The 115,343-nt window shown below is 68.8% G+C and carries 57 protein-coding genes and 3 pseudogenes (2 of these 60 cut by a window edge); 30 read left to right on the plus strand and 30 right to left on the minus strand.

Annotated elements, in window-relative coordinates; genetic code table 11:
* The 5 genes from LZC94_37430 to LZC94_37450 all read left to right on the plus strand — a co-directional run.
* Positions 1-54 carry the end of a hypothetical protein gene (locus tag LZC94_37430; protein ID WXB13513.1) on the plus strand. The gene continues 351 nt to the left of window position 1, outside the view, so only the last 54 of its 405 coding nucleotides appear in the window; the start codon falls outside the window, past its left edge; it ends in the stop codon at positions 52-54.
* A 74-nt stretch (positions 55-128) separates the two neighbouring features.
* Positions 129-1,253, plus strand: a complete 1,125-nt coding sequence (locus tag LZC94_37435) for a hypothetical protein (protein WXB13514.1) — start codon at positions 129-131, stop codon at positions 1,251-1,253.
* Complete coding sequence (locus LZC94_37440; protein WXB13515.1) at positions 1,250-1,711, plus strand: hypothetical protein; 462 nt, start codon at positions 1,250-1,252, stop codon at positions 1,709-1,711. The genes LZC94_37435 and LZC94_37440 overlap by 4 nt, the downstream gene beginning before the upstream one ends.
* A complete protein-coding gene (ubiG, locus tag LZC94_37445; protein ID WXB13516.1) occupies positions 1,678-2,439 on the plus strand; it encodes a bifunctional 2-polyprenyl-6-hydroxyphenol methylase/3-demethylubiquinol 3-O-methyltransferase UbiG in 762 nt (253 codons plus the stop codon). Before LZC94_37440 ends, ubiG begins: the two co-directional genes overlap by 34 nt.
* 223 nt (positions 2,440-2,662) lie before the next feature.
* On the plus strand, positions 2,663-3,055 hold the full coding sequence (locus LZC94_37450) for a hypothetical protein (GenBank protein ID WXB13517.1): 393 nt from the start codon (positions 2,663-2,665) through the stop codon (positions 3,053-3,055).
* 55 nt (positions 3,056-3,110) lie between these two features.
* On the opposite strand, the gene LZC94_37455 is transcribed toward LZC94_37450, so the two are convergent.
* Together LZC94_37455 and LZC94_37460 are read right to left on the minus strand one after the other, a co-directional pair.
* Positions 3,111-3,578, minus strand: coding sequence for a diguanylate cyclase (locus tag LZC94_37455; protein WXB13518.1), 468 nt, complete (start codon positions 3,576-3,578; stop codon positions 3,111-3,113).
* Between the two features lie 15 nt (positions 3,579-3,593).
* Entirely contained in the window at positions 3,594-4,610 is a 1,017-nt protein-coding gene (locus LZC94_37460; protein ID WXB13519.1) for a hypothetical protein, read from the minus strand.
* A gap of 549 nt (positions 4,611-5,159) precedes the next feature.
* Between LZC94_37460 and LZC94_37465 the strand changes: the two genes are divergently transcribed.
* Positions 5,160-6,725: an asparagine synthase C-terminal domain-containing protein gene (locus LZC94_37465; protein WXB13520.1), complete on the plus strand. Its 1,566-nt coding sequence runs from the start codon at positions 5,160-5,162 to the stop codon at positions 6,723-6,725.
* Here LZC94_37465 and LZC94_37470 read toward each other — a convergent pair.
* Positions 6,706-8,118, minus strand: a complete 1,413-nt coding sequence (locus LZC94_37470) for a sigma-54 dependent transcriptional regulator (protein ID WXB13521.1) — start codon at positions 8,116-8,118, stop codon at positions 6,706-6,708. The genes LZC94_37465 and LZC94_37470 overlap by 20 nt on opposite strands.
* A complete protein-coding gene (locus tag LZC94_37475; protein WXB13522.1) occupies positions 8,108-9,628 on the minus strand; it encodes an ATP-binding protein in 1,521 nt (506 codons plus the stop codon). The genes LZC94_37470 and LZC94_37475 overlap by 11 nt, the downstream gene beginning before the upstream one ends.
* Before the next feature lie 203 nt (positions 9,629-9,831).
* Between LZC94_37475 and LZC94_37480 the strand changes: the two genes are divergently transcribed.
* From LZC94_37480 to LZC94_37495, 4 genes are read left to right on the plus strand one after another with little or no spacing between them, the layout of a single operon-like run.
* Positions 9,832-11,157: a TolC family protein gene (locus tag LZC94_37480; protein WXB13523.1), complete on the plus strand. Its 1,326-nt coding sequence runs from the start codon at positions 9,832-9,834 to the stop codon at positions 11,155-11,157.
* Between the two features lie 23 nt (positions 11,158-11,180).
* The gene (locus LZC94_37485) at positions 11,181-12,380 is read left to right on the plus strand and encodes an efflux RND transporter periplasmic adaptor subunit (GenBank protein WXB13524.1); all 1,200 of its coding nucleotides are present in this window, start codon (positions 11,181-11,183) and stop codon (positions 12,378-12,380) included.
* On the plus strand, positions 12,377-15,517 hold the full coding sequence (locus LZC94_37490; GenBank protein WXB13525.1) for an efflux RND transporter permease subunit: 3,141 nt from the start codon (positions 12,377-12,379) through the stop codon (positions 15,515-15,517). The genes LZC94_37485 and LZC94_37490 overlap by 4 nt, the downstream gene beginning before the upstream one ends.
* On the plus strand, positions 15,514-15,930 hold the full coding sequence (locus tag LZC94_37495) for a hypothetical protein (protein WXB13526.1): 417 nt from the start codon (positions 15,514-15,516) through the stop codon (positions 15,928-15,930). The genes LZC94_37490 and LZC94_37495 overlap by 4 nt, the downstream gene beginning before the upstream one ends.
* On the opposite strand, the gene bioD is transcribed toward LZC94_37495, so the two are convergent.
* The 4 genes from bioD to LZC94_37515 all read right to left on the minus strand — a co-directional run bounded on the left by bioD (position 15,879) and on the right by LZC94_37515 (position 19,738).
* The gene (gene bioD, locus LZC94_37500) at positions 15,879-16,571 is read right to left on the minus strand and encodes a dethiobiotin synthase (GenBank protein ID WXB13527.1); all 693 of its coding nucleotides are present in this window, start codon (positions 16,569-16,571) and stop codon (positions 15,879-15,881) included. The two genes, LZC94_37495 and bioD, sit on opposite strands and share 52 nt — an antisense overlap.
* Complete coding sequence (locus LZC94_37505; protein WXB13528.1) at positions 16,568-17,914, minus strand: DUF2156 domain-containing protein; 1,347 nt, start codon at positions 17,912-17,914, stop codon at positions 16,568-16,570. Before LZC94_37505 ends, bioD begins: the two co-directional genes overlap by 4 nt.
* 81 nt (positions 17,915-17,995) lie before the next feature.
* Entirely contained in the window at positions 17,996-18,721 is a 726-nt protein-coding gene (locus LZC94_37510; GenBank protein WXB13529.1) for a hypothetical protein, read from the minus strand.
* Between the two features lie 42 nt (positions 18,722-18,763).
* Positions 18,764-19,738, minus strand: coding sequence for a TerC family protein (locus LZC94_37515; protein WXB13530.1), 975 nt, complete (start codon positions 19,736-19,738; stop codon positions 18,764-18,766).
* Positions 19,739-19,853: 115 nt separating this feature from the next.
* Here LZC94_37515 and LZC94_37520 point away from each other — a divergent pair, with 115 nt between their 5' ends.
* The 8 genes from LZC94_37520 (at position 19,854) to LZC94_37555 (ending at position 28,118) form a co-directional block, all read left to right on the plus strand.
* Positions 19,854-20,801, plus strand: coding sequence for a hypothetical protein (locus LZC94_37520; GenBank protein WXB13531.1), 948 nt, complete (start codon positions 19,854-19,856; stop codon positions 20,799-20,801).
* Positions 20,802-21,393: 592 nt separating this feature from the next.
* Positions 21,394-21,771 carry a hypothetical protein gene (locus tag LZC94_37525; GenBank protein ID WXB13532.1) on the plus strand — a complete coding sequence of 126 codons (378 nt, stop codon included), beginning with the start codon at positions 21,394-21,396 and terminating at the stop codon, positions 21,769-21,771.
* A gap of 179 nt (positions 21,772-21,950) precedes the next feature.
* Positions 21,951-23,621: a M28 family peptidase gene (locus LZC94_37530; GenBank protein ID WXB13533.1), complete on the plus strand. Its 1,671-nt coding sequence runs from the start codon at positions 21,951-21,953 to the stop codon at positions 23,619-23,621.
* Positions 23,622-23,855: 234 nt separating this feature from the next.
* Positions 23,856-24,692, plus strand: a complete 837-nt coding sequence (locus LZC94_37535; GenBank protein WXB13534.1) for a hypothetical protein — start codon at positions 23,856-23,858, stop codon at positions 24,690-24,692.
* Between the two features lie 159 nt (positions 24,693-24,851).
* On the plus strand, positions 24,852-25,586 hold the full coding sequence (locus LZC94_37540; GenBank protein ID WXB13535.1) for a high-affinity nickel-transport family protein: 735 nt from the start codon (positions 24,852-24,854) through the stop codon (positions 25,584-25,586).
* Entirely contained in the window at positions 25,571-26,743 is a 1,173-nt protein-coding gene (locus LZC94_37545; GenBank protein ID WXB13536.1) for a HupE/UreJ family protein, read from the plus strand. Before LZC94_37540 ends, LZC94_37545 begins: the two co-directional genes overlap by 16 nt.
* A gap of 233 nt (positions 26,744-26,976) precedes the next feature.
* Positions 26,977-27,279, plus strand: a complete 303-nt coding sequence (locus LZC94_37550) for an META domain-containing protein (GenBank protein ID WXB13537.1) — start codon at positions 26,977-26,979, stop codon at positions 27,277-27,279.
* A gap of 26 nt (positions 27,280-27,305) precedes the next feature.
* On the plus strand, positions 27,306-28,118 hold the full coding sequence (locus LZC94_37555) for an META domain-containing protein (GenBank protein ID WXB13538.1): 813 nt from the start codon (positions 27,306-27,308) through the stop codon (positions 28,116-28,118).
* Between the two features lie 78 nt (positions 28,119-28,196).
* On the opposite strand, the gene LZC94_37560 is transcribed toward LZC94_37555, so the two are convergent.
* The gene (locus LZC94_37560; protein ID WXB13539.1) at positions 28,197-29,075 is read right to left on the minus strand and encodes a hypothetical protein; all 879 of its coding nucleotides are present in this window, start codon (positions 29,073-29,075) and stop codon (positions 28,197-28,199) included.
* Positions 29,076-29,342: 267 nt separating this feature from the next.
* Here LZC94_37560 and LZC94_37565 point away from each other — a divergent pair, with 267 nt between their 5' ends.
* The 7 genes from LZC94_37565 (at position 29,343) to LZC94_37595 (ending at position 38,784) form a co-directional block, all read left to right on the plus strand.
* Entirely contained in the window at positions 29,343-30,071 is a 729-nt protein-coding gene (locus tag LZC94_37565; protein ID WXB13540.1) for a TetR/AcrR family transcriptional regulator, read from the plus strand.
* A gap of 114 nt (positions 30,072-30,185) precedes the next feature.
* Complete coding sequence (locus LZC94_37570) at positions 30,186-30,767, plus strand: VOC family protein (GenBank protein WXB13541.1); 582 nt, start codon at positions 30,186-30,188, stop codon at positions 30,765-30,767.
* Between the two features lie 447 nt (positions 30,768-31,214).
* Positions 31,215-32,477, plus strand: a complete 1,263-nt coding sequence (locus LZC94_37575; GenBank protein WXB13542.1) for a hypothetical protein — start codon at positions 31,215-31,217, stop codon at positions 32,475-32,477.
* 49 nt (positions 32,478-32,526) lie between these two features.
* Complete coding sequence (locus LZC94_37580; GenBank protein ID WXB13543.1) at positions 32,527-33,807, plus strand: imelysin family protein; 1,281 nt, start codon at positions 32,527-32,529, stop codon at positions 33,805-33,807.
* An 8-nt stretch (positions 33,808-33,815) separates the two neighbouring features.
* Positions 33,816-35,246: an HTTM domain-containing protein gene (locus LZC94_37585; GenBank protein ID WXB13544.1), complete on the plus strand. Its 1,431-nt coding sequence runs from the start codon at positions 33,816-33,818 to the stop codon at positions 35,244-35,246.
* A 30-nt stretch (positions 35,247-35,276) separates the two neighbouring features.
* Positions 35,277-37,472 carry a TonB-dependent receptor gene (locus LZC94_37590; protein ID WXB13545.1) on the plus strand — a complete coding sequence of 732 codons (2,196 nt, stop codon included), beginning with the start codon at positions 35,277-35,279 and terminating at the stop codon, positions 37,470-37,472.
* Between the two features lie 232 nt (positions 37,473-37,704).
* Positions 37,705-38,784 carry a hypothetical protein gene (locus LZC94_37595; protein ID WXB13546.1) on the plus strand — a complete coding sequence of 360 codons (1,080 nt, stop codon included), beginning with the start codon at positions 37,705-37,707 and terminating at the stop codon, positions 38,782-38,784.
* Between the two features lie 61 nt (positions 38,785-38,845).
* Here the strand turns inward: LZC94_37595 and LZC94_37600 are convergent, their stop codons facing one another.
* The 4 genes from LZC94_37600 to LZC94_37615 all read right to left on the minus strand — a co-directional run bounded on the left by LZC94_37600 (position 38,846) and on the right by LZC94_37615 (position 43,542).
* Entirely contained in the window at positions 38,846-39,736 is an 891-nt protein-coding gene (locus LZC94_37600; GenBank protein ID WXB13547.1) for a hypothetical protein, read from the minus strand.
* A complete protein-coding gene (locus LZC94_37605) occupies positions 39,733-41,757 on the minus strand; it encodes a hypothetical protein (protein WXB13548.1) in 2,025 nt (674 codons plus the stop codon). Before LZC94_37605 ends, LZC94_37600 begins: the two co-directional genes overlap by 4 nt.
* 103 nt (positions 41,758-41,860) lie before the next feature.
* Positions 41,861-42,148, minus strand: coding sequence for a hypothetical protein (locus LZC94_37610; GenBank protein ID WXB13549.1), 288 nt, complete (start codon positions 42,146-42,148; stop codon positions 41,861-41,863).
* A gap of 443 nt (positions 42,149-42,591) precedes the next feature.
* Positions 42,592-43,542, minus strand: a complete 951-nt coding sequence (locus LZC94_37615; protein WXB13550.1) for a hypothetical protein — start codon at positions 43,540-43,542, stop codon at positions 42,592-42,594.
* Between the two features lie 152 nt (positions 43,543-43,694).
* On the opposite strand from LZC94_37615, the gene LZC94_37620 reads away from it, so the two are divergent.
* Complete coding sequence (locus tag LZC94_37620; protein ID WXB13551.1) at positions 43,695-45,086, plus strand: aminotransferase class V-fold PLP-dependent enzyme; 1,392 nt, start codon at positions 43,695-43,697, stop codon at positions 45,084-45,086.
* A gap of 169 nt (positions 45,087-45,255) precedes the next feature.
* Positions 45,256-46,128: a trypsin-like peptidase domain-containing protein gene (locus LZC94_37625; protein WXB13552.1), complete on the plus strand. Its 873-nt coding sequence runs from the start codon at positions 45,256-45,258 to the stop codon at positions 46,126-46,128.
* 113 nt (positions 46,129-46,241) lie between these two features.
* Here LZC94_37625 and LZC94_37630 read toward each other — a convergent pair whose 3' ends face one another.
* The 4 genes from LZC94_37630 to LZC94_37645 all read right to left on the minus strand — a co-directional run bounded on the left by LZC94_37630 (position 46,242) and on the right by LZC94_37645 (position 49,253).
* Positions 46,242-46,754 carry a hypothetical protein gene (locus LZC94_37630; protein WXB13553.1) on the minus strand — a complete coding sequence of 171 codons (513 nt, stop codon included), beginning with the start codon at positions 46,752-46,754 and terminating at the stop codon, positions 46,242-46,244.
* Between the two features lie 97 nt (positions 46,755-46,851).
* Complete coding sequence (locus tag LZC94_37635) at positions 46,852-47,262, minus strand: glyoxalase/bleomycin resistance/extradiol dioxygenase family protein (protein ID WXB13554.1); 411 nt, start codon at positions 47,260-47,262, stop codon at positions 46,852-46,854.
* Between the two features lie 13 nt (positions 47,263-47,275).
* A complete protein-coding gene (locus LZC94_37640) occupies positions 47,276-48,556 on the minus strand; it encodes a glycosyltransferase (GenBank protein WXB13555.1) in 1,281 nt (426 codons plus the stop codon).
* A 28-nt stretch (positions 48,557-48,584) separates the two neighbouring features.
* Positions 48,585-49,253, minus strand: a complete 669-nt coding sequence (locus tag LZC94_37645; GenBank protein WXB13556.1) for a TetR/AcrR family transcriptional regulator — start codon at positions 49,251-49,253, stop codon at positions 48,585-48,587.
* Between the two features lie 194 nt (positions 49,254-49,447).
* On the opposite strand from LZC94_37645, the gene LZC94_37650 reads away from it, so the two are divergent.
* From LZC94_37650 to LZC94_37660, 3 genes are all read left to right on the plus strand, one after another.
* A complete protein-coding gene (locus LZC94_37650; GenBank protein ID WXB13557.1) occupies positions 49,448-50,023 on the plus strand; it encodes an RNA polymerase sigma factor in 576 nt (191 codons plus the stop codon).
* A complete protein-coding gene (locus LZC94_37655; protein ID WXB13558.1) occupies positions 50,020-50,670 on the plus strand; it encodes an NrsF family protein in 651 nt (216 codons plus the stop codon). Before LZC94_37650 ends, LZC94_37655 begins: the two co-directional genes overlap by 4 nt.
* A 153-nt stretch (positions 50,671-50,823) precedes the next feature.
* Positions 50,824-51,705 (plus strand): hypothetical protein, encoded by an 882-nt coding sequence (locus tag LZC94_37660; GenBank protein ID WXB13559.1) that lies wholly within the window; start codon positions 50,824-50,826, stop codon positions 51,703-51,705.
* Between the two features lie 85 nt (positions 51,706-51,790).
* Here the strand turns inward: LZC94_37660 and LZC94_37665 are convergent, their stop codons facing one another.
* The 13 genes and pseudogenes from LZC94_37665 to LZC94_37725 all read right to left on the minus strand — a co-directional run.
* Entirely contained in the window at positions 51,791-53,125 is a 1,335-nt protein-coding gene (locus tag LZC94_37665) for a cytochrome P450 (GenBank protein ID WXB13560.1), read from the minus strand.
* A gap of 73 nt (positions 53,126-53,198) precedes the next feature.
* Positions 53,199-67,952 carry an SDR family NAD(P)-dependent oxidoreductase gene (locus tag LZC94_37670; GenBank protein WXB13561.1) on the minus strand — a complete coding sequence of 4,918 codons (14,754 nt, stop codon included), beginning with the start codon at positions 67,950-67,952 and terminating at the stop codon, positions 53,199-53,201.
* Entirely contained in the window at positions 67,949-73,129 is a 5,181-nt protein-coding gene (locus LZC94_37675; protein WXB20297.1) for an SDR family NAD(P)-dependent oxidoreductase, read from the minus strand. Before LZC94_37675 ends, LZC94_37670 begins: the two co-directional genes overlap by 4 nt.
* 126 nt (positions 73,130-73,255) lie before the next feature.
* On the minus strand, positions 73,256-78,427 hold the full coding sequence (locus tag LZC94_37680) for an SDR family NAD(P)-dependent oxidoreductase (GenBank protein ID WXB20298.1): 5,172 nt from the start codon (positions 78,425-78,427) through the stop codon (positions 73,256-73,258).
* Between the two features lie 435 nt (positions 78,428-78,862).
* A pseudogene (locus LZC94_37685) lies at positions 78,863-79,192 on the minus strand (hypothetical protein).
* A 498-nt stretch (positions 79,193-79,690) separates the two neighbouring features.
* A pseudogene (locus tag LZC94_37690) lies at positions 79,691-80,611 on the minus strand (polyketide synthase).
* 32 nt (positions 80,612-80,643) lie between these two features.
* Positions 80,644-84,984, minus strand: a complete 4,341-nt coding sequence (locus LZC94_37695; GenBank protein ID WXB13562.1) for an amino acid adenylation domain-containing protein — start codon at positions 84,982-84,984, stop codon at positions 80,644-80,646.
* Entirely contained in the window at positions 84,981-91,628 is a 6,648-nt protein-coding gene (locus LZC94_37700; protein WXB13563.1) for a type I polyketide synthase, read from the minus strand. The genes LZC94_37695 and LZC94_37700 overlap by 4 nt, the downstream gene beginning before the upstream one ends.
* On the minus strand, positions 91,625-100,495 hold the full coding sequence (locus LZC94_37705) for an SDR family NAD(P)-dependent oxidoreductase (protein ID WXB20299.1): 8,871 nt from the start codon (positions 100,493-100,495) through the stop codon (positions 91,625-91,627). Before LZC94_37705 ends, LZC94_37700 begins: the two co-directional genes overlap by 4 nt.
* A gap of 945 nt (positions 100,496-101,440) precedes the next feature.
* Positions 101,441-102,829 (minus strand): annotated as a pseudogene (locus LZC94_37710) (polyketide synthase).
* A 15-nt stretch (positions 102,830-102,844) separates the two neighbouring features.
* Positions 102,845-109,492 (minus strand): type I polyketide synthase, encoded by a 6,648-nt coding sequence (locus tag LZC94_37715; GenBank protein ID WXB13564.1) that lies wholly within the window; start codon positions 109,490-109,492, stop codon positions 102,845-102,847.
* A gap of 1 nt (position 109,493) precedes the next feature.
* Positions 109,494-114,113 (minus strand): type I polyketide synthase, encoded by a 4,620-nt coding sequence (locus LZC94_37720; GenBank protein WXB13565.1) that lies wholly within the window; start codon positions 114,111-114,113, stop codon positions 109,494-109,496.
* Between the two features lie 5 nt (positions 114,114-114,118).
* Positions 114,119-115,343, minus strand: partial view of an amino acid adenylation domain-containing protein gene (locus tag LZC94_37725; GenBank protein ID WXB13566.1) — the final stretch only. The gene runs 3,398 nt beyond the window's last position; 1,225 of the gene's 4,623 nt are visible here — the last part of the coding sequence; its start codon lies beyond the right edge, outside the window; its stop codon occupies positions 114,119-114,121.

The raw sequence follows: 115,343 nt of genomic DNA on the forward strand, positions 1-115,343 counted from the left end.
CAGGGGCATTCCATTCCACGAGCCCCCGCTCTTTTGACATCGGGTGACGAATGAGCTCGACCCCCGCGCGGTTGCCTCCTGGCTCTTCGCGTTCTTTTGGTGCTCCTTGTTTTCTGAATCGATTTTCGATGGCGCGTCCCACGTACGAGACACGCCAGAGCGATACGCTGGCATGGCTCGCATCCGCGCACGTCGCGTCCGAGACGGCGCTGCGCGGGCTCGAAGGCGCCGAGCGTGAAGTCCTTCGCCGGCACATCGAGAAGCTGATCGACCGCTGCGCATGCCGCGCCGATCGCATCGCGCGCCGCGGCTCGTCCATCGCCGACGTGACGAGCACCGACTGGTCCTCGCGGGAGATCTACGATCTTCACCAGAACCCCCGCGGCAAGGGCATGGGCGCGCGCAACCGACGGTACGCCCATACGGTGATGGCCTACTTTTGGACCGAGTACGCGCAGGAAGAGGCCGCGCCCTCGGATTTAATCCATGTAACCTGCACGGGTTACGCCTCGCCGAGCGCAGCGCAACGGATGGTCGCGCGCCGTGGCTGGGGCGGGCGAACGCGCATCACGCACGCCTACCACATGGGGTGTTATGCGGCCGTCCCTGCGCTTCGGATGGCGCGCGGCTTCGTGCTCGCAGACGATACCGCGCAGGAGGCCGACGCGCGGGTCGACGTGGTGCACACGGAGCTTTGCAGTCTTCACCTCGATCCGAGCACCCACACGCCCGAACAATTCGTGGTGCAGAGCCTCTTTGCCGATGGCTTCATCCGCTATTCGCTCTCCGCTGCCACGGAGGAGCCATCGTTCGAAGTGCTGGCGCTCGCCGAGACCATCGTCCCCGATTCGGCCGACGCCATGACGTGGGTGATGACCGATTGGGGGATGCAAATGACCCTCTCGCGCGACGTCCCCACGCGCATCGCCGGCGCGCTCGGAACCTTCGTAGCGCGCCTCTACGACAAAGCCGGCCTCGACCCCGCGACCTACTTCGCCCAAACCGTCTTTGCCGTGCACCCGGGAGGGCCGAAGATCATCGACGAAGTCGGCCGGCTGCTCGAGCTGCGGGAGGATCAAATCGCCGCCAGCCGGGGCGTGCTCTTCGACTTCGGGAACATGTCCTCCGCCACCCTGCCCCATATTTGGATGCGCGTCCTCGAGGATCCCGCCGCCCCGAGGGGAACCCCCGTGGTCAGCCTGGCCTTCGGCCCCGGCCTCACCATCTGCGGGAGCATCTTTCGAAAACGATGAACACGACCCTCTTGACCCTCCCCTTCCTCGTTCAAGGCGCCTTGATGGGCGTCGACGAAGGGTGGTTTCATCGCCGCCGAGGTTTACCGCGTTGGGAGCGCATCGGGCACCCGCTCGATACGTTGACGGTGACCGCCTGCTACGCATGGCTCGTCTTTCGCCGCCCCGAAATGCCGGGCGCGCTCGCGGTGTACGCGGCGCTGGCGATCGCATCGTGTCTCTTCGTGACCAAAGACGAGTTCGTGCACAAGCAGTTGTGCAGCGCCAAGGAGAGCTGGATTCACGCGCTCCTCTTCGGGCTTCATCCCATTGCATTCTTCGCGGCCGGCCTCTTGTGGCTCGAGGACCCGAACAACGTCATTTTGAAAGCTCAGCTCGCGCTCACCTCGAGCTTCGCACTCTACCAAGGGATCTACTGGGGACCATGGAACCGAACACCTACCCGCTCCGCAGTGTGAACAATACCATTTACGCAGCCCTCGGCGATCGGTGGTACGACGCCGACGACGATCCCGTCGCGCTGCTTCGAGCCGAGTCGCGCCTCTTGAATCCATGGGTCGCGCGCACCATCGAGGAGCAAACCCTGGGGGCCGCCCCGCGCACCGTCCTCGACGTGGGTTGCGGTGCAGGCTTTCTGGCGAATTACCTGGCCGCCCGAGGGCATCGGGTGACCGGTCTCGACACAGCCGCCGAGGCCCTCGACGTGGCCCGCACCCATGACTCCACGCGAACCGTCTCCTACCGTCATGGCGACGCCAACGCGCTCCCCTTCGCCGACGGCGCCTTCGATGCGGTGTGCGCCATGGATTTTCTCGAGCACGTGACCGATCCGGGCCGGGTCATCGCCGAAATGTCGCGGGTCCTCGCCCCCGGCGGCATCTTCGTCTTTCATACGTTCAATCGGAATCCGCTCGCCTGGCTCGTCATCATCAAAGGCGTCGAGTGGTTCGTGCAAAACACGCCAAAGGACATGCACGTGCTCCACCTGTTTCACAAACCGGCGGATCTCGAGAAGACATGTCGGGCCCACGGCATGGACTCCGTTCGATTCGTGGGTTCGAGGCCGCGCTTGGGACGCGCCTTCTGGAACATGCTGCGCACCGGCGTCGTGGCGCCCGACTTCACCTTTACGTTCACCCGCTCCACCTTGCTGGCGTATGCGGGGCACGCACGTCGGGTGGGGTGACGCATCGATGCCCGCGCCGTCCCGATCTTGGGACGCGTCCCACGAACGCGGCCGCGGCCGCCGGGAAACGGTGGGGGATGGGGTTACAAGTACATGAAATGGCTCGATTTCGCGCAGCTTGCGAGGTGGCACGCAGGTTGCGACAGGGGTTGGCAGAAATCGACAGCGCCCCGCATCGGGAGCGTTGAAATTTCTCGAACCTCTCCTGCGAAGGACAATCATCATGAACGCCAACATCGCCCGTTTGCTCTCGACCCTGTTCGTCCCCGCGGCCCTCGTGGCTGGCGTCGCCGGCTGCCACCAAGGCGGCAAGGTCTCGGACGCCGCGGTGGTCGCCGCCTCGGAGCCGACCGTTACGGTGATTTACGATGGTCCCGTTATCCCCAAAAACCGCCCCGACCTCGCCGTTTACTCGGTACGCGTCGACGGCGAAGCACAAACGAAGATTTTCGTCCAAGCCAGCGCCGGCACCGCACCGCGACTCGTTTATGTGGACGCGGAGCCGGGTGAATTGGTGAGCGTGAGCGACGATGGTGCGCGCGGCGTGTTTCGTCGGTTCGTCTCGCCGGGGGTGACCACGGACATCCACGTCGATTTCCAGATGGGCGCGAGCTGACCGCCCGTCGCGTCGCTGCGGTTCGACCCGGCGAAGCGCGTGAATGCCTCTCGATTCATCGGTCGCGAATGACGGTATTTCCACCCGTGAATTTGCCATCGCGAAGCAAGTCATCCATATGCCGCCCAAATCGTTCGATTTCGATTCGCGATTCGACCGAGACGACCGCCGCGGTCACCGTCAAGCGGACGACCGAGGGTGATTCACGTTGGGAGAACGCGAGGTCGAGCTCGCCCACCGCGTCGACGCATCGTTCGGCCCAGGTCACCGATTCTTCGTAACGGTGGGTAGGCAGCGCAATCAAGAACCGATCGTGTTCGAAGAAATGCATATGCCCGCCCGCGTCCGCGGCTCGTTTGGAGAAAAGGCCGTCGAGCTTCGAGAGAGCGGCCGCCGCCGATGCAGCGCCGTACGACGATGCGTACACGCTGAACTCGTCGATGTCGAAAATAACGCAAGGAAATGCGCCATACCGGCGCAACCAATCACGCAAGACGCTCTGAATCCGGCTATTCGACACCATCGTGCCAGTCTAGCGTCATCGGCCACCGACGGCCCCATCCATCCCACTCCTGGAGTCGAACGAGAGCCCACGAAACATCGACGTCGATCCCAAGCTCGCAAAGAGCTGCCGAAATCGCGGTTCGCCGATCGCCGCCAGCGGCTCGCCGCGCAGCCGTCGGCGGATGACGTCGACCATCGTGTCGTCCAACGTGGGTAGTCCAAACGCGTTCGGCTCCCACGGCGTGCCGCCGAGTTGCAACTTGAGTGTCACCTTCGAGAGCGCCACCAGCCACCCAAGCACCGTTTCGATTGGATCGCGATGAGGCACGTGCGCGCGCGTGAGCTCGAGGATCGGCTGGCGCGACGTCGCGTGGAGGAGAAGCGCCAGAAAGAAGCGCAGCTCCGGATCCTTGACCAGGGTGCGCTTGTGGACGATGGACTCCTGCCGCGCCATTTCCTCGAACGCCGCGGCGAACGTTTGGGCGATGGCGCCGTGGCGTTGCGCGGCCGCGTCCACGAGACGCGCGAAGAGGCTTCGATCGGGGAGGGAGCGGAGCTTCTTCAGCAGCAAAAAGCAGGTGTGCAGATCGGAGCGCGCGATCGCGCCCACCAGGCGCTCCTCGAACCGTGGATCGTCGAGGGCGCAAAGGAGCTCGGCCATCTGAACGGTGCGGAGCGCATGGGGATCGCTGTAAAGCGCGTCGTAGGCGATGCCGGGTGGGAGGTAGGAATACTGGGGAAGGAGGCTCTGCTCCGATTTGGTGCGCACCACCAGAGACACCGATGGTCGCATGAGGTGGAAGAGCGCATGAATCGAACGATCTCCGCCCCGGATGGGTTCGACGTCGCCCGCGCGCAGCAACTTGCTCTCGGTTGCGTGCAGCCGCCCCACCTGGAGCTCCCCCGTGATCACCCGCTCCCGCGCGAAACTGTAGCTCGTCTGGATGCTGCCGCCCGCGAGCACCTGGAAGGCGCCGCGGAAGGCGTGCTGGTGAATCTCGGTGACGCTGTCGACCCAGAAGAGCGCATCGATATGAAACCTGCGCCCCATGAAGAGCGTTATCGGCGGCTCTCCAAATTCCCCCTTTGGATCCGCTTGCGGTGGGAACTCGAGCGTGGATAGCGCCCAATCGAGAATGGTATCGGGGGTCGTGCGCTGGTGAAGCGCGGCCTTTCGCAGATGCTCAGCCGCGAGATCGGGAAAGCTCGCGCTTTCATAATCGACATTTCGCCAAGCGATTTCGATTGCGCATCCGAGCTGGCGAACAATCTCCATGTTGCCCGGGAAACAAAATAGCATAGCGCGGCCGAATCACGATCATGTCCTTCGTTGCATCGAAGGGCGCCGCATGCCAGAGTTGGAGGCTCCCGTGTCCCAAGCGAACACTCGAAAATCGACCGACGCGGGCGTCGCGCCGACGTGCCCGGATATTCCTCGAGCTCCCGAACCGAACGCTCGCGCTGTCTCTCGCCCTGTCTATGTACCTCCCAAATTGGTTTATCTGGGGAGCGTGCGCGATGTGACATTTGCCAAAACACTTTCGTTTCCGGATCGCCTCGGGCAGTTTCCCATCCTCCGGCGCCCGAACAGCGTGTGAACGTGACGGTCGAGGTCTATGCACGTGCGATCGAGCTCACGTCGGACGCGTGCGCCCACGGCGGTGCCATCTACTACGCGAGCGACGCGGGGCGTGTCCTCGTCTCGCCGCGGCTCGAGCCGCTCTTGCTGCAGCTCTCCCACCGTCCGCGCATCGACGGCGACTTTCTCGCCGACCTCCTGTCGCTCGAGGACGGCGATCCCGCGGCGACGCCTTATCGTGGTGTCTTCCGGGTCCCGGCTTTTCATCGGGTGCGCGTATCGCCGGAGGGCGCGCGCACCCAGGAGCGACTCTGGCGCCCCCTCGAGCCGCTCACCGGGATCGATGAGCAGGACGCCGCGAACGAGCTTCGCCGCCTCATCTTGGTCGCTGTCAAACGCGCCCTGACGGGCACCGAACGGGTCGCGGTCCTGGCGGCGGGCGGCGTCGACTCCAGCGGGCTGCTCGCGGCGGCGATCGCGGAGGCGCGCGGCGCGGGCAGGCCCGAGGTCGAGGCCATCGCGCTCGACTACGGGGGCGTGGGGGACGATCGGCCGTACTTCCGCGAGCTCGTTGCGGCCTTGGGCATCGTGCCGATTCGGCTGCCGCCGCGGGCGGGCGGACCGTACACGCGCGACGCGCTGGTGATGGACGCATGCCCCGTCATCAGCCCGGGTGCGGGGGCGGAGCTCGCGATTGGCGCGGTGGCGCGCGCCCGCGGTGTCGAGCTCATTTTGAGCGGGGAAGGCGGCGACGAGCTCTTCGACGGCGACCGGTACGCGCTGCTCGAGACGCATCGCCAGCGCGGCGGGGCCTTGGCCGCCGCACGCCGGGCGCTGGATATCCCCGTGTATTCGCCCTGTCACCCGCTCGAGCGCGTCCTGCGCTTCATCGTCGCGCCGGCCCTTGCGCGCCGGATCCCCCATCCCGTGAGGCGCCTTCGTCGATGGGCGGCCGTGCGCGCGGCGTGGTCTTGGGCGGGGCCCCGGCTGCGCGAGCACCTTCGACGGGATCCGGTGCGGCGCCTTCCCGGCACGACATGCGACGAGCGCTTCGCCTCATTTGCCTCGGACGGCGTGCGCTCGAACCACGCGACCGCGCGCGCGCAGCTCGAGGCGGCGACCGGCATAAAGCGGATCGATCCGTACCTCGATCCGGAGCTCGTCGCCTTCGTCATGCGGCTGCCGCTCGAGCACCTCTTCTTCGGCGGGCGCATGCGCGGCCTGTTCCGCCACGCCATCCGCGGGCTGGTGCCCGATCGGATCCGGCTGCGCCCGGACAAGGCCCACGTCGAAGAGGGTCTGCGTGAGCTCCTCGCGGCCGCGGGAGGCTTCGAAGCGTTCTCCGATCTGACCCACCCCGTGCACCTCGAGGAGCTCGGCCTCGTCGACGCCGAGGCGTTCCATCGCACCGCGCTCGCGCAGGCGAAGGACCCTCGGATGCGCCCGGGCGAATGGGTGCACCTCTGGCCCGTCATGGCGCTCGAGGGCTTCGTTCGATATGCGCGCTCGCGCGCGACGGCGTCGATTCCGTCGATTTCGCCGCTTCCGTCGATTCCCCGTATCCCGTTTATCCCTCCGGCTCCTTGAGCCATTTGGCGAGCGTCTTCGAGTCGATCCCGAGCGCCTCGCAGGTCGCCATTTTGGCGCCGCCGAGCTTTTGGAGCGCCCACGACGCATAACGGCGTTGGATTTCGCGAATCGGGAGCACCTCGTCGCCAAATGCCATATCCGCGGCTCGCGCGGGGTTCGCCGCGCCGGCTGGGCTCGTAAGGTTCTTCGGGAGATCCGCGAGCGCAGCCTGCTCGCCGGGGCACAAAAGAGTGATGCGCTCGATGACGTGCTCGAGCTCCCGGACGTTGCCGGGCCAGGCGTAGGCCAGGAGCGCATCCATGACGTCACGCGAAAGGCGGCGAAGGGTAGCTTTGGGGTGACGCGATTGGGCGGCGGCGAGGAAGTGCGCCGCCAGACGCGGAATATCCTCTTTGCGGCGGCGGAGAGGAGGGACATCCACCGCGATCACGTCGAGTCGGTACAGGAGGTCCTCGCGAAAGAGGCCCGCGGCCACGCTGGAGCGGAGGTGGCGATTGGTGGCCGCCACGATGCGCACGTCCACCTTGCGATCTTTGTCGCTGCCCACCGGGCGCACGCGGCCCACCTCGAGGACATGAAGCAGCTTCGCTTGGAGCGGGAGGCTCATCTCGCCAATCTCGTCGAGGAAGAGCGTGCCGCCGTTGGCCTCGGCGAAGAGGCCGAGGCGCGCGTCCGTCGCCCCCGTGAAGGCGCCGCGCACATGACCAAAGAGCTCGCTCTCGAGCAGGTTCTCGGGGATGGCCGAGCAGTTCACCGTCACGAACGGCGCCGCGCTGCGCGCGCTCTCGACGTGGATGGCCCGGGCGAGGAGGCTCTTGCCGGTCCCCGTTTCGCCGAGCAGGAGCACGGGCGCGCTCGAATCGGCGACGCGGCGGATCAAGTCGAAGACTTCGCGCATGGCCGCGCTGTCGCCGATGACGTTGTCGAGCGTGGAGCGCAGCGCCTTGCGCAGGGCGCGTGCTTCGTGCCGGAGGGCCGACTCCTCGAGCGCGCGGCGGATGAAGAGCGCGAGCTCCTCCACGCGAAAGGGCTTGGTCACGTAGTGATAGGCCCCGCGCCGGATGGACTCGATGGCGGTGTCCACCGCGCTGAAGGCCGTCATCACGATGACGGGGCTCGCGGGTGATTTCGCGCGCGAGAGCGCGAGCAGCTCGAGCCCGTCCGTGCCGGGTATTCGCAAATCCGTTACCAGTACATCGTAGTTGCGTTCGTCGATGGCCAGGGTGGCCTCCTCCGCCGTGAGCGCGAAGCGCGCGTCGAAGCCGTGATCGGCGAGGCCATCGGTGACCATTTCGGCCATGGCGCGCTGATCGTCGACCACGAGCACCCGGGGCGCGGGTCCGCCCGTCTCCCGGGCGGCTTGCCCCTCCTGCGCTGCCTCACGCGGCATGATGGCCTCCTCCCGAGCTCGAAGATGACGAGGGTGGCGAAGGTGACGGGTGCGCCTGCGCCGCGTGCTCGAGCCCCTCGACGATTCGCGGCAATCGCACCATCGCGCGCGTCCCCGCAGCCGCGCGCGTCCCCGCCGCGGTGGGCGTCCCCGCAGCCGCGCGCGTCCCCGCGGCCCGAACGGCCCCGCCGTCTGCGCGCCGCTCGAGCACGATCGTGCCCTGGTGGTGCTCCACGATTTCCTTCGCGATGGCGAGACCGAGCCCCGTGCCGCCCTCCGTCGCCTTGGTGGTGAAGAACGGCTCGGTGGCCCGCGCGATCACCCCCGGCGAAATGCCCGCGCCTTCGTCGATGACCACGAAGTCCACATGCGCGGCGCTGGTCTCCAGCCGCACCTCCACGGCGGACGCCCCGCCGGCGGACCCCGCAGCCTCGAGCGCGTTGACGAGCAAATTGACGAGCACCTGCTCGAAGAGCCAAGCCTCGCACGCGACCTCCGCGCGCTCGGCGCCGTCCGCCGATTGGACGTCGACCCGCAAGGCAATGCCCGCGCGATCGAAGCGATGCGCCACCAGCTTCGCCGCGTCCTCGACCAGCGCCTTGGCGCGCACCCGCGTGAGCAGCGGCGCCTCCCCGCGGGCCAGCCCGAGGAACCCGCGCATGACCCGATCGATGCGCTCGACCTGCGCCGAGATGGCGCGCGCGGCGCGTTCGGCGCGCTCGTTTCCTCGCAGCGACGTCTCGAGCTGCTCGACCCTCCCCGCGATGACCCCCAGCGGAGTGGCCACTTCGTGGGCGATCCCCGTCGACAGCGCGGCGATGGCGGCCATGCGGTTCGCGCGCGCGAGCTGCGCATCCCGCTCCCGTTCGCTGGCGGAGACCGCGAGCCTTTGCTCGAGCTCGAGCTCCCGCCGCTCCTCGTAAAGTGCCAGGCCGCCGAACCCGCCCACCAAAAGAACGACCAGGGCGAGGCTGAGAACCGTCCGCCACTCCTCGCGCCGGCTGCGATCGCGCTCGGCGCGCGCCGAGCGGACGATGGCCACCCCCAGCGAGGGATCGCGCGGCACATCGGCGAGCCCGGCCACCGCCAAGCGATGCGGCAGACCAAAGGCCGCCGCGGCGTCGCGCGAAAGAACGATGCCGCCCGCGCGATCGGCCAGCGCCTTCGCCAGCGCATCGTTGGCGATGATCCGCCCATCGGTGGTCACGAAGCCCCCGCGATCGCGGCGAAGCACCAGCACCACCAGCTGCCCATCTTGCTCGAGGTTTCGCTCCAACGTCCGCGCCTGCTCGAGCACACGCTGCATGGTGGCCTCGCGCGGAACGGGAGGTGCGCCGGGCCCGGCGGGCGCGGTAGGCGCCGCAGGTGCATCGAGCCCGTGCGCGATGTTGGCCGCGAGCGACGCGGCGAGCAGGCGCTCCTCGCGCATCAAGCTTCGGATGGCGGCTTCCGACTGCTGCTGCGCGTCCCAAAGACCCACGCCGCCGACGACCGCGACGGCCATCGACATCGCAACGAGGATGCGTGTCCGTCGCGATCGCTTTGGGTATCGGATAGGCTCCGTGGACATCGGCTCGATTCGGAAAAAATCCTAGTCGGATTCGGAAAAATTCCCACCGCTCCACGAACGAGCGGCAAAAACATGGAGATTCGAAGCGGTACGTGGCTTGCGATGCGCGGTGCGTGCCATTCGCCGTACTTGGAATTCTCGCCGTGGGCGCAGCCACCTCGACGGCGGCGCCCGAGAGCATGTCGCTCGACCGCGCCATCGATTATGCCCTCGCCCACCAACCGCAAATCGTCGCGGCGCGCGCTCGTCTTCGCGCCGCCCAGAGCGAAGCCGGCGTTCCCCGCGCCGCGTGGCTGCCGAAGGTGGGCGGCCTGGCCGAGCTCGCGGGCTCCACCGCCAACAACTCCACCACCACGCCGTTCTCGAACCCCGCAGTGGACCTGCCGCGCATCGGTGGAACCCGAATCAGCGATTCACCGGATTGGCAACCTTACGCCTCCACGGTGCTGGCGCTGGGCGTGCGGCAGCAGCTCTACGATTTCGGACGGACCGCGGCCCGATCGGCGGCCCTCGATGCGCTGGCGGCCGCCTCGCAAGAGCAGCTTCGCACCGCGCGGCTCGATACGGTTTATGCGGTTACGGAGGCCTATTTCGCGGTGCGCGCGGCGCACGCCGTCCTCGACGTGGCGACGGCCACGGAGACGCGGGCGCGCGCGCATCGCGACTTCGCCAAGTCGGGTGTCGACAGCGGGCTCAGGCCGCCCATCGAGCGCACCCGGGCGGAGGCCGATCTCGCGCGCTTTCAAGTGGGACGCATCCGCGCCGATGGCGGGCTGCGGCTCGCGCGCAGCATTTTTTCCGCGGCCGTGGGCTCGGAGCAGTTGGAGCTCGACGCCGCCGACGGACCATTCGACACCGAGCCGCTGCCCTCCCTCCCCGACGCCGTCGCGCGCGCCGACGAGCGCGATCCGGCCGTCCGCGAAGCCCTCGCCGACCTAAGGGCGCAGCGCGCGCGGACGAACGCCATCGACGCCAGCGCGCGCCCCCGCCTCTTTCTCACGGGATCCGTCTCGGGCCGCGCGGGCGGCGCGCCCGCCTCCAGCGGCCCGACGCCGAGCGGTGATGGCTTCGCGCCGCTCGTTCCAAACTACGACGCGGGCATCGTCCTCAGCTGGCCCATTTACGAGCCCACCGTGCGCGCAGAGGCCTTTGCCTCCGAGCGCCGAGAAGATGCCGCCCGCGCCGCCGTCGACGTCGCGCGGCAGCGCGCCGTGGCCGCGCTCGTGCGCGCGTACGAAAATACCGACCTCGCGGCCGCGTCGCTGGACGCCCTGAACCGGGGCGCCGACCTAGCACGTGCAAACTACACGCAAGCCGAAACGCGCTTTCAATCGGGCCTCGGGAGCAGCATCGAGCTCGCCGACGCCGAGACCTTGCGAACCGAGGCGGAGGTTCAACTCGCCATTGGCAAATTCCAGCTCGCGATGGCGCGGGCAGCCGTGGCGCGAGCCACTTCGGAGGAACGGTGAGCGATCCGTCGATGAGAGAAATCATGAGCGATCCGTCGATCGGAGGAACAGTGAACGATTCGCCAATCGAAAAAGCGCCGGCCAACCCCGCGACAGGCAAACGAACCGGCATGGGCTATTGGCGCGTCCCCATCGTCCTCGGCTCCTCGGTGTTCGTCCTCCTCTGCAGCGGCGGCGTTCTGCTCGCGCGCGCCGCGGCCCATACGAACCGCGTCGCGCTCGCGAGCGAGCCAAAAGGCGTCACCGTGGTGCCGGCGAAGGAGGCGAAATACCGCCCGACGCGGCGCTATGTCGGCACCTTGGAGCCGTGGGTGCAGGCGAAGGTCGGCCCCCAGCTGGTGTCCGCCTATGTCGATACGGTGCTCGTCCGACCGGGTGCATCGGTCAAACGCGGCGACGTACTCGCCACACTCGACTGCCGGAGCAGCGCCACGGCCAACCGGGCCACCTCGCTGCAAGCGCGGGCCCTGGAGACGCGCCAGCGCGCGATGGCCAGCGAAACGGCGCGGATGCAGTCGCTGCTCGACGGCGGGTTCATCGCCCCCAACGAGCTCGAACAAAAGCAGGCGCAGACGAACGCCGAGTCGGACCACCTCGCGTCCTTGCGAGCGCAGCTCGCCGGAAAAGAGCTGGAGGTGAACGACTGCATCCTCCGCGCGCCCTTCGACGGCGAGGTGTGCACGCGCGCCGCCGATCCCGGCGTCTTCGTGCGCCCGGGGAGCAGCATCGCCACCGTGGTCGACCGGCACGTGATCCGGCTGACGGCCGACGTCCCCGAGACCGACTTCGACGCGGTCGTCCCCGGCACCCCCGTTCGCATCGTGCTCCTCGCCACCCACGCGCACCTCACCGGCGCCATCGCCCGCCGCTCCCCCGCGGCCGATCCCGCGACCCGCACCGTTCACGTCGAGGTCGATCTCGATCCCAGGGGCGCCGAAATCCCCGTGGGCACCACGGCCGAGATCGGGCTCGACGTCGGCCAGCCGGCCCCCGCGCTCGAAATCCCCCTCGCCGCCGCCAAGATCCGCGGCGACCGAGCGAGCCTCGTCCTCGTCGAGCAAGGAGCAGCGCGCACCGTCACCGCCCCCGTGCTCGGCGAGTCGGACCGAAGCCTCTTCATCGCCCCCGAGCTCCATGCCGGAGCCCTGGTGGTCACCGAGGGACGCGCCGCCTTGTCGAACGGCGACCGCGTCCTCGCCAAAGTCGACCCGGGTGCATCATGACCGGCACATCGCTGCGCAACCCCATCGCGGTGCTCATGGCGTGCATCGCGCTCATCGTCTTTTCGGCGGTGGTCACGCCCCGTCTCTCGGTCGATACGTTCCCGGAGCTGACCCCACCGGTGCTCGTGGTCGGAACGCAGGTCCCGGGCATGGGCCCCAAAGACGTGGAGAAGACCATCACCTGGCGCCTCGAGAAGTTCGTGAGCGCCACCCCGGGCGTGGACCACGTGCAGAGCGTCTCGCGCGCCGGATTGAGCATCATTTACGTGTGGCTCAAATGGGGCACCGAGCTCAACTCCGCGCAAACGCTGGTTCAACAACAGGTGGCGTTCGCCATGTCGTCGGTCCCCAAGAGCCTCGGCGTCGTTCCGTCCTTCGTGCTCCAATACGATCCGACGAACGCGCCCGTCGTTCAAATCGCCGTTTACGGCGGCGGCCTCTCGGGACCGCGGATTTACGATTACGCGGCCAATGTCATCGAGCCCGTCCTCGAAGGCATTCCGGGGGTGGCCAGCGCCGCGCCGGACGGCGGGCGTGAGCGGCAGATTAACGTGGTGGTCGATCCCGTGCGCGCATCCGCCCGCGGCATCACCGGGGCGGAGGTCAGCGCGGCGGTCGCGCGCGCCAATGCGCTCCTCCCATCGGGCCGCTTCATCGCCAAAGGCTTCGACGCCAATGTCTACACCAACGCCGTACCCAAGAAGGTGGCGGAGATTGGAGAGGCGGTGGTCAAGGTGGTGGACGGCCGCCCGGTCCTCATCCAAGACGTGGCGCGCGTGGAGGACGGCGGCTCGCCGAGCACGCAAGGCGTGGCCATCGACGGAGAGGAGTCCGTCTACCTCAACGTCCTTCGTGTCCCCGGCGGGAACGTCCTGGCCATCGTGGACGCCGTCGGCGCAGCGCTCGGGGAGATGAAAGATCTACCGCCGGGCATGAAGATCGTGCCCGTCTTCGACCAATCGACCTTCGTGCGCTCCACGTTTCATGGTCTGAAGGCGGAGATCGTTCAAGCGTTCTGCCTGGTGGCGCTCGTCATCTTGCTGTTCTTGCAGAGCCCGCGGTCGGTGGCCATCGCCGCCGTCGCCGTTCCGATTTCGTTCGCCATCATCCTGATCGTTCTCTATGTGAGCGGGCAGACACTCAACGCCTTCACCTTGGGGGGACTCACGCTCTCCATGGGCCCGCTCGTCGACATTTCGGTGGTCGTCCTCGAGTCCGTTCACCGGCAGCGGCTCGCGGGCAAATCGGCTTTCCAGGCCGCCCTCGATGGCACGAACGCCGTGGCCATACCGGCCCTGGCCGCGACCCTGTCCACCATCGCGGTGCTCCTCCCGGTCGTCCTCCTCGCCGGCCTGGCCAAGAAGCTCTTCGCGCCGCTCGCGCTCACCGTCGCCACGGGCATGGTGGCCGGATACGTGGTGAGCATGACGGTCACCCCGGTGGCGTGCCGCTACTTTTTGGGCCACGCGCACACGGAGCCGGGCCCGCTGGCCAAGCGGGTCGAGGTGCTCCTCGGCAAGGTGACGTCGGCGTACGTGAGCGCGCTCGCGGCGGTGCTCCCTTATCGCGGTTACGTCGCCGTCGCGGCCACCATTTTGGTGGTGGCGAGCGCGTGGGCCGCCTCCCGCCTTCCGACCACGTTCTTTCCCGAGGTGGACGAGGGCATGGAGTGCACCTATGTCCGTTTTGCGCCGGGGACGTCCCTCGAAGACGCCAATCGAAAGATGGGCGAGATGGGAAAGCTCCTGCGCCAAGAGCTCCCGCCGGGGAGCGTCGAGCTCGTCCTCACCAACGTCGGAACGCCAGGAAAAGCGCGCAGCGCGATGAACAGCCCCAACGCAGGACCGCACATGGGCTTCATCCGTCTCGCCCTCTCGAACCCAGCGCACCGCGCCCTCTCGCAGCGCGACATCGCCGATCGCATGCGCGGCATCCTCGTGCACGCCTACCCGGGCGTCGACTTTTTGCAGGCGCCCGGCGGTCTGGTGGCCAGCGTCTTCGCCAATGGCTACTTGGCCCCCATCGTCGTCGAGCTGCGCGGGGAGAACCTGGACGAGCTCATGGCGCGCTCGCGCGCGGTGGCCGAGGTGGCGCGCCAGGTGCCGGGAATACGTGATATCTACACCAATCTTCAAACCGATTATCCGGAGATACGGGTCGACGGGAACCGCCAGGAGGCGGGGCTGGTCGGCGTGTCCCTGCGCGACGTCGCGCAGACGACCCTCGAGGGCACCCTCGGAAACATCAATACGCCGGGTGTATGGGTCGACGGCAGCAATGGCCAATCGTATTACGTCGTCACCTCGTACGATCCCGAGGCGGTGCGCGACGCGAACGCCCTGGCCGCGCTCCCGGTCCGCGCGACCGTGGGCTCGGGGGCGGTGGCGCTGGGCACCTACGGGCATATCGAGCGCGGCGCGGGCCCCATCGCCATCGAGCGCGACCAGCTCACGCGCGCCGCGACCATTTACCTGCAGACCGAGGGGCGCGATATCGGGAGCGCCGCGCGCGAGCTCGAGGAGAAACTGGCGAAGGATCCGCGGACCAAGGACGTCCCCTTCTCGTTCGTGGGGCAGATCGATCTGATGCGCACCACCTTTTCGGGGTTGGGCGTCGCGGTGGGGCTCGCGATCATGGTGGTTTTCATGATCATGGCCACGCAATTCCAATCGTTGCGGCTGCCGTTCGTGATGCTCTTCGCCGTCCCCGTCGCGCTGGTGGGGATCGTGTTTGCGCTGCTCGCCGCCGGCCAGGGATTCTCGATTACGGCCTTGATGGGCGTGCTCATGGTCATCGGCATCGCCGTGTCGAACGGCATCCTGCTCGTCGACCACGCGAACCGCGTCCTTCAACGGTGCGGGGACGCGCGCGAAGCCATCCTCGAGGCCGCGCGCGTTCGCTTCGTCCCCATCGCGATGACCAGCCTCGCGACCATCATCGGCCTTCTACCGACCGCGCTCGGGCTCGAGAAGGCCGCAGCCGCAAACCAGCCGCTCGCGCTGGCCGTGGTGGGGGGATTGTCCTCGTCCACCTTGCTGTCGCTCTTCCTGGTACCCGCGATGTTCACCGCGATTGCCAAGCGCAACGACGAAACCTCCGGGCTCGAAGTGACGTCGAAAGGAATGTTGGCATCATGAAGCAGAAGAAGTGGGCCTTTGCACCTGGGAAGCTTGGAATCGGAGTTGGAGTCGCGGCGCTCGCGGTTGGATTGGCGGGCTGCTTCGCCGATCACGCGGGGCGGCTTTACGGCGTTCGAGATGGGAGCCAGACGGCGATCACCCTCCACGACGCCTCGGAGCACAGAGGTGTGGCCAGCGCGACCCTACCGTCGGGTGAACGGTGCTTGGGCAACTACGACTCGGTCACCGGGGACGTCACCTACAGCATCGAGGAGATCGACCGCCCCAAGGAGCGCACCCAGCTGGGCAAGCTCGTCCTCACGTGCGGCGAAGCCCACGTGATCCAGTGCGAGTTCTCGCGCTACCCCCGCGGCTCCGGCTACGGAAGCTGCCGCGACAACGGCGGATTGGAATACCGGCTCATGTTCTGATCCAGCGCCTCGCCGAGCGATCCCACGAGGCGGAGCGCCTGATGGCGCACGAAGGCCGCGTCGATCTTCGAGGCCGTGGGAATGTGCCCCAGAAGCGGGAGCTCGCTCCAGCGTACGATGTCGGCCTCGTTGGTGTGCTCGGCGCCGCTGAAGATCCACCCCAGGACCGGGATGTGGCTGTGCTGCAGCACCCTCGCCGTCAACAGCGAGTGGTTGATGCTGCCGAGGTAGTTCTGCGCCACGATGATCACCTGCGCGCGGAGCGCACGGATCAAGTCGATGGTGAAGACATCTTCGTTCAAGGGCACCAGCAAACCGCCCGCACCCTCGATGACCAAGTAGTCCTCCTCGGGGGGCTGGATGGCGTCTGCCTGCAGCACGATCTCGGCAGGATCGATGGTGATGCCCTCCATCCGAGCGGCCAAGTGGGGAGAGGCCGGCTCGCGAAGGCGGTACGCTTCGGGGTGGCAGACGGAAAACGCGTTCGACACCAGGGACTTGACCGTCTCCGTATCGGTCCCCTCGTCCAACCCTGCCTGTACGGGTTTCCAGTAATGCGCCTTGAGCGCCTCCGTCACACACGCCGCGGCCAGAGTTTTGCCGACCCCCGTTCCGATCCCGGTGATGAAGATTCGCTTCATGATCCAGCACGATATCGGGTTGCCTGCGCACTCCACAAGACGATGGCGGCCCCCATGGGCGCCAGGCAGGCGATCACGACGACCAGCCAGTCCGTCTGGTTACGAAGGCGTGGCACATTGAAGGTCACCGCCTCGAGCAAGGTCAACATGCCGTCGAGCGTGATCGCCGAGGCCAAGAGGCGCGCGAGGCGGGGCCGAAAGCGCGACGACAGCGCAAAGAGCCCCAACATGACGACGATATCGAAGCCGACCCATGCCCACTGCACCCATGGCGCGGGAAACCAATGCCGCGTCTCCACCGACGCCAGCAAAATCGTCCATGGAACGAGCAGCACGGCGAGGGTGCGCACCACGAAGGCGGGCCCGCGGAGCACCGTTTCGAGCCCAAAGCGCGAGAGGCTGCCGCGCGCAAACGCGACGAGCACGTCATAGACGGACAAGAGCGGGCTCGCGCCCTTGGGGTATGCCAAATACGTCGGCTCCCAGCGATCGGGCTTCAACTTCGCCTTGAAGGCGTGCACCCCGCGAAAATCGTAAAGGGCTCGTCCGATGGATCGCGCCGCGCCCAACCAGCGGTTCACGCTCCCGGAGAGCGGCGCCAGCCCCAACGTCACATCGTGGCTCCCCTCGCTCGCGAGCAGGCGCATGGCGCTGTCGATGAGCATCTCACCCGTGCCGTTCGGCGCCTCGACATGACGCACCAAATCCTCGATGAGCCAGCCCGAGCGCGCATAAATGGGGACCGCGCACAAGAAGGCCACGATGGTCCCCTCGCGTTCGGCCACCAGGTAGCGGCGCTCCTCGGGAAAATCGAAGGGCTGCACGTCGACGAGAAACCCCATGGGCGCCATGGCCCGGGTGGCGAGCCATCGCGCGATGAGGTCCTCCATCGCGCGGCGGGCGGGGTGCGTACGGTCGGCGACTTCGACCGAATCGAGCTGGCGCACCACCACGCCTTTGGCGCGGGCGCGGCGGATTTGCTCGCGCAAGCTGCGGCTCGATTTGACGATGTTCGCCCAGCTCGCGGGATCCCACACGGGCTGCTCGCCGATCTGGATCGTGTCGAGCTCCTGCGCAGCGGCCTCCAAAAGGCGCGTCTCCGTCGCGAAGAAGCTGACCCTGCGCCCGCTCGCCCGCCCGGCCGCGATGAAGGCGCGCGTGACGGAGGAGAGCGCAGCATCCGAGGCGATGGGGGCTCCCGCCGCGACCCATGCGCTCCCCGTATCGGAGTATGCGACGCAACCTTCGTCGCAAAACCAGTATCGAAAACCGAGCTCGAGGACTTGAAACGAGGTTCGATTGAAGCCGTGCGCCCGGAGCAAGGTGAGCACGCGCGATCTCACGCGGGGGTTTTTAGGCCCCCGCGACCCGATCGTCCACTGCAAATGGCCGCGGCCGTCGTTTCTTGCCCGCGGAACACGCGCTCAGATGTCATCGCCAAAGTCGCCAAAGTCCCCGAAATCGTCCCCGGGGTCGACGTCGTCGGCGATGCCGTCGTAATCCACGTCTTGAACCGTGTCCGATGCGTCCTCGCCGGGCGCGCCATACTCCGGGGAGTCGTAGTAGCCGGGGGAGCCCGCCTCGGGCGCTGCGCCCCCGTACGCGTCCGAGCCGAGGTTTGCGAACGGCGAAGCATCGTGAAAGCCGCCCAAAAAATGACTCGCGATGGAGCTGCCGATGAAGCTCCCCGCGATGCTCCCCAAGAGGCTGCCGGCAAACGCACCGCCCATTCCGCTGGCCATTCCACCGCCACCACCGAGCATCCCGCCGCCACCGAATACGCGCTCGAGGACGCCGGGCTGCCGGAGCTCGGCACGCGTGGCCATGCGGGCTAGAGCTTGCGGATCGGTTTGGTTTTGCGTGGCGCGGCGTTCGCCCTCGGGCACGGCTTCGGCCAACGAGCGAAGGGCTTGCGCGCGTTGCTCCGGGGTCAACTGGGCAAAGGCTTCGGCGTGGGCCTGCTCGATGGCCTCCGGTGGCGCCGTGCGCAGCAGGTACCGGTAGCGCCGGAGCGCATCTTCGTCGCTCGTCGCTCCTCCTGAAGCTGACGGAGCTGGCCGAGCGGGTGAAGCTGCTGGAGCGCCGGGGTCGAAGTTGGCGGGCCTTTGGGAACTCGACGTTCCCCCGAACAAGCGGTCAAGAATACCCATTCGAATCTCCTGTCCCAAACGATAATCACGCACGCGCGCATGTCAGGTCGTCCGTTCTTCGGGAATGCGCTTTCGTGTTCTCTCCTTCTTTCTCTTGAGAAGAGAAGCCACGATCGAACCAGCAAGCAAAAGCGAAACACCGCCCAGCGAGGCGAGGAGCGGGATCTTCACCCACTCGGCGATGGCCAATTTCACCCCTACGAACACCAGGACCAACGCCAGCCCCGGCTGAAGATAAACGAACCGCGTGGCCATGCTCGCGAGCACGAAATACAGCGAGCGCAGTCCCATCACGGCAAAGAAGTTCGACGTAAAGACGATGAACGGATCGGAGGTGATGCCGAAGATGGCCAGAATGGAATCCATGGCAAAGACGACGTCGGTCACTTCGACCAGGAGGAGAACGAGAAAGAACGGCGTGGCCTTCCACCGCCCGCCATCTCGGGCGAAGAGCCTCGCTCCACGGGGAGCGTCGGTGGTGGGGATCATCTTCTTGATCGCCCGAAAGATTCGCCCGCTCTCCGGATGGGGCTCCTCGTTCGGACGCACGAGCACCTTCACCCCCGCCAGCACCAGCAGCGCGCCAAAGACGATGGCGGTCCAATGAAACGTTCCCAGCACATAGCTGCCCGCGAAAATCATCGTCGCCCGCAACATCAGCGCGCCGATGACACCCCAAAAGAGGAGCCTGTGCTGGTGCGCGACTGGAACGGCGAATGCACTGAAGATCAGATAAAAGACGAACAGGTTGTCGACCGATAAGGCCTTTTCGATGAGGTACCCCGTAAAGAAAGCCGTGCCGGTCTCGTAGCCCCACACGAGAAACACCAACCCATCGAACGCGAGCGCCAAAAGCACCCAAATTCCGCTCCAGATGGCGGCGTCCTTGACCGTGATCTCTTTTGCCTTCCGATGAAAAACCCCGAGGTCGAGCGCGAGCATGGCGACCACGAAGGCCACGAAGCCCGCCCACATCCAAGGAGTGCCAACCGTGCTCACGGGAGAAGTCTCAGGCATGATTGGAGCCATGCCGAGGATCCCTGCAAAGTCGTCATTGGATCGCTGCGCAAACTTGTCACAGGGTGGCAGTCGTGGAGCCGGTTCGTCGTTTCGGGGAGCGCGGCGCGGCGCGTTGCTGGCGCTGCGAATCGTTCCCATCGCGGCGCTCCTCTGCAGCTGCGATTCGGCGCGCTCGCAAGGTCACGCACCGGCGACCGATGCCCCTGGGATGCGCGACGCGCGGGACGGCGGTCCAAGCGGCGGGCCGGTGGGGTCGGCGGCATCGGGGAATACGAGCGCGACGCGCGAAAACGTAAAGGACGCGACGCGCGACACGGACAAGGGCGAAAAAAGCACCGCGCTCGCGCCCCTCGAGGCGGATAGGCCGTACATGGATCTCGACGTCTCCGGATTCGGCCCCGCGGTCGTATCGGTCCCTCGGGGTGCGACGGAGGCGCGGCCCATCGTGCTGGCCACGCATGGGAACTACGATCGCCCGGAGTGGCAATGCCAGGTATGGCGCGAGATCGTGGGCGATGGCGCGTTCATCCTCTGTCCGCGCGGCATCGCGCGCCGCGACTCGCCATCGCCCAAGGACATTCGTTTTACGTATGCCAACGGCAAGGCCCTGGAGCGCGAGATCGACGCGGGCCTCGCGGCGCTGCGCGCCACGTTTGGTGCGCACGTCGGCTCCGATCCCATCGTCTACACGGGATTCAGCTTGGGCGCCATCATCGGCGCCGCGCTCGCCATGCGCCCGAGCGACACGACGCCGTACGAGCGCCTGGTGCTCGTGGAAGGTGGGCACGACGCCTGGACGGAGCAAACGGCCAAGCGCTTCGCGGCAGCAGGCGGCAAGAAGGTCCTGTTCGGGTGCGGGCAAGCGGGGTGTTTCCCCTCGGCGCGCAAGGCTTCAGGCCAGCTCGAGCGTGCCGGTGTGCAAACGCGAATCGTTGGCGTCAAGGACGCGGGCCACGCGTACGACGGCCCGGTCGCGCGGGCGGTGAGCGAGTCATGGAGATGGCTCTTGGAGCCGCGCGCGCCGTCCGACCCCGCTTCCTCACGGCGCGGCTCGCCGTAAACGCTTTGCGCTCATGTACGTGCCGGTGCGGTGTCGTGGAGCCAATCGCCCTTTCGGATGCGCAGCTTCCTCGGCTGTAAGATTCTAAAGTGAAAGGCGCGATCGCAACCTTGCAACGTTTCGAAGCGGGCACGATCGCAATTTCTCGAAAATAACGAACATGTTTGGCTGGCATGAGCCTCGCTAATACGTCGGTCGGCATCACGTAGACGGCTCTCCCCCCCCGGGCCTTGCGTGGTGCCTTTTTCTTTTTGTGCTCGTTCGCGTTGCGCGTTGGCGCGTTGAGCGTTCGACGTGGAGCGTTGGGCGCACGCGGAGTAGACGCGAAACGTTCGACGCGGCGCCGTGGGGTGCGCACCTCCTGGGCGCTTCCGGGCAACACTGGGGTGTTGTCCGCAACACCGATCCGTGGTGGCCGTTTGCGCCACCCCACATGGATCGCATCTTCAAGCGCGCGCAGCGGTTCAGTTTCGAATCGGGAAAATCCTGCATCGGATTCACGCGCAAGGTCCTTTGACGTCGCACGAAGCCGTTGGCACCACCGTTGCTCATCCACATGGCCCATGCCGTCTCATGTCTCGGAGGGCCGCGGATGATATCCTCATTTCGAATCGCGGCGCCGCTCGCCATCGTGGCTTTGGCAAGCATCGCCGCTTGCTCGGAGTCCGGCTCCTCGAAGAACGAGCCTCCCCGTCCGCCTCAAACCTTGGGCGCGGGCGGGTGCCTGATCGAGGGCGACATTTGCATCAACATCGATTTGTCTCATAAAAGCGACGCGGGCCTCGATGCAGCAGCCCCCGATGCGGGCCGCGATGGCGCACCCGATACAGCGGGCGACTGCCATTTGCTCAATCCGAAGTACAAGCTCGAGTTCGATCGCGCGGTGCTCCAGGGTGACTTGAAGCAGTGCGACAACGGGTGCGCCACCGGCGAGTGCTGTTATTTGGGCCTCTCGTGTTTGGCGAAATGAAATAGCACCCTGTCCCGCGCTTCGGTCCCTCGCGGCACGAATGGTCCCATCCCAACAACGCGCCAAGATGTCATTCTGGCGACCAATGACTCAAGCACAGCATTCGTACCGCAAGCGTGCATCGCGCGGTATGACTGTACCTTATGAGACCGAATCTTTTTACGAAAAGCGGCTCGTGTTTGGCTTTGCTTTTCGCCGTATCAATCGTATCGGCGGCTTGTGGCTCGGACGATGATCCCACGCCCCCCGCCGATGGCAATCTCTCGAATGAAGAGAAACGTGTTGGTGCCCTGGTCACGACGGACACCGTAGCAGCTCATCTCAAATGGCTCTCCGACGACGCCCGGGAAGGCCGAGGACCGGGCTCGCAGGGCGACGAAGCCACGAGGAGATACCTGGCCGAGGAGTTTACGAAGCTGGGACTTTCGCCGGGTGGGGAGGGCGGAACGTTCCTGCAGAACGTTCCGCTGGTGGGCATCCGAGCCGAGGTCTCCTCGCCCATCGTCTTTTCATCGCAAAAGGCCGCGGGGACGACGCTCTCGCTCGACGCGCCCAATGACATGGTGATCACCTCGGGGGTGCAAGATCCCGAGGTGAAGATCTCGGCGGCCGAGGTGGTGTTCGTCGGATATGGCATGGTCGCGCCCGAATACCAATGGGACGATTACAAAGACGTGGACGTGACGGGCAAGATCGTCATGGTCATGAACAACGATCCTTCCACCGACGACGCGCTCTTCGGGGGCAAGACGCGGCTCTTGTACGGCCGGTGGGATTACAAATACGAGCAGGCCGCGCGCAAAGGCGCCAAAGGTGCCATCATCATTCATACCGACGTGTCGGCCGCCTATCCGTGGCAGGTGGTCGTCACGAGCAACCACGCGGTCGAGAATTTCCAGCTTCCGCCGTCGCCCCAAGACCGCCGCATCCAAGCGAGGATGTGGGCGACGGAGGAGGCCAGCCGGAAGATCGCCGCGCTCGGAGGCGAGGACCTCGACGCGCTCCGGCAGGCGGCCGAGAAGCGCGACTTCCGACCGCGCCCGCTGGGCGTGACCGTGAACGTCGGCATCCGGAACACCCTTCGAAACATGCAGACGGCCAATGTCGCCGCCGTCCTGCCGGGCAGCGATCCCGAGCTCGGGCGCGAGGCGGTCATCTTCACGGCCCACCACGATCACCTGGGCATCGGCGCGCCGAAGAATGGCGACTCGATCTACAACGGCGCCGTCGACAACGCCGCGGGGGTCGCGCAGATCCTGGCCATCGCGCGGGCGTCGACCCAGATCACGCCCAAGCCGCGCCGCTCCTTCGTCTTCATGCTGGTGGGCGGCGAGGAGAAAGGGTTGCTCGGGTCCACGTGGTACTGCCAGCATCCCAGCTTTGCGCCGGGTCGCATCGCGGCCAACATCAATACGGACTTGGCGAACGTATTCGGTCGAACCCACGACGTGGGCTACATCGGCCTCGGAAAATCATCGCTCGACGAGGTGGTGCGGACGGTCGCGCGCGCGCAAGGGCGCGTCTTGCATGGGGACGCGAACCCCGATCGCGGGATGTTCTATCGCTCCGACCAATTCGCCTTTGCGAAGGTGGGTGTTCCGGGCATGTACATCAAGGGCGGCCCCGATTTCGTCGACCGCCCCGCGGGCTGGGGGCAAGAACAAACCGATCTTTACGAGAGCACCCGCTACCATCAGCCGTCGGACGAGTACGATCCCAATTGGGATCTGCGCGGGGCGGTGGAGGATGCCCAGCTCATGCTCACCGTGGGGTGGAGGGTCGCCAATACCACCGCGCTCCCCACGTGGAACACCGGGGATGAATTCGCGTCCATCCCGCGTCCGCGCTGACGGCGGCGTCCGCTGACGGCGCTGTTTGCGGACGGCGGCGTTCGCGGACGGCGCTGTTTGCGGACGGCGGCGTTCGCTGACGACGCTGTTTGCGGACGGCGGCGCGCTGTCAACGCGCGTGCACAGTTCGCGTCAGTATCCATTCACACGTCGCGGCCGAGCGGCCAAATTCGGCCTTCTTGACCCTCCTCTCCGCGGGCAGCCACTGGCAAGCGCCCTGCATCGATGCCCATCATGCGCACCGCCTTTGCCTTGGCTGCCCTTGGACTTTTCGCGCTCTCCCTCACCAGCTCCGCGTGCGCGAAGAAAGGAAATGACGAGCCGCTGTCGCAGTCGGAGGCGCTCGAGGTGGTGGAGGAAGCGTCGCTGTCGTCGCAAGCGAGCAGCCTGTCGAGCGCGAGCATCGATATCTCCACCAACTTCACCATCGGGGGCGCGGTGGAGAAGGCCGCGGGCGAGCTGCGCGCCTTCGTCGGATCGCAACTGCCGTGCGCCGACACCACGCTGATCGGCGATGCATTGAGCATCGTCTATGGCGCGAAAGGTGGAAACTGCACGTATCGCGGGCACGTGTTCTCGGGCAAGACGCAGGTCAAGATCACCCGCAACGACTCGGGGAACGTCATCGTCGATCACACGTGGACCGATTTCTCCAATGGCAAAATCAAACTGAATGGCACGGCCGAGGTGACGTGGAACCTCCAAAACCCCTCGCGCCGCGTCATTCATCACCTGGTCTGGACCCGCCTCTCCGACGGTCGCACCGGCACCGGAACCGGCGATCGCACCGACGCGCCGCTCGATGGCGATATCACGCGCGGCGTCGTCGAAAATGGGAACCTCGGCTGGGAGGCGCTCCACGGGAGGTGGGACCTGCACATCCAAGGCTTGGAGATGCGCTGGAGCGATCCGGTGCCGCAAGCGGGCACCCTGATCCTGGAGACGCCGAAGGATCAATCGGTGACCATCACCTATGCGCGGGTGGACGCGGACTCCATCAAGGTCATGGCGGTCTGCAATGGCCGGAGTTTCAGCTTCACGGTGAATGCGCTGGGCATTCAAAAAGGCTAAGGTACGATCGACATACCCCGCCGCCTCCATGCGCGATCAGCGATGGGCGACGCGCGATGGGCGATGTCGAGGTCGTTTGGTGCGGGTAGCACGATCGGAGTAAATCGTGGCACACGACGCGCGTCCGAGGTAGGGTCGCGTGCGGATCGTACGCGCGCCATGACCTTTGCCTCCATTCTCCTGCTCGGTTTCGTTCTTGGAATGCGTCACGCCACGGACGCCGATCACGTCGTGGCCGTGACCACGATTGTAAGCCGCGAGCGCTCCTTGCGGAATGCCGCGTTCATTGGCGCGCTCTGGGGGCTCGGTCACTCGATCACCTTGTTTCTGGTGGGCGGCGCGCTGGTGCTGTTTCGCCTGACGATTCCGCCGCACGTCGGGCTCGGCATGGAGATGGTGGTGGCCATCATGCTGATCGTCCTTGGCGCGATGAATGTCACCAACGCCATGCGACGGATCGAAGAGGCGGCCGGCGGCCGAAAGTCCTCCCCCGATCATGCGCACGGCCATGAGCATGCGCACGAGCACCGCATCCTCAAGGGCGCATCGCTGATGCAGCTGGGTCGCGCCTTGGTCGTCGGCATCGTGCACGGCCTCGCGGGATCGGCGGCGCTCGCGCTCTTGGTGCTCACCACCATTCGAAAGGCGGGGAGCGCGCTCGCCTACCTCGTCATTTTTGGCGTGGGCACCATCTTCGGGATGATGTTCCTCACCATGGCCATGGCCGTCCCCATGGCCATCGCCGCCAACCGCTTTGCGCAGGTCGGCCGGGTCGAGCGTGCGATGGCGCGCGCAACGGGGCTCTTGAGCATCCTCTTCGGCGGCTACCTGGCGTACCGAATCGGCGTCGTCGATGGGTTATTCTCGATGCACCCGCAATGGTCCCCCGAGTAGGCGCGCGCCTTCGTCCTTCGATCGCCGCCCGCGTTCTCGCGCGCCTCGCGGCGTTTGGGCTCGTTCTGTCCGTTCTCTTGGTCGCCGCGCCCGCGCCCGCGCACATCGTGGGCCTCTCGCAGAGCGACTTCACCGTCGCCGCCGATGGCACCGCGGCCGCCATGGTGGTCTTCTCCAAGCCGGACGCGCTGCGCCTCGGTCGCATCGATCGGGATGGCGATGGCCTCGTTTCCCCGTCCGAGCTGGCGGCCTCGGAGGCCGTCTTTCGCGAGGAGATGGAGCGCGGCGTGATCCTTCGCGTCGACCACGCGACGTGCACCGCCAAGCTCGAAGGCGGCGGGGACGTGGCGGAGGAAGGCTTCGGCCTGGCCATGTCGTTCACATGCCCCGCGCCGTCTCCTCTCGTCGCTCCTCGCGCGCTCGAGATTGAATTGCCGATCTTGAGTCGACCGCTCTGGTCCGGACACCGGCATGTCCTGCGCGTCACCGCCGGAGCAACGTCGGTCCAGCGGATCCTCACGGCCACCAATCGCTCCGCGTCGATGACGTTGCCCCAGGTCCACGCGAACGCGAACGCGGCCCCGAGCGCCGGCTCGTCGAGCTTGGGCCCGGCGCTGCGCGATGCGCTCCGATTGGGGGTCGAGCACATTCTCACCGGCTGGGATCATCTGCTCTTCTTGGCGGCCGTGATCCTGGGAACGCGCGGCTGGAAGAGCCTCGTCGCCGCCGTCTCGGCGTTCACCGTCGCACATTCGATCACGCTGGCCATCGCCGCCTTGGGCGTGTTTTGCCCGAGCCCGCGATGGATCGAGCCCATCATCGCCGCCTCGATCGCGTTCGTCGCGTTCGAGAACGCCTTTCGCGCGCAGCCGGCGCACCGCTGGCGCATCACGTTTCTCTTCGGCCTGGTGCATGGATTCGGCTTTGCGGGTGCGCTGCAAGACCTGGCGCTGGACCGCGCCCGGCTCGTACCCACGTTGCTCGGGTTCAATTTGGGCGTCGAAGCCGGCCAGCTCGGGGTGGTCCTCCTCGCGCTTCCCATCGTGGCGCGATTGCGACGCCATCCGACATTCGAGGCGCGATGGATCCGCGGCGTGTCCCTCGCCATGGGCATCGTCGGCACGGTGCTTTGCGCCATTCGCATCGCACCGGAGTAGTCGGCGCTCGCCGATCCTCGACATCCTCTACAGTGCAGCGCATGTCACGACATCGCTGGGGGCTTGTCGGCATCGGATGTTTGCTCGCAACCGCCTCTTTCATCGTGTACTGGAACAGGCCCCCGTGGGGTCATAGCTATCTGTCCACCCAAGTCCTCGAGGCAGGCCGCCCTCGCCCGCTGGCCGGCGACACGCGCATTTCTCTCGAGTTCCGAGCGAGCCACCAACTCCGAGTGGACGCCGCCAGATGCAATGACATGGAGGGCCCCGCGGGCCTCACGGGATCGCAGCTCGTATGGCCGGCCCATAGCCTGTTCGCGCGCAGCAACATCCTGTCCACGGTGATGCTTTGCAACCCCGACAAGCCCGAGTACATGGCGCAAGAGCATTGGGTCTACGATCTGCTCCGCGCCCACCCCACGATCGAGGTTCGCGGCGACGAGCTCGTGATCACCAAAGGAACGACCGAGATCCATCTGCTGGACTCCAAAATCGCCAATCCGGATCGTCCTCTGGTGGACCTGCGCGCACCATGAACCGGAGAGGAGGTACACTGCGGCGTATGGCACGACTTCGCTTGAGGCTTCTCGGTATCGGATGGTTGCTCACGACGACCTCTCTCCTCGGGTGCGGGAACAGCGCGGCCAGCCCTTGGGGTCGCGACTTTCTCTCCACCCAAGTCCTCGAGGCGGGCCGCCCTCGCCCGCTGGCCAGAGACGAGCCAATTCGACTCGAGTTCCGAGAGAACCATGAGTTGCGCGTGCGCGCCGGCTGCAATCATATGTTCGAGACCGCGCGCATTCAGGGAACGCAGCTCGTGTGGCCGGCCGATCGCACGGACCAGCACGCGGGCATCGGGACCACATTGATAGCTTGCCACCCCGATTACGCGGCGCAAGAAGATTGGGTCGGCAAGCTGCTCCAGGCCAAGCCCACCATCGTACTTCGCGGCAACGAGCTCGTGATCACCCACGGAACGACCGAGATCCATCTCTTGGACCGCAAAGTCGCCGATCCGGATCGTCCTCTGGTGGGCACGCGCTGGACGATCGAATCCGAGATCTCCGGGCGCGGCCCCGAGGCGTCCGTCGGCAGCGTCCCCGACCACGGCGCTTATGTCGTATTCACCGCCGACCATCGGTTCACCGGGTTCTCCGGCTGCAACGGTTTCAGCGGTAAGTTCGCGCAACCCGCGCCGGGCAAGCTGGAGTTCTCGTCCTTTTCCATCACGGAGAAGGCCTGCGACGACGATACCGGCCGCCTCGAGCGAACCATCACCGACGTCTTTCGCGACGCCGCGTCCCTCCGCATCGACGCGACCGCGGCGCAGATCGAGAGCTCGCGCGGCCATGGCGTGGGCCTGCGCGCACCGTGAACCGGCGCCTCGGTGCGCCGGCAAAAAGTCGAGCCCAGGTGGGCGCTGGGCTCGAGGAACGGAGATGGGCGAGACGAATCAGAGCGGCGGGCCGAAGCCGCACACCACGGGCTTGGCGCGCTCGGGATCGAGCGCGTTGGTCACCATTTGAGCGACCGTGGGATCGTACGCCATCCCAATGTGGCCCGCCGGATCGAGCGGACACGTGTCTTGAATGAGCACGTTGTGCACACCGGGCTCGCGCACGTACGACGTTTCGTGCGGCGTCACCAGGGCATCGCCGCCCGAAACGATGATGGTGTAGTCGATTCCAGCTTGGGCGATGGGCCCGGCGATCAGTTTTTTGACCGCGGCGCCCCCGACGATGAGCTGATCGCACGCCTGGCAGCCAAAGGTGTTGAGCACGGTGTCCACCAAGGGGCGCAAGCCGAGGAAATCACCGAAGCTCACGAGGCCCGCGAAGGTGGTGCCGTGCGTGGGCGGCGCGAGGGCCACCACATGATCGACATGGCTCGCATACCCGAGGAACTTCGGGCCGTAGAGGGCGTGAAAGGCACCCTCGGAGTGGCCGACGATATCGATCTTGTCGGCGCCGGTGGTGGTGCGGACTTTGGCCACGAACACAGCGATCTCCTTGGCCGAATCGGCGATGGAGATGGTGCCGCCCACCGGAATCAGCGGGGTGGCCTGGCCGTATGTGGGAGCAAATGCGCAATACCCTACACTGGCGAGGTAAGGGCCAAGGTAGGCGTAGTGACCGGGACCGTTGCCGCCCAGGCCATGCAGCAGCACCAGCGGGTTCGGGTGCGCGGCCGAGGGACGACAGCTCCAGTCGTTGAAACCAGAGGACGGTGGCGAAGATGCAGCGGGTGCAGCACCTGCACTCGAGCCAGCAACGGCAATCATGCTGCCAATGGCGATCGCGCTCGAGGCGGTTTTGGCGAACGTAGGACGCATGGAGGCACACCCCTTGTCTCGTTGTTTGCTTGTTTCCCCTGATTTTCAGGGATTTTCGATTTTTGTCCCAGCCCCCTGCATTCCGATCAAGAATCAGAATACAGATTCATGTTTCGGGTTAGCTGATACCGCCAAGACAGTCAATTGCAAATCGGCAAACACAATTGTGCCTACATGTAGCGCTTCGCTTCGGATGTCTTGCGATCCTGGACCTGAGCCATCTAGACCCAACATGAACAAGTACTCATATTCGAAGGCTCTGCGATCATGACCCGAGACCCCAAAGATGCTGCACCGCATAAACCCCCCGAGCGGCGCACGCAACCCACCGATCCCAATGTCATCCGATGGGTGAACATTCCGCTCCAAGAGCGCAGCCGGCTCAAACTCGATCGCATGGTGAGCGCCTTCGAAAAGCTGGTGGCGGTGCGCGGGCTCGATGGTGCCACCGTCGCCGACATCGCCCGAGAGGCGGGCTGCTCGGTCGGTGCATTCTACACGCGATTCAAGGACAAGGGCGATCTGTTCCGCTACGTGGTGCTGCATCACCTCGAGGAGGGGCTGCAAACGCTGCGAACGACCTTGCAGGCCGAGAATTGGCGCGACGTCCCCGCCCACACCGTGGTGCGCTCCATCGTGACCTTCATCGTGGATCTGCACCGGCAGCACGAGGGCTTTCTGCGCGCCTTCTATGAAGAGGCGCACAAGGATCCCATCATCATGTCGCGCGTGAGCGACGCCGGGGTCGAGGTCGAAGGCGTTCTGCTCACCCTTTTGCTGGAGCGCCACGACGAGATCACCCACCCCGATCCGCGCACCGCCGTCGGCTTCGCCGTTCGTTTGGTGATGGGGACGATGCAGCTCCGCTCGCTCTTGAGCCCGCACACCCCCAAAGAGACGCACTTTGCGTGGCGCACGTGGTCCGAGGAGCTGACCACGAACCTGATCGCCTATTTGGGCATCGCCCCGCCAAAACGCGACGCCTCCGACATTTGACCGGTGCGGCAGCGCGAGGGCCTCGAGCGCCGGCGACCTGGCGGGCGCTTCGAGGTCGCGCGCGAGTTTCCATTTCTCCAATACGGGGCGCCCGGCCGCCTTTACGTTCCGGCCATGTCTTGCAAAACCCCGGGGCGAACGATCGGCTTGCTCGGGCTCGGCTTCGTCGCCGTGCTCGGCGCGGTGTCGTGCGCTCGGCCCAGCGAACCAAGGAGCTCGCGAACCATGGAACAGCACCCCGCACCGCGATTGGAGCAGCGCCTATCGATTGTCACCCTCGGCGTCCAGAATCTGGCGCGCATGCGCGACTTCTACGAGACGAAATTGGGGTGGAAGCCGGTGGCCGCAAACAAGGATATCGTCTTTTTCAAGGTCAACGGGATGTTGTTCGCTCTCTTTGGCAACAAGGAGTTGGCCGCCGACGCGCAGCTCTCCGCGGACGGCTCGGGCTTTCGTGGCTTCACCCTCGCGTACCTGGCCCACGACCCAGCCGAGGTGGATGGAATCTTCGCCCAATTGGAGAGCAAAGGCGTGCGGATCGTCACCCGCCCTTCCAAGACGTTTTTTGGCGCTTATCGCGGTTATGTCGCCGACATCGAAGGAAATCTTTTGGAAATTGGATACAACCCGCTCATCGAATTGGATGCGCAGGGTCATGTCGTGACCCATCGGGATATCCGCCACCTCGAACAATGAGGATGGGCGGCCCCCATCGATGGGCCGATATGGCGGAGGCGCCCGGAGCGCGCAACGCCGATAGGCCGTTCAGCTCGAACGCTGCGCAAACCTTCCCCTCTTGACAAATTCTTCACCGCGTGGGACTCGCCACGATCTGAAGTTGATATTCACTTTGTCGAATGGGCCACGCCCGAAGTGTTTGCACTTCGATGTGGGAGGGGACATTACATGCGTGCAAGAGCCAAGTTGCTTGGTCGAGCTGCATTCATTGGTATGGCCACGTCGCTGACGGCTTTCACCCTCGTGCCAGGGTGCGACGATGACGATAAGCCCACGCCTCGACCGGACGGCGGTCCCGATACCGGTATTCCCGATACCGGCTCACCCGCCGATGCGGGAAGTGATGTTCGAACCGATACGGGACCGCAAGGACCGCGGCCGAAGGCGGTTCCGATTTCGAATGCCGTGGACGATCGCTTGCTGGGGGTCGCGTTCGATACGAGCGGCAATGCGTTCGCGGTTGGAATCGTAAAACATGCCGACGGCGGAGCCGATTTTTCACCGGCAGTGGTCAAATTCCTTCCGACGGGTGAAATCGATACCACTTTTGGCAACAACGGAGTTGCCGTCGTTCCGGCGGTCGTCGGTCAAGGGAGCAACTTCCGCGGCATTGGGGTCCAATCCACGGGCAAGATCGTGATCGCCGGTACGGTTCCGGCGACGGTGGGCCTCCCAAACGATCGCGATGTCGGTGTCATCCGCCTCAACGCCGACGGCAAGTCGCTCGACTCCACATTTGCACCAGGATCCGCGACCCCGGGGGTTCGCGTGATCGATCTCGCGCAAGGAAATGCGCCCACCACCGATGGTGGACTGCCCACCGCGCGGGACGATCAGTATGGGCTCAACATCCAGCCGGGGGACGACAAGATCATCGTGGTCGGCGCACAACGGCGCACCGGCGGCACGGATACGGACTTCGCGGTGATTCGGCTCAACGCCAATGGAACGAACGATCCCACGTTCAGCGGCGATGGCGTCTTTACCCTCGACATCGACCAATTGAACGTTAGCGCGCGCCGAGCAACGGTCCTCGCCGATGGAGGTGGCGTGGTCGTGAGCGGTTACGTCCCCGGCTCCACCAGCCCCTTCGCCCCGACCAGGCCCGTGCTCTTCAAGCTGACCAGCGCGGGGGAGCTCGACCCGAGCTTCGGCCCGGACGGCGGCGGCATTTACAGCGAGCCCGTTCTAAGCGCGGTCACGGAGATCTACGGCATCGCGCAACAAGGCGCGCGGTTCGTCACCGCGGGATATGGCAAGAGCGATCCGGCGAACGCCGTGCCCACCGACGTCGTGTCCTTGCGGTTTGGGTCGAGTGGAACGCTCGATCGAAGCTACGCGACCGACGGCTACGCGCTGGTCAAGTTCACCCCCAACGCGAGCAACGGTCGTGCGGTCACCGTGCTGGGCGACAACCGCATCGTCATCGTGGGCAATGGGCAGGCCACGGCGGGCGACTCCGATGGCTTCGTCGCGATCCTCAGCGAGAACGGCCGGCCCGATACCACCTTTGGGGCGGAAGGCCGGCGCACGTACAACCTGGGGGGCAAAGGCGATCAGTTCGCGGACATTGCGCGCTTCGGCAATCGCCTTGCGATCGTGGGGTTCTCCGCGACATTGGACGCGGGCAACGAGAACGGCTATGCGCTCTTCCTGACCGTTCCTTGATCCCCGGCGGGTCTTTTCCAACCTGATCCAACCCGGAGCGAGGCGGCCGATGCATCCGTTTCCCGTGCGAAGCTTACGCACGACGACGATCGTGGCCGCCTTGCTTTGTGCGGCGGCGCTGGCGGCGCTCGCGTCCGCGGCGGCCTGCCGCAAAGGACCGCCCGATGAAGCCGTTTACACGGGGGGCTCACCCTCGGGACCGAGCCGCCCCGGCACCCCTACGGACAGCGGCTCGGCGGGGTTCAAATCGACCTTGCTCCTCGCCAGCGCCGATTGCGCGCTCGCCCGCTACCGCCACGTCGACGGCGTGGCCCGCGCGTTTCAAGAGGCGGCGCGCGCGTGGGGCCAGGATCCTGCGAACGATTCGCTCCGCGCGACGGCGCGCACGGCGTGGCGAACGGTGATCGACGATTGGCAAGAGACGGAGCTTTTCCGCTTTGGGCCGGCGGCGCGGTCCACGTCGCCCGGAGGAAAGAACCTGCGCGACCCGATTTACCCGTGGCCGCTCGTCAGCCGCTGCAAAATGGACGAGCAGATCGTCGACCAGGCTTACGCGCGGCCTGGCTTCGGCACCTCGCTGGTGACGGGCCGCGGGCTCTCCGCCTACGAGTACCTCGCCTTTTACGACGGAAGCGACAATGGCTGCAGCGCCTCGTCGCCCATCAACGCCAATGGCACATGGCGCGCGCTGGACGCGGAGGAGCTCCGCCGGCGAAAGGCGCAGTACGCGGCCGCCGTGGCCGAAGACGTGCTCTCGAACATCGATGGGCTCGTGCGCGCGTGGGATCCGGCGCAAGGCAATTTTCATCGCGAGGTGGCCACGGCCGGGGGCGGCAGCAAGACATTTGCGCTCGATCAAGATGCGTTGAACGCCATCAACGAAGCGATCTTCTATATCGAGCTCCAGGTCAAGGATCTCAAGCTCGCCATCCCGCTCGGCATCTCCACCGCCTGTGAGAAAGCTTCGTGCCCCGAGGCGGTCGAGTCGCTCTTTGCGCACGTCTCCAAAGAGCATATCAAGGCCAATCTGCGAGGCTTTCGCAGGCTCTTTCAGGGCTGCGCCGACGACGGGACCGGCATTGGCTTCGACGATTGGCTGCGCGAGGTGGGCGCGGCCGATCTCGCGGATCGGATGCTGGCGGCGCTCGCCCGGGTGGAGGCCTCGCTCGACGCGGTCGAGACGTCGTTCGACGAGGCGCTCGCCAACTCGCCCGGGAAATTGCAAGCGGTGTACACGGCGTTGAAGGCGCTCACCGATTCGATGAAGACCGAGTTCGTGACCGTGCTCAATCTCGAGCTCCCCAAGGGGAGTGAGGGGGATAACGATTGAGCTCGCCCATGTCCGGCTCGCCCTCTTCGTTCTTTGGGTGCCACGCGCTCGCCGCGATCGAGCGGGTCCGGGCGGGGCTTTTTCGCCCGGTCGACATCGCGTTCTTGGCCGCGTTCCGCTTTTTGTTCGGCGCCACCATGTGCGTCAGCATGCTGCGGTTCATCGCATATGGCTGGATTGACGATTTCTTCGTGAAGCCGGCCTTTCACTTCAAATATTGGGGCTTCGCGTGGGTGGAGCCGCTGCCGGCGGATGCCATGCACGAGCTCTTCTGGGTGCTGGCGGGGCTGGGTGCGGCGATGGCCATCGGCCTCGCCTTCCGGCTCGCGGCCGCGCTGTTCGTCGCCGGCTTTTCGTATTTGCAGCTGGTCGACGTGACCACGTACTTGAATCATTATTACCTGGCGCTGCTCCTCGGGCTTTTGCTCGCGGTTTCGCCGGCCCACCGCGCCTTTTCGGTCGATGCGGTCGCGCGGAGGGCGCTCCTTCGCGAGGCGCCGGCGGGGAGCGTCTGCGCGGGATGGCTCTATCTTTTGCGCTTTCAAATTGGCGTCGTTTATACGTTCGCGGGTCTGGCCAAGGCCAACTCGGATTGGCTGGTGCACGCGCAGCCGCTCCGCATTTGGCTGGGGTCCAAGACGGGGCTCGCGATCATCGGCCCCGCCTTCGCATGGCCGGGGATGCCGCTGGTCATGAGCTGGGCGGGCTTCTTGTTCGACACGTTCATCATTTGGTTTCTCATGATGCGGCGCACCCGCCTGCCCGCCTTCGCGCTGGTGATCGTCTTTCACGCGCTCACGCGGGCGCTCTTTCCCATCGGGATGTTCCCGGTGATCATGGTGCTCTCGGCGCTGGTGTTCTTCCCGCCCGATTGGCCGCGCCGAGCCATCGCCCGGCTGGGAATATCGCATGGCGTTACGGCATCCCCACCATCGATACGCGCGCCGCGCCCGGCGGCGTGGAGGTGGATGGGGGTCGCGCTCGGTGCCGCGCATTGCGCCGTCCAGCTCGCGCTTCCCCTTCGCTGTCTCGCCTATGGCGACGGGGTGCGGTGGCACGAGCAAGGGATGCGCTTTTCGTGGCGCGTGATGGTGCGGGAGAAGAACGGGAGCATCACGTTCGTGGTGCGCAACAAGGACACGGGGCGCGTCTGGCACGTGAGCCCGCGCTCCGTTCTGACACCGCTGCAGGAGCGCGAGATGTCCGGTCAGCCGGATCTCATTCTGCAGTTTGCCCACTACGTGAAGCGCGATGTGGAGCGGCGGGGCGGAGGGCCCGTCGAGGTGCACGTCGACGCCTTGGTCTCCCTCAATGGCCGCGAACCCAAGCGCATGATCGACCCCGACATCGATCTGGCGTCCATCCCCGATGGCATCGGAAAAGGCGCGTTCATCCTCCCAGGCCCCACCGAGCCACCGCCGCACATTCGACCCATTTGATCGCATAAGCCGCCCGGTACGTCTCTTTCCATGTCCCCTCGCACCCAAGCCGCCTTCGTACTCGCGTGTTCGACCGCCATGGCGTCGCCGGCATTCGCGCAGAACGCTACCAGCGCCCCCACCGCACCACCCGCACCGCCGCCGCAGGAGGTGTCCGTGGTGGGGACGCGCATCGCGAGGACCGCGGGCTCCGCGCACGTCGTCAGGGAGAAGCAGCTCGACGCGTTCAAGTACGACGATCCGACCGCCGTCGTGACCCAAGTGCCCGGCGTGTATGCGCGGGGCGAGGATGGCTTCGGGCTGCGCCCCAACATCGGGGTGCGCGGTGTCAACCCGGATCGAAGCAAGAAGGTGGCGCTGATGGAGGACGGTATTCCGTTTGCGCCGGCGCCGTATTCGGCCTCGGCCGCGTACTTCTTTCCGCTCATGGCGCGCATGGTGGCGGTGCGGGTGATCAAGGGGCCCGCCGCGATCAGCTACGGACCGCAAACGGTGGGCGGCGCGATCGACCTGGTGACCCGCGCCGTCCCGCAAACGACGTCGGGCGCCATCGATGCGGCGCTGGGCCAATATGGATATGGCAAGCTCCATGGCCACGTGGGCAGCGGGAACGAGAAGGTCGGCTTTCTCGTCGAGGGCGTGCACATTCAGAGCGACGGGTTCAAGAAGCTCCCCAACGACGCCGATACGGGGTTTGCGCACAATGAATGGATGGTCAAAGGCTATTGGGTCGTCGACCCCGCGGCGAGCGCGCGCAATGAATTTCGGTTGAAGGTCACGTACTCGGACGAGCTGTCCAACGAGACGTACCTCGGGCTCTCCGACAAGGACTTTCGCGCCGATCCCTTGCGGCGTTATGGTGCGAGCGCGCTCGATCGCATGCAGTGGCATCGCACCGGTATCGCCTTTTCGCACGTGCTGACACCCGGCAAGAATGTCACCGTCACCACCACCGTCTACCGCAACGATCTGGCGCGAACGTGGCGCAAGGTGAACCGCTTTCGCGGCGCGGATCTCTTCGAGGTGCTGCGCGATCCCACGAGCCCGCGCAACGCCGTCTACAACGCGGTGCTCAACGGGGAAGACGGGTCGAGCGCGGACGAGAACATCTTGATCGGCCCCAACCAGCGCGATTTCGTCGCCCAGGGGGTGGAGACGCGGGTCAAGCTCGAGCCGCGCACGGGGCCCTTGTCCCATCGGATCGAGTACGCGGTTCGCCTGCATCAGGACCGGGTCGATCGGCGCCATAGCGAGGACGCGTTTCGCATGAGCGGGGGGCAGCTGGTCCCGGTGGCCGCCCCCACCATGGTCACCGCCTTCAACGACGCGTCCTCCGAGGCGCTCTCCATGCACGCCATCGACGCCATCACCTGGAGGTCGCTCACCGTGACCCCGGGTATTCGGCTCGAGGCCATTCGTTCGAGCTTCATCGACCGCGCCGCGCACACCACCCAGCGCTCGCTCGATCACATCGTGCTCCCCGGCGTGGGCGCCTTTTATTCGATCGTGCCCCCGCTCGGGGTGCTGGCCGGTGTTTACCGCGGCTTCAGTCCGGCGCCGCCGGGTAGCCTCCAAGGTGTGCGCCCGGAGACGAGCGTGAACTACGAGGGCGGTCTGCGGTTCGTCAAGGGCAGCGCGCGCGCGGAGGCAATTGCATTTTACAACGATTATTCGAACCTGACCGATGTGTGCACGCTCTCGAGCGGCTGCGTGGAGCAGAACCTCGATCGCCAGTTCGACGCGGGCAAGGCGCGCATCTATGGGCTCGAAGCGTTCGCGGAGCACGAGCACCGCTTGGGGAAGGACGTTCACCTGCCCTTTCGCGTGTCGTACACCGTCACGCGCGCCGAGTTCTTGCGGAGCTTCGGTTCGGAGGACCCCATTTTCGGCAATGTGAAGGCGGGCGACGAAATACCGTATGTGCCGCGTCACCAGGTCTCGGCGTCGGTGGGGGTCGACAGCGCGCGCGCCTCCGGCCATGTGGCGATGCTGTATGTGGCGCCGATGCGCGAGCAGGCGGGGAGCGGGGCCATCTCCGATGCGCTTCACACGGACGCGCAATGGACCTTCGACGCCAGCGCGAGCCTTCGCCTCCTCGAGGGCATTTCCCTTTATGGGAATATCCGCAACATCTTCGACGAGCGTGACATCGTGTCCAGAAGACCCTTCGGCGCGCGGCCCAACGCTCCACGTTGGATTCAGGTGGGGGTCAAGGCGACGTTCTGAAGGCGGCGCGCGCGGGAACGTGCAGAGCACTGTCGTCCGGGCGCCACATCGGGTCCGCGGGGCAACAGCGGGGAGCAACGCGAGGCGCGGGGTACGGCACCGTCCACGCGCCGGACCCCTGGGACGAGAGGGCGCTACGGTCGTATCTGGATTGGTCCGGATGCTGCAGTGGGACGAGCGTTACCTTACGATGATTCACTTACCAAGTTGGAAAAGCTCGAAACTCGCGCAAATGAAGGATTGGCTACTTGCGACCATCGCGCTCGCGGGAGCCTCCGGATGTGGAATCCCCCCGATCGATGCCTCGAAGGTGCAACGGCTCGAGGTGGTGTCGTACGACGCCAACATGTTTTGTCCGACGGGCCCGACCAAGCTCGATGTCCGGGCCAAGATGGTCGATGGCTCCACGCGCGCCACCAACGCGCCCCATCGGAGCGATCAGTTCGATGCATGGTACCTCAAATGGAAGGTCTCACCCGAGGTGGGAAAGGTCGGGTCCAACGATCTCGATGTCGCGTTTTTGTTCGGCGACGATATTTCCCCCGCGCTCGAGAGCAACGTGAACCTGTCCGTCGCCATGCGCGACAACAAACGCGCCACGGGTGGAATCGAGCTTACGCCCAACTTCGCGTGCCATCAGAGCGCCGATTTCAGCGCGTCCGAAGGTATTGCAGGCGCGGCGGGGAGCCGAGGCGACTCGCTTTGGTCGCTCTTCGCGCGCTTGGGGCGAGCCGGCGAGAGCGGCGAGAACGGGGACACCGGGCCCGATGCCACCCACGTCGAGGCGGTGGTCACCTTGGTGAGCTCACCGAAGCGCGGCCCCCTCGCGGCGGTGCGGGTCACGCGGCCCCGCGATGGGCGCACGGGCACGTATTATGTCGATCCCGCCAATGGGCATATCACGATCGTCAATCGCGGGGGGCGCGGTGGCCAAGGAGGCCAAGGGGAGTCGGGTGAGGGCGGAAGCTCCGGGAGCACCTGCGCGCGCGGCAGCGATGGCGGCGACGGAGGGCTGGGCGGACACGGCGGGAATGGCGGTACGGGAGGCTCCGTCACGGTGCACTTCGACGCGCGCCACCCGGAGCTCGCGTCGTTGGTGAGCGTCGATAACCGCGGCGGCGAAGGCGGGCGAGGAGGACGCGGGGGCCAGGGCGGAAGCGGTGGGAGCGGCGGAGGCGACGCCAAGCGAAAGTGCGATCCCTCCAGCGGCTCCAGCGGGCGAGCCGGCTCGTCCGGCATGCCGGGCCAGCGTGGGTTATCGGGACCGGCACCGCAGGTGGTGTGGGATCCGCCGGAGTCCATCAGCTTTTAGCGTCGGTTCGAAGTCGCAATTCGCGCCGGTTCGAATCGTTCTTCGCGCCGGTTCGAGGTCGCTATTCGGGGAGCAGGCGACGCACGGATTTGACCTCCCGCAACGGGGAACCGCCACCTTGCGCCTCGTAAATGGCGACGCCGACGCTGAGCAGGGGCTCGCGATCGCGGCTCGATCGGCTCAAGCTCGCGGACAAATGAACGTGCATGGGTGACGGTTTGGGCGCATCCTTGGCGAAGAACCAACCCGCGGCGATGGCGCTCGACCGCGGTCCGTTCACGTCGCGCAGATCCAGGCGGATGTGCATGTGCGCGCAGCTCAGATCCACCGACTTGTCGCGGACGTCGAACCAGTTGACGGCTTCGCTCCTTCGACTGAGGAGGTGCACGCTCGCGTCATCGCGGTAGGCGTAGATGCGCGTGCGGGCGAGGCCAATCGTGGCGATCGGCTGCAGCGGGATCGACCATCGGGCCGCGCTCCGGGCCCCGCCCGTGCGGCCGTCGACGAAGAAGTCTTCGACGTCGAGCGATGCGCTGCCCTGCGATCCGGCGCCGGTGAGGGGTGGTTCGACCAGCTCCTCGAGGCGAACGGAGGCGAGCGACGCCTGCGGGGCGGCGTCCGCTTGGCCCTCGGCAGGCTCGGTCGAGCCCTGCAACAGGCACCCCGCGGAGGACGGCGAGGGAACGTGCCGCGGGGTGCCGGGGGCGCGCTCGGCCTTGATCCGGGGCGCGTGCTCCCTCGCGGTCAGGCGCAGGGACGGGGGCGGAATGGCCATCATCGCGGCGCCGGCCTGCGCGGCCGGTACCTCCGAAATGGTCACGCGAGCGAGCGAGCCGGGTGCGCCTTGCGCGTGGGGCGCGCCCCGTGCGCCGGGCGCACCGTCGCCCGAGGCGGTGCCCGCGAACAGGAGGGCGGAGAGCGCACAGAATGTGCACTGTGCACGCAAATTCATAGGCTCCTCACGTACGCCTCGAGCGCGTCGAGATCGGCCGGAGAGAGGTGCGAGACCTTGCCCATCTTGCCGTCGCTCTCGACCAGGAGCGCGCGCAGCGACGCGTAGCGACCGTCGTGGAAGTAAGGCGCGCTCCCGCCGACGAAGCGGAGCGAGGGGGTGTCGAACTCCATCGCCGGCTGCCCGGTGGCGTCGTGTTTCACGCCATCGGGCAGGACGCCGCCCGCGCCATGGCACGACGCGCACTCCGCCTCGGCCGAGTGGAAGATCTGCGAGCCTCGGGCGACGCGCGCGCGCTGGGCGGCGTCGGCGGCGACCGCGCTCGGCGGCGGGGTCATTTGTGTGATGTAGGCGAGGAGCGCGTCGAGCTCGCGGGCGTCCAAGCCATTGCCGCGGAGGCGCCCGAAGGTGTGCGAGAGGTGCTCGGTCAGATCCTTGCCGCTCCCGTTCCATGCGTAGGGCGCCGTCCCCGTGAGGCGGCCCGCGAGCATCGGCGTCTGGCGCGGGCCGTCGGGGGTCGCCCATGTGATGGCGTCGTCGCGGCCGTCGGGGTGGCACGACGCGCACGCGCGACCGTCGGAGGAGATGCGGCTATCGCCCGACATGTGAAATAGCCTTCGGCCGGCCGCGAGATCGGCCGTTTCCGGCTGGGCGGAGCGGCGGCTCAGCGACACCCGGATCACGGGTTGGCCCGCCGCCGCGAGCTCCTGCTCGAGGCCGCGACCGAGCGAGACCGCGCTCAAGACGCGATCGAACTGCGACCAAACGATGGCCCGTCCCGCGGCCCAATCGATGGCGAGCCCGGTGGGCCCCGACGCCAGAGGCCATCGGCGAAGCTGGACGTGATGCGGCGCCGAGGAGGCGGCGTCGTACTCGATCAGCGAGTCGCTCCCCACGCAGGTGACGAACAGCGAGCCCCGCACCGGATCGACGGCGGCGGCGCGCGGCAAGAGGCACTCGCCGTCTTCCTTGGGGCCGCCCGCGAGCGGCGGGCGCACGCTCAGCGACGCGGGGAGCACGTTACCCGTGCCCTGATCCACGACGGCCACGTCGGAGATCTCGGCCGCGCGCCCGTTCTCCGCGCCGTAGCCCGAGGATTGCACGGTGGTGTCGCCGCTCTCCACCAGGACTTGCGGCGCGAGGATGCGCCCCTCCGGGGTGACCGACTTGGCGAGCGCGAACCCCTGGCACGACGTGCGCTCCCGCGGCTCGTCGGCGACCTTCTTGACCTTGTTCCCGAGGTCGCGCGCGAAGCGCACGCGGACCTTGGCCGGACGCTCCTCGCGCCCTTTCAGGGCGATGGACCGGACCCGGTGCGCGGGCTCCTCGAGCTCGACCACGCTCATGGCCGAGCCAACGGCGTGCGCGACATAGGCCTTGGTGCCATCGTCGGAGACGACCACGCCGCGCGGCTCGCGGGGCAGCTCCGCCTCGAACTTCCGGCGCAAATCGCGGGCGTCGAACGCGGCGAGCGCGTGTCCCCACCCCGACGTGACGAGCACGGTGCGATCGTCCGGGCTCACCGTGAGGGCCACCGGCTCCGCCGCCGTGTCGACGGCGCAGCGCTCGGACATGGCGCCCACCGCGCTATCGGCCGGCTCGAAGACCTTGATTTGCGCTTTGTCGCGCAGCGCGACCACGAGCCGATGGTCGGCCGTCATGACCATTTGAGCCGGGGTGCCCCCCGCGTCGAAGGTCGTTCGCTCCTGCATGGTTTGCACGTCGACGACGTGAATGGTGCCATCGTCTTCGTCGGCCACATAAGCCAGCAAGGCCGGACCGAGGGTCGCCAGGACCACCTGCGATCCTTCACGCACCCGCTCGCGCCGCCCATCCGGGAGGGCCGCCGCATACCCCACGGCGCCCACATGAGGCTGCGTTCGTGCGCACGCGTGCACCTTCGTGGGAGCACGCGCCAGGGTCCCCCTCGAACCGGCAGGACCGGCGCTGCACGCGGCCCCAGCCACGATTGTTGCAAATACACCGATCCCCAACGCAGCCGATTGCGGCCATCGCGCCATTGCCTATCCCTCGCGTGGGTTAGACTCCGCGCGCGGGGAAAAGTTCTAAAGGGGCGAAAAATGTTCGAACGAGGAGGAAGCCGTCACGTTCGTGCGTTGCACATCAAATCACGTTGATCTCGCGAACGTTTCGTCCCTTCTGAAGGAAGTAGGGGCGACGATCACGGAGCAATTCCCCTTCGCAGCGGATGACGGAGCGAGATGCCATCGCTGCATGAGCCTTCTGCCAGTCGTCCCCCACCAACTCCACATCTACGGCGCGAAGTTTGCCTTCGACGTGCGCCTCGATGCGTACGAGACCGTCGCAGCGAACGAGCTTGAAACCCGCGCCAGACGCGACGGCGTGCACGTACGCGATGCTGAACTGCTCTTTCTGCATGGTGATGAACACGATGAAGGCCCTCAGTGTGCATCACGGGTGTCGAGGCCATCTGCTTCGAGCAGACCTAGAACGTACTCTCGAATCGTTACGCCGCGTTCTACGGCTCGAAGCTTGACGGCGCGATGCAACCGCTCGGGAAGCGTTACTACGAGACGGGCCTCGACACCTTCGAGCTTGCCGATGACGCGAGCGGCGGGCCGCGTGGTGGTTTTCCGCGGGGCGGGTGGTCGAGCAAGGGCGGTTTTCGGCTTCATTTCACGCTCGCCGAGAGCTCGAAGGACGTTCCCATTGCACAAATATACCTCGGCACAAATGTACAAGTCCACTCGTCGATCTCTTGCATGGGCTTGCTCGACCCTTCGTAAGCCCCCGCCCAGACGCGCGGTCATCCGCCACGAAGCGAGGACGCCCGTGACCGAGCACGTTGATGTAGGCGCAACGCCACCGTCGAGCTACTTCGGCGCGGGCGCCGCCGCCGGGGCCTGGTCCACGCGGGCCCGCACCTTGTCTTTGAGCGCCGCGATGCCCTCGGAGTATGCCTTCTTGGCGGCCTTGATGCGTTCTTCGACGTTCTTTTGAAGGTTCTTCGCTTGGGTCTTCGAGGACTCGAGCGCGTTCTTGCTGCGGATCATATCGGCGATGCGCGCTTCGCTGGCCTTCTTGTCGGCGTCGGTGCGGCCGGGTTCTTTTTGGAAGTTGCGCTCGGACTCGATGAAGCCGTCGGCCGTCTTCTGCACTTGGTCCGCGTCCTCCACCATGCGATCGAGGCGGACCTTTCGCTCCACCAGCTCGATGTTGGCGAGGTAGCTCGCGTAGCTGATGCTGTCGGCTTGCTTCTCGAGCACGGTGGCGTTGTCCTTGCCGAGGCCCTCGCGGTATCGCTCGATGATCAAGTGCGCCTCGTTGGAGGCGCGCAGCCGCTTCTCGAGCTGCGTGTCGACACCTTCCTTGAGGGCGTGCGCGGCGACCCCGCTCAACTCGACATCACACGACTTTTGCTTGGCGACGTATTGGCAACTTCCGCCGACCTTTCGCGCGATGTCCGTTCCCTCGGCGTCGAAGAAGGCCCGCGCGCCCTCGATCTCGCGATGGCGTTCGGCGTAGGCGTAGCTCTTACCTGCTTCGTCGGCGCGCTCGTAAATGGACTGTACAATCTTCCAGTCCGGCTGCTTTTTCATATCGTCTGGATAGCGCGGCATCTCGCCCACGACGCGCTGCACCTCTTGCTCGCTCTGCGCGAAGCCGGAGCCAATGGCCTGCAGGTCATTGGGATAAACCTCGGCGTACGTGGCCTGCGTCGCCGACGACGCGATCTCCGGCCCATTTTTCGAGGGACCGCAGGCGGCCATGGCAACGACGAGGGGAACGAGGGCAGCAGCGCGGAGCGAACGTGTCCAAAGCATGCCTACCGCTTATCACGATTGGCCCCGAGGTCCATGGTCCAGAGGCGGCGTCATCGGCAGAGCAATACGGCGGACGGTTCCATGGATCCGCAAATGTACGGTTCGCGTCGCGCGCCGCCATATCGATTTACCGTTAGGGTACGTTGTTTCAGATGAACCATACCTATGCGCTGGAACCCAGTCGGGCAGACATGGTGGCCATGGGCGAGGCCGCGCTCGATTTCATCAACCGCTTCATCGAAGGCCTCCCGCACGCGCCCGCGGGAGGCAGCGCCCACGATCTCGAGCGGGTGGTGAAGGAGGTCCTCGCGCCGCCGGCCGAGGGCGGCGCGCGGTTCGAGACCTTGCTGGCCACTTTCGGCCGCGCGGCGGCGCCGGGGTTGGAGACCGCGGGGCCCGGCTACCTCGCGTACATTCCGGGCGGCGGTTTGCCCGTCGCGGCGCTGGCCGAGTGGCTCGCGAACAGCGTCAATCGCTACACGGGTTTTGCGGCGACGGCGCCCGCGCTCGTGGCCATGGAGCACGGCGTGGTTCGCTGGCTCTGTCGCGAGTTCGGCCTGCCCGAGGGCGCGGGCGGCCTGGTGACCACCGGCGGCTCGATGGCCACGTTGACCGCGGTGGTGGCCGCGCGGCACCAGCGCCTGGGCGAGGTCATCGAACGCGGCACGATTTACGTCTCGCCCTACACGCACCACTGTTGCGCAAAGGCCGGCGCCATCGCGGGCATCCCCGCATCGAGGGTCCGCAAGGTGCCGACGACCGAGGATCTGCGCATGGACGTCGCGGCCGCACGCCGCATGATCGAAGCCGATCGCGCCGAGGGCCTCCGCCCTTTTCTCGTGGTGGGGTCCGCGGGGACGACCGACACCGGCGCCATCGATCCCCTGGGGGAGCTCGGCGAGCTGGCGCGCGGCGAGGACATGTGGTTTCACGTCGACGCCGCCTACGGAGGCTTCTTTCAGCTGACCGCGCGCGGCCGATCGCGGCTCGCCGGGATCGAGGCGGCCGACTCCATCACCCTCGATCCGCACAAGGGCCTCTTTCTGCCATATGGCACGGGCATGCTCCTGGTGCGCGATCCGAGCGCGCTCCACGCGGCCTACTCCGGCAGCGGCTATGTGCTGCAGGACATCGACGGCGGCGCCGCCCTGCCCGACTACGCGGAGCTGGGCCCCGAGCTCACGCGCGAGTTTCGCGGGCTGCGACTGTGGCTCCCGCTGCACCTGCACGGGGTCTCCGCCTTCCGCATGGCGCTGGACGAGAAGCTCGATTTGAGCGAGTACGTGCACCGCGAGCTGAAACGCGAGCCGCGGCTCGAGCTTCCATGGACGCCGCAGCTGTCGGTGGTGGCCTTTCGGGGTCACGGCGGCGACGAGGGGAATCGCCGGTTGGCCGAGGCCATCAACGGCAGCAAACGCATCTTCATCTCCAGCACGCGCATTCGCGGTGAATACTTCTTGAGGCTGTGCGTGCTCGCGTTCCGGACGCATTTCGATCGCATCGAAGAGGCCATTGCCATCGTCCGCCGCGCCGCTTCGATCTAGAGGAAATCGCTTTCAGGCGCATCCTTTCGTGCGTCAACCAAATAGGCGACTCGCAGCATGCGACGTTCGAGCGCACCTTCATCCCGTCTCCCAGGGGTGGGCTGCTCGCGACGCTCGGAAGGTCGCTGGGATCTCGGCCTGCCCCACCCGAGGAAAGGTTGGATCACTCATGAAAATTGCGACTTCATTTCTCGTAGCGTCGGTGTCCTTGTTGGCGGCATGCAGCGGTGCGGGCGACGCTTCGTTCGGCGACGAGGCCGGCGCGACGAACGACACGAACGAGACCTCGGAGCAGGCGCTCGGTAAGCCGCGCGCATCGCTCGACCACCCCGACTTCGTGCGCAAGATGCGCGATCCGGCCAATTATCGGGTCAATCGCGAGCCCGGCGCGCAAGAGAGCATCTGCGGCATCGATGATCTGCAGCACGTCAACTCGTACACGGGGACGTTGGGGGTCAGCGTGGCCTTCGTGAACGCGCACAAGCGACCGGTGGGCGCCATGGAGACGAGCCCCACGTCGGGCAAATACTGTTCGGGGACGTTGATCACGAGCACGCTGTTCTTGACCGCCGGCCACTGCGTGGACTCGACCACGGTGGGCGATTACGTGTCCTTCAATTACGAGCTCAACGCCGCGAAGACCGCCCTGCTCGCGCAAAGCCATTATCAGATCACGGGGATCGTCGAGGACAGCTTGGGCGGGCTCGATTATGCGATCGTGCGGCTGGCCAACAACCCCGGCGCCACCTGGGGCACGACCGCCAGCCTCGCCACCGATCCGGCCGTCGGGGCCACCCTGGCGATCCTTCAGCACCCCAACGGAGAGCCGAAGCAGATCGAGGCCGGCACCCTGGCTTCGATCAGCGGGAACTACCTGCGATACGGCAACATCGACACCGAGCCCGGGAGCTCGGGATCGGGCATCCTGAACTCCGCGGGCCGGCTCGTCGGCGTTCACACCAACGGCGGCTGCACGGCGAGCGGCGGCACGAACAGCGGTGTTCGCATGTCCAAGATCGCCGCCGTGTCGGGCATCCTCTAAAAGGCTGCACGAAGCGCGATGCGCCCGTCGAGGACCGCGGTGCGTGCGGCGATCGACGGGCGCCCGGCCGTCCGAGGGCGCGACTTTCCATGGGCTCGAGCTCGGCGCCGAGCTTACGGCGCAGGCGTGCTCTCGTCGCGGTGCGCATTGGCATCGACGAAGGCGGTGGCATAGCCATGTTGTGCGATGAAGAACGCGTGAAGCGTTCCATTCCACCCGAGGTACTGAACGGGAGACCATGCACAGGCGCACTGCGGCGACATCAACGCGGCGGCGCGTCGTCGTGCGATGGTGCGCGCAGCATAACCGAGCGCGATGGCCGCCGCAGCGACCGCGAGCGCCTCCGCGATCCCGCCGGCGACGAGCACGACGAACGCGATGCACGCGCCCGCGACCAAAAACGCGCGCAGCGCGACGGAGCCGTCGTACCACTCGTTCATATGGCGCGCGCACTCCGCGCAGCACGGAAACGTCCATGTTTTCGTGCGCGAATGAACCAACTTCACGCCGCGCGTTCGCGACGCCCAGACGACCAACTCGGGATCGGGCGGACGACCGCAACACGCGCATAAGCGCGGAAAGGTCAGGACGGCGCCGGAGACCTCGATACGCACGACTCGTTTCATCGTACATATCGGATTAGGAAGGTCGAGGCACACGAGCCTCGATCCATTGAAATGCGCTCTACCGTAACGCTTTACGGCGCAGCTACGACGGCCAGCGTCATGCGGGACGCGCGCTATGGTTCGGGTCCATCCAGAACGTTTCCCACAGATGGCCGTCGAGATCCTGGAAACGCCAGCCGTACATGAAGCCATGGTCCTGCGGATCGTTCGCCGGCGTCGCGCCCGCGGCCAGGGCCTTCTTCACCATGTCATCGACGTGCTGCCGGCTGTCGACCGACAAGGCGATGATGGCCTCGGCGCTGGCCGTCGAATCGACGAGGGCCTTCTTGGTAAAATCCTTGAATCGCTTCTCGGCGAGCAAAAGCACATAGGCGTGCTCGTTGACGATGACGCACGTGGCGTCGCGGTTGGTGAAGCGGGGCTCGAACGAAAATCCGAGCTCGGCAAAGAACGCGGTCGATTTATCCAGATCATGGACGGCGAGGTTGAGAAACAGCTTTCGAGACATGATGATTGGCTCCCTACGAATGATTGATTCGTTCGAATGAACGCGAGGATGATCGAGAAAGATTTTCCAGCTCCACGATGGCGGCGCCGGCGCGCTCTTCTTCGGCCATGATCGCCGCGAGGCGCTGGGCGGCCACGGTGAAGGCGGGCTCGCTCAACAAGCGGCGCGCCGCCGCTTCGATTCGGGCGGCGCTCGCGCGCGCATCGAGCCGGAGCCCTGCGCCCGAGGCTACGAGGCGCGCGCCGTTGTCGTGTTGGTCGCGGCCCATAGGGAGGCAGAGCACGGGGACGCCGAAGGACAGGGCCTTGAGCAAGGTGCCGTGGCCTCCGTGCGTGATGCAGAGGGCGGCGTGCCGGAGCACGCACCCGTGGGGCGCGGAGCGAACGAGCTGCACGCGGTCGCCATGGGAGAATCGCTCCGGATCGATGGCGGGGCCGGTGGTGAAGATGGAGTTCGTGGGGAGGCACCCCAGCGCGTCGATGATGCGCTGGAGGGTGGCCTCTTGATTCATGAACATGGTGCTGAGGCCGACGAGCACGAGCGGCGCCGTTTGGGCGGGCGGCTCCCAGGGCGATACCCAATCGGGATCGGAGAGCTCGGCCCCCACGTGGCGCACCTTCTCCGGATATGCGCCTTTGAAATCGAACGCGGCCGACGTCAGCACCAGCACTTTGGAGGCGCAGCCGACTTGATCCCAAAAGGCGCCCAGCGGTGCGAGGCCGCGCGCCTGGCGAAGCCGGTTGAGGGCGGGCAAGCCGCGGTTCCAGAGCATGAGGGAGATGCCGGTGACGATGCGATCGCGCAGCCGTGAGAGCGGGCCCGTGGCCGGAAGAAAGCCCGTGCCAAACGGCGGCACGCCCGGTACGGGGAGCACGTAGACATTGGGGACGAGCGCGATCCGCGGCACCCCGCGGGCCTCGGCCGCGACCAGGGCGCCAAAGAGCAGATATTCGGAGACGACGGCGTCGAAGGGCCGTTCGTTCAGCGCCAGATCGACGTCGGCCGCGTACGCCTCCGCGGGCCCCATGACGAGCTTTTCGCGCAAGAGCGCGATGAGGCGCGCGGGGTTTTTGATGTCGTAATCGTTCACCAGGTCTTGCTCGCGGCGGCGCGAGGTTCGCGAGGGGGCGCGCTCCCAAGCTCGAAAACGCGCGCCGGTGGCGCGGGCTTCGCCGGCCATGGTGATGTCGCCCAGCACCGTGACCGCGTGGCCGCGGGCGACGAGCTTTCGGACCAAGGACAAGGCGGGCGGCACGTTGCCACCGCCCTCCCAGAGCGCAAAGAGGTAGTTCATGATCGTGGGGTTCAGGCGTCGCGGGGGTTCAGTCGTCGCGGTGCGGCTTCGTACGCTTCTTGCGTTTGTCGTCCTTGGTACGTTTGGCGCGTTTGGTATCTTTGATATCGTTTACGCCAAACAGGGACGCGCGAACGAACGTCCCGAAGATGCGGGCGGTCTCGTCCCGTGAGACACCCAGATCGCGCCGGAGGAGCTTCCACGCGTACACATCGGTGGCGGCGTGCAGCGCGGCCAGCGTTTTGGCGCGTTCGCCGTCGCCCCGGGGGAGGTGCGGCGCGCAAAGGCGATCGAGCCATTGCCGGTGGCCGGCCCTGCCCTCCTCGAGCAGCGATCTGGCCACCGGCAAGCTGCTCTCGAGCGCCAAGAGCCGGATGTTGCCGTCTCCGGTGCGTTCGTAATTGTCGATGAGGACCTCGATGCCTCCATCGATGTCGCCCGGCTCCACGCCATCGCGCCCGGAGGTCACGCGGCGGGCGACGATCTCGAGCAGCCCCTCTTTGGAGCCGAAATGATTGAGCAAGGTCTGCCGGGATACGCGCGCGGCCTCGGCCAGCGTTTGCAACGTCACCTCTTCGTACGGGCGCGAGAGGAACTGTTCGACGCCCACGCGGACGATGCGCTCGCGGGTGTCGTCGGCCGACTCGGCCCGCGCGGTCTGGTGATACGGCCTCCGCTCGGATTTCATTTGACTCATGGTCCAACATATTGGACCGTCAGTCAAATCAAATTTGGACGGGCGGTGGGAGGCCCGACTTTCCCGCGGGGATGGGTCGTTGCACGGTGCAACGCCCGCGTGGTGCAGGCGCAACGCATCGCCGCGGTGGAATGGCGGTCCGAGCGCCGATCTTCGACGGCACGAGCGTTGCGTAGAGCATCCCGTAACGGCATATGGAAGACAGCTGGAAGACGGCCGCGAGCGAGGCCATGAACCGTTATGCGTGCGGGAGCGAGGAGGCCTTCTCCGAGCTCTACGATCTATTGGCGCCGTGGCTCGCGGGGCTGATTCGGAGACATACGCGCGACACCGCGCTGGCCGAGGACATGCTGCAGAAGGCGTTCATGCGCATTCACGTCGCGCGCCGTCATTTTGCGCAGGGCGCGGCGGTGACGCCTTGGGCGTATGCCATCGTGCGAAGCGTCTTGGCCGACACCTTTCGCGGCGTCAAGCGTTCCATGGGGGAGACGGAGGCCCCGCCGGAGAGCCCCTGTACGAACGCGGCGCTCGACGAGATCGTGGGGCAGCGAAAGCTGATACGAAGCATGCAGGCGGAGCTGGCGAACATGCCGGAGGCGCAGCAAGCGGCGTTCGAGCTGGTGTTTCACGATGGGTTGTCCACCACCGAGGCGGCCCAGGCGCTGGGGACGTCCGAGGCCGCCGTGCGGCTGCGCATCCACCGCATTCGCGAGCGGCTGCGCCATACGCTGGGGGGCGATTTCGTCGAGGAGCTCGGGGCGCTCGCATGACGGCGCGCGAGCTGAAGATCCGCATCCTCGAGGCCGCGCGCGAGACGCCTTCACCGACGCGCAGGACGATGCGGCGGGAAGGGGGCTTGGCCCTCGCGGGGTCGGGCGCCGTTTTGCTCGCGTTCTTCTTTGCGCTCGACGGCCCCGAGCACGGGCTGGGGCGGCCGCTGTGGTTTTGCGCGGCGACGTCGCTGGGCTGGGCCTCGGTGGCCGCCGTTTCCATGTGGGTGGCGCTGGCGCGAGGCCCCTTTGCGCTCGGCCGCAGCCGCGCGTGGCTGCTCGCCATGACCGTGGGAACGCCGGCGGTGCTCTTTGCCATGATGTTCGCGTTCGTGGTCCTCCACCCCGAGGGCAAGCTCGTTCACCCCGAGCGACTGGGCGCGAAGTGCTTGGCGCTGACCATCGCCGCCGGCGCACCTCCTTTGATGGCGCTGGCCACATGGCGGCGCGGCAGCGCTCCGGTGCACCCCGTAGCCTCCGGGACGGCGCTCGGGGTCGCGTGCGGATCGTTGGCGGGTGTGATGGTCGCGATATGGTGCCCCGTCGTGACCCTCGCGCACATAGCGCTGGGACATATTCTACCGATAGGCGTAATGGGCATTGTGGGCGCCTTGGTCGCGTCGCGGATCCTGGCGATGCCGGGTTGATCCGGCTCGAAGTCGTTCATTTGGCGCGGTTGGCCGACGGGTGCAAATACCCCCAACTGATTGGTCGTCCACGAACATTGAAATGGGCGTTTTTTTTGGAGGGAAGCTCGCTGCCTTTCTTGCGTAAGACGGAATGCCGTGAGAAAGGACCCCATGCAAAACAAACTTCGCGTCTTATCGGTCGGGATTTTCTTCTTTGCGGGCGCCCTGGGCGCGGTCGCATGTTCGAGCAGCGACGACAAGAAGTCGACCTCGGGAGAGAACCCGAAAGCCGGATACGTCACCCTCACCAATACGAAGCTCACGGTCGGGGGAACGACGGTGGGCAACTACACCGTGGCGGCCGGCTTCATCGATGGCAGCGGCACCAAGATGTCCGGCGAGCAAGCGTGCGAGACCTCCAAAGAGGCGAGCTGCGAGATCAAGATCTGCGAGCTGCAAGGGCAGGACGGGGGCGCCGACAACGACGCCGGGCTACCGAAGATCGTCCACGCGGGCGTGATCGATATCACGGGCGCGCAGCTCCCGGTGACCAAGCTCTCCCCGGATTCGAGCGGATCGTACAAGTCGATCGCCGATAGGAAGTCGGTTTGGACGGGCGGCGAGGACATCAAGATCCACGCGGCCGGCAACCCGTCGGGGGTCGGGGAGTTCACGGCCAACATGAAAGCACCGTCGCTCGTCAAGGTGGCGGGGCCGGCCTGGGGCGCGACCTCGGTCAAGATCCCGCGCTCGAAGGATCTCGACCTGACGTGGTCGGCGGAGGGCACGGCGTCGGGTCAGGTCAAGGTGATCCTCATGGATCAAGGCAAGAGCAAGGTCGCCAGCGCCGAGTGCTCGTTCCCGGCCACGGAGAAGAAGGCGAAGATCCCTTCGTCGGTGCTGGGCAAGCTGCAGGCAGGTCAGGGCCTCTTCTATGTCCGCGCCTACGAGGAGGCGACGCAGGCGGTCAGCGGCTACGAGGTGAAGCTCACGCTCACCGCCCCGGCCGCGCGCGAAGGTGGCCAGGCCACCAGCGTCGCGATCTTCGAATAAGACGGGCGCGCCGAGCTTCTCCGCGAAGGGCGTGCGGCGTGCACCGCCTGCGCCCGATCGAGAGAAGCTCGGCGGCGAGGATCGTTCAATTGGTTGTGGAGCACACGTTTTGCGCGGCGCTCGCGCGGGCGAGGTGGCGCTCGCGAAAGGTCACTTTGACCCCGGTGGAGGGCATGAGAAGGATGTTCTTGCGCACGACTTGGATGGCCGAGGGCGGCTCGGCGAGGGTGAGGTGGGCGCGGAGCAAGACGGTGGCCAGAACGACCTTCATTTCGTAGAGGGCGAAGGGCATCCCAAGGCAGCGGCGGCCGCCGGCGCCGAACGGTAGCCAGGCGTACGGATCGGGCTTTTTTCCGAGGAAGCGCTCGGGCCGGAAGGTGTAAGGGTCGGGGTAAACCTCGGGCCGGAAGTGGGTGAGCACCGTGCACGGCGTGATGATCATGCCGGGGGACACGTCGTAGCCGCCGACCTCGAAGGGGACGGCCGCTTTGCGCGAGAAGAGCGGGACGACGGGCCGGATGCGGAGGGACTCGTTGATGACGGCGTCGAGGTACTCGAGGCGCCCGAGGTGCTCGGGCAAGAGGACGCCGCCCGGGCCCACCGTGTCGTGCACCTCCTGGGTGGCGCGCTCCAAAATGGGCGGGTTGACCAAGAGCTGCTCGAAGGCCCACGCCAGCGCATCGGCGGTGGTCTCGTAACCGGCGGCGATGAGCGTTACGAGCTCGTCGCGGAGCTCGTCGTCGGTGAGCGGCTCGCCATTTTCATCGCGCGCTTCGATGAGGAGGCTGAGGACGTCGGTGCCCTTTTCGCCCGGGCCGAGGGCGCGGCGGCGCGCGATTTCGTCGTAGAAGCCGCGGTCGTTGCTCCGCTTGGCGCGGGAGGCGGGGAGCCAGGGCACGGAGCGGAAGAGATCGAGGCCGCCGTAGCCGGCGAGGAGGAACACCGGCGACTCGACGGTGCGAATGGTCGCGAGGAAGCGCTCGGCGAAGGGCGCGATGGCCCGAGAGTCGGTGATCCCCACCACCGTGCGCAGCATGTTGGTGAGGGCGATTTCATCCATGCGCGCCTGGATGGGAAAGGGCCGGTCGCGCGGCCATTTCGCGATGGACGCGAGGGTGACGTCGCGCATGATCTCCGCATAGGCGCGCATGCGATCCCCGTGGAAGGGCGGCACCAAAAGGCGCCGGGCGCGGGCGTGGGCGGCGCCGTCGAGCACGACGACCGAGTGCTTTCCGAGGAAGGGAACGAGCGGCGCGTTGCCCTCCCCCGAACGAAGCACGTCGGGAGACGCCACGCATACTTGCCGCACGTGCTCGGGAGCGCTCACGACGACGAACTCGCCGAAGCCGGCCATCTCGATGCGAAAGATATCGCCATAACGCTCCGCCCATTTGCGGAGCATGTGAACGGGCTTGCTCATGTAAAACGCGGTCTGGGCGGCGGAAGGAAGTCGGGAAGCGGGCGGTAAAGGCATCGGCTCGTCCTCGGTGGGGCTAAGGTTTTCGATACGGGCGAAGCTCGGAGGCAAGGGTCTCGAGGACCCGCGCGCGATCCGTTCGAACGAACAGGTGCGCGCCGGGGAAGGTGTGCATCGTAAAAGTGCTGCTCGTCTGGCGCTTCCAACCTGCGAGATCCGCCTTGCGCACGAGGACGTCGCGCTCTCCGCCCAGGACGGAGATGGGGCATAGGAAGGCGCGCTGGCGCTGAAAACGGTAGCCTTTGACGACCGCGAGATCGGCTTGCATGACCGGCAAGAGCGCGCGCACGAACTCGGGATCGTCGAGGAGCGAGTCGGGGACGAGGCCGTAGCGGCGTAGGACGCCCTCGTCGAGCATGGGTGGGAGCGGGGTGCGCGAGGTACCCGAGGCGCGGGCCGGCAGGGCGCGGGCGAGGTGACGGATGCGTGCCAGCGGGCCCGGCTCCAGGCTCGTGACCATGGCGCGAAGCTCGGCGTTGGGGGGCTGATCGGGGGCGGCGGCGGCGGCGATGAAGAGGTGGCTCGGTTGGAGGCCGAAGCGGCGGCGCAGGCGGCGCGCGAGCTCGAAGGCGACGATGACCCCCATGCTGACGCCGAAGAAGGCGAATGGACGATCGAGGAGCGGGAGGATCGCGGTCTCCAGCGCATCGAGGAGCGATGTCAGGTGCGGCTCCGGGGGTTCCTTGATGCGGTCCTCGCGGCCCGGGAGCTGGATGGCGCAGACTTCGATGTGCGGGGGGAGGTGGCTTTGCCAGCCGTTGAAGACGGAGGCGCCGGCGCCGCCGAAGGGGAAGCAAAAGAGGCGAAGGGTGGAATTGGGGCGCGCTTCCCGTCGGGTCCAGCGTTGTGTGGTGTCCGGTGTCTGTGGCTGCGATTTTTCAATTTTCTGTGATGGTGACGGCGTTTTTGCAGTATCCGGTGCCGGGGGTGGCGCGTGGGCGGTATCGCCGAGCAGGGCGAGGAGGCGCACGGCGAGCCTTCGGGGGCTTGGGCCTTCGATGAGCTCGACCACGGGGAGATCGAGGCCGAGATCGTGCTCGATGGAGCCTCGGAGCTCGACGGCGCGAAGGGAGTCGAGGCCGAGATCGCGCAGGGAGAGCTCGGGGTCGATGTCGCTCGGTGCAAGGCCGGAGGCGGAGGAGGCGAGGCCGAGGAGGTAGTGAAGGAGCAGCGCTTCGCGCTGGGTGGCGGCGGCTGCGAGGAGCTTGGCGCGGGTCAGGGTCGATGCGCGTTTGGGGGCGCGGCGGCGGCTCACCGCGTGGCGGAGGACTTCGGGCGGTACGCGTTGGAAGTGAAGGCCGCTGGAGACGGAGAGCACGCGCGAGGCTTCGTCGAGGACGCGGGCGTCGCCGATCAGGGCGTCGCCGCGATCGTGGCCGACGCGCAGCCGCACATGGCAGAAGCGGCGTGTGGCGCGGGCCGCGGGCGGGTTGGGATCGCGGGGCGCGGCTTGGTAGCGGTCGAGGCCCACCGCGAGGTGGACGCCGGCGCCCGCGCCGCGCTCGGGCATGGCGGCGCGGGTGACTTGGCCGCAGGCTTCGGCGATGGCCAGCTCGACGAGGAGCTCGGGGGTCTCGGCGGTGGGCTCGGGGACGCGGATTTCGGCCAGGGCTTCGCCGTCGCGGCGCCAGATTCGCTCGACCAGGCGGAAGCTCGGTCCGATGTGGTGTTCGTCGTCCTTCCAGAGGTCGCGGTAAAAGTCGTCGCCGGTCATCGTTTCGGGGAGGCGCGCGCGCAGCTCGTCGATGGGCGCGCTGTCCCATGGGAGGATGGGCGGCGCGTTGGGCGCGCGGAGGTTGGCCGAGGTGTGGAGGCGCCAGGTGTTCGTTTCGGTGTCCAAGCTGTGGAGCTGAAAGGACGTATCGGTGAGCTCGGGGTCGCCCTGGAGCACGCTCTGGACGGTCAGGGGGGCGTTCTCCGAGAGGACGAGGGGTTCGGAGAAGGCGATGGCGTCGATGGATAGATCGCCGTCGGGGGCGCCGCGGAGGGTCGCGATGGCGGCCATCGCCATGGAGAGGTGCACCACGCCGGAGACGACGATGCGGTCGTAGACGCGGTGATCGCGGAGGACGGCCAGGGCGCGCGCGTCGAGGCGCGCCTCGAAGACGGTCGCCATGGGGGATGGGATCCGTTGGCCGAGGAGTGGGTTGGTGGTGGGGGTGGGGATCGCGGCCGCCGGGGTTGTGGCGGGAATGAGGGGTGCGACGGCGCCGGGGTGCGTGGCGTCCGGGCGCACGGCGTCCGGGCGCGTGGCGTTGGGGCGCACGGCGTCGGGGCGCACGGCGTCGGGGCGACGCGTTGGTTCGATCCAATGGCGCTCGCGATGGAACGGGTATGTCGGGAGCACCGGGCGCGGGCGGGTACCGCGTTGGTGCACGGTGCGCCAATCGATGGGCGCGCCTTGGACCCAGAGCTGGGCGAGGCTGCCCAAGAGCGTGGCGTGCGCGGGCTCGTTGCCGCGGAGCGAAGGGAGCCAGGTGCCGCCCTCGGGGAGACAACGGCGCGCCATGCCGAGAAGCACCGGCTTCGGCCCGATCTCGACGAACGTATCCACGCCGAGCTCGCGCAGCTGCCGCACGCCCTCGGCGAAGTGCACGGGCTCGCGCGCCTGCCGTCGCCAGTAGCCGGCCCGGGCGATTTCGGCGCCCGCGAGGCGGCCCGTCAGGTTGGAGACGAGCTTCACCCGGGGCAATGTCAGCGCGATGGCGGCGGCGCGGGCCTCGATGGCGTCGAGGATCGGATCCATTCGCGCGGAGTGGAACGCGTGCGACACCTGCAAGGTGCGTCCCTTGACCCCGGCCGGCTCGAGGCGCGCGAGCAGCGCCGCGATCGTTTCCGCCTCGCCCGAGACGACCGTCTCCGAAGGGCCATTGATGGCGGCGATCGCAACGCCGTCGTGACCGTCGATCGCCTCGTGAACCCGCTCCACCGGCGCGAAGATGGCGGCCATGGCGCCGCCGGCCGGCAAGCTTTGCATTCGTTTGCCGCGCTCGGCGATGAGCGCCAGGCCGTCTTCGATCGAGAAGACGCCGGCCACGCACGCGGCCGCGACCTCCCCCACGCTGTGGCCCAGGACGGCATCGGGCTGGACGCCGAACGATCGCCAGAGCGCGGCCAGCGCGATCTCGAAGGCGAACATGGCGGGTTGGGTCATCGCCGTCTCGTGGAGCGCGCCTTCCTCGTCCGGCGACCCGGCGAACAACACCGGCAAGAGAGGGCGCGGCAAGAGCGGATCGAGGACGGCCACGCAGCGGTCGAGCGTGTCTCGAAAGACGGGCTCGCGCTCGTAGAGGTCGCGTCCCATTCCCGCAAATTGCGCTCCCTGGCCGGTGAAGAGAAACGCGATCCGCGGGCGCTCGGCGCGCGCGCGGCCCGCGTGGATGCCCGGTAGGTCGAGCGCGCGAACGTCTTCGGCGCGGGGCTCGCGGGCCACGTGCGAGAGCTTTTCGCGCGCCGCGGCGGAGTCCGGGGCAACGATGGCGACGCGGTGTGGAAGCGCTGCGCGCCCGATCGCGGCCGCGTGTGCGACGTCGGCCAGGGCGATCTGCGGGTGCTCCGCGAGGAACGCCTCGTAGCGGGCAGCGAGCACCGGCAACCCAGCATCGCGGCGCGCCGAGAGGCAAAGGACGTGCAGCGGGCGGTCCGCCTCGGGGTGGCGCGCGGCGGTCGCGGGCTTCGGTGGGTCAGTGCCGAAGACGGCCGCAGGCTCCGGGGCTTCCGCCACGATGACGTGCGCGTTGGTGCCGCTCGCTCCGAAGGAGCTGACCCCGGCGATGCGCGGTCCGTGCTCGGCGGTCCACGGGGTGAGCGCGGTGGGGACGATGGCCGCGATCTCGTTCCAGGGGATGTTCGGGTTGGGCTTTCGGAAATGAAGGTGCGGCGGGATCTGGCGATGCTGCAGCGCCAAGACCACCTTGATGAGCCCCGCGATGCCAGCCGCCGACTCGAGGTGGCCGATGTTCGTCTTCACCGATCCGACGGTGAAGGGTCTCCCTTCGGGGCGTCCCTCGCCAAGCGCAGCGCCCAAGGCGCGAAGCTCGATGGGATCGCCCAGCGACGTTCCGGTGCCGTGTGCCTCGACATAGCCGACCTCGGCCGGCTCCACGCCTGCTCGTGCGAGGGCCGCGCGAACGACGGCGCGCTGCGCGAGGCCGTTTGGCACGGTGGGGCCGCTCGACGGTCCATCTTGGTTGACGGCGGAGCCGCGAAGGACGGCGAGGATGGGCGCGCCGGAGGCCACGGCGTCGGAGAGGCGCGCGAGGACGATGGCGCCGCACCCCTCGCCGCGGCCATAGCCGTCGGCCGATTCGTCGAATGTCTTGCAGCGACCGTCGGGGGCGAGCATCCGCGCCTTCGAGAGGATGACGTTCGTGGCGGGGTGGAGCATCAGGTTGACACCCGCGGCGATCGCAAGATCGGTCTCGCCGTTGCGCAAGCCCTGACATGCCAGGTGCACGGCCACGAGCGACGACGAGCACGCGGTGTCGATGGCCATGGCGGGGCCCTGCAGGCCGAGCATGTAACTGAGGCGCCCGGCCGCGAAGTTGAGGGCGTTGCCGGTCGCCATCGTTCCATCGAGGTCGGCGAGATCGCGGAGGGCCGATTGCAGGTGCGCGTAGTCGTTGTTGCTGATGCCGACGTAAACGCCGGTTCGTGAGCCGGCGAGGGCGTCGGGGGCGTGGCCCGCGCGCTCGAGGGCCTCCCACGCGAGCTCCCAGAAGAGGCGGTGCTGGGGATCGATGCTCGCCGCCTCGCGGGGGTTGATGCCGAACAGGCGTGCGTCGAAGCGGTCGACGTCGGCGACGAATCCGCCGCGGCGCGTGGACATCTTCGCCGGCGCGTCGGGATCCGGATCGTACCAGGCGGCGGCGTCCCAGCGATCCACGGGGACCTCACCGGTGGCGTCGATGCCATCGGCGAGCAGGCGCCAGAAAGCTTCCGGTGAGTCCGCGCCGGGGAAGCGGCATGCGAGGCCCATCACGGCGATGGGTTCGTCCAGAGCGGCAGACGTCGTTTCGGCGACCGTCGATTCGACGGCGATCGTTTTGGCGACGGTCGATTTGACGGCGATCGTTCTGGTGACGGTCGACTCGACGGGCCGCGCTTTCGCGGATTGGGTCTCCGCGCCCGTCGTCTCCGCGTGCGTCGTTTCCGTGCCCGTCGCGCCGACCCGCAGCGCGCCCAAAAGGAACGTGGAGAGCTTACCGACGGTGGGATACTCGAAGGCGACGGTGGGCGGAAGCGCGACACCGAGGTCGGACTCGAGCCGCTGGCGCAGGCGAACGCTCATGATCGAGTCCATGCCCAGCTGAAAGAAGCCCTGCTCGGACTCGAGCGTTCCGCCGTCCTCGAGCCCGAGGACCTCGGCCACCCGAGCCCGCACGTGCGCGACGAGGAACCCCAAGCGCTCCTCGGGCAACGCCGTCCCGAGCTTTTGCACGAGGTCGGAGGCGCGGGGCGCGGCGCCTCGTACGTTGCGCACCTCGATGCGATCGAGCAACGGGCGCCGCCTTCGGGCCTCGAACACCGGCTTGAATTTGCTCCAATCGATCGCAGCGACCGTGCGCTGCGCGGCCCCCGCGCCGAGGAACTGTCCTAGCACCTCCAATGCCTGGGCGTTGGGGATCATCTCGAAGCCGAGCTCGCGGAGGTACGCCTTCACCTCGTCGCTCATGTCGGCGACCATGCTGCCGCCTTCCCACCCGCCCCAATCGATGCTCACCGCCGTCGCGCCCCGACGCCGCCGCGCATGCGCGAGCGCGTCGAGGAAGTGGTTCGCCGCGCCGTAGGCGCCCAACAGTCCACCGCCCCACGTGGCGGCCGCCGACGAGAACAGGACGAAGAAGTCGAGCGGGCGGTCGCCGATCAGGCGATCGAGCACGAAGGCGCCGGTGACCTTGGGTGCAAATAAGAAGTCGACCGTGGCCGGATCGGTATCCACGAGCAGCTTCGGCCGCGAGGTGCCTGCCGCATGAATCACACCGGCCAGCGGGCGACCTCGCCGGCCGATGTCGGCGAGGACCTCCGCCATTCGGTCCTCGTCGGAGACATCGGCTGCCACGGCATGAACCGTGGCTCCGCAGGCTTCCATCGCCCGCACGACGGGCGCGGCGCTCTCCGGCAGGCCTCCGCGACCCGTGAGAACCAGGTGCCTCGCGCCCTCGTCCACCAGCCAGCGTGCGACCTCGAGGCCGAGGCCGCGCAGGCCGCCGGTCACCAGGTACGTCGCATCCGGGCGCAGGGCCGGCGGCGGGGTCTGCTCCGCGCGGGCGCGCACGAGACGCGCGACGAGGCGTTCGCCGCCTCGGTAGGCGATGTGATCTTCGAGATCGGGCCGCGTGAGCTCGTCGGCCAGCTGCGGAAAATCGATCCCGGCATAGGGCTCCAGATCGAGGAGGCCACCCCATAGCTCCGGGTGCTCGAGGGCCACGGTGCGTCCGATGCCCCAGATGGGCGACTGTGCGATGGCCAAGGGAGTTTCGCCGTCCGCAGGTTGCGCCCCACGTGTGACGATCCAGAGCTTCGCCTGCTGCGCGCCGCGGACGAGCGCCTGCACGATGGGCGGGATGCTTCCCGCGCCGAGCTTCTGGGCCGCGGTGAGCGACTCCACGTCGAGCGCATCGGTCTCGGGCGCGTCCAAGCTGAAAAGGTGCACGATGCCGCGAAGGGGCCCGCCTGCGGACGTCTCGGCGACGAGCCATGCGATGTCCTCCGTGGAGGTGGGGTCCACCGTATAATGATCGGCCTCGAACGGTGCGGGTGCCCCGCGCGTGCCGGCCTCCGCGCGAACGACGTGCTGTCCGCGCGCCACCAGAGCGTGCGATAGGGCATCGCCCAACCCGCAAGCATCGGCGAGGACGATCCAGCGTCCCACTTCGCGCGAGGGTGCGCGCTCGTCGTCGGGGGCGGAAGGTCGCGGTTTTTTCTCCCACACGAGCTCGTAGAGCCAGTCCGAGAGATGGCTTTGGGCGGCGCGTCGAAGGAGCGATCGATCCGCGGGGCCGAGGAGCAATCCGACGGCCTCGACGAGCGCGCGGCCCGCGTCGTCGGCGATGCGTACGTCGACTTTTCCGTCCTCGCGCGGACGGCTGTAGGCCCACACGGCAGCGCCGGCGCGCGCGAAGGTGCGGAGCCGCTCGATCGATACGGGCAACGCGATGGAGTCCGTGTCGAGCCCGGCGAGGAGCAGCGCCATGGTGAGCGTGGGCGGGTCCACGCGAAAGAGCCCCACCTCGGCGGCGCGTGCTTCGGGGATGCGCAGGCGCGCGAGCATTTCGCCCGATTCGCGGCCGCGCCAGACGTGCTCCAGGCCCTGGTAGCTGGCGCGAAGTGCGAGGCCGCGCTCCGCCAAGCTCGAAAGCGCGTCGGCGGCGCGCATCTCCTCGCGGCATCGGGCGCGAATGTCGGAGAGCGCGAGCGGCGCGGGGATGGTGTGGGCGGCCTCGGGGATCCGCACGATGCGCGCCGTTGCGGCGGGCGATGCTCCGTCGCCGGAGTACACGGCGAGGTCGAAGCCGTCCACGGGGGACGTCTCCGGTGCGGTGGGGACGAGGACGAGCTGCGCCGCGAGGCGTCCGTCCGGAGGGACTTCGAGCGGTGCGACGAACGTCAGATCGTCGATGGCGAGACGGTCCGAGGTGGTATCGCTCGCGGCCGCAAGCATCGCTTCGACCAGGGCGCCCGCGGGGGCGACGGGCAGGCCGAGCACGATGTGCTCGCGCAGGAATGCGAGCGAGCCCACGTCCGGATCCAGCGCGATGAGGTGCTCGCGTGGTGGGCGCGCCGCCGTCACCCGGGCGCCGAGGAGGGGGTGAAGGCGGCGCGTGGGCTCCGTGCGCGCCGTCTCCTCCGGCGCAGGGATCCAGTAGCGTTTGCGCTGCCATGGGTACGCGGGCGTTGGAACGACGTGGCCCTTGGGATAGAGGCGGCCCAGATCCACCGAGGCGCCGCCCACGTGCAGCGCCGCGAGCGCCTCTCGAATCTGCGTGGCATCGGGGTGCGCTGCCGCCTCGGACGTCGGGTCTGCGTCGTACGGCACGCCCCTCTCGAGCTCGGGCCGATGCAGCGAGGGGACGACCAGCGCTTGCCGGCCGAGGTGGAGCACACCTTGGTCGATGGGGTTCGTCAAAATGGGGTGCGGCGAAACCTCGAGGAACGCATCGTAGCCGTCGCCGAGGAGGCGCTCCAGCGCGGGCCAGAAGAGCACCGATGCGCGAAGGTTGGTCACCCAGTATTCGGGTTGTCCGAAGGGCGTGTTGGCGACCGGGCCATCGCCGGCCGCCGCCGTCGAATAAATCGGAACACGGGGAACGCCGGGCGCGATCCCCTCGAGCGCGGCGAGTAACTCCGGCAGCACCGGATCGAGGTGCGGACTATGGGCGGCCACGGCGACGCGCAGGCGCCGGCAGAACACGTTGCGCGCCGTCAGCTGGGCGACGATGGTATCGAGCGTTGCGCGATCGCCGGAGAGCACGGTGGACCGCGGTCCGTTGGCGACCGCGATGGATATGCGGTCCTCGAGGCCGCGAACGATGTCCTTCGCCTCGTCGAGGGAGAGCTCCGCGGCCATCATGGCGCCTTCGTTCGCCGTCCCTGCCCGCTCGAGCAGTCGGCTTCGGGCGCAGATGATCCGCGCGGCGTCCGCGAGGCTCAGGGCGCCCGCGACGTGCGCCGCGGAGATTTCGCCCATGCTGTGCCCCACCACGGCGTCGGGCTCGACGCCGTACGCGCGAAAGAGGGCGGCCAGCCCCACCTGCACGGCGAAGATGACGGGCTGGGTCACCGCCATTTCATCGTAGCGATCCCGCTCGCTGCGGAGCACGTCGATGACGTCGAACGGCGCGTGCTTTCGGAGCTCCTCCGCGCACCTGGCGACGGCGTCGTGGAAGACCGGCTCGTCGTCGAGGAGCGCGCGCGCCATTCCAAGCCACTGCGAGTTGTGTCCGGAGAAGACGAAGACGAGCTTCCTCCGTTTCGCCGGCGAAGGAGCCTCCGACCGCGCCAAGAACGCATCGAGCCGCGCCACGAGCGTCTCGCGCGTTTCCCCCACGACGGCCGCGCGGTACGCATGGTGCGAGCGTCTCACGGCGGCCGTGTAGCAAAGGTCCTCGAGTGACGACGGCGGTGGCGCGCCAGCCGATGATGGCGATGCCACGCCTTCTGGAGTGGGCGCGCCGGCCAGCGCCTTCCGATACGCGCGCGCAAGATCGCGCAAGGCCTCGGGCGCGCGGGCACTGAATGTGAGCAGATGTGCTCGGCCTTCGGGGGCGACGCCATCGGGTGCCTTGGCGGACGTGGTCGTGGTCGTGGTTGCGGTCGCGTGAGGCGCTTCGGCCACGATCGCCCGGCGCGCTTCCTCCACGGTCGCGCGGGCCGCGCCCTCCGCACTCGACCGGGGCGTCTCCTCCGCACTCGACCGGGGCGCCTCTTCCACGATGACGTGCGCGTTCGTGCCGCTCATGCCGAACGAGCTGATGCCGGCGATGCGCGTCTCCTCGCCGGCCATACCTGCCACCCATGGCACGCGCGCGGTCGGAACGATGACGGGCAGCTCGGCCCAAGGGATGTTCGGGTTCGGCTGGGTGAAGTGGGCGAGCGGCGGGAGCTCGGCGTGCCGAAGCATTTGCACGGCGCGAATGAACCCCGCGATCCCGGCCGCCGCTTCGAGGTGCCCGATGTTCGCCTTCGCCGAGCCGAGCACCAGCGGGTTCAGCGGGGTTCGGCCGTCGCCCAGCGCGGAGGCCGCGGCCTGCACCTCGATGGGATCACCGAGGGGGGTGCCGGTGCCGTGGGCCTCCAGGTACCCGACGCGCCGGGGCGCGAGCCCCGCGGCGGCGAGCGCGTCGCGGATCACGGCGGTCTGCGCGGGACCGTTGGGCACCGTGAGGCCGCTCGTGCGCCCATCGTGGTTGACGGCCGACCCTCGGACGAGCGCCAGAATGGGATCGCCATCGCGTTGCGCGTCCGAGAGGCGCTTGAGGACGACCATGCCGCACCCCTCGCCGCGCACATAACCATCGGCGGAGGCGTCGAAGGTCTTGCAGCGACCGTCCGGCGCGAGCGCGCGCATGCGCGAGAAGAACCCGGTCGCCATGGGCGAGAGCATCAAGTTCACGCCGCCCGCCATGGCCAGATCCGCTTCACCGTTCGAGAGCGCCTGACACGCGAGGTGCACGGCCACGACCGACGACGAGCACGCGGTGTCGATCGGCATGCACGGGCCCTCGAGCCCCAAGGTGAACGAGATGCGCCCCGCCGTGCAGCTGAAGGCGTTCCCCGTCATGGCGTAGGCGTCCGAGCCCGCCGTCTCCGACTGCGCGAGGAGCGCCGCGTAGTCGTTGCTCGCCACCCCCACCATGACGGCCGTACGGCTGCCCGCGAGGCGGTCCACCACCTGCCCCGCGTTCTCGAGCGCCTCCCAGCTCACCTCGAGGAGCATCCGCTGCTGCGGATCCATCGCCACGGCCTCGCGCGGCGAAATGCCGAAGAACGCCGCGTCGAACCCGTCGATGGGAACGCCGTGGAGAAAGCCGCCGCGGCGCACGTACATTTTGCCGGGCGCGTCGGGGTCGGGATCGTAATACGCGTCGATGTCCCAGCGGTCGCGCGGGATCTCCGACGTGGCGTCTGCCCCATCTTGCACCAGGCGCCAGTACGCATCCGGATCGTTCGCGCCGCCCGGGAACCGGCACGCCATACCGATCACCGCGATCGGCTCGCCGCGTTCAATCGTGCGCGCGGGGCGCACGGCGGTATCGGCCGTTCCGAGAAGGACGGACTCCAGGTAGGCCGCCAGCGCGTCCACGTTGGGGTAGTCGAACGCCACCGTCGCCGGGAGCGGCCGGCCAAGGCTTTGCTCGAGCCGCTTTCGCAGCTCCACCGACATGAGCGAGTCCATCCCCAGGTCGAAGAACCCGAGCGCCCAATCGAGCTCGCCCCGCCCCTCCCCGAGCACGTGCGCCGCGTGCGACTCCACCAGCGAAGCCAGCCCCGCACGCCGTCGTGCAGCCGGCAGCTCGGCGAGCTCCCGCGCGAGCGGCGTCGGGCTCCCTGCCCCACCGGGAGACGCCGAATCGGAGCTCGGCGATGGCGCGGCCTCCCGCGACGGCTCGGCCTCCCGCGATGGCGCGGCCTCCCGCGATGGCTCGGCCTCCCGCGATGGCGCGGCCTCCCGCGATGGCGCGGCCTCCCGCGAGGTGTCCACCTCGGATGCGTCCTCGAGCCAATAGCGACGCCGTTGAAACGGATACGTGGGGAGCACCACCCGTCGCCGGGGACGGTCCTGGTCGAGCAGCGCCCAATCGACGTCACCGCCGCGCGTCCAGAGGCGGGCCAGGCTCGACAGGATTTGCTTGGTATCGCCCGCGCGCCCGCGGCTCTCCCGCAGCGACGGCAACCAAACGGCGTCGCTCTCCGGGAGGCACTTGCGCCCCATTCCAAGCAGCACCGGGCGCGGCCCAATCTCGATGAAGACGTCCACCCCCAGCGACGCGAGCGTCTTCATCCCCGCCTCGAAACGAACCGGTTCGCGCACATGGCGGCGCCAGTACGAAGCGGACCCCAGCTCACCGGCACCAGCCAGCACACCGGTGACATTCGAGACGACCCGCGCGCGGGGCACACCGAACGAGATACCGCGCGCCACCGCCTCGAAGCGGTCGAGGATCGGCTCCACCCACGGCGAATGAAACGCGTGCGAGACAGCGAGGCGTCGCGTCTTGACCGATCGAGCTTCCAGCGCTGCGCAAGCCGCATCGAGGGCCGACGCCTCACCGGCGATGACATTCTCGAGCGGCCCATTCGCCGCGGCCACGGTCACCGACGGATGCTCGGCGAGGATCTCCGCGATCCGTTCCTCCGACGCAAAGACGGCCGCCATGGCGCCGCCCGAGGGGAGGCCGTCCATCAACCGCGCGCGCTCGGCGACGAGCCGCATTCCGTCTTCGAGCGCGATGGCCCCCGTCGCACAAGCCGCGGCAATTTCACCGACGCTATGGCCCATGACGGCGTACGGCTCCACGCCCCACGAGCGCCATAGCTCGGCCAGCGCGATCTCCAGCGCAAAGAGCGCAGGTTGCGTGTAAAGCGTCTCGTCGATGGGCGAAGGGCTCCCCTCCTCCGGATAAAGGACGCTCAAGAGCCTCGCCGGCAAGAGCGGCGCGGCGATAGCGTCGCATCGATCCACGACCGCGCGAAAGACGGGCTCCGTCTCGTAAAGCTCGCGCCCCATGCCCGCATACTGGGAGCCTTGCCCCGTAAAGAGAAATGCGATGCGGGGCTTTGCCTTTCCTACATCACGGACCGCCAGCGCCTCCGCCCCCGCGTCGCGAATGTCCGATTTTTCGCGAAGCTGCTGCGCGAGCTCGGCCGCCGTAGCACCGAGGACGGCCATGCGGTGGGGCATGGGTGTTCGTCCGGTATTGGCGGTAAATGCGATATCGCCAACCTGGACGAGCACACGCGACACGCCACCGGCGCCGCTCGCGCCCAACACCGTGGCGCTCGCGCCCAACGCCGTGGCGCTCGCGCCCAACGCCGTGGCGCTCGCGCCCAACGCCGTGTCCTTCGCGTCCGACACGGTGACGCTCACGTCCAACGCCGCCCCCTTCGCGACCGACACGGTGGCACTCGCGGCCGCCGCCGCACCCTTCGCGACCGATTCGGCGACGCTCGCATCCGATGCCGCACCCTTCGCGATCGATTCGGCGACGATCCCGTCCGATGCCGCGCCCTTCGCGTCCAACGCTGCGTCCTTCGCGTCCAACACGGTGGCGCTCGGGGCCGACGCCGCGCCCTTCGCGGCCGACATGGCGACGCTCGCATCCGATGCCGCGTCCTTCGCGTCCGATGCCACAACGCTCGCATCCGACGCCGCGCCCTTCGCGGCCGACGCCACGTCCTTCGCGACCGACGCGGTGGCGCTCGCGCCCAACACCGCGCCCTTCGCGGTCGACGCGGTGACGCTCGCATCCGATGCCGCGCCCTTCGCGTCCAACGCCGTGTCCTTCGCGTCCGATGCCACGACGCTCGCATCCGATGCCGCGTCCTTCGCGTCCGATGCCACAACGCTCGCATCCGATGCCCCGCCCTTCGCGCCCGACACGGCGACGCTCGCATCCGATGCCGCGTCCTTCGCGTCCGATGCCCCAACGCTCGCATCCGATGCCCCGCCCTTCGCGCCCGACGCGGTGACGATCCCGTCCGACGCCGTGCTGCTCGCGTCCAACGCGGTGACGCTCACGTCTTTCGCGTCCGATACCACGACGCTCGCGTCCAACGCCGCGGCGTAGCGCGCAGCTAGAGCCGACAGGGCGTCGGGGCTCTTCGCTGATAGCGTGAGCACATGGATCGGACGTTCGGGCGTTTGGTGCGGCTCTTCTACGTGCGCCGGCGCGGCCTCCAGGATGACGTGCGCGTTGGTGCCGGAGAGCCCGAAGGAGCTCACCCCCGCCAGGCGCCGTCCGGAGGGCCACGGGGTGGCCTCCGCGGTGACGCGCACCGGGAGCTGCGCCCAATCGATGTGCGGGTTGGGCGTCCGGAAATGCAAATGCGGCGGAATGAGATCGTGCTCGAACGCCATAGCCACCTTGAGCACCCCGGCCACGCCGGCGGCCGCCTCGAGGTGACCGATGTTCGTCTTCACCGAGCCGACCAAGAGCGGACGATCGGCTGGACGGCCCGCGCCAAGCGCGCCCGCCAGCGCATCGATTTCGATGGGATCGCCCAACGATGTGCCGGTGCCGTGGGCCTCCACATAGCTGATCTCGGCAGGGGGAACGCCGGCCGCCGCGAGGGCGTCGCAGATCACGGCGCGCTGGGCGAGGCCGTTTGGTACGGTGAAGCCGCTGGAGGCGCCATCGTGGTTGACGGCGGATCCACGCACCACCGCCAGCACATGATCGCGATCGGCGAGCGCGTCCGACAGCCGCTTCAAGACGAGGATGCCGCACCCCTCGCCGCGCGCGTATCCGTCGGCCGCGGCGTCGAACGTTTTGCAGCGACCATCGGGGGCCAGCGCGCGCGCGCCGGAGAGAAAGACGAACGGCAACGGCGACAAGAGGAGTTGGACGCCGCCGGCGAGCGCCAGGTTGCATTCGCCGGCGCGCAGGCTCTGGCACGCCAAGTGGAGGGCCACCAGCGAGGACGAGCACGCGGTGTCCAGCGAGAGCGAGGGGCCGTGGAGCCCGAGCAGATACGAGAGACGGCCCGCAGCGAAGCAAAAACCGTTGCCCGTGCCGGAGTAAGCGTCGATGGCCGCCGGATCGGCGCCACCCAAGAGCGCATAGTCGTTGACGCCGATGCCCACGTAGACACCGGTGCGCGATCCCGCGAGGCGCGCGGCGGATTGCCCGGAGCGTTCGAGGGCCTCCCACGCTACCTCCAAGAGCAGCCGCTGCTGCGGATCCATCCGGCTCGCCTCGCGCCGCGAGATGCCGAAGAAGCGCGCGTCGAAGCGGTCCACACCTTCGATGAAGGCGGCCGAGCGCGTGTACATTTTGCCGCGCGCATCGGGATCGGGATCGTAGAAGCGGTCGATGTCCCATCGCTCGGCGGGGATTTCGCGGATGGTATCGGTCCCCGAGCGGAGCACGCGCCAGAGCGCTTCGGGATCGTCGGCGCCCGGGAAGCGGCAAGCCGCGCCGACGATGGCGATCGGCGCCGTGCGCGCATGCTCGAGCGCGTCGACCTTGGCCTGGAGCTTCTTCAGGACGAGGAGCGTCTTTTGTTGCGCGGTCAGCTCCGTAGGACGCGCCTCCGCGGTCTCTGTCATCGGGCAGCCTCCTCCGCCAAAAATCGCGCGGCAAACTCCTCGAGCTCCGAGGCCACGTCGCTCTCCGAGAGACCTTGCACCTCCGCGAGGAGCTCCTCGTCGCGCGCGGCCGCCGCCGCGCGACCGTTCGTCGCGACAGGGGTGTCGCCCGTGAATCCGAGCACCTCGGCGGCAAGGTATCGGCCGAGCGACTCCACGGTGGGGTAGTTGAAGACGAGGCTCGCCGGAAGTGAGGTATCGAGCGCGAGCTGCAGTCGGTTGCGGAGCTCGAGGGCCATGAGCGAGTCCATCCCCATGTCGAAGAAGCCCTGGCGGGCAGACGGCCCTCGCGAGGGATCGCTGCGCAGGATGGTGGCGATGGTGCGTTGAAGCTCGCTCGCGAGGAGCTCTTCGCGCTCGGGCGGTGGCGCTGCGCGAAGGCGCAGAAGGAGCTCTCCACGGACGGCGGACCCGCCGTTCGAGAGGCTTTCGGTCGAAACGAGCTCGGAGAAGAGCGGGGGTATTTCGGCGGCGGGTCGCCCGGCAAAGGTGCGCGGCCACGAGCCGGGAAGAACGGCCACCTCCGTGAGCCCGGCCACGATGGCACGCTCGAGAACATCGAGGCCGTACTCCGCTGGGATGGGCTCCACGCCAAAGGTGCCCCAGCGTTCGCGGGTGGCAACGTCGGCCATGCCGATGGTCCAGGGGCCCCAATCCACGACGAGCGCCGGAAGCCCGCGCGCGCGCCGTTCGTGCGCGAGCGCATCCAGGAACGCATTCGCCGCCGCATACGCGCCCTGCCCCGGCGCGCCGAGGAGGGCTGCGCCGGAGGAAAAGAGGACGAAGAAGTCGAGCGCGTCGCCACCGCCGGCAAGCGCCGAGTCTCCGACGAGCGTCGCGTCGCGTACGGGCGCCGCGTTGCGCGCGAGGGTCGCGTCGCGTATGGGCACCGCGGCGCGTGCGAGGGGCGCGTCGTGCACGGGCGCCGCGTTGCGCGCGAGGGTCGCGTCGTGTACGGGCTCCGCGGCGCGTGCGAGGGGCGCGTCGTGTACGGGCTCCGCGGTGCGTGCGAGGGGCGCGTCGCGTACGGGCTCCGCGGCGCGTGCGATGGGCGCGTCGCGTATGGGCTCCGCGGCGCGTGCGAGGGGCGCGTCGTGTACGGGCTCCGCGGCGCGTGCGAGGGGCGCGTCGCGTGCGAGCGTCGATGCGTGCAGATTCCACGCACCTTGGGCTTTGGGTGCCATGGCCCGCTCCAAGGTGGCGCGGTCCGTTCGCGCGAGAAGGCCGCCGATGGCCACACCGGCCGCATGGATCACACCGCGCAGAGGGCCAAGAGCACGCGCGGCTTTCAGCGCCCGTTCGACCTCTGCGGGTCGCGAAACATCGGCTTGCACGACGCAGACGCGCACCTTGCCGCCCTCGAGCGCGGCGATCCGCTCCGCAGCCTCCGGCGAGGGCGCGCTTCGCGACACGAGCACCACGTTCGTTGCCCCGCGTGCGACGAGCCACCGTGCCACCTCGAGGCCGATCGCGCCGAGGCCGCCGGTCACGAGGTACGTCGCCGAAGGACGCAGCGCGAGCCGCGCGGGCCCCGCGACATTGGGCATCTCGATCCGCGCCAGGCGCGCCACGTGCCGCTGTCCCCCGCGAAAACGGACATACTCGAACGACGCACCCAGCAGCTCCGCGGCCATCTCCGCAGCTTCGCGCCCCCGCGCATCGCCCGGCCCAGGGTCCAAGTCGATGACGCCACCGAAAGCCTCCGGATGCTCGACCGCGAGGACCCGCCCGAGCCCCGCGATACCGCTCGCATCGAGCCCGCCACGCGTGACGAAGAAAATCCGAGGCTGCCCCGGCTCCGCGACCGCCGATTGAATCGTCTCCAGCGCCGCCGCCGCAACCTCCACGGCTCCCTCCGGCGCCGCCCCATGGACGTCCAGCGCCCCGAGATCGACGATCCCCTCGAACCGCCTCGCATCCCACGCACCGGCAGCCGCATCCCACGCACCGGCAGCCGCATCCCGCGCACCGGCAGCCGCATCCCGCGCACCCGCACTGGCACCCGCAGCCGCCCCGCGGACAGCAGTCACGCCGTGCGCCTCGAGCGCCGTCACCAGCGCATCGGCGAGTCCCTGACCATCGCCCACGACCCGCCATACGCGCGACGGCGGCGCGATCGCAGAAGGTGTCGGCGGCGCGATCGCAGAAGGTGTCGGCGGCGCGATCGCAGAAGGTGTCGGCGGCGCGATCGCAGAAGGTGTCGGCATCGCGCCCGCAGAAGGGGTCGGCGTCGCGCTCGCAGAAGGTGACGACGTCGGGGTCGCGAAAGACATCCCCGTCGATGCCGCCGCAGCAGACACGGCACGGACCGTGGGTCGCCACGCCAGCGCATAGAGCCCCGACGAGGAATCGCCAGGTCGCCGACCCGCACCGTCGAGCCAGAATCGCTCGCGTTGAAACGGATACGTCGGGGCCGAGGTCCGGCGTCCGGGACCGTCCAGGGCAATAGATGCACCATGCATCCAAACACCGCCGAGGCTGAGAAGCACACGCTCGCGATCGTCTTCGCCTTTGCGCAGCGACGGCAACCACGCCGCCGCGCGATCGTCGGGCAGGCAGCGACGGCCCATGGCGACCAAGGTGGGCCGCGGCCCGATCTCGAGGAAAATGCGAACGCCCTCGCGATCGAGCGTCTCCATGCCGGCCGCAAAGCGCACGGGCGCCCGCGTATGACGTCTCCAATACGCGGCGCTCACCGACGGCAGCAGCGCGCCGGTCACGTTCGAGACGAGCGCGATGCGCGGCGCCTCGTAGCGGACGGTGGCGGCGACGCGCTCGAAGGCGTCGAGCATCGGCTCCATGAGCGCCGAGTGAAAGGCGTGCGACACGGTGAGCTTCGTCGTCCTGCGGCCGCGAGCCTCGAACCGCTTCGCCACCGCTGCGACGGCGTCTTCCGGGCCCGCGATCACCGCGTCCTCGGGACCATTCACCGCGGCCACGCACGTCCCCTCGGCGAGGCCCGCGACGATCTCCGCCTCGGGCGCCGCGATCGACACCATGGCACCGCCCGCGGGCAGCTCCTGCATCAGACGCCCGCGCGCCAAGACCAGCCTCAATCCGTCCTCGAGGCGCAAGGCCCCCGCGACCACCGCCGCCGCATACTCGCCGACGCTGTGACCCATCACCACGTCGGGCACGACACCGCGCGCGCGCCAGGACTCGGCCAGCGCCACCTCCAGCGCGAACAGCGCAGGTTGCGTGACCGCCGTCGCGTGGAGCGGGCCTTGCGCATCGCCCTCGGCGAAGAGCAACGATAGCAAGGGCCGCTCGAGCTGACCGCGGCATAGCTCGTCGCACTGCTCCAGCACCCTCCGAAACACCGGGTCCGTTTCGTAGAGGCCGCGCCCCATCCCCGCGTACTGGGAGCCTTGCCCGGTGAACAGAAAGGCCACACGCGGCGGAGGCCCTTCACCAAGCCGAAACGAAGGCGCCCCCTCGAGCCGCACCGCCACCTCCTCCGCGCTGCGCCCCACCACGGCGAGCCGGTGCTCGAACGGCGTTCGCCCGATGCGCGCAGTTCGGCAAAGGTCACCAAACTCACCGGGACGCATCCTCATCGCAAGCGCCCAACGGCCCGCAAGCTCACGCAACGCCACCTCCGACCGCGCCGACAAAACGAGGAGCTCGCACGAGGCCTCCACCAAGCGCACAGGCTCCGACCCCACCGAACCCGCTGGCTGCGCCCCCGCCGATCGCGCTCGATCCGGCCCGACCGGGCGCACTTGCTCCGACCCCACCGAACCCGCTGGCTGCGCCCCCGCCGATCGCGCTGCGTCCAACGCAACGGAGCGCACAGGCTCCGACCCCACCGAACCCGCAAGCTCCAGCCCGAGCGAACGCACGGGCGAAACGGCCACCGCACGCGCAGCCGGCGGAAGCACCGGCGCTTCTTCGAGCACGACGTGCGCGTTGGTTCCACCAAAGCCAAAGGAGCTAACCCCCGCAAAGCGACGCGAGGCACCGGGAGGCCACGGGCGGCGCTCCGTTGGAATCACGAACGGCGTGCCGCTCAAGGAGATGTTCGGATTGAGCTCGCGAAGGTGGAGATGCGGCGGAATGGCCCCGCGCTCGAGCGCGAGCACGGCTTTGATGAACCCCGCGACCCCCGCCGCCGACTCGAGGTGACCGATGTTCGTCTTGACGGAGCCCATGGCGCACGCGGCGCCGTTGGAGCGCGCGCCGTACGTCTCGCGCAGCGCTTCGACCTCGATGGGATCGCCGAGCGACGTTCCCGTGCCGTGGGCCTCGACGTACCCCACCTCCTCGCCCCCGAGCCGCCCGTTGGCGAGGGCGCGCCGGATCACGTCCATTTGCGCGTGGATGCTGGGCGCGGTGAGCCCGTTCGAGCGCCCGTCTTGGTTCACGGCGGTGCCTCGAACCACCGCGAGGATGCGATCGCGATCGGACAGCGCATCGGACAGGCGCTTCAAGACGACGATGCCGCACCCTTCCCCGCGCACGTAACCGTCGGCGCGCGCATCGAACGTCTTGCAGCGCCCGTCGGCCGCCATCATCCGCGCGCGCGAAAGGGCCACCGTGGTGTCGGGCGTCAGGATCAGGTTCACGCCACCGGCGAGCGCCAGATCCGACTCGCCGCTGCGCAAGCTCTGACAAGCCCCGTGAATGGCCACGAGAGACGACGAGCACGCGGTGTCGATCGTCATGCTGGGGCCGCGGAAATCACCGAAGTACGAGAGGCGGTTGGCCACGATGCATGGCGCGGAGCCCGAGCCCGCGTACGCGTCGAGGCGCGTGAGATCGGCGAACTGGAGCCCCGCATAGTCCGAGAGGCTCACCCCCACGAACACCCCCGTGGCGCTGCCGGCGAGCCGATGGGCCGCGATGCCCGCGTGCTCGAGCGCCTCCCAAGCCACCTCCAGGACGAGCCTTTGCTGCGGGTCCATGCGAGCCGCCTCGCGCGGCGAGATGCCGAAGAACTCCGCGTCGAACCGGTCCGCGCCCTCGAGAAAGCCGCCCCAGCGCGTGTACATCTTGCCCGGCGCGTCCGGATCGGGATCGTACCACGCGTCGCGGTCCCAGCGATCGCGCGGGGCCTCCACGATGGCGTCGCGCCCCTCGTCCAACATCGTCCAGAACCGATCCGGGGTGTCGGCGCCGCCGGGGAAGCGGCAGCCGATGCCGATGACGGCGATGGGCTCGGACTGCAAGAGCTCGACGCCATCGATCTTTTGCCGCATCTGGCGCGCGAGCAGGGCCAGCTTGACGGCGGAGATGGTCTCTTCGGATTTGCCTTCGTTCACGGATCAACCCTCGAGCAGCGCAGCAAGTGCTTCGTCCTCCGAAAGCGCGGTCACCGCCTGCATGGCGTCGGCGAGCCGCTTTCGTTCCTTGTCGTCCTCGACCGCCTCGTCCCTCGCGGCCCCTGTCTCGACGCCTTCGTCGTTTGCGCCTTCGGCGGCGCCGGAGAGCTCGAGCTTCATCTTCTCCGCCAAGTAGGGCGCGAGCGCGGCCACCGTGGGATACCCCCACACCAAGGTGGCGGAGAGCTGCACGCCGAAGCTCTCCTCCAGCCGGTTCCGCAGGGAGAGCGCCATCAGCGAGTCGAGGCCCAGACCTTTGAGCTCCGTGGCGGGCCCGATGCGCGCGGGATCGAGCCGCAGCACCTTGGCGATCTGCTCGCGCAAATGCGCTTCGATGCGCGCGCGCCGTTGGCTCGGGTCGGCCGTAAGCAAGCTCGCGCGCAAGGTCCCCGCGCCGCGTTGGTCGCCCACGGCGCCCGCCTCGCGTTGGAGCTCGGTAAAAATGGGCGCGGCGGCGGCCCTTGGATACGACTGCGCCCAGCGACGAAAGCGAAATGGCATGACGGCGGCGCGCGGTGTACCCTCGCCAAGAAGGCGCACGAACGCTTCGATCCCCAACGCCGGCGCGATGCTGGCCATTCCCGCCGCCGCGCCCCGCTCGCCGCGGTTGGTGTGCGCCGCCGCCAGGCCTACCTCGGCCCAAGGCCCCCAATTGATGCTCTGGCCGGGCAGCCCCAAGGCGCGCCGGTGCAGCGCCAGCGCGTCGAGGAATGCGCTCGCCGCCGCATAATTCGACTGCCCGGCGCTCCCGAGGATGGACGCAGTGGACGAGAGCATGACGAAAAAGTCCAGCGGAAGCCCGCGGGTGGCGACGTGCAGATTCCACGCCCCATCGACCTTCGGCGCCATCACGGTGCGAAAGCGCGCCGCGCGCTGCTGCAGCAGGATCCCATCGTCGAGAACGACCGCGCCATGGATGACGCCACCCAGCGGGGGCATGCTCGCATCGAGGGTCGCGAGGGCCGCGCCAAGCTGCGCTTCCTCCGCGACGTCCGCGGACAAGACGAGCACGCGGGCACCCGAGGCGCGCATGCTATCCAAGGCGGCGGCCGCCGCGCCCGACGGCGTCGTGCTCCGGCCCAGCAGCGCGATGAAACGAGCCCCGCGCTCCACCAAGCCGCGCGCGAGCACCGTCCCGACGCCGCCGAGACCGCCCGTGATCAAGTACGTGACGTCATCGCGGATGGTCGCGGCCTCCGCGGGCGGGGCGATGGGCGCGTCGGGGCCGCTGCCATGGAGGACGAGCTTGCCGATGTGCCGAGCTCGAGCCATCTCATGGAAGGCGGTGACCGCATCGGAGAGCGGGTAGCTCCGCAAGGGGAGCGGATCGAGCTCACCGCGCGCGACGAGGCTCATCACCTCCTCCAGCAGCGCGGCGAAGCGCTGGGGCCGATCCACCGCCATGCGCGAGAGGTCGATGCCGTGGTACGCGATGTTCTTGCGGAAGGGCGCGAGCCCGATGGTGCGGTCCTCGTAAATGTCGCGCTTTCCAATCTCGAGAAAGCGGCCGTAGGGCGCGAGCACGTCGAGGCTCTTGGGGATCATGTCGCCCGAGAGCGAGTTCAGGACGACGTCGACCCCGGCGCCGCCGGTGGCCGTCATGATCGCGTCGGCAAAGGCGGTCGAGCGCGAGTCGAAGACGTGCGTTATCCCGATGGAACGCAGGTAGTCGCGCTTGGCCTCGCTGCCGGCGGTGGCGAAGATCTCGGCGCCTGCGCGGCGCGCGATCTGCACCGCCGCGAGCCCGGTGCCGCCCGAGGCGGCGTGAACGAGGACGCGCTCGCCCCGCTCGATGCGTGCAAGATGCACGAGGGCATGCTGCGCCGTCATGAAGGCGATGGGGATGGTCGCGGCCTGGGCAAAATCGAGCCGCTCGGGCTTCTTGACGACAAACCGTTCCACGGTCGTGGCGTGCGACGCAAACGCAAATGGCGCGATGCCGACCACCTCGTCGCCCACGGCCAGGCTCACCCCTTCGCCCACCGCGCTGACTTTGCCGGAGCACTCGCCGCCGAGGCGCACCTCTCCGTTCGCTTTGCCTTCGCGCGCGCCGGGCTCCGGATCGGGGCGAAGGCCCAAGGCCGACAAGACGTCGAGGAAGTTGAGCCCCGCGGCCTCCACGGCCACCTCGATCTCACCCGGTCCAGGTGCGCGGCGCTTGGCCTGGCGAAGCACCAAGCTGTCGAGCGCACCGGGTGAGTCGATGACGAGCCGGTACGGACGCTCGCCCGCGCGCTCCAGCGAGGCCGAGCCGGTCGCCGGCGTGCTCGTCGCCTCGTTGCTCGTTGACTCGCTCGTTGCCGGCGTGCTCGTTGACTCCTTGCTCGTCGCCTGCGTGCTCGTTGCCTCGTTGCTCGTTGGCGGCGTGTTCGTTGACTCCTTGCTCGTCGCCTCGTTGCTCGTTGCCGGCGTGTTCGTCGCCTCGTTGCTCGTCGCCTCGTTGCTCGTCGCCTCGTTGCTCGTCGCCGGCGTGCTCGTCGACTCCTTGGACGAGCGCCGGACGATGCGTGCGACGTACCGGCCGCTCGCGCGATGGGCGATCTGGTCCTCCGAGCCGTTGGCGAGGAGCTCCGATACGAGCTCGTTTATGTCGTGCGACGCGGGCGAAAGGTCGATCAGGCTCGTTCGCAGCTCGGGGTGCTCGTGCGCGACGGTTGGCGCGAGGCCCCAGAGCGTCGCGGTTTCGATGGCGGCGGCGTGCGATGCGTCGCGATGGCCGGGGTCGAGCGTTTGCGCGCCGCGTGTGACGATCCAGAGGCGCGGCGGATCGCGGAATCCCGCTTGCACCAGCGCTTGCACGAGGTGGAGCACGCCGATGGGGCCGAGCTTCTCGGCGGCGTGCAGCGCGGTGAGGCCGCCGGAGGCATCGGGCCGGGGAGCGTCGAGTGGCCAGAGGTAGAGAATGCCGGCCGGCGCCCGCCCGGAAAAATGCTCCGCGAGAAGCGCGGCAAACGCCTCGGGGCGATCGATGTCCAGCCCTTCGCGCGGGACGTGAACCCCCGTCAATCCGTGCGCCGCGAGCTGGGGTGCGATCGTTCGATCGGCGAAGATCAGCCAGTCGCGGGCGGGCGCTTTGGCGGCGCTCTCCGCCGCCCGCGGCTCGAGGCGCGGCTGCTCGCGGAACACGCGCTCGTAGAACCAATCGTCGAGGATGTCGGCTCGGGCCGTGCGCGCCCCGGCGGAGAAGCGCTGCAGGCGAAGCCCCTCGACTGCGATGACGGGGCGGCCATTTTCATCGGTGAGCGTGATGTCGCCTTGGAAATCGCCGGATTCGGTGGTGCGAAGCACGGCGTGGCTGAAACCCTTCGCGGCGGGGCGGTCGCGAAGGGTGAGTCGGGCTACGCCGACGGGCAGGTACGCGTCGTTCGTTCCCGTCGCGTCGAGCGGCAGCGCGCCGGCGAGGACCTGAAACGCCGCGTCCAGAAGCGCGGGATGAATGCGGTACGCGGACGACTCGGCCCGCAAGGCGTCGGGCAGCTCGATGCGGCCGAGCGCTTCGCCGTCGCGTCGCCACAGCTCCTCGACGCCTCGAAAGCGCGCGCCGTACTCGAGGCCGCGCGCGGCCAGCGCCTCGTAGTGCGCGTGCCCGGGAACGTGTGTACCGAGGCGCGCGCGCACCTCCTCGAGCGGTATTGTGGGGTGCTCTCGCGCCGGGGCGCGACCGAGGGTGCCCGATGCGTGCGCCGTCCAGGTGCCATCGGCGCCGTCGCCGCGGCTGTGAATGTGAAAGGCGTGCCGAGGGGAACCGTCGGACGTCGCGCGGAGCTGGACATCGCGCGCGGCCGATGCGCCCGCGGGGGCCGTGGGGAGGGCCATCAAGCCTTCGAAGGTGACATTTTCGAGGACAGGAGTCTCGCCACGCTGTGGGGCATTTTCGAGGATATTCGTCTCGTTATGAGATTCGAAGAGGTGCTCCGCGGCCGCGAGCGCCATTTCGAGGTACGCGGTGCCCGGGAGAACGACGAGCCCCTCGACCCGGTGGTCCTCGAGGTACGGCGTGTGGGCCGCGTCGATTCGACCTTCGAACAGGGTCGTGCGCGCTTCCCCGGCCAGCTCGACGGGGTCGCCGATGAACGGGTGTGCGCCTTGCCGGATTCGGCGCGTGCCGGTGCGGGATCGCGGTTCGATCCAGTGGCGCTGGCGCTGCCATGGGTACGTCGGAAGGTCGACCACCTGGCCAGCCTTCGGGTGCTGGCGCGACCAGTCGATCGCACTACCCGCCGACCACAGCGCTCCCAACGTCCCCAGCATGCTCGCGCGCTCGGGCGTGTGGCGCCTCAAGGTCGGCTGCACCGCCTTCGCTCCGCACGCCTCCACGTCCGTCGTCAGGATCGGGTGCGCGCTCACCTCCACGAACACCGTTCCCTCTTCCTCCTCCAGCTGCCGTCCCACCATCCTCGCCAACAGCACAGGCTCCCGCAGGTTGTCCCCCCAGTACTTCGCGTCCATCTCGCTCCCGTCGATCACCCGCCCCAGCAACGTCGAGTGGATCGCCACCGTTCCGGCCTTTGGCCGAATGCCGCGCAGCCGCTCCAAGAGCTCTCCGCGCAAGGGGTCCATTTGTGCGCTGTGCGATGCGAAGTCCACGCGCACCCATCGCGCGAAAACCCCTCGCTCTCCCAGCTCTCTTAGAATTTCCTCCAGCGCTTCTTTCTCGCCCGACAACACCGTCGACCTCGGGCTGTTCGACGCCGCGATCGATACCCGCTCTCCGTACTTCCCAATCGCGGCTTTCGCCTCTGAAAGACTTAGCTCCGTGAGCGCCATTCCCCCGCGCCCCGCGGCGCGCGTCACCAACTTGCTTCGCTCGCAGATCACGCGCGCCGCGTCCTCTAGGCTCAACGCGCCCGCCACGTGCGCCGCCGCGACCTCCCCCATGCTGTGGCCCATCACCGCGTCCGGCTCCACGCCCCACGCTCGCCAGAGCGCCGTTAGCGATACCTGCATCGCAAACAGCATCGGTTGCACCCTGTCGATTCGCGTCAGGTGGTATTTCTCCTCGGGCGCGCCCAGCTCTTCGAGCAACGATCCATCCAGATACGGACCCATCGCCTTGGCGCACGCCTCCAGCGCCTCGCGAAACACGGGCTCACGCGCACGAAGCTCCTGCCCCATCCCCACCCACTGCGAGCCTTGCCCCGGATACACGAACACCACCTTCGGCGCGCGCCCGCTCGCCACCGCCCACGCCACACCCTCGCGCGCCTCCCCCGCTGCGAACGCACCCAACCGCTCCACCAGCTCTCCGCGCGTCGACGCCACCACCGCCAAACGATGCTCGTGCACCGCCCGACGACGCGACGCCGTGTACGCCACATCGCTTAGTGCTGCGCCCGCGCCTGCACCCATCGCAGCGTCCGCGCCTGCACCTACGCCTGCACCCCCACCCGCGCCTGCGACCACGTCCGCGCCTGCATCGGCGACCGCATCCGCGCCTGCATCGGCGACCGCATCCGCGCCTGCGTCGGCGACCGCATCCGCGCCCCGCGCAAGCCACTCCCCCCACGACCTCGCACGCGCACGCAGCGCATCCGCCGTCTTCGCCGACACGGGCACCAGCCACGCGCGCCCGTCGTCCTTGGCATTTGCTACCCGTGGCATCGCCGGCGCCTCTTCGAGCACGACGTGCGCATTGGTACCGCCAATACCGAAGGAGCTCACCCCCGCACGCCGTGGAAGCGCACCACGCCGCCAGGGCGCAAGACGCGCGTTCACACGAAAGGGGCTCTTCGCAAAATCAATCTCCGGATTCGCCTCGACGAAGTGAAGGCTCGGCGGAAGCTCCTCGTGCTCGAGCGCCAGCACGGTCTTGATCAACCCCGCGATCCCCGCAGCCGACTCGAGGTGCCCCACATTCGTCTTCACCGATCCCAGCGCACAAAGCTTTCTCGTTGCCGCCCTGTACGCGCGACCGTCCACCCCACTCGACCCAACACCGGCGCCCGCACCGCTCCCGCCCGCACCGCTCCCGCCCGCACCGCTCCCCGATCCACTCCCTCCCACACCACTCCCCCCCACCCGAAAGACCTCCGCCAGCGCCGTGCCCCCGATCGGATCGCCCAGCGGCGTCGCCGTTCCATGGCGCTCGACAACGCCACTCCCCGATCCACTCCCCCCCACCCGAAAGACCTCCGTCAGCGCCGTGCCCCCGATCGGATCGCCCAGCGGCGTCGCCGTTCCATGGCGCTCGACAACGCCACTCCCCGATCCACTCCCCCCCACCCGAAAGACCTCCGTCAGCGCCGTGCCCCCGATCGGATCGCCCAGCGGCGTCGCCGTTCCATGGCGCTCGACAACGCCACTCCCCGATCCACTCCCCCCCACCCGAAAGACCTCCGTCAGCGCCGCGACCTCGATCGGATCGCCCAGCGGCGTCGCCGTTCCATGGCACTCGATGTAGTCCATCGTCTCGGGCGCGACCTGCGCCACCGCGAGCGCCTCGGAGAGAACGCGCACCTGACCGTCGGTGGACGGCGCCGTGTATCCGATTTTGCGCGCGCCGTCGTTGTTCACGGCGGAGCCTTTGATGACCGCATGGATCCGGTCGCCGTCCTCGAGCGCCTTTTCGAGCGGCTTGAGGAGCACCACCCCGGCGCCGCTGCCAAAGAGGGTACCTTTTGCGCGCGCATCGAAGGTCCGGCAGTGCCCATCGGGCGCGAAGATGCCGCCTTCCTCGGCGAGGTAACCGGACTTTTGCGGCACGCGAACGGTCACCCCCCCGGCGAGGGCCATATCGGCCTCCCCGTCGAGCAGGCACTGGCAAGCGAGGTGCACGGCCACCAGCGATGTGGAGCACGCGGTCTGCACCGTCACGGCGGGCCCGCGGAGATCCAGCTTGTAGGCGATGTGCGTGGCCAGATAGTCCTTGTCGTTGCCGATCAAGGTCTGCAGATTCTCGACGGAGAGCGTGAGCTCGGGCCCCTCCGCCGAGAGGTTGGCGAGCAAGTACGTCGAGAGGCTCGCGCCCGCGAAGAGCGCGATGGAACCCTCGAACGCGCGCGGATCGTAGCCGCCGCGCTCGAGCGCCTCCCAGACGCACTCCATGAAGATGCGGTGCTGCGGATCGAGCACGTCGGCCTCCTTCGGTGCAAAGCCGAAGAAGCCCGAGTCGAAGCGCTCGACGTCGCCCGGGTCGAGGATGGGGGCGGCTTTGACGTATTCGGGTCGCGCGAGGAGGGCCGGCGGCACCCCGAGCGCGCGCAGCTCCGCGTCGTCGAAGGTCGCGATGGATTCGACGCCGTCCCGCAGGTTGCGCCAGAATGCGTCGAGATCGCGGGCGCCCGGAAAGCGTCCGGCCATCCCGATGATGGCGATATCGAAGTTTCCCATGGTCAGCGCCCTCGCCGCCCGCGCGAAGCAAGTCGGGCCTCGGCGCGACCGCGTCCTCGATCGACCGAGGCCTCGCCCGCCGGCTCCTGGGCCAGCCGCTGCGCGAGGAGTTGAATGGTCGGAAATCGAAAGGCCTCGGTCACCTTCAAATCGACCCCGATGGTCTGCCGGATCTTGTTGCAGATTTGAACGACGTGGACCGAGTTGGCGCCGAGCTCGAAGAAGTTCTCTTGGATGCTCGGCTCCCCCGCGGTGCGCAGCACCTCGCCCACGATCGCCGCGAGCGTGCGCTCCATCGCGCTGTCCGGCGCCACGTGCTTCACCGGTGCGGGTGAAACGGAGGTCGCCGACAGCGCCTTGCGATCGACCTTTCCATTCGCCGTGAGCGGCAGCGCGTCGCGCAGCACGATGGCCGGAACCATGTGCTTCGGGAGCTTCTGTTTCAGAAATTCCTCGAGCTCGTCGGCCAACGAGGGCGCCGTGGCCGGCGCGGCGTCGCACGGTGACGGGAGCTCGCGCACCTGCACCGGGTCGATGCCGCCGCCGAGCAGCACGTGGCACAGAACGTCGGCCGCCGCGAGATCGAAGAAGGGGCGGACGGCGGCGAGGTCCACGATCCCCAGCGGACAAAGTCCCACTCCGTGCGCGGGCGCCTCCAGCATGAGCTGCTGACCCATGTAGCCCGCCTCCAGCATGCAGAAGTCGCGCGACAGCTCACCGTACATCGGCGCGATGGCATCCATGTGACCGACGAGAAAGATGCCGAACGCCGCGCCGTCGAAGATGGCCCGATTCTGCGGCGCGTGCGCGTCGCGCGGGAACTGCACCTCGGCGCGAATGCGATGAAGGCGGTGCGCCTCCGGATCGTGGTAGTAAGCGCCGCCCGCGAGCCCCTCGACCCGCCCGGGCGCCACGTACACGTACGTCCTCACCGGGTACAGTCCTCCACCGGATGGATATCGGTACTTCGTGATTCCACCCTGGTCGATACCGGCTAGCACGCCGAGCAGCCGCGCGAGCTTCTCGCGCGCAACCGGCGCCGGCGAAAACCGACGATGACTCTGGCGCCACGCATACGCCGTGCGATCGACCCCGTCGCCTCCAGGAGAACCGAGGTCGATCGCGCTCTGACCGGGAACGAGCTTGCGAATGCCGGCGTGCCTCAACTTGAACTCGAGGCGCTCCACCGGATCCGTCAGGACGCCCTGCTGCGAGCTCGCGTACAAATTGCGCACCGCATTCGCGTTCTCGCCCGACGCCGCGTTCTCGCCCGACGCCGCGCTCTCACCCGACGCCGCGCCCCCGTGCAACGCCGCGCTCCCGTGCAACGCCACGCCCTCATCCGCATTCACATCGCCACCCGCCCGTTTCTCGGCCACGACATGCGCGATCAACTGCAGCCGATGGCGGCTCCCCGTGGCCACCACGACCGCAGAGCGAACCGCCGGGTGCTGCGCGAGGGCAGCCTCGATCTCGCCGAGCTCGATGCGGTGCCCTTGGATCTTGAGCTGAAAGTCCTCGCGGCCCAAAAATTCGATGTTCCCATCGGGCAGCCAGCGCCCCATATCGCCGCTGCGATAAAGGCGCTCGCCGGTGCGCGGGTGCACGATGAACTTCGCCGCCGTCTTCTCGGGATCGCGAAAGTAACCGCGCGCGAGCCCGCTGCCGGAGATATAGAGCTCGCCGGGCACCCACGTGGGCCGCGGCTCCAGCGCATCGTCCAAGACGTGGTAGCGCGCGTTCGCCAGCGGCTTGCCGTACGGAATGCTCGACCAACGGGGATCGACCTCGCCGACCACGTTCACGATGTCCCAAACGGTGGTCTCCGTGGGCCCCCCCGACGCCACGAACGTTGCCTTGGCAACGAGCGCACGAAGCCGGTCCGGCAATGTCACGGGGATCCAATCGCCGGCGAGGATCACCGTGCGCAGCGACGCGGGGCGCGGGGCGGCCGCGGTGTTCTCCAGGTGCTCCACGAGCATCTCGAGGAAGGCCGGCACAGAGTTCCAAAAGGTCACCCCCTCGCGCGCCGCCAAGTCGGCCCAGTGCGAAGGTTCTTTCACGAGCGCGGCGTCCGGGATCACCAAGGTCCCGCCCGCGGCCAAGATACCGAACACGTCGTAGACGGACAGATCGTGGTGCAGCGCCGAGAGCATGAGCGCCCGATCCTCGGGCCCCACCGAAAAGCGCCGGTTGATGTCGTGGACCCGATTTACCACGCTCCGGTGCTCGATCATGACGCCCTTGGGCTCCCCCGTGGACCCCGACGTGTAGAGCACGTACGCCAGGTGATCGGGGCGCGGCCACTCCCTGGGCGCAGGAAGATCGCCCGCGGGCGGAGGCGCCTCGTTCACCACCACCCGGCGCACTCCATCGGGCCAGGCGAGCGCGCGATCGAGGTGTCCTTGCGTGAGGGCGAGGGTCACCTCACCTTGCGCGAGCAAAGAGCGCAGCCGCTCGGCGGGCACCTCCGGATCGATGGGCAGATACGCGGCCCCCGCGCGGTGCGTACCCAGAACGGCCACCACCTGTTCCCACCCTTTCTCCATCACCACCGCCACCCGCGCATCCGGGCGCACCCCCAGCTCGGCGAGGCGCTTCCCCACATGCGCCGCGCGCGCCCGAAGCTCGCCATACGTGAGGCGCAGGTGCGTGGTGACGACTGCCATCGCATCGGGCTGCGCGGCCGCGCGCGCGTCGAAGAGCGCGGCGAGCGACGCGTGGGGATAGGGCACGTCGGTCGCGTTGATCGCGGCGCGTTGCGCGAGCTGCGAAGCAGGGGGGCCGACGAGCTGGGGCGACGTTCGGGTCCAGAGCGACGGATCGCGCGCGAGGCGCTCGATGCCGTCGCGGTAGGCCGCGAACATGTCGTCGAGCATCCCATCGGGGAAGAGGGCCTCGACCGCGTCCCAGTGGCAATGAAGCGCGCCCTCCTCTTCGAAGACTTGGCAGTCGAGCCACACTTGCGGCGTCTGCGAGAGCGCGAACACGGCCTCGCCGAGCGACTTCCACGTCGTCGCGGGCGGCGTGTAGCCCTGCGAGCCGAGGCTCAACATGCTGGTGAACACCACCGGCATCGCGCCCCCCACCGTGCCCTCGTACGCACGCGCGCGGCCGAGCTCGCGCAGCACCTCCACCCCGCTCACATAGCGGTACTCCAGATCCGTCCACAGGCGCTCCTGCACCGCGCGCGCGCGGGCTACGAACGAATCCGCCCCGCCATCGATGGCGCAAAGGATCATGGATGTAAAGTCGCCCAGGATGTCGTTCACCTGAGGGTGCAGCGGGAGGCGGTTGAAGAGGGTGACATTCACCGTGAAGCGCGGGCTCTTGCTCCAGACCGCGAGCACCTCGGCGAACACGGCCAGGAGCACCGCCGACGCGGTGAGCCCTTGCGACTTGGCGTGCGCGATCACCGCACCCCAGCGCTCGGCGGGGACGTGCGCCGTGCGGCGGACGAAGCGTGTCTTTTCGATGCTCGACGGGCTTTGCGCGAGCGGCAGATCGGGCGCGGGCGGCAAGTCCGCGATGCGCTTCTTCCAGTAGTCGAGGGAGCGCGCATAGATCGCGCTCTCGTGGAGCGCCCGCTCCGCCAGCACGTAGTCGCGGTACGAGAGGGTCAGGGGCGGCAGGGACGAGGGGGACGTGTAAGCCTGGATCCAATCCTGGTTCAGGATGAGCAGGCTCCCGCCGTCGATGTTGAGCAGATCGATGCTGGTGTGAATCCGGGTGCGTCCGCCGTCCGCGCCATCCAGCAGCGTCGCGTGGATCTCGAACGAGGGCCAGGTGTCGGCCGGAAAGACCTGGTGCGAGAGGCGCTCTCGGATGCCCGCGAGGGCCTCGTCGACGTCATGCCGGGGTTTGCCGCGAAGGTCGGTCGTTCGGATTTGGTACGGGGGCACCTCGGCGAGGATCTGCTGTTCGCCGCTCGGCAGCACCACGGCGCGGAGCATGTCGTGGCGAAGGACGACCTCCCGCCACGCGGCCCCGAGCCGCTCGAGATCGAGATCCACGGCGTCGATCTCGGAGTAGATGTGGATCGAGATGTCGCCCAGCGCAAAGCTCCCGCTGCGGCCGATCCAATACGCCTGTTGAATGTCGGTGAGCGGAAAGGGCTCGTGCCGGTGCGCGGGATCGGGCGCAATTTGCGGCAGCTCGAGGCTCGCCTTGCCGCTCGTGCGCTGGCGGTGAAGCTCGAGGATCTCGGCCTTGTAGCGGGCGAGCTGCTCGCGCAGCCCGGGGGTGAGCGAGCCCTTGGGCGCGCGGATATCGAGGTGCCCGGCCTCGGCGGAGATCTGGATGCCGCGCTGCGAGAGCTCGGAGAGAAGTTCGGTGAGGTTCATAGTCGGACGATCTCCATGTCTTCGGATGCGCCTTCGCCGGCCTTTTCCGCGGCGCCGTTCGGCTCGAGCTCGAGCACGAGGTCGAGCGCGTCCTCGGCGGCGAACCGCTCGAGGAGATCGGCGGCCAGCTCGGCGACGCTGGGCCCCGCGAGGAACTTCACCACGGGCAGCGCGACGCCGAGCTCGGCCTCGATGCGGTTCTTCAGCTCCATGGCCATGAGCGAGTCGATCCCCTTTCCCTTGAGCGGGTGCGCCACCTCGAGCTTGCTCGGCGCGACGCGGAGCGTGCGGGCGATCTGCTCGCGCAGGTGCGTTTCAATCAGCTCGCGCCTCGCGTCGATGCCGGACGCCGCGCGAACGGCTTCACGCAGCGCGGTCCTCGGCCGTGCGCCCGCCATGGCATCCGCTGCGCCCTCGCGCTCGGCGGCGAGCACCGCGAGGAGCGGGTGGTCGAGGACGCGGGGATCCTCGCGCCGGAGGCGGGCGAGATCGAGGGGCATCACGATGCGCTGCACGCCCTTGCCGTGCGCCTCTTCGAAGGCCTCCATGCCGCGCGACGGCGTGATGCTCGAGAACCCTTTGGACGCCAGCCGCGCACCTCGGTTCGAGCTCGCCGCGGCGAGCCCGACCTCCGCGAACGGTCCCCAGTCGAGGCTCTGCGCCGCGTAGCCGAGCGCGCGGCGGTGGTGCGCCAGCGCATCGAGGAAGGCGTTCGCCGCCGCGTAGTTGGCTTGACCCGGCGAGCCAAGGACGCCCGCCACCGAGGAGAAGGACACGAAAAAGTCGAGGGGCTGGTCGAGGGTGAGCACGTGGAGGTTCCACGCGCCGTCCGCCTTCGGCGCGGCCACGCGGCGCAGGCGCGCGGCGTCGAGCGTTCGAACGACGGCATCGTCGAGGACCGCCGCGGCGTGAACGACGCCGCGCAGCGGACGCGCCGGATCGCTCGAGGCGGCGAGGAAGCTCGCCAGCGCGCCGCGGTCGCTCACATCCACGCTCCCGACGATCGCGCGCACGCCTCGCGCCTCGAGCGCTGCGATGGCTGCTGCGGCCGCATCGGAGGGCGCGCTTCGACCCACGAGCAGCACGCGCTGGGCTCCGCGCGCGGCGAGCGACGCGGCGACGACCAGACCGAGACCGCCGAGGCCCCCCGTCACCAGGTAGGTGCCATCGGATCGCACGGCCCCTTGGAACGGGGCGATGGCGGTCGCGGGATCGCCCACCGTGAGCACGAGCTTTCCCGTGTGGCGGGCTTGCGCCATGTCCTGGAACGCGTCGGCCGCGCGGGTGATGGGGCGCGCGTTCGTGGGGAGCGGGCGCAGGGTGTCGGCCTCCATCCAGGCGACGATCTCCCGAAGCAGGTCGCCGCAGAGCGCGGGGCGCTCGAGGAACATGCGCGCGAGGTCGATGGCGGCGTACGTGAGGTTCTTCTGGAACGGGAGGAGACCGAGCTTGCTGTTGTCGTAGATGTCGCGCTTGCCGATCTCGAGGAAGCGGCCATATGGCGCGAGGCAGGCGAGGCTCGCGGGGACGGCCTCCCCCGCGAGGGAGTTGAGGACCACGTCGACCCCGCGCCCGCCCGTCGCCGCGCGCACGCCCTCCGCAAACGCGAGCGAGCGCGAATCGAAGACGTGCGCGGCGCCGAGGGTGCGCAGGTATTCGCGTTTTTCGTGGGTGCCGGCGGTCGCGAGGATTTCGGCGCCTGCGCAGCGGGCGAGGGCCATGGCGGCGAGGCCGGTGCCGCCCGAGGCCGAGTGAATGAGGACGCGCTCGCCCTTTCGAAGGCGCCCGACGACATTCAGCGCGTAGTGGGCCGTCAGGAAGGCCACGGGGAGGGCGGCGGCCTGCTCGAAGGTGAGGTGCTTGGGTTTGTGCGCCACCAGCTCCGCGCGGGTGGTGACATGGGAGGCAAAGGCGTTCGGCCCGATGGCGAGGACCTCGTCACCGATCCGAAACGCGGTCTCGCCTTCACCGACGGCCACGATGGTGCCCGCGAGCTCGCCGCCGAGCCGAACGCCGCCGGCGGGATCGAGGTCCGGTCGCATGCCCATGGCGCCGAGCACGTCGAGGAAGTTGAGGCCGGCCGCGTGGGTGCGGATTTCGACCTCGCCGGGGCCAGGCGGGCGCCGGCCCATCTCGCGCAGCTTCATGCGATCGAGCACGCCCGGGGCGTCGATCTCCAGGCGGTAGGCGCGGTGGCCGGCGGGGGTGAGCGGCTCGTCCTCGTGCACGGACGTTCCCGCGCGGGTAGGTGACGCCAGCGGCGGCGAAATGTCGCTCCGGACCAGACGCGCGGCGTAGCGTTTCCCGTCGCGCAGGGCGATCTCCGGCTCGCGATCCGAGGCGAGGAGCTCGCGTTCGAGCTGTTCGGACGCGTCGGCGCGCGGGTCGAGGTCGATGCAGGTGATCCGCAGCTCGGGGTGCTCGAGGCGCGCGGAGCGGCAAAAGCCCCAGACCGCCGCCTGTTCGATCGCGGTGGGCGCGATCGGGCCGGTGAGCGGGGTGCGCGCGGGGAGCGCGGTAGGTTCGTCGCCGGCGCTCTGGGCCCCGCGCGTGACGATGAACAGGCGCGTGGTCGTTCCGGCGAAGCGCTTCACCAGGTCGAGGACGCGCGCGGGTCCCAAGGCTTCCGCCGCGTGCAGCCAGGCGAGGCTCGCCCCGTCGGGTTTCGGGGCGTCCAGCGCGCCGAGGTAGACGACGTGATCGGGCGCGCCGTGCGCGTGGTGGAACGTGAGGTGCGCATCGGGCGCGATGCGCTCGACGGCGGCGCCGCGGGCTTCGAGCCGGGCCGCGAGGGTGCGGCCCACCCCGGTGCTGTCTTCGAGGATGGCCCACGTGCCGTGGATGGCGGGAGCTTGGTCCGCGGCGGGCGCCGGACGAAAGGCGAGCTCGTAGAACCATCGGCTCACATCGGAGCGCGAGCCGTCCAGGCGCTTGGCGGTGAGCCCGAGGACCTCGGCGACGAGGTGTCCCTCTTCGTCGTAGAGGCGCAAGTCGCCTCGAAACGTTGCGCTGTTCGGGTTCGTAGGGTCCACCGTCGCGTGGACCATGAGCGGTCCGCGCGCGCGGGCCGCCGAGCGCATGCGGGCGATGGCCACCGGCAGATAGGCATCGCCGTCGGCGACCAGCGCCGAAGGGGCGGCCGCGCCCAAGGTTTGGAAGCACGCGTCGAGAAGGGCCGGATGCAAGGTGAACGCCGAGGGATCGGCCGCAGGGGGAAGCTCGACTCGACCGAGCGCCTCGCCATCGCGGCGCGCGATTCGAGCGAGCCCCTGAAAGCTGGGGCCGTAGTCGAGGCCGCGCGCGCGCATGGCCTCGTAGTGCGCTTCGGTCGGCACGGTGTCGGTGCAACGTGCACGAATCGGATCCCACGATGCCGCGTGCGCAGGCTCCTCTCCGGGGCCGGCATCGAGACGGACGAGGCCCTTGGCGTGCACCGTCCATGTCTCGTCGGAGGTGGACGGCGACGATGACGCGGGCGCCACTTTGCTCGCGATTTGAAACGAGGCGAGGTGCCCGGCTTCGCGCGCGAGCACCAGCTGCACCCGCGCCGGGGCGCGCTCGGACACGAAGAGCGGGCGCACGAAGGCGACGTCGAGGAGCGTGGGGGTGCGCGCGCCGAATCCCTCGTCGGCCGCGGCAAGGACCATCTCGGCGTAGGCGGCCGCGGGCACGACCATGGCGCCTTCGACCCGATGATCCGAGAGCCACGGGAGCCGCTCCACGTCGAGGTCGATCTCCCAAAAGCGGGTGCCCGGGGCGGAGGACGACGAAAACGCGTCCCCCAAGAGCGGATGCGCCGAGGTGCCAAACGCGCGTGCGCTGGTGCCACCGTGACGTTTGCCGTCCTCCATCCAGTAGCGCTGGCGCTGCCATGGGTACGTTGGAAGGTCGACCACCTGGCCAGCCTTCGGGTGCTGGCGCGACCAGTCGATCGCGCTGCCCGCCGACCACAGCGCTCCCAACGTCCCCAGCATGCTCGCCCGCTCGGGCGTATGGCGCCTCAAGGTCGGCTGCACCGCCTTCGCTCCGCACGCCTCCACGTCCGTCGTCAGGATCGGGTGCGCGCTCACCTCCACGAACACCGTTCCCTCTTCCTCCTCCAGCTGCCGTCCCACCATCCTCGCCAACAGCACAGGCTCCCGCAGGTTGTCCCCCCAGTACTTCGCGTCCATCTCGCTCCCGTCGATCACCCGCCCCAGCAACGTCGAGTGGATCGCCACCGTTCCGGCCTTTGGCCGAATGCCGCGCAGCCGCTCCAAGAGCTCTCCGCGCAAGGGATCCATTTGTGCGCTGTGCGATGCGAAGTCCACGCGCACCCATCGCGCGAAAACTCCTCGCTCTCCCAGCTCTCTTAGAATTTCCTCCAGCGCTTCTTTCTCGCCCGACAACACCGTCGACCTCGGGCTATTCGACGCCGCGATCGATACGCGCTCTCCGTACTTCGCAATCGCGACTTTGGCCTCTGAAAGACTTAGCTCCGTGAGCGCCATTCCCCCGCGCCCCGCGGCGCGCGTCACCAACTTGCTTCGCTCGCAGATCACACGCGCCGCGTCCTCTAGGCTCAACGCGCCCGCCACGTACGCCGCCGCGACCTCCCCCATGCTGTGGCCCATCACCGCGTCCGGCTCCACGCCCCACGCTCGCCAGAGCGCCGTCAGCGATACCTGCATCGCAAACAGCATCGGTTGCACCCTGTCGATTCGCGTCAGGTGGTATTTTTCCTCGGGCGCGCCCAGCTCTTCGAGCAACGATCCATCCAGATACGGCCCCATCGCCTTGGCGCACGCCTCCAGCGCCTCGCGAAACACGGGCTCACGCGCACGAAGCTCTTGCCCCATCCCCACCCACTGCGAGCCTTGCCCCGGATACACGAACACCACCTTCGGCGCGCGCCCGCTCGCCACCGCCCACGCCACCCCCTCGCGCGCCTCCCCCGCTGCGAACGCACCCAACCGCTCCACCAGCTCTCCGCGCGTCGACGCCACCACCGCCAGACGATGCTCGTGCACCGCACGACGACGCGATGCCGTGTACGCCACATCGCTTAGTGCTACGCCCGCGCCCATCGCAGCGTCCGCGCCTGCACCCGCATCCGCATCCGCATCCGCGCCCCGCGCAAGCCACTCCCCCCACGACCTCGCACGCGCGCGCAGCGCATCCGCCGTCTTCGCCGACACGGGCACCAACCACGCACGCTCTTCGCCCTCGGCGCTCGCCAAGACCGGCCCAGCCAACGCCGGCCGCGCCGCCGCTTCCTCCACCACGATATGCGCATTGGTCCCGCTCAAGCCAAACGAGCTCACGCCACCGATGCGCGTCTTCCCGAGCGCCACGTCCCACGGCGCGCTGGAGGTCGGAATTTCGATCGGCAAATCGCGGAACGCGACGTGCTCGCTCCGATTCTTCAAGTGCAGATGCGCGGGGATCGTCTTGTGGTGCAACGACAGGATCAACTTGATGAGCCCCGAGATCCCGGCCGCACCCTCCAAGTGCCCGAAGTTCGTCTTGACCGACCCCACGCGCAAACGCCGGGCCTCATCGCGACCCTCGCCCAGCACGGCCCAGAGCGCACGCAGCTCGATGGGATCGCCGAGCTCGGTGCCCGTACCATGGGCCTCCACGTAGCTCACGTCGGCCGGCGGCACGCGGGCGTCCGCGAGGGCGCGCCGGATCACGTCTTTTTGCGCGCGCCCATTTGGGACGGTGAGGCCGGCGGACGGACCGTCGTGGTTCGAGGCCGTCCCTCGGATCACGGCGAGCACGCGATCCCCTGCGGCCTCGGCGTCCGAGAGGCGCTTGAGGACGATCATCCCGCACCCCTCGCCGCGCCCGTAGCCGTCGGCGGCGGCGTCGAAGGTTTTGCAGCGGCCATCCGGCGCGAGCGCGCGCAGACGGCACATGATCATGGTCGGCTCGGGCGCGAGCATCAAGTTCACGCCCCCCGCGATGGCCAGGCTCGACTCCCCGCTGCGCAGGCTTCGGCAAGCGAGGTGCACGCCCACGAGCGAGGACGAGCACGCGGTATCGAGGACGATGCTTTGCCCCTGCAACCCCAGCGCGTGCGAAAGACGGCCCGCGAGGAAGCTCCACGCGTAGCCCGTTCCCGTGTACGGGTCGATGCGCTTGGGGTTGTCCTTCTTGATCTGGAGGTACGAATAGTCGTTCCCCATGACGCCGATGAAGACGCTCGCGGGGGTGTTGGCCAGCGCCGCAGGGTCTTGCCCGGCGTGCTCCAGGGCCTCGGACGCGACCTCGAGCACCAGCCGCTGCTGCGGATCGAGGGCGGCCGCTTCGCGCGGCGAGATGCCGAAGTAGCTGGCGTCGAACTTGTCGACGTCGTCGATGAAGCCCGCTTGCCGGACGTAGATTTTGCCGGCGGCGTCCGGATCCGGATCGTAATAGTCGGCGTGGTTCCAGCGGCTCTCGGGGACGTCGACCATGGCGTCGATGCCCTGCTCGAGCAGATGCCAGAACGCGTCGGGGCCGTTCGAGCGCCCGGGGAATCGGCAGCCAATCCCGATCACCGCGATGGGCTCCGCCTTCGCTCGCTCCACGGCTTCGACCTTTGCGCGAAGCTTCTTGATCGCGACCAGAGCCTCCTTGAGGCGCGCTTGGTTGTCGTGGTCCTGGCCGTCCTGGTTCATGGTTCCTCGAGCAGGGTTCGAATCTCGGAGAGCTCTCCATCGAGCAGGTCGAAGAGCTCCTTGCCGGACAATCCGTCGAGCTCCGTCTCCTGGGTGGCGTTCGGCGCGTTCGTACCGCTCTTCGCCTGTGCGTCCGGATCGCGTTCGTCCGCGAAGGCGCTGTCGAGCAGGAAGTCGGAGAGCGCTTCGACCGTGGGGTGCTCGAACACCAACGTGGGGGGTAGCGGAACGCCCACCGCGTTCTGCAGGCGGTTGCGCAGCTCGACGGCCATGAGCGAGTCCAGCCCCGCGTCGAAGAGGGCCTTTTTGCGATCGAGCCCGCCCTTCGCCTCCACGCCGAGGATCGCCGCGCTCCAGCGGCCCACCTGCTCGATGAGGAGCTCGCGGCGCTTCTTGGCGGGCGCCTTTCGAATTCGAGCGGCCAGATCGCTCGGGTCGGGCGCCGCGGGCTCGGTGCGGCGAACCTCGCGCACGAGCTCCTGGAACAAGCTCGGCTCGGTGCCCGGCGCGAACTTTTCGAACAGCTTGCCCCACCGCGCGAACAGGACGCCGATCTGTGCGGTGTCGCGACCGAGGATGCTCGCGAGCGCGGCCAGGCCTTGCTCGGGCGGGATCGGGTCGACACCGAAGTCCGTCCAGCGGCGGCGGAGCGGATCGGCGGCCATCCCCACGTCGGCCCACGGGCCCCAGTTCACGCTCACGGCCGGGAGCCCGCGCGCGCGGCGATGATGCGCGAGCGCGTCCATGAAGGCGTTGGCGGCGGCGTAGTTTCCTTGGCCGGCCGAACCGAACAAGGAGGCCGCGGAGGAGAAGAGGACGAAGAAGTCGAGCGGGCAATCGGCGGTGAGCTCGTGAAGGTTCCACGCGCCCTCGATCTTGGCGGCGAGCGCGGGCTCGAACTTCTCCCACGGTTGCTCGGCGAGGAGGCCGTCGGCGAGGACGCCGGCCGCGTGAATCACGCCGCGCAACGGAGGGCCGGATTGGAGGTCGGCCAGCACGCGCGCAAGCTCGTCGCGGCGCGCAACGTCGGCCTGCACGACGCGCACGTGGGGCTCGAGCTCCGCCAGGCCCCGCAGCGCTTCGGGGCCGGGGGCGCTCCGGCCGAGGAGCACGACGTTTCGCGCGCCGCGTGCCACGAGCCAGCGCGCGACCTCGCGGCCGAGGGCCCCGAGCCCGCCGGTCACCAGATACGAGGCGTCGGCGCGGATCGCGGGCGCGTGACCGGAGTCCTTCGTGCGGGTCCGCCCGAGGCGCGCGACATGCCATTGGCCACCACGGCGCGCGAAGTGGTCCTCCGAGGGCTGCGCCGGTGCGGCGGTGATGCGATCGACGACGAGCTTCGCCTCGGCGTCCGCGGGCTCGGCGTTCGGATCGAGATCGATCAGGCCGCCCCAGATCTCCGGGTGCTCGACCATGATGACCTTTCCGAGGCCCCAAAGCGGTGCAGCCGTCGGATCGACCGCGCCGCCGCCCACGGCCTGCGCGCCCCGCGTCACGATCCAGAGCCGCGGTTTGCGCGCGCCGCCCGAGCTCACGAGCTCTTGGATTCGAGGGAGCACGCTGGCCAGGAGCGCGCGCGGGGTCGCGTCGGGATCGAGGGCGCCGAGGTGGACGATGCCTGCGCGCTCGTCGCCTTCGCGTGCGGCGGGCAAGAGGCGCGCGATGGCTTCGGCGCCGCGGCCCACGATGGTCCATCCGCGCGAGCGGTCGCCGGCGGCGGGCGGGGGTTCGTACGGGCGCCACTCCAGATCGTAGAGGGCGTCGCTCTTTCCCTCGGAGGCCGCGCGGACGCGCATCAAGGCTTCGCGCCGGGCGCGTTTGAAGACGAGGCGGGGGGCGTGGGCGACGACGGCGCCCGACGCGTCGAAGAGTCGGAACTCGCCGCGTGCGGTCTCGCTCTTGCCGGTGATTTCGTCCTCGACGGTGACGTGGCACCACATGCGATGGCCGAGCACCCCATAGAAGCGCAAGCTCGAGAGATCGAAGGGCACCCAGCCGTCGACCGCGTCCTCGGTGCGCGCGCCGTAGCGGGTGGCGACATAGAGTTGAAACCCGGCGTCGAGCATGCTCGGGTAGATGCGGTAGGCGTCGGCCTCGGAGAAGGGCACCGCCTCGGGCAGATCCATCGCGCAGAGGGCCTCGCGATCGCGGCGCCACGCCTTGGTGATGTTGAGGAACGTCGGACCGAAGGTGAATGCGCCCTTGGGTGCCACCAGCCGATAAAAGTCCTCGCCCGAGATCTCTTCGATGCAGCGCGCGCGAACCTCCTCGAAGCTCGGCGCGAAGGCCGACGGGGGCGGGGCCTCGTCCGTCACCCGAACGCGCCCCGACAAGTGCCGATGCCAAGCCGAGGGATCCGACGCGTCGCCTTCTTTGCAGCTCCAGATCTGAAACGGCGCCGCGCCCTTGCCGTCGGGCGTCAGGATCGTATGAACCGTTCGATACCCTTGGTCGGGGAGGATGAACGCCTCCTGGATGACCATCTCGTCGAACACCACGGTGCCCGCCCCCAGAACCTTGGTCGCCGCGTCGATGATCATCGAGGCTTCGGTCGGCCCCGAGACGACGGCGAGCCCCTGCACGCGGTGGTCGTCGAGGAGCCGCGGAGCGTCTACGCCGAGGCGGGCCTCGAAGAGGACGTCTTTGATCCCCGGCGAGCGGATGCGCCGGCCGAGGAGCGGGTGCTCGCCCTCGATCCTCGCGGGGGCGGGACCTTTGCCGAGCCCCTCGACCCAATGCCGTTTTCGCTGGAACGGATAACTGGGAAGCGGCACCCGCCGCCGCGGCGCATCGCCGGCACCATCATGCACGGCGCGCCAATCGGGCTCGAGGCCCGCGACGTGCAACGCGCCCAGCGCCTCGAGCATGTGCCGCCGGTCGTCGTGCCCTTTGCGCAGCGAGGGGACCCAGACGCCATGGCCAGTGGGGAGGCAGCCCCGGCCCATGCCGAGCAAGGTCGGCTTCGGTCCGATCTCGACGAAGACGTTCGTGCCTTGCGCGTGCAAGGTGCGCATTCCGTCGGCAAAGCGCACGGGCTCGCGCACATGGCGGCGCCAGTACGCGGCGTTCGTGGGATCCGCGTCGGCCGTGCCCGTGAGGTTCGATACGAAGCCGATGCGCGGCGGCGCGTACCGAAGCTCGGAGGCGATGGCCTCGAAGGCGTCGAGCATCGGATCCATGAGCGGCGAGTGGAAGGCGTGCGAAACGTCGAGCCGGCGCGTTTTGCGGCCGCGCGCGGCGAGGGACTCGGTGATGGCTTCGACGGCGGACGAGGCGCCCGAGATCACCGCCTCGCGCTCGCCGTTCCAAGCAGCGACCGCGACGTGGGCGGCGTGCGGCTCCAAGAGCTCGCGCAGCTCCGGCTCATCGGCGAATACGGCGGCCATGGCGCCGCCGCTCGGGAGTGCCTGCATGAGACGGCCGCGGGCGGCCACGAGGGTCAGGGCGTCCTCGAACGAGAGGACGCCGGCCACGCACGCGGCCACGTACTCGCCCACGCTGTGGCCCATGACGACGTGCGGGGTGATGCCCCACGATCGCCATAGCTCCGTGAGCGCCCACTCGAGGGCGAACAGGGCGGGCTGCGTGTACGCGGTTCGATCGAGAACGGGGTGGCCGGATCCGTTTGCGTCGGCGACGCCGAAGATCACGTCGAGGAGGGGGCGGTCGAGGTGCGGGCGGCCGATGTTCGGGGGTTGGCGGTGCGGGGGCTCGCGGTGCGGGGATGCGTGGTGCGGGGGCTCGCGGTGCGGGGGCTCGCGGTGCGGGGGCTCGCGGTGCGACGTGAGGAATGCCGCTGCGCGGTCGAGCGCGGCGCGGAAGACTGGCTCGGTGTCGTACAGGTGCTTCCCCATGCCGGGGTATTGCGATCCTTGTCCGGTGTAGAGGAAGGCGACGCGGCACTCGCCAAACGCCTGGGCGATGGGGCGCTCGGCGAGAAGGCGCGCAGCATCGGCCGAGGCGGAGGCGACCACCGCGAGGCGGTACGACTGCGGCGCGCGGCCGGTGTTTGCGCTGAAGCAGACGTCGCGCCACGCTTCGTCCGGTGTGTGAGCGAGCGCTTCGGCGTAGCTCGCCGCGAGCTCGCGCAGCGCGTCCTCGCCCTTTGCGGAGAGCGCCAGCACCGAGGCGTCCCGTGAAGGTGCGTTCGCGTGCACCCCTGGGCGCACCGCCCGAGGCGGCGACGGATTCATGGATTGCGAATATGCATTCCGTAAATTTTCAGCGTGCAAATTCGCAGGTGGCCCTTCGAGGATCGCATGGGCGTTGGTGCCGATGAAGCCGAAGGAGCTGAGCCCCGCAAACCGCGGCGCGGAGGCGGGCCAGGGCACGGGGGCCGTCGGGATGGTCACCGGCAGCGTCCCCCACGGGATCTGCGGGTTCGGCGTTTGGAAGTGAATTTGTGGAGGGAACGTCTCGTGCTCGAACGCCAGCACGAGCTTCAAGAGCCCCGCCATGCCGGCCGCCGCCTCGAGGTGCCCCACGTTCGCCTTCACCGACCCGACGACGAGCGGCTCCTTGCGACCTTCGCCGAGCACGGCGCCGAGCGCGCGAAGCTCGATGGGATCGCCCAGCGGGGTGCCGGTGCCGTGGGCCTCGACCACCTGCACGGCCTCGGGCGCGACGCGCGCGTCGGCGAGCGCCTCGCGGATGACCGCTTCTTGCGCGGTGCCATTTGGCGCGGTGAACCCCACGCTCTTTCCGTCCTGATTCACGGCGGTGCCGCGCACGATGGCGAGGATCCGGTCGCCCGCCGCGAGGGCGTCGGACAGGCGCTTGAGCACGACGACGCCGCAGCCCTCGCTCCGCACATAGCCATCGGCGGCGGCGTCGAACGTCTTGCAGCGTCCATCTTTCGCCATCATGTTGGCGCGCGAGAGGTTCACGTTGGTCTCGGGCATCAAGACGAGGCTGACCCCGCCCGCGAGCGCCACGGAGGTCTCCCCCGCGCGAAGGCTGCGGCACGCGAGGTGAAGCGCGACCAGCGACGACGAGCACGCCGTATCGATGGCCACCGCCGGGCCCTGCAAGCCGAGGACGTACGCCACCCGCCCCGCCGCGGCCGAGAGCGCGCTGCCCGCGGCAAAGTACGCGTCGATCTGGGTCGGATCGCCGGCCTTGAGCTGCAGCTGCGCATAGTCGTTGCCGCTGATGCCGACGAACACCCCCGTGCGCGTTCCCGACAGGCGGTGTGCGGCGAGCCCCGCGTGCTCCAGCGCGTGCCACGACACCTCCAGCAGGATGCGGTGCTGCGGGTCCATCTTGACCGCCTCGCGCGGCGCGATCCCAAAGAAGTCCGCATCGAACCGGTCGATGCCATCGATGAAGCCGCCCCAGCGCGTGTACATCTTGCCTGGCGCCGCCGGATCGGGATCGAAGAAGGCGTCGATGTTCCAGCGATCCTTCGGCACCTCGCGAATGGCGTCGACGCCGCCTTGCAGCAACCGCCAGAAGGCGTCGAGATCGGGCGCCCCCGGAAATCGGCACGCCGCGCCGACGATGGCAATCGCCTCCTCGGCGCTCGGGCGCTCGGCGTGGTTCGGTGCAGCCGCGGTGGCCGGGGCGCCGCGGAGGTGCGCGGCGAGGGCGGTCGCCAAGGTGTGCACGTTGGGTGCGTCGAAGATCAGGGTCGTGGGAAGCGGCACGGCGGAGCCCACCGCCGCTTGGAGCCGATTGCGGAGCTCCACGGCCATGAGCGAGTCGAGGCCCATGTCGAAGAGGCCGCGGTGCGGTTCCACCGCGTCGCTCGAGCTCAACGCGAGGACGCGCTGCACCTCACGCCGTACGTGCTCGCGAACCAGCGCTTCCCGTTCGCCCGCGGGCGCAGCCTCGAAGCGACGGAGAAGGTCGGCCTTTGCGCCCGTCGCGCGCGCGGGCATGTCGGCCGGCGACTCCGCTTTGGGGAGGACGTCGTCCAAAAGGGCGGGCGCTGCGCCCGTGAAGCCGGTCGCATATTTGGGCCAGTCGATCGGCAGGATCCCGATCTCGGTGGAGCCTTGCGCCAACAGGCGCCCCAGGAGGGCGACGGCGCGCTCGGGCTCGATGCGCGCGATGCCGCGGGCCGCCCATCGTTTGTCGGCGCGGGGATCGCCGGCGGCCATGCCGCTTCCGGCCCACGGTCCAAAGTGCAGGCATGTCGCCGCGAGGCCTTGCTCCCGGCGATGGCGGGCGAGCGCCGCGAGGAAGGCGTTGGCGGCCGCATAGCTCCCCTGCCCCGCCGATCCGAGCATGGCGGACGCCGACGAGAAGAGCGCGAAGAAGTCGAGCGCATGGTGACGGGCGGCCGTGTGCAGGTTCCACGCGCCGCGCACCTTGGGGGCGAGGACCGAGGCCAGCCTGGTGCGATCGATCGCGAGGAGGACGCCGTCATCGAGGACGCCCGCCGCATGGATCACGCCGCGAAGCTTGGGCATGTCGGCGAGTTGGTCGAAGAGCTTCGCCACGTCGTCTCGGCGCGCGACGTCGGCGGCCACGACGAGGACTCGGGCGCCTTGCTCTTCCAGCGCGCGGATCGAGGAAGCCGCCGCTTCGCCGGGGGGCCGGCGACCCACCAGTACGATGTGGCGCGCGCCGCCTCGAACGAGCCACGCTGCGACGTGCAAACCAAGGGCGCCCGAACCGCCGGTGATGAGATACGTCGCATCGGCGTGTAGCGCGACGGGCTCCGCGGACGCGGTTCGCGTGACCACCCGCGCCTCGAGCCGGCGCCCTTCGCGAAATGCCACCTCGAGGTCGGCCTCGCGCGACGCGAGCAGCTCGGCGCCGAGCTCGCGCGCTTCGTCCTCCGGGCGGGACGGATCGAGATCGATGAGGCCTCCCCATTGGGCGGGGTGCTCGAGCGCCGCCACACGTCCCAAGCCACGCAAGGGGCTTGCAACCAACGAAGCTCCGCGGGTCACCAACCAAATCCGGCCCCCGCCACGGCGCGCAACGGCTTGCACGGCGTCGAGCGCGCTCCCCAGCACCAACTCGACCCGCCCCGGCAAATCCGCGTCCACACCTTCGTCCCGCACCGAAACATTCGCCTCGGCCCCTTCGACCCGCACCGGCACGTCCCCCTCGGCACCTTCGGCCCGCACCGGCATGTCCGCCTCGGCGCCTTCAGCCCGCGCCGGCACGTTAGCCTCGGCATCTTCGGCCCCCACCGGCACGGCCGCGCCTTCGGCCCGCACCGGCATGTCCGCCTCGGCGCCTTCAGCCCGCACCGAAACATTCGCCTCGGCCCGCACCGGCACAGCCGCGCCTTCGGCCCGCACCGGCATGTCCGCCTCGGCGCCTTCAGCCCGCGCCGGCACGTTAGCCTCGGCATCTTCGGCCCGCACCGGCACGGCCGCGCTTTCGGCCCGCACCGGCATGTCCGCCTCGGCGCCTTCAGCCCGCACCGGCACGTTAGCCTCGGCATCTTCGGCCCGCGCCGGCACGTCCACCTCGGCGCCTTCAGCCCGCGCCGGCACGTCCACCCCGGCGCCTTCAGCCCGTACCGGCACGTCCGCCTCGGCACCTTCGGCCCGCGCCGGCACCGCCGCGCCTTCGGCCCGCGCCGGCATGTTCGCCTCGACGACCTCGCCGGTTGCGCAAAGCAGTACTACGCCGTCGTAGGCGATCGGTTCGCCTGTTGCTGAAGCAACAAAATTCGACAAATCGACGGAGTCGACCTTGACGCCCTTCGCTGCGAGCTCCGCCCGCAAGGCTCCGCCGAGCGCCGCGTCTCCGCCGTCGAGAACGAGCCAGCGGCCAGCCGGAGATTGCTCCCCGCGCGAGGCCGGGCGCGAAACGGGGCGCCATTCGACGCCGTAGAGCGGCTCACGCGCGCCCGCGGTCCGCGGCGACGCCGTCGCCTCGCGCGACGTCTTTCGCTCGACCCAGTACCGCTCCCGACGAAACGGATACGTCGGCAACGCCACGCGCGCTCGCCCCGTGTGCATCCGCTCGAAGCGCGGGGTGACGCCGTGGACGTAAAGGTCGGCCACGCTCGCGAGAATTTGCGACCAATCGTCGACACCCTTTCGCAACGAGGGAACGAACACGACGCCGCTCGGATCACGCGAGCGCAACGAGCGGATCGCGAGGGCCGACAGGGTCGGGCGCGGCCCGATCTCGAGAAACACCTGCGCGCGCGCCTCGACCGCGGCCACGCCATCCATGAAGCACACGGGCTCCCGCGCGTGGCGGCGCCAATATGCGGGGGTGAAGCCCGCGAGCGGCTCGCCCGTCAGGTTCGAAACGATCTCGATCCCCGCCGGTGCATGATGGATGCGCGACGCCGCCGCCTCGAGCGCATCCAACGCGGGCGTCATGCGCTCCGAGTGAAACGCGTGCGACACCACGAGCTCCTGCGTCTTTCGCCCCTCCGCGCGCAACCTCTCTGCCACCGCACGAACGGCGTCGAGGTCACCCGAGAACACGGTATCTTCCGGACCGTTCAACGCCGCCACGGAGACGGCGGCCCCCGCGCCGGTCGCGGCCATCGCAGCGCGCACGGTCGCCTCGTCCGCTTGCACGGAGATCATCGCGCCCCCGGCCGGCAGCGCGTGCATCGAGCGCCCCCGCTCGGCGGCCAGACGAAGCGCGTCCTCCAAGGTGAGCACGCCCGCGACGCACGCTGCGGCCAGCTCGCCCACGCTATGCCCCAGCACGATGGCGGGCTCGATGCCCCAGCTTCGCCACATGGCCGCCAGCGCTACCTCGAGCGCCACGAGCGCCGGCTGCGTGTAGCGCGTTTGATCGAGCAGCGCCGCGTGCTCGGTGCCCGGCTCCGCATGGATCACGGAGAGCAGCGGCGGATCGAGCTCGCCGCTCAGGACCGAATCGCAGCGGAGCATCGTTTCGCGGTAGACCGGCTCGACGTCGAAGAGCCGGCGCCCCATGCCGGCGTACTGCGAACCTTGGCCCGTAAAGAGAAACGCCACCGGCGGTGGGTCGGCCTGCGCCATCTCGCCAAAGCGAACGGCGGCGTTCGCGCCATCGCGGCCATCCCGCGCCGCATGCGCCAGCTTGTCGGCCAGCTCCGCGTTCGATCGGGCCACGATCGCCATGCGCGACCCAAAGTGCGCGCGCCCCACGCCGGCCGTCGCGCAGGCATCCGCGAACGATGGCGCCGCGTCGCCGACGAGCACCTCCGCGTGCCGCCGCGCAAGCTCGCGGAGCTCTTCGTCCGAACGCGCCGACAGCGGAAACACCTGCGCCGTCGAATCCTCCCCTGCGAGGCTCGCCACCACGCCGCTCGTCGACGCGACACTCCCCACCACGTCGCTCGCCGCCGCGACACTCCCCGCCACGCCGCTCGCCGCCGCGACACTCCCCACCACGCCGCTCGCTGCGACACTCGCCGCCACTCCGCTCGCTGACGCGACACCCGCCGCCACTCCGCTCGCCGACGCGACACCCGCCGCCACTCCGCTCGCCACCACGCCGCTCGCTGCGACACTCGCCGCCACTCCGCTCGCCGACGCGACACTCGCCGCCGCGACACCCGCCGCCACTCCGCTCGCCGACGCGACACCCGCCGCCACTCCGCTCGCCGCCGCGACACTCGCCGCCACGCCGTTCGTCGCTGCGACACCCGCCGCAACGCAGCTCGCCGCCGCGACACCCGCCGCCACGTCACTCGCCACCACCCCGCTCGCCGCCGCGACACTCGGCGCTGTGCCGCTCGCCGCCACGACACTCGGCGCTGTGTCGCTCGCCGCCACGACACTCGGCGCTGTGTCGCTCGCCGCCGCGACACTCGCCGATGTGACACTCGCCACCACGCCGCTCGCCGCCATGTCGCCCACCACCCCAGAGGTCCCAGCCACCGCAAGCTCCCGACCGGGAGCCTCCGCCACGACCACGTGCGCGTTGGTTCCACTGAATCCAAAGGAGCTCACCCCCGCAACACGCGCCCCCGCGGGCCACGGGGTAAGCGCGGTGGGAACGTCGACCGGAAGCTCCCCCCACGGAATGTGCGGGCTCGGGGTCTCGAAACCGAGGTGGGCCGGGATCGCCCCGTGCTCGATCGCGAGCACCGCCTTGATGAGCCCTGCGATCCCGGCCGCCGTTTCCAGGTGCCCGATGTTCGTCTTGACCGAGCCGATGAAGCATCGCTGCCCCTCGGCGCGAGCCGTATTCAGAACGGCGCCGAGCGCGCGAACCTCGATGGGATCGCCCAATGCGGTCCCCGTGCCGTGCGCTTCGACGTATCCCACGGCCCCGGGCGCGACCCCACCATCCAGCAACGCCTCGCGAACGACCGCCTCTTGCGAAGGTCCGTTCGGCGCCGTGAGACCGCTCGATCGACCGTCCTGATTGACGGCCGATCCTCGAATCACGGCCAGCACCCGCTCGCCGGCCGCGAGCGCATCGGAGAGCCGCCGCAGCACCACCACGCCGCACCCCTCGCCGCGCACGTAGCCATCGGCGGCGGCGTCGAAGGTCTTGCAGCGTCCGTCGGGCGCCAGCATGTGCGCGCGCGAAAAATTGACGGAGAGCTCCGGCGAGACGATGACGTTGACCCCAGCGGACAGCGCCATATCGCACTCGCGGCGGCGCAAGCTCTGCACGGCCAGGTGCACCGCGACCAAAGACGACGAGCACGCGGTGTCGAGCGAGATGCTCGGACCCTTCAGCCCCAAGGTGTACGAGATTCGCCCGGACGCCACGCTCGACGCACCGCCCGTGCCCACGTAGGCATCGATGCGGGCGACGTCCTCGTAGCTGAGATGCAGATAGTCTTGGCTGGCAATGCCGACCCAAACGCCCGTGCGGCTGCCCGCCAGACGATCGGGGGCGATCCCCGCGTGCTCGAGCGCCTCCCAGGTGACCTCGAGGAGCAGCCGTTGCTGCGGGTCCAGGCTGGCCGCCTCGCGCGGGGAGATGCCGAAGAACCCCGCATCGAAGCGGTCGACCATGTCGAGAAAGCCGCCGTGGCGGCTCGCGATCTTGCCGGGGGCGTTGGGGTCGGGATCGTAGAACGCGTCGACGTCCCATCGGTCCGCGGGGACCTCGCGGATGGCGCTGCGACCTTCGCGCAGGAGCCGCCAGTACGCGTCGGGATTGTCCGCGCCCCCGGGGAAGCGGCAGCCGAGCCCCACGATGGCGATGGGCTCCGTCCGCGCGCGCTCCACCGCCTGGAGCCGGGCCTTGAGATCTTGCACGGCGACGAGGGCGCGTTTGAGCGGCGAGCGTTGCGGGTCCGTTTCCGGTGCGGTTCCTGAGCTCATCATTCCCTTCGATCGTCAGTAACGGAGCCCCTCGAGCTCCTCGAGCAGCAGCCTCTCCGCATCTTCATCCGTGAGCGCGTCCACGCCCTGCCCGTTGGCCACGCCGTTTTCGTTTCGCCCGGCGGGCTCGTTTCGCACGCCGTTTTCGTTTCGCACGGCGGGCTCGTTTCGCACGGCCGGCTCGCCCTCCAGCACCCCGGCCAGCAAATGGTCCGTGAGCTCGGAGATGGTCGGATAGTCGAAGAGCAAGGTGACCGAGAGCGTCTTCCCGAGCCTTCGCCCCAGCGCGTTGCGCAGCTCCACGGCCATGAGCGAATCGAGGCCGATCTCCCCGAGCGGCTGCCGCGCATCGATGGGTTTGTCGCGCGCGAGGATCCGCGACACCTCGGCGCGAACGCGCTCGCCGAGGAGCGCGTGACGGCGCCCGGATGGCGCCGCGAGGATCGACGGCGACCAAAGCTCGCGGGCATCTCCGACGCCTGCGCCCGTCGGTGCTCGGCCGTCGGCCCGGGCTCCGCGCGATGAACGCGACGCGAGATCGGCCACGAGCGGGCGGGCGCCCAGCATCGTGAATCGGTCCCATTGAATCGGCAGGACGCCGATTTGTGCGGCGTCTTCGGCGAGGAGATCGCCGAGGATGGCGTGACCTTCGGCCACGCCGATTCGTCCGAGGCCGCGCGCCTCGAAGCGCGCCGCGCCCACGCCCGCAGCCATTCCCGCGTCGGCCCACGGTCCCCAGTCGATGCTCAGCCCCGGCAGGCCCTCGGCGCGGCGATGATGCGCGAGCGCGTCCAGAAATGCGTTGGCGGCCGCGTAGCTGCTCTGCCCCGCCGACCCCAAGAGCGATGCGCCCGACGCGTACATGACGAAAAAGTCGAGCTCCAGACTTTGGGTCGCCAGGTGCAAGTTCCACGCACCTCGGACCTTCGGCGCGAGCACGCGCGCGAAGCGCTCGAGATCCTGCGCCACCAGGACTCCATCGTCGAGCACACCGGCCGCATGGACGACCCCGCGCAGCGGGTGGGCGAGCCCCTCGAAGAGCCGCGCCACGTCCGCGAGGTGCGCCACGTCGGCGCGCTCCACGTGAATCGTCGCGCCGGATGCTCGCAGCTCGTCCAAGGTCGCCTGGGCGGCCGGGCCGGGCGCGCTTCGGGACGCGAGCACGAGGTGCCGCGCGCCGCGCTCGACCATCCATCGCGCGAGCGCGAGACCGAGCGCGCCCAGACCGCCGGTGACGAGGTACGTCGCGTCGTCGCGGAGCTCCTTTCGCGGACCGCGGGCGCCGTCTTGCACCAGCACCACCTTGCCGATGTGGCGGGCCTGCGCCATGAAGCGGAAGGCCGTGCTCGCGTTGTCGCGCAGCGAGAAGGCGCGGTGTGGGAGCGGGGCGAGGACCCCGCGCTCGAAACTGGGGACCAGCTCTCGAAAATGTGCGCCGACTTGCTCGCGGCTCTCGGGTGACCATGCGTCGAGCTGAAAGGAGCGGTAGACGACGTCCGATCGCACCTTGGCAAGGTCGTCGGGGGTGAGCCGGCCGAGCTTTCCGATCTCCACGAAGCGCCCGCCGGACCGAAGGACCCCCAGGCTCGCCGGGACGAACTCGCCCGCCAGCGCGTTGAGCACCACGTCGACCCCCGCGCCGCTCGTGCGCTCCCGAATCTGCCCCGCGAACGCCAGCGAGCGCGAATCCATGGGATCGCGTACGTCGATGGACTCGAGAAACCGCCGCTTCTCGGGCGATCCCGCGGTGCCGAAGACCTCGGCCCCCAGGTGCTGGGCGATGCGCACCGCCGCGAGCCCCACGCCGCCGGCCGCCGCATGGATCAAGACGCGCTCGCCCTTCGTGAGCCCGGCGATGTGGCGGAGCGCGATGTCGGCCGTGAGGTACGCGATGGGCAAGGTCGCCGCCTCTTCGAAGCTCGTGCCGGGGGGCAGCTTCGCGACGTACCCGCGCCATACGGTGACATAGGTGGCGAAACTGCCGCTCGCGATGGCCATCACCGGATCGCCCACGCGCACGTCGCTCACGCCGTGGCCCACCGCCACGACCTCGCCCGCGCACTCGCAACCGGGGAGCCCCGCGTCGCCCGGGTACATGCCGAGGGCGCTCAAGACATCGCGGAAGTTCAAGCCGGTCGCTCGTACGCGCAGCTCGATCTCACCAGGGCCCGGTCGTTTGCGTGCGGCCGGCGCCAAGGTCAAATGATCGAACGAGCCGCGCGATCCGATTTGGAGCTGCACGGGCGGTCGCTCCTGCGCGGGAGTGTAGCGCGCGATCCGAGCGATACGCCGCTCTCCCGCGGCGAAGGCGACGCGGTCCTCGGGGCCATCGGCGAGCATTTCGAGCGCGAGCCGGCGCGCGGCGATGGCGGCTTCGTCCAGCGGATCGAGATCGACCAGGGACGTGCGCCACTCGGGGTGCTCGAGCATGATGACGCCCCCGAGCCCCCAGAGCGGCGCCTGCGCCAAGGCGTCGAACGTGGGGCGCGAAAGGCCCGCCTCCGAGCCGCCGCGCTGGGCGCCCCGCGTCACCAGCCAGACGCGCGGGTTCACGCCTTCGCCTGCGCGCGCGAGCGCCTGCGCCAAACGAAGCGCGCCGTCCAGGTTTCGCTCGCACACGGCTTGGAGCGCGGCGGCATCCAACCCATCGTGGCTCGGAGCGTCCACGGAGCCGAGGTGGACGATCCCGAGGAACGTCGCCCCGTTCGCGGCGCGGGCCGAGTCCGCGATGAAGGGATCCAACGGCGGCGGGGCGCCGTTCGACCCCGAGGGTCTGGTTTGCGGATCCGTGCCGGTTGCGGGGAGCAAAAGGACGCGATGTCCGCGGCGCGTGAGCTCCGCCTCGAGCGCGGCGCCGATGCCGCGGCGGTCTGCGAGCACCAGCCATACCCCGGGGGGTATATCGACGCTCTCCACCCGCGGCGATGGACGCCATTGCAGCGCGTAGAGCCAATCGCGCGCGGGCTCCGCGGAGCGCGCCGCCCCCATGAGCGCCTCGCGCGAAGCGCCCTTGGCGGCCAAGCCGATCATCTCGGCGACCACGCCGTCTTCGTCGAGGAGCTGCAGATCCCCCGACATGCCCGCCTGAAGCCGGCCCGGATCGCGCACGCGGGCGATCCCGCGCGCCCCTCGGCCCGGGGCTCGGACGACGCGGAAGCTCTCGATGCCGAAGGGAACGTACACGCCGTAGGGGCCCTTGGGCCACGCCAGCGACAGGAGCTGAATGCAAGCGTCAATCAATGTCGGATGCAGGACATACGGGGCGCCGCGCACGTCGCGCGAAGGCGCCTCCAGCGCGCAGCGCGCAGCACCGTCGATGCGCCGAATCTCCTGGCACCATTGAAACGAAGGCCCGAGCTCGATCCCCCGCTCCGCCGTGGACCGGTAAAATGCATCGCTCGCCACCTGTTCCCACGCCGTCCCTGGCGGCAACGCGTCCATCGCGAGCGCCGCGCTCGGCGATGCCCCCGCGCGAATCCGGCCCGTGGCATGCAACCGCCACGCGCGATCCGCCTCGCCGCGGCTGTAAATGCGCGCGAGGAGCTCGCCCGAAGCCTCCGCCGAGAGCACGAGCTGCGCACGCCGCACCTCGCCCTCGCCAAGGGTCATGGCGTGCGGAAACGTCACATCGTCGATGGAGCACGGACCTCGTCCCAAGGCCTCCACCGCTGCGCACAGGAACATGGCCACATGGCAAGCACCCGGCACGACCACCGCACCGTAGATGCGATGATCCGCGACGAACGGCATGGCGGCGGCCGACACCTCGTACTCGAACACGGTATCGACCAGCGCGGGCGACTCGACCCGGACGCCAAGCACCGGGTGCCCATCGCGTTCACGTCGCTCCGGCGCAGACGGGCGCGGCGCCGCTTTTTGCTTCTTCTCCACCCAGTACGACTCGCGCTGAAACGGATACGTCGGCAGCACCGCGCGCCGGCGGCCGCGCCCTCGCTCGAGCGCCGCCCAATCGACGTCGGCCCCGCGCAGCGACACGGTCGCGAGGCTGGTCAGCCACGACGCGGTGTCGCTTTGCTTCTCGCGAAGCGACGGTAAGAACGCCATGGGCGCGTCCTCGGGCAAGCACTTTCGCGCCAGGCCCAGGAGGGTCGGCCGCGGCCCCACCTCCACGAGAACGTCGATGCCGGCGGCCGCGAGCGCGCGCACCCCGTCGGCGAATCGAACGGGCTCGCGCGCGTGTTGGCGCCAGTACTCGGGCCGGCCTACGACGGCGGGATCCACGAGCTCGCCCGTCGCATTGGACACGAGCCGCGCGCGCGGGTGGCCAAAGGTCACCCCGCGTACGGCTTGCTCGAAGGGGTCGAGCATCGGCTCCATGAGCGGCGAGTGAAAGGCGTGCGACACGGGCAGCGGGCGGCTCTTGATCCCCTCCGTGAGGAGCTCCTCCACCACCGCTTGCACGGCATCGGCCGCACCCGAGACGATGATCTCGCGCGGACCGTTGACGGCGGCCACCGCCAGCGCGACCCGCGACTCCCCGCGCGCCGCCGCGGCTTCCACGCGCGCCGACACGGCCTGCGCGACCCGCGACTCCTCGGCGAAGATGGCGGCCATCGCCCCGCCCGCGGGGAGCGCTTGCATCAACCGGCCACGTTCGCCGACCAGCCGCGCGCCCTCCTCGAGACCGAAGTACCCGGCCGCGCACGCGGCGATCACCTCGCCCACGCTGTGCCCCATCACGATCTCGGGCACGATCCCGGCCGCAGCCCAGAGCTCGCACAGCGCCCAGCCCACCGCGAACATGGCCGCTTGCGTGAACGCCGTCTGATCGAGCGCGCCGTCCGAAGGCCCCTCGGGGTACAAAACCTCGAGCAGAGGCCGCGGCAAGAACGGCCCCAGGAGCCCCGCGACGCGGTCGAGCGCACGCCGGAAAATTGGCTCCGTCTCGTACAGCTCGCGCCCCATGCCCGCGTACTGCGAGCCCTGCCCCGTGAAAAGAAACGCCACCCGCGGTTTGCGCCCGCGCGGCCGCACGATCGGCCCCGTAACCACACCCGGCGGTGGCTCCCGCTTCGCCGCCCACGCTTCGAGCGCGAGGCGCGCCGTCTCCTTCGACCCCGCCACGACGGCAAGACCATGCGCCATCCGCGCGCGCCCCGTGTTCAACGTAAACGCCGTATCGGCAAACGACACATCGTCGCCCGCAAGATGCGCGGCGAGCCGCCCCGCAAGCTCGCCGAGCGCCACCTCGTCGCGCGCCGAGAGACAGAGCGCATGGTACGGACGTTCACTCGGCAACGCCGCTGGCATAGCCAACGCCCCTGGCGCAGAAGCCCCCGGCGCTTGCTCGACCACGACATGCGCATTGGTCCCCGCCAGCCCAAACGCACTCACCCCCGCCAGCCGCGTCCCCGCGATCTCGGCCCAAGGCAAGAGCTCGGTCGGAACGCGAACGGGAATGTCCGCCCATGGAATGCGCGGGCTCGGCGTTTGGAAGTGCAGATGCGGCGGGATCTGCCGATGCCCGAGCGCGAGGATCGTCTTGATGATCCCGGCCATCCCCGCGGCCGTCTCCAAGTGACCGACATTGGTCTTGACCGAGCCGAGATAGAGAGGTTCCTGCCTCCCCGAGCCAAACACCCCCGCGATGGCGTCGACCTCGATGGGATCGCCGAGCGAGGTCCCGGTGCCGTGCGCCTCGAGGTAGCCCACGTGCGCCGAGGCCACCCCGGCGTCCGCGAGCGCGTCGCGCAAGAGCGCCTTTTGGGCGGGACCGTAGGGGACGGTGAGCCCGCTCGACGGTCCATCGTGGTTCACCGCGGAGCCCCGAATCACGGCCACGATCGGGTCGCCCGCCGCCAGCGCGTCCGAGAGCCGGCGCAGCACCAGCACCCCGCACCCCTCGCCGCGCACATAGCCATCGGCGGATGCGTCGAACGCCTTGCAGCGCCCGTCGGGCGAAAGCGCGCGCGCACGCGCGAGGTAGACGTTCACCAGCGGTGAGACGATGGCGTTGACCCCCGCCGCGAGGGCGAGCGCGCTCTCGCCCCGCCGCAGGCTCTGACAAGCCAAGTGCAGCGCCACCAGCGACGACGAGCACGCCGTGTCCACGGTCATGCTCGGCCCTTGCAGCCCGAGCACGAACGAGAGCCTGCCCGCGGCAAAGCAAAGGCCCGCGCCCGTGCCGCTGTAGACGTCGAGCGCCCCCGCGTCGCCCGCGCGCAGCTCCAGCTCCGAGTAGTCGTCGAGGCCGATCCCCACGAACACGCCCGTCTTGGTCTGCGCCAGCGCGTCGGGCGCGACCCCCGCGCGCTCCAGCGCCTCCCACCCCACCTCGAGCAAGAGCCGCTGCTGCGGATCCATCCGCGACGCCTCGCGCGGCGAGATCCCGAAGAAGTGCGGATCGAAGCGATCGATGCCCTCGAGGTAACCGCCGCGGCGCGAGTACGTCTTGCCCGGCGCCTCCGGATCCGGATCGTAATAGGCGCCGACGTCCCAGCGCCCCGGCGGCACGTCGCCCACCGCGTCCCGACCTTCGGCGAGCAAACGCCAGAACGCCTCGGGGGAGCTGGCGCCGGGGAAGCGGCAGCCCATGCCGATGACCGCGATGGGCTCGCGTTGGCTGCGCCGGACGCGATCGAGCTCGGCCTGGAGCTTTTGAATCGCCACGACGGCGTTCGAGAGGCGCGCGCGATGATCCATGTCAGATCCCCTCGGCCAAGACGGAGGCCAGCTGCTCGTCGAGCATCGACGCGAGCTCGTCCTCGGAGAGCTCGCCCCGCGCGGCCTCGTCCGCCGCGGGCGAAGTCCTCGGTGCGAGCTCGGGCTCGTAGAGATCCTTCAGGAGCTGCGACGACAGCGCCGACAAGCTCGGGTAGCTGAAAATGTACGCGACGGAGAGCTTGCGCCGGAGCTCGACTTGGAGCCAGTTGCCGAGATCGAGCGCCAAGAGCGAGTCCATGCCCATCGCAAAGAAGCCTTGATCGGGATCGGGCGGCTCGGCCGGGTCCAACCCCAGGATGCTCACGACCTTCTCCTGCAAGCGCGCGATCAACTGGCGCTGTCGCTCGTCCATCGAAAGCCGGTCGAGCCGATCCCGCAAGCGGGGCTCGGGCGCGCGATCCTGCGAGGGCGCGCCATTCGGGGCGTCGCCGAGCTCCGCCAGGAGGCCGCCCGCGTCGCCGAAGGTGGCCTTGAAGCGCGGCCACTCGAAGGGAAAGACGCCCACCACCGGCGCTCTCTCGCTCTCGCCATGGAGGAGCCGCATCAAGAGATCGACGGCGTGATCCGGCGCGAGGATGCCGACCCCGCCGGTCTTCCACCGCTGGAGCTCGCGTACCTTCATTTTGGCGGTCATGCCCGAATCGCCCCACGGCCCCCACTGCACCGACAGCGCAGGCTGCCCGCCCGCGCGCCGCAATTCGGCGAGCGCGTCGAGGCACGCGTTGGCGGCCGCGTAGTTCCCCTGCCCGGCCGAGCCGAGCGCCGACGCCGCCGACGAAAAGAGCACGAAGAAATCGAGCGCGCTCGCCTGGGTGGCCAGGTGCAGGTTCCACGCGCCCTCCACCTTGGGCGCCAGCACCCGCTCGAAGCGCCGCTCGTCCTGGGTGGCGAGCGCGCCGTCCTCGAGGACGCCCGCGGTGTGCACGATCCCGCGGAGCTCCGGCATCGCTCGCGCGAGGACGGCCATCGCCTGCGCCACGTCGGCCGCCTTCGACACATCGGCGCGCAACGCGAGCACGCGCGCGCCCGAGGCCTCGAGCTCGCGCACGGCCCGCGTCCCTTCCTCGCCTGGACCGCTGCGCCCCAGGAGCGCCACGTACCGCGCGCCACGGGCCACCAGCGCGCGCGCCACGCGAAGACCGAGCGCGCCGAAGCCGCCCGTCACCAGGTACGTGGCGCCGGCGCGCGGCCCCCAAGGGAGCGTCCTTGGCGCGCGGGCAGGGACCAGCCTCGGGACGAGCACGTCGAACGCGGCCCGCGCCCCGCCCGCACCTGCATGGCGAATCGCGATCGCGCGCTCCCCCGCACGCAAGAGAGCACGCGCCAGCGCGGCGGCCTCGTGCTCGGGCTGCGCAGGGGTTCCGTCCAGATCCACCAAGCCGCCCCAAAGCTCGGCGTGCTCGAGCGCGATCCCCCGACCGAGCCCCCAGAGCGCCGCTTGCCCCCACGCAGGCGCCGCGCCCGCCCCCGTCGCACGAGCGCCGCGCGTCACGAGCCACAGCCGAGCATCCCCCGACGAAGCCGCCCCCGATGCGCGCACCAGCCCTTGAACGAGGCGTAGCACACGCGCCGTCGTGCGCCGCGCAGCCATCGGCGCGCGCGCGGGGTCCGAGCCGTCGTCCTCCTCGAGCGCCCACAGGCTCACGACGCCGCGCGACGGCACGGGCGCCGTGTCCCCGCGCAACCCTGCCTCCACGTCATCGTCGCTCGCCACCCGCGCGCGCTGTCCCTGCTCCGCAAACGCCGCGACCAGCGCGCCCGCGAACGCCCGCGTTCGCGGCCCGGCGAGCACCAGCCATGTCCGCGGCGCGTCCGCACGCGCGACCGGGCCGACCCCATCGCCCCGCGACCGCCACGCCACCTCGTACACCTCGCCCGCATCGCGCCGCGCCCCCGCATCCTGACGCGGCACCTCGGCACGTGGCGAGGACGGCATGTGCCGCTCGGCGCCATCGAGCCAGTGACGCTTCCTCTGGAACGGATACGTCGGCAGCACCACGCGCCGCCGCGGACCGTCGCCGAAGGCGCGCTCCCAGCCGACCTCGTGACCGCGCACATAAAGCGCACCCAGGCTCCCCAAAACCGTTTGCCACCCGTCCTTGCCCTTGCGAAGCGACGGAAGCCACACGCCGCCCTCCGGCCAGCACTGACGGCCCAGCGCGAGCAGCGCGGGCTGCGGGCCGACCTCCACGAAGATCGCCGCGCCGCCCTCGCGCAAGGTCTCCACGCCGGCCGCAAAACGAACCGGCTCGCGCGCCTGCCGCGCGAAATAATCGGGCGACCAGCCGCCGGGCTCGAACGGCCGGCCCGTGACGCTCGAGACCATCGTCACCTTCGGCGCCTCGAACGAGACCGAGCGCGCCATCCGCTCGAGCTCCCCCAACAAGGGATCGACCAGCGGCGAGTGAAAGGCCCGCGCCGCGAGCGGCCGCGTTCGCACACCCGCCGCCTCGAGCCGCGCCACCACCGTGTCCACCATCCGCTGCGGGCCCGAAATCACGGTCTCGTTGGGCGCATTCAGCGCGGCGATCACCACGTCGTCGCGCCCGATCGCCTCCTCCACCCGCGCGCCCGGCGCTTCGACGGTCACCATGGCGCCGCCCGTGAGCGCCTGCATCGCCCGCCCCCGCGCCACCATGAGCTCGAGCCCCGCTTCGAGCTCGAACACGCCCGCCACGTGCGCCGCCGCCAGCTCCCCCGCGCTATGGCCCATCACCACATCGGGCACGACGCCGAACGATCGCCACATCGCCGCCAGCGCCACCTCCAGCGCGTAGAGCGCAGGCTGCGCATACAGCGTCTCGTCCAGCAGCGTTGCGTCCTCCGTGCTCGCGGGCCAAAGGACGTCCGTGAGCCGCCGCCCGAGGAGCCGCTCCGCCACCGCATCGCATCGATCGAGCACGGCGCGAAACGCGGGCTGCGTCTCGTAAAGCGACCGCCCCATCCCGACGTACTGCGAGCCCTGCCCCGTGAAAAGGAACGCCACCCGCGGCCGCGCCGACGACGCCACCGCCCCGCGCTGCACCCCGCCCGCGCGCGCAGCGTCGAGCGCACGCAGCTTGGCGCTCGCCTCGGACACCGACCGCGCCGTGAGCGCCAGACGATGCGCAAAGTGCTCGCGCCCCACGGCCGCCGTGTACGCCACGTCGGCCATGGACAAGGACGGATTCGCCTCCAGGTGATCCGCGTACCTCGCAGCCTGCTCCGCGAGCGCGACCTCGGTCCGCGCCGAGAGCACCAGCAGGTGCAAAGGCGGCTCGAGCCCGGGCGCCTCGGCCGGGAGCACCGGCGCCTCCTCCAGCACGACATGGGCGTTCGTGCCGCCGAACCCAAACGCCGACACGCCCGCGCGCCTCGGGGCCTCGCCCCGCTCCCAACGCGTGAGCGAGGTGGGCACATAGAACGGCCCCCGCGCGAAGTCGATCTCCGGGTTCGGCGTCTCGAAGTGCAAGCTCGGCGGGATCGCCCCGCGCTCGAGCGCGAGCGCCGCCTTGATGAAGGACGCGACCCCCGCCGCCGCGTCCAAGTGCCCGATGTTCGTCTTCACCGAGCCGATCGCGCACGACCGCGCGCGCAGCGGCCCGTCTTCCAGCGACGCCGACTCGAACGCCTGCGTCAACGCCGCGATCTCGATGGGATCGCCCAACGCCGTGGCCGTGCCATGCGCCTCGACATAGCCCACGGTCGCGGGCGAGACGCCCGCCATCGCGAGCGCCTCCTCGATCGCCAGGGTCTGCCCATCCACGCTCGGCGCCGTAAAGCCGACCTTGGCCGCGCCGTCGTTGTTCACCGCGGAGCCCTTGATCACGGCATGAACCACGTCGCGATCCCGAACGGCGTCCTCCAGCCGCTTCAGGACCACCACGCCGAGGCCGTTGCCCAAAATGGTGCCCTGCGCCTTCGTGTCGAAGGCCCGACAATGCCCGTCCGGCGATGCGATACCGCCCTCCTGGTAGAAATACCCCGGCACCTCCGACAGCTTCACGGAGACGCCGCCCGCGAGCGCCATATCGCTCTCGCCCAACAAAAGGCTCTGGCAAGCCAGGTGAATGGCCACCAGCGACGTCGAGCACGCGGTGTGAAGGGTCAGGCTCGGGCCGCGAAGATGAAGCTTGTAAGATACACGGGTCGAGAGAAAGTCGGTCCCGTTGGCGATGAACTTCTGCAGAACGCCGTCGGACAGATTGCCGAGGAGGTGCGCGAACGCCAGATAGCTCGACGGCGCCGTTCCCGCATAGAGCCCGATGCGCCCGGGGTACGCGCGCGGGTTGTAGCCCGCCGTCTCCAGCGCCTCCCACGCGCACTCCAAGAACAGGCGGTGCTGCGGATCCATGAGCGCGGCCTCGCGCGGCGCGTAGCCGAAGAACTCCGCGTCGAAGAGATCGGTCCCCTCGATCGTCGAGCTCGCGCGGACGTACGCCGGATCGCCTGCGCGATCCGGATCCGCGCCCAAGGCCTCGAGCTCCTCCGGCGTGTAAAAGGCGATCGACTCCACGCCCGCGGCCAGGTTGCGCCAGAACGCCTCGACATTTCCGGCGCCCGGAAATCGGCAAGCCATGCCGATCAGCGCGATGCCATCCAACCCCTCCGAGGCTGCCATGTCGGTCACCCCTCCGCCGCGGGGCTCTTCGAGCCGCGGCGCTGCTCGCGCAGCATCTGCTGCTTCTTCGACAGCTCCTTGCGCTGCTCCGCGCGCGAGGCCACCGCCGGCCCGCGCGGCGCGAGCGCCCCCCGCGATTCGAGGGACGAGGCCTCGGACGGCGACGGCGCGAGGAAGCGCGCGAGGGTGCGCACCGTCGGGTGTTGGAACAAATCGGTCGTGCGGAGATCCCGTCCGTAGAGCTCGCGCAGCCGCGCGCGCACCTGCACGACCAGCAGCGAGTGCCCGCCCAAGTCGAAGAAGTTGTCGTTCATGCCGACCTTCTCCAGCCCCAGGAGCTCGCCCCAGATCGCCGCGATTTGCGTCTCGACCTCGCCCTCGGGCGCTTGAAACGCCACCTCGAGCTCGGGCCGTAGGCCCTCGGGCGCAGGCAGCGCCTTTCGATCGATCTTGCCGTTTCGCGTGAGCGGCATGGCCTCGAGCACCGTCACGATCTGCGGCACCATGTACTCGGGCAGCTTCTCCTTCAGGAACGCGCGAAGCGCCGGCCCGAGCCGCCGGCTCTGTTTGACGAAGAGCGGATCGTTCGCGTGCGCCCCGGCCTCGCCTCGATCGCGCGCGCCGGGTTCTACGGCCAGCGCCGCGGCGGCGAGGTACGCCTGCTCCTCGGCCTCGCGTCCCTGACCGCGCACGAACACCACGTCGAACCGACCATCGCCCCCGTGCCGGGCCCAGCTCGTCACCACCGCGTACCCCGCGGCTTCCCCCAACACCGCGACCGCGTCGGGATCGAGCCCCGCGCGCGGAGCCTCGCGAAGCGCCGCCCGCAGCGCGCCCACCGGCTCACGCTCATCGCGGCCCTCGAGCCATGCGAGCACCTTGCGCGCATCGGTGAGCCGCGCGTTGGCGATCCCCTCGATCGTCCACACATCGGGCCGCTCGTGTTCGAGCTTCGCACGAAGGACCGCCTCGTCGAGCGCCTCGCTCCACACGGTGCTCACCGCCTTCGCGCCCGCGCCCGCAGGCGCCGCCATGGCCGCGCCCTCGACCCGAAGCAGCACCTGATAACGGAACGCGTTCATCTCGCTCGGCAGACGACCGCGCCGCGGCGTCACGTCCACGCGGGTGATGCGCGGCTGCTCGGCGGCGAGGGCGCGAAAGAACGACGGATCGAGCACGAGCTCCGTCTCCTCCGTCATCCCCACGCGGACCTTGCGCGCGAGCTCGCGG

This window comes from Sorangiineae bacterium MSr11954 (assembly GCA_037157815.1).
In the GTDB taxonomy this organism is placed as follows: domain Bacteria; phylum Myxococcota_A; class Polyangia; order Polyangiales; family Polyangiaceae; genus Pendulispora; species Pendulispora albinea.

Bases quoted from the DNA above. Each gene is read 5' to 3' on its own strand.
- LZC94_37435 (WXB13514.1), top strand. From the start codon at position 129: ATGGCGCGTCCCACGTACGAGACACGCCAGAGCGATACGCTGGCATGG.
- LZC94_37440 (WXB13515.1), top strand. From the start codon at position 1,250: ATGAACACGACCCTCTTGACCCTCCCCTTCCTCGTTCAAGGCGCCTTG.
- ubiG (WXB13516.1), top strand. From the start codon at position 1,678: ATGGAACCGAACACCTACCCGCTCCGCAGTGTGAACAATACCATTTAC.
- LZC94_37450 (WXB13517.1), top strand. From the start codon at position 2,663: ATGAACGCCAACATCGCCCGTTTGCTCTCGACCCTGTTCGTCCCCGCG.
- LZC94_37455 (WXB13518.1), bottom strand. From the start codon at position 3,578: ATGGTGTCGAATAGCCGGATTCAGAGCGTCTTGCGTGATTGGTTGCGC.
- LZC94_37460 (WXB13519.1), bottom strand. From the start codon at position 4,610: ATGGGGCGCAGGTTTCATATCGATGCGCTCTTCTGGGTCGACAGCGTC.
- LZC94_37470 (WXB13521.1), bottom strand. From the start codon at position 8,118: ATGCCGCGTGAGGCAGCGCAGGAGGGGCAAGCCGCCCGGGAGACGGGC.
- LZC94_37475 (WXB13522.1), bottom strand. From the start codon at position 9,628: ATGTCGATGGCCGTCGCGGTCGTCGGCGGCGTGGGTCTTTGGGACGCG.
- LZC94_37485 (WXB13524.1), top strand. From the start codon at position 11,181: ATGAGCGATCCGTCGATCGGAGGAACAGTGAACGATTCGCCAATCGAA.
- LZC94_37490 (WXB13525.1), top strand. From the start codon at position 12,377: ATGACCGGCACATCGCTGCGCAACCCCATCGCGGTGCTCATGGCGTGC.
- LZC94_37495 (WXB13526.1), top strand. From the start codon at position 15,514: ATGAAGCAGAAGAAGTGGGCCTTTGCACCTGGGAAGCTTGGAATCGGA.
- bioD (WXB13527.1), bottom strand. From the start codon at position 16,571: ATGAAGCGAATCTTCATCACCGGGATCGGAACGGGGGTCGGCAAAACT.
- LZC94_37510 (WXB13529.1), bottom strand. From the start codon at position 18,721: ATGGGTATTCTTGACCGCTTGTTCGGGGGAACGTCGAGTTCCCAAAGG.
- LZC94_37515 (WXB13530.1), bottom strand. From the start codon at position 19,738: ATGCCTGAGACTTCTCCCGTGAGCACGGTTGGCACTCCTTGGATGTGG.
- LZC94_37525 (WXB13532.1), top strand. From the start codon at position 21,394: ATGATATCCTCATTTCGAATCGCGGCGCCGCTCGCCATCGTGGCTTTG.
- LZC94_37535 (WXB13534.1), top strand. From the start codon at position 23,856: ATGCGCACCGCCTTTGCCTTGGCTGCCCTTGGACTTTTCGCGCTCTCC.
- LZC94_37540 (WXB13535.1), top strand. From the start codon at position 24,852: ATGACCTTTGCCTCCATTCTCCTGCTCGGTTTCGTTCTTGGAATGCGT.
- LZC94_37545 (WXB13536.1), top strand. From the start codon at position 25,571: ATGGTCCCCCGAGTAGGCGCGCGCCTTCGTCCTTCGATCGCCGCCCGC.
- LZC94_37555 (WXB13538.1), top strand. From the start codon at position 27,306: ATGGCACGACTTCGCTTGAGGCTTCTCGGTATCGGATGGTTGCTCACG.
- LZC94_37560 (WXB13539.1), bottom strand. From the start codon at position 29,075: ATGCGTCCTACGTTCGCCAAAACCGCCTCGAGCGCGATCGCCATTGGC.
- LZC94_37565 (WXB13540.1), top strand. From the start codon at position 29,343: ATGACCCGAGACCCCAAAGATGCTGCACCGCATAAACCCCCCGAGCGG.
- LZC94_37570 (WXB13541.1), top strand. From the start codon at position 30,186: ATGTCTTGCAAAACCCCGGGGCGAACGATCGGCTTGCTCGGGCTCGGC.
- LZC94_37580 (WXB13543.1), top strand. From the start codon at position 32,527: ATGCATCCGTTTCCCGTGCGAAGCTTACGCACGACGACGATCGTGGCC.
- LZC94_37585 (WXB13544.1), top strand. From the start codon at position 33,816: ATGTCCGGCTCGCCCTCTTCGTTCTTTGGGTGCCACGCGCTCGCCGCG.
- LZC94_37590 (WXB13545.1), top strand. From the start codon at position 35,277: ATGTCCCCTCGCACCCAAGCCGCCTTCGTACTCGCGTGTTCGACCGCC.
- LZC94_37595 (WXB13546.1), top strand. From the start codon at position 37,705: ATGAAGGATTGGCTACTTGCGACCATCGCGCTCGCGGGAGCCTCCGGA.
- LZC94_37600 (WXB13547.1), bottom strand. From the start codon at position 39,736: ATGAATTTGCGTGCACAGTGCACATTCTGTGCGCTCTCCGCCCTCCTG.
- LZC94_37605 (WXB13548.1), bottom strand. From the start codon at position 41,757: ATGGCGCGATGGCCGCAATCGGCTGCGTTGGGGATCGGTGTATTTGCA.
- LZC94_37615 (WXB13550.1), bottom strand. From the start codon at position 43,542: ATGCTTTGGACACGTTCGCTCCGCGCTGCTGCCCTCGTTCCCCTCGTC.
- LZC94_37620 (WXB13551.1), top strand. From the start codon at position 43,695: ATGAACCATACCTATGCGCTGGAACCCAGTCGGGCAGACATGGTGGCC.
- LZC94_37625 (WXB13552.1), top strand. From the start codon at position 45,256: ATGAAAATTGCGACTTCATTTCTCGTAGCGTCGGTGTCCTTGTTGGCG.
- LZC94_37630 (WXB13553.1), bottom strand. From the start codon at position 46,754: ATGAAACGAGTCGTGCGTATCGAGGTCTCCGGCGCCGTCCTGACCTTT.
- LZC94_37635 (WXB13554.1), bottom strand. From the start codon at position 47,262: ATGTCTCGAAAGCTGTTTCTCAACCTCGCCGTCCATGATCTGGATAAA.
- LZC94_37640 (WXB13555.1), bottom strand. From the start codon at position 48,556: ATGAACTACCTCTTTGCGCTCTGGGAGGGCGGTGGCAACGTGCCGCCC.
- LZC94_37645 (WXB13556.1), bottom strand. From the start codon at position 49,253: ATGAGTCAAATGAAATCCGAGCGGAGGCCGTATCACCAGACCGCGCGG.
- LZC94_37650 (WXB13557.1), top strand. From the start codon at position 49,448: ATGGAAGACAGCTGGAAGACGGCCGCGAGCGAGGCCATGAACCGTTAT.
- LZC94_37655 (WXB13558.1), top strand. From the start codon at position 50,020: ATGACGGCGCGCGAGCTGAAGATCCGCATCCTCGAGGCCGCGCGCGAG.
- LZC94_37660 (WXB13559.1), top strand. From the start codon at position 50,824: ATGCAAAACAAACTTCGCGTCTTATCGGTCGGGATTTTCTTCTTTGCG.
- LZC94_37665 (WXB13560.1), bottom strand. From the start codon at position 53,125: ATGAGCAAGCCCGTTCACATGCTCCGCAAATGGGCGGAGCGTTATGGC.
- LZC94_37670 (WXB13561.1), bottom strand. From the start codon at position 67,952: ATGACAGAGACCGCGGAGGCGCGTCCTACGGAGCTGACCGCGCAACAA.
- LZC94_37680 (WXB20298.1), bottom strand. From the start codon at position 78,427: ATGGGGCAGGAGCTTCGTGCGCGTGAGCCCGTGTTTCGCGAGGCGCTG.
- LZC94_37695 (WXB13562.1), bottom strand. From the start codon at position 84,984: ATGAACCTCACCGAACTTCTCTCCGAGCTCTCGCAGCGCGGCATCCAG.
- LZC94_37700 (WXB13563.1), bottom strand. From the start codon at position 91,628: ATGAACCAGGACGGCCAGGACCACGACAACCAAGCGCGCCTCAAGGAG.
- LZC94_37705 (WXB20299.1), bottom strand. From the start codon at position 100,495: ATGGGGCGCCGGCTCTTCGACGTCGAGCCGGTCTACCGCGAAACGATG.
- LZC94_37715 (WXB13564.1), bottom strand. From the start codon at position 109,492: ATGGATCATCGCGCGCGCCTCTCGAACGCCGTCGTGGCGATTCAAAAG.
- LZC94_37720 (WXB13565.1), bottom strand. From the start codon at position 114,113: ATGGCAGCCTCGGAGGGGTTGGATGGCATCGCGCTGATCGGCATGGCT.